The organism is Myroides sp. C1519 (assembly GCF_038039755.1).
GTDB classification, from domain to species: domain Bacteria; phylum Bacteroidota; class Bacteroidia; order Flavobacteriales; family Flavobacteriaceae; genus Flavobacterium; species Flavobacterium phaeum_A.
Genome location: NZ_JBBPHM010000003.1, coordinates 1 through 115,343 on the forward strand (window position 1 = coordinate 1; position 115,343 = coordinate 115,343).

Below are 115,343 nucleotides of genomic sequence, written 5' to 3' on the forward strand. Positions count from 1 at the left end.
GAATCTGTTGTGTATGCTTTTCGTTTGCGCTGCCTAATCAACATTTTTTGACTATGTCTCGTCCTATTATAGCTGTACAGTTATTTCAGGATGGGTCAAGTCATTTGTTATTGTGATTTTTATCATTAAGAAGTTTGCTGTCGCGTGAGAATTTAATGTATTAAGGTTGGATTTAACGGCCAATAATTTATAGATTAAATGATTTGAGAAATGTGCTGTTTTATTAAGGGTTGATTTTTTATAAATAGCTGAATAAAACCTTTTAACGCTAAAAAAGTGTGAATTAGGAAAAACTGTCAATTTCGCAATCATTCTTGCATTAGGATATAGAAAAATGGATATTAAAAGGAATAGTAAATATTTGTTTTAATGAAAGTTAAGTAAATAGGAAGTGTAGTAAAAGTGGTTATAAGGTAGTAGAATAAAAAATTCTAAAAGGAACTTGTAAAAATAGTATCTTTACAGCGAGTAAAATTAAAAATAACTCTCTTTATAGAGATCAATATATAAAAAAAAGTAGATGGCTTGTACAAATTGTTCAACAGGAAAAGATAGTAGTGGGACGCCGAGAGGATGTCAAAGTAATGGAACGTGCGGAACAGACAGTTGTAATAAATTAGCAGTTTTTGATTGGTTATCCAATATGGTTTATCCTACTGGAACCGAGATTTATGATATAGTTGAAGTACGTTTTAAAAACGGACGTAAGGATTTTTATCGCTATCCAAAAGAACTTACAGTAAGTATTGGAGATATTGTAGCGACAGAGTCTTCTCCTGGACACGATATTGGTATTGTATCATTAGCGGGAGAACTTGTAAAAGTTCAAATGAAGAAAAAGAAAGCTGATCCCAATGGTGAGATCCTAAAAATATATAGAAAAGCAACACAAAAAGACATTGATATTTGGCAAGAAGCGAGAGCAAGAGAAGAGAAAGTAAAAGTTCGTGCTCGTGAAATGGCAATTGCTCTAAATTTAGAGATGAAAATCTCTGATGTCGAGTTTCAAGGAGATGCTTCAAAGGCAACTTTTTACTACACAGCAAGTGAGCGTGTTGACTTTAGACAGTTGATTAAAGATTTCGCTCGTGAGTTTAGTATTCGTATCGAGATGAAACAAGTTGGATTTAGACAAGAAGCAGCTCGTTTAGGAGGAGTAGGTTCTTGTGGTAGAGAATTGTGTTGTTCAACTTGGTTGACAGACTTTAGAAGTGTTAATACATCTGCTGCTCGCTACCAACAATTATCATTAAATCCTCAAAAGCTTGCTGGGCAATGTGGTAAGTTGAAATGTTGTTTAAACTTTGAATTAGATACGTATTTGGAAGCATTGAAAGATATGCCAGATTCAGATACTAAATTAATGACAGTTAAAGGATTAGCTATTTGTCAGAAAATAGATATTTTTAAAGGGCAGATGTGGTTTGCTTATATCAACAATTCTGCAAATTGGTATGTATTAGATACAAGTCACGTAAAAGAAATTTTAGCTCTAAATAAACGTGATGAAAAAGGTTTAGAGTTAGAAAGTTATATGAGCGAGATTGAGGTTGAAACAACTGATTTTGAAGTTGCAGCAGAGCACGATAGTGTAACTCGTTTTGATCAGCCTAAGAGAAAGAAGAAACCAACACGTAATAAAAAACCAAAAGGACAAGAGGAACCAAAAGGTTCTAAAAAGGAGAATGTTGGTGAGCAAAAGGAAAGACCTGTTAGAACTAATGACAAAGAAGGAAAGGGACCTAAACCACAACGTCCTCGCGTAAAGAATAAAACAGAGCGTCCAAATACAAATACAAATAAGGATAAGGTTAAAGAGGGTAATAATCAGCCTGTTGCAAAAGAATCAGCGGATTCAACTAACGCAAATAAGGAAGCGAAAACACCAAGAGTTAATCGTCCTAATAGAAATAAAAAACCAAGAAATAACAATTCGTCAAGTAATAATTCAAATGCTGAAAATTAGTAATTATTTATTGATATTGAGTGTTTTATGTCTGACTATGGTGTCTTGTCAACAAAATCCTAATATTGTTTTTGATCAATATCAAGGGACGGAAGGGCGCTGGACAAAAGAAGATGTAAAAGCATTCGTTTATGAAGTAAAAGATACAGTTCAAGATTATGATTTGTATATGAATCTTCGTGCTAATAAGGATTATCCTTTTAGTAATATTTTTGTGATATTAAAAACATATCAACCTAATAATGATATTGTTGTGGATACACTTCAGTTTCAAATGGCTAAGCCTGATGGAACATTATTAGGAACGGGATTTGCAGATGTAAAAGAGAGTAAATTATGGCTGAAAGAAGGGTATAAATTCCCTGAGTCAGGAAACTATAAGTTTACAATAGAGCAAGTTGTAAGGGAACTTGGTCAAATAGAAGGTGTTAATGCCTTAGACGGAATTTCAGAAGTTGGATTCCGAATTGAAAAAAGCGAATAAAAAGGAAGAAGTTAGTCATACTTTATGAGTACAAAACAACAAAACAAAAAAGAAAAAAAGCAAACTACCAGCTATAAAGGGTATTTAAAAGCTTTTTGGTTATTATTTTTAGGTGGTATTGCCGCTGTAGTTTTCTTTTTCTTATGCGCATCTTGGGGGGTTTTTGGCCCGATGCCAACCTTTGATGACTTAGAAAATCCAGCAAGTAATGTTGCTACAGAAGTAATTTCTTCTGATGGAAAAACTATAGGTAAGTTCTATTTAGAGAATAGAGTACCAGTTAAATATGAAGATTTACCAGATTATTTAGTTAATGCATTAATTTCAACTGAAGACGAGCGATTTAGAACGCATTCAGGTATTGATGCAAGAGGTACGTTGCGTGCAGTTACTTCAGTAGGAAGTAGTGGAGGAGCAAGTACAATTACACAGCAGTTAGCTAAATTGCTATTTCACGGAGAAGGATCTCGTAGCTTACCTAAGCGTATTATGCAAAAGGGTAAGGAATGGGTTATCGCTATCCAATTAGAAAGACAGTATACGAAAGAGGAGATTCTAACGATGTATTTGAACAAAGCAGATTTTGTTAATAATGCAGTTGGTATTCGTTCGGCAACGCGTGTATATTTAGGAAAAGAACCTAAAGACTTATCAATTGATGAAGCAGCTATGTTTGTAGGGATGTTGCAAAACCCTGCTTATTTCAATCCTGTTCGAAGACCAGAATTAGTACAAAAACGTAGAAATGTTGTACTTCATCAAATGGCCAGAAACGGCTTTATTACACAAGAAGAGAGTGCTACTTTACAAGGGAAACCATTAGCTTTAAATTTCACTCCTGAAAGTCATAAAGCAGGTTTGGCAACATATTTCCGTGAATACCTTCGTGATTATATGCGTCGTTGGGTAAAAGAGAATCCTAAGAAAGACGGAAAAACGTATGATATTTATAGAGATGGTTTAAAGATTTATGTTTCTATTGACTCACGTATGCAAAAGTATGCAGAGCAAGCAGTAGAAGCACATATTTCAAACTTACAAGAAGAGTTTTTTATTGATCAAAAGAACAATAAGATGGCTCCGTTTTATAAGATTAATCAATCAGAGTATGATGGTATTATAAGACGTGCAATGAAGTCTTCAGAAAGATGGAGACAGATGACTGCACAAGGTAAATCTGAAAAAGAGATAGTAAGTTCATTTGAAGTAAAAACAAAAATGCGCATATTCTCTTGGAAAGGTGAAAGAGATACTGTTATGACTCCTCGTGATTCAATTTTATATTACAAGCATTTCTTACAAGCTGGTATGATGGCGATGGAGCCTCAAACAGGACATATCAAAGCTTGGGTTGGAGGGATTAATTATAAGCACTTCCAATATGACCACGTAGGTCAAGGAGCAAGACAAGTAGGTTCTGTGTTTAAACCGTTCGTATATGCTACAGCAATAGAACAATTGCACTATTCACCTTGTGACTCTATTATTGACTCGCCTTTTACGATGCCTAAAGGACGTCATGGAATCAGCAAGGATTGGAGTCCACAAAACTCTAATCGTTCGTATAGAGGTATTATGACGTTGAAACAAGCACTTGCTGGATCTGTAAATACAGTTACAGCTAAGTTGATGGACAAAGTAGGGCCGAAAGCGGTTATTGATATGACACGAGATTTAGGAGTGTCTGCGGATATTCCTCAAAGTCCTGCAATCGCATTAGGAGCTGTTGATATTACAGTAAGTGATATGGTTGCGGCTTATAGTACTTTTGCTAATCAAGGTGTTTATATTAAGCCTACGTTTATTACACGTATTGAAGATAAAAACGGTGTTATTTTGTTTAATGCTATTCCAGAAACAAGAGATGTCTTAAGTAAAGATGTTGCCTATGCAATTATTAAATTACTGGAAGGAGTTACAGAGTCAGGTTCAGGGGTGCGTTTACGTACAACTTGGCAAGGAGCAGGATACAAACGAGTAACAGGTCACCCATATAAGTTTACCAATCCAATTGCTGGTAAAACAGGAACGAGTCAGAACAATAGTGATGGATGGTTTATCGGAATGGTCCCTGATTTAGCTACAGGTATTTGGGTTGGAAACGATGATAGAGCAGCTCATTTTAGAACAATGACTTACGGACAAGGGGCTACATTAGCTTTGCCAATCTGGGGTATATTTATGAATAAATGTTATGCTGATAAAACATTACACGTTTCAAGAGAAGGATTTAAAGTGCCGGAAAACTTATCAATTCGAGTTGATTGTACTAAAGTAGTTCAACCAGAGACTGATGATCAAGTTGAAGGAGGAGAAACATCCACTGATGAATTTGATTTTTAATATAGAAAAACGCCTTTTTTTAAAGGCGTTTTTTTTTGTATTTTAGGTGCCTATTCTAAAACCAAGAAACTATGATTAATAAAAAAGTAGCAAACGTTCAAGAGGCGTTAGCAGATATAAAAGATGATATGACCATTATGCTTGGTGGTTTTGGACTTTGCGGGATACCAGAGAATTCAATTGCTGAATTAGTCAGAAAAAATGTTACTGGATTAACGTGTATTTCTAACAATGCGGGAGTGGATAATTTTGGATTAGGGCTATTGTTGCAAAAACATCAGATTAAGAAGATGATTTCTTCTTATGTGGGTGAAAATGCAGAGTTTGAAAGACAGATGTTATCAGGGGAGTTAGATGTAGAATTAACACCACAAGGAACATTGGCAGAAAAGTGTAGAGCAGCACAAATGGGTATTCCTGCATTTTATACACCAGCAGGGTTTGGAACTGAGGTGGCAGAAGGAAAAGAAGTTCGTGATTTTAATGGAAAACCACATATATTAGAACACGCATTTGAAGCAGATTTTGCAATTGTAAAAGCGTGGAAAGGTGATGAAGCAGGTAACTTAATATTTAAAGGTACAGCAAGAAATTTTAATGCTTGTATGGCAGGTGCAGGAAAGATTACAGTAGCAGAAGTTGAAGAGCTTGTGCCAGCTGGAGAGTTGGATCCTAATGAGATTCACGTTCCTGGAATTTTTGTTAAGCGTATTTTTCAAGGAGAGAAATACGAGAAGAGAATTGAACAACGTACAGTTCGCACAAAAAATTAATTCACCTTTAAATTAGTATTATGTTAGATAAAGTAGGTATCGCAAAGCGTATAGCAAAAGAGTTACAAGATGGTTTTTATGTAAACTTAGGAATTGGTATTCCAACATTAGTAGCTAATTATGTTCCAGAAGGAATGAATGTTGAGTTTCAAAGTGAGAACGGTATCTTAGGAATGGGACCTTTTCCTTTTGAAGGAGAAGAAGATGCAGATTTAATCAATGCCGGAAAACAAACGATTACAAGCTTAGCAGGAGCATCTTTTTTTGATTCGGCTACAAGTTTTGGTATGATTAGAGGAAAGCACGTAGATTTGACTATATTAGGCGCTATGGAGGTTTCTGAGCAAGGAGATATTGCCAATTGGAAGATTCCAGGTAAAATGGTAAAGGGAATGGGAGGAGCAATGGATTTAGTTGCTTCAGCAGAGAATATCATTGTAGCAATGATGCACGTAAACAAAAAAGGGGAGTCAAAGATTCTTAAAGAATGTAGCTTGCCATTGACAGGAGTAAAATGTGTGAAGAAGATTGTAACTGAATTGGCCGTTCTTGAAGTAACATCAGAAGGGATTAAATTATTAGAGCGCGCTCCAGGTGTTACAGTTGAGGACATTATTAAAGCTTCTGAGGTAACTTTAATTATTGAAGGAGATGTGCCAGAGATGGTATTAGATTAATGGATTTGAAATTAGTTTTCAAGAAAGTATAAATATAAAAAGGGAGCATTAGCTCCCTTTTTTATTTCTTTTTCGCTTTATAAGCAAAGAATGGTACCTTTAAATGTTTAGCAAGGTGTTGAGTTATGCTTTTTGAAAGAACTCTCTCTAAAAAGCTTTTATTTTGCTTTACAGTAGCAACTAAGTCAACTTTTTCACTTGTGATAAAGTCAAGTAGCACCTTTTCTATTTTATCTGTATTAAAAAGATGGAATGAAACAGGTTCGTTTTTATACTTTTCTTTCCATTTGTTGTAAACCGCATTGCAATCGGGCTTCTTTTTAGTACTTACATAAACACAACTTAACTTAGCATTAAGTTTATTTGCAGCTTCAATTAAGTCTTCTAATGTTTCTTCTTCCTCTTCTTCTAAGCGAGTTGTAAAAACAATGTTTTCAATATTTTTAAATTCAGCTTCTTTAGGAATACTCAAAACGGGAATATCAACTTTAGAGATTGTATTTACAGTATTTGAACCTAATATTTTTTTGTGAAAACTTGCATTAACTCCATCTGTCCCCATCACAATAAAATCAATATTGTTTTCAAGGATTGCATTTTGAATTTCAGGAATTAATAATCCTTCTTTTACTTTAAAGAATACTTCTACGTGTTCTAAATTAAGCTCTTTTCTTAAAGCGATAAGTGTTGGACTATTGGCGTGAAGTTGTTCAAGCTTTTCAAAGTCATTTTTCTTAATAACATTATCCACAAGATGCGGACTAATACCTCCTGAAATTACTGGAGGGTCATAAACGTGTATTACATATAGTTCAGCATCGCTATAATCCGCTAATTGTAAAGCATACTTAAAAGCGTTATTTGCTGTTTCTGAATAATCAGTTGGGAATAATATCTTCTTCATAATGAATAGCTTTCATACTTCTTACAAGATACTGAAAAATAGGCGTTAAATTAATGTAAAACACATCAAAAGAATCTTTTCTAATTTCAGAATCAAAATAAGAGATGTGATTTAGTATTTATAATCTATGTTGGTAAACTCACTTATTTTTTGGCCAGATATCTTACGGCGAGTATCCCAATTGTTTTCACCTAAAGGAGGCAGCGTTATATTGTGTTTTTTTGCTTCTTTAGAATAGTAGTCTTTTCTGCTTTCATAGTTAGGAGATACAATATTGTAAATACAATTTGAGTTGAACCCCTTTTCTATAATCGCCATTGAAAATGCTAAAATGTCTTCAAGGTGAATCATATTAATTGGTAAATCAGGATTATCTAAGAACTCTTTCTTAGCAATGTAATTTACTGGTTTTCTATCGGCACTAAATAAACCACCTAATCTTAAGATACAAGCATTGATGCTTGGATCACAAAGTAAAACGCTTTCTGCATCTCTAATTTGTTTGGCAGTTGGCTCATTAGAGTAAGAATTGTATAACTCAGTAATAACTTCAGAAGAAGGAGCATATATAGAAACAGAACTCATCATAATGACTTGTTTGATGTTGTGTCTCTTAATATAAGGGGTTATTTTCTTAAAATTATCAGCATAAGAAGGCTGTGTCTCTTCTCTAATAGGAGGAATTGTAATGATTAACAATTCAGAACCTTTAAGAAAGTAGTCTATATATTCTAAGTTATTGTGGTAAATGTCGATATGATATGGTTTAATATTTAAGTCTTCTAACATATTCATTTTAGAAAGACTTGTAGTAGACCCTTTAATCACGTAATCTCTTTTAAGTAATTGCTCGGCTAAAGGTGTTCCTAACCAACCACATCCAAGAATGCTTATTTGTTTCATAATAAAGGCTATTGTTTTAAAATAGTTATAAAAATAAGCAATTACTTTGTATGGATAAATTTATCTATAGATATTTGATTACGAAATACAAAACAACATGAAAAAATTACTTTTATCCTTAGTCTTGTTTTCATTTGTAGGAGGGGTTTTCTCTACAGCAAATGCACAAGAAACAGAAAAACAAATTGTTACAGAGAATCGTGTGAATGATCCAAAACAGTTTGAAAAGCCTTATGTAATCTTAATCTCTATTGATGGATTTAGATATGATTATATTGAAAAGTTTGATAGCAAGTTTTTAAAAAAATTAGGGGAAGAAGGAGTTAGAGCAGAGTCAATGCAACCATCTTATCCATCAGTTACTTTTCCAAATCATTATACAATTGCTACAGGGTTATATCCAGCACACCATGGTTTAGTAGGGAATAATATCTTTGATCCAAAGATTGAAGAGCGTTATTCACTTAGAAATTATAAAGCAGTTCACAATCCAGCTTGGTACGGAGGTACTCCATTATGGGTTTTAGCAGAACAACAAGGAATGATGAGTGCTTGTTATTATTGGCCAGGGTCAGAGGCTCCAATTAAAGATACATATCCTTCATATTATTACGGTTATTCAGAGAAGTTTGAAATGGATACACGTATTGCAGAAGTAGTAAAATGGTTGAGTTTACCAGAAGAAAAACGTCCACACTTTATTACTTTCTATTTACCAGAGGTAGATCACGCAGGGCATACGTACGGTCCTGATGCAAAAGAAACAGAAGAGGCAGTACAATATGCAGATAGATCAATTGAGAAATTAGTTGCTGAGGTTAGTAAAACAGGTTTACCAGTGAACTTTGTTGTTGTTTCGGATCACGGAATGCTTGCGTTAGATCAAGAAACGCTATTGCAGTTCCCAATGAAAGTAGAAAAAGATGAGCTTACTTTAGTTAGTAATGGTACTTATATGAGTGTTTTTGTAAACAATAAGAAAGACATCAATAAATGGTATAAAAAGATTCAGAAAGCGGCTGATAGTAAATTGATGAAAGTGTTTAAGAAGGCTGATTTACCAAAAGAGTTTAATTTTGGAGGAGACAATGATCGTTTTGGTAGAGTAGGAGATATTGTTATTACAGCAGAACCACCTTATTACTTTACAAATAGAAAGTTAGCCGGAAGTCATGGTTTTGATCCAAATACAGTTAAAGAGATGCATGCTATTTTTATTGCTTCAGGACCTCAAATTAAAAAAGGAGAGAAGATTGCAACATTTGAAAATGTAGATGTATATCCATTAATAGCTAAGATTCTTGGATTAGATATCACAGAAGAAATAGATGGAACTACGAAAGTGGCAGATCAAGTATTAGTCAAATAAGAAAGAGTAAAACAAAAAAAGGCTTGCAATTGCAAGCCTTTTTTATTGGTATATTTTGGTGTTAGAATTTATATCCAAAACCTAAGTTTAAGTAAATGTTGTGCATTGAGAAAGAGATAGCTTCAAAGTCTTTGTCAAGAACACCATTGAAACCATAAGTCATATCAGCAAATAGTTTGAAATGATTATTCATTTTCCATTCACCACCAACTTGTGTTCCCCATTGGAATCTATTTATTTCTTTAGAAAAGTCATAAGGAGCTCTTGCTTCTCCTTCAAAGTTAATTGCTTCACCAGTAGGTGTGTCTTTTCTGAATTGTCCATCAGAAACATATCCATCAAAGTTTTTGTCAATTAACCCTGATAAGTATATACCTCCGTAAACGTTCCATTTTTGGTTTATTTTATAAACTGCAGACACAGGGAAAGTAACATAAGTATTTTTAACGTGAGTGTAAACACGTCCATTGTAGTAACCTGTTAATTCGGTATTGTCTTGTTCAATACGAGTTAAGTAATCTTTTACTCTTGCTCTTGTTTTCATTCCTTTACCTTCAAAACGAACTCCAACACGTACACCCCATTTTTGGTCTTCTGTAATCCATTTAGTAGCATTAGCTTCTAAACCTAACTGAAGGGTTGGGTTGTAGCTATCAAGTGTTCTAATTTCTCTTGGTAATCCTAAAGGACTTGCTCCTCCAATACTAAACTGAGCACGAACTTGATAGTCCATATTATCTTTGAAGAAGTTGACAAAAGCATTTGTATTTTCAGTAGTTAATTCAACTGTTTTTTCTTCAGCTGTTTGTGCAAAACCGATTGAAGAAATAAGTGTAAAAATTGCTATATAAATATATTTCATTATAAAAGTTTGTTAGGATTTAGAATTAGTTGTCTTCAAGAATTAATTCTACTTCATCAATATAAAGTGTACTACCAATAGCACCTCTAAAATCACCACCTTGAATACTTGACGTAAATACAATGGCAATCATATATTCTTTCGTTGAATCGAAGGTTTTTCCTTCAAGAAGTTTAAAAGGAGCTTCAAAAGCAGTCCAAGTATCAGTTTCAGAGTATAAGTTTGAATCTACTCTTGCAACCATTACCATTTTATCACTTTTGAAATTATGATCGCCTGCTAAGAAGTTATTTTTTTCTGTTTTTTCAAAAAGAATAGCATAACCATCCCAAGTATCTTTATCTAAGTCTTTTAATGCAAATTCGTTTTTATTACCAAAGAAATCACCTGCTTTGTATTTATAATAACCTTTTAAAGCAGCAGGTTTTTGTTTTGTATTATAAGGAATACCAAATTTTGGTGATTTTGCAGGAGAGAATATTTCTAATTTAAAACTACCAGCAAAGATATTTCCAGCAGCAATACCAGGCATTTTAAAGACCCCAGACATACTATGATCTAAACCAGTTAATATAGTTTGTAATAATACGCCACTTTTTTTGTAACCATCCAAAGTAACAGTTGTAGGGTATCCACTTGGGTTAGTTAGTTTTAAAGTACCTGCAGGCACTATTGAAAAACCAGAGTTACCACTTGACCAAATAGGGTTTTGTTTTCCGTCACTACCAGGTAAATACTCTAAGAATTCTGTATATACACTAGAATCGTATATTCTATTCGGATCATAAGGTAAAGTATCAGGTGCTTTATTTAAACGATAGTTATCCATTGAAAAGTAAGTAGGGAAATCACTTCTAATAAAAGAAACAGTATATGTTTTTTTCCATTGCCCACTTTCAGAAGTTACAGTGTATGTTACGGCTTCTTTAGAAAAATCATGTATAGAACCATTTGCAGGGACGATAGTAGCACCAGGAGTAAGTGTGAACTTAGGAGCAAAAGTCATATTATCATTGTTTTGTTTTAATCTGAATACAACAGATTCGTTTTCAATGATAGGGTCAGTTAGCAAAAATTCTTTTTGATTTTCAAAAGTAGCAGCTAAAATATCAGCTCTTTGATCAGCTGCTTCTTCTTTAATACAAGAAGTTAGCATGATTCCTATTAGAGTTAATAAGGAAAAAATTAAGTAGTTTTTTCTCATGGGTTTTATTATGTTAGTTTTTGTTTTATAAAGGCTTATCTTTCAATCTAAATTAATTTAGAGATTGATAAATAAAGTTCGCAAAGTTACGACTTTTAAAATGATGGATAGTTTTCGTAAAAAGATATGTATTATTAATGAATTGATAATTATTAGTAGATAATCAATAATTGAAACCTTATGAGTGTTGGTTTTATTGAGGTTTTATTGTGAAACAAGTTCAGAAACATTATTAAATACCTAAAAAAATAAGAATAAACGAACAAGGGACTAAGCAAAATACTTAATCCCTTGTTGGTATTGTGTTAAATGAATTTTTAGTTAGAATGTATATCCGAAGCCCATATTTAGGTAGATGTTATACATTGAGAATGAGATAGCATCAAAGCTACTTTCAAAAAGAGGATTAAGTCCCCAGTTTAGATCAGCAAATAGTTTAAAATGTTTGTTCATTTTATACTCACCACCCAATTGTGTTCCCCATTGAAACCTATTTAAGTTTTGAGAAAAGTTGTAATGTCCTTTGTCGTCACCTTCAAAAGGAACGACTTCACCTATAGGTGTTCCTTCTCTTAATACACCATCATATACATATCCATTAAAGTCTTTGTCTATTAATCCAGAAAAGTAAAACCCCCCGTAAACATTCCAGTTTTCTGTAGCATTAAATACTACAAGCACAGGGAAAGTAACATAAGAGTTTTTCATATTAGTTTTTACGTTTCCAGTGAAGTAACCTTTTGTTTGTTTACCGTGATCTTCGTCAATTTGCGTGTAATAGTTTTTTACTCTGGCATCAGTTTTCATACCTCTTCCTTCAAAGCGTATCCCAGTACGTATTCCCCATTTTTGTTGGTCTGTAAACCACTTGGTAGCATTCGCTTCTAAACCAATTTGCAATGTAGGGTTATAGCTGTTTATTTCTCTAATTTGTGCTGGCATTCCCATAGGGCTACTTCCTCCAATACTAAATTGAGCACGAACTTGGTATGTTATATTTTTATTGAAGAACTCTTTAAAATTTGAAAGTTGTTGTTCTTCTTGTGCAAAAGCAGGTTGTACCGTTAAAAAGATAGAACTTGCAAGTAGAGCTATATATAGTTTTATGTTTTTCATTGTGTCTTATTTAATGTCATATACAAGTTCAATTTCATTTACAATTAAGGTACTTCCTATTGCGCCAGTAAATTCATCACCTTCAATACTGGATGTCATTACAATAGCGAGAACATAGCTTTTTTCAGGGTCAAAAGTTTTACCTGCTACTAACTCGAAGGGAACATTAAATTCAGTCCATTTATCTGTTTCGATACGCTGTTCTTGAGGTACACGTGCAATAGCTACATTTCTTGGATCTTTAAATTGATGTGAACCATCTAAGTAATTCTCTTTAGAACGACTCTCAAATAAGATAGCATAAATATCAAAGTAATCTTTTTTATTAGGTACAGGTTTAAAATATTTATCTGTAACAACATCACCAGCTTTGTATTTAAAATAACCTCTTAATGATTTTGGCATATTTCCTTCATATGGTAATCCAAATCGTGTTGATTTTAGAGGTTTAGATATTCCTGCAAATTGGAAGCTCCCTATAAAAAGGTTTCCCGCAGCAATTGGGTTTTTAGTAATCTCAGCTAATGGTGAGGTATAAACGGTTTGCATTTTGGCAGCAAGACCGCCATTTCTTCCTGGGGCAATACCTGTAGGGTAACTTTCAGGAGGAAGTTTACCTGCGACTGTTGCATAACCAGCGTTACCACTATCCCAATCATATATTTTATCACCATTAGAGCCATATTCAAAAAAGCGATAGTATCGATCATTATTTGTTAATTCGGCATTGTTAAATGTATAGCTTGAACTTAGCTCATCAGTAGTAAAGCTAACAGTATAAAGTTTCTTCCAAGTACGATCTTGTGCAGTAATTGTAACTTTTTGAGCTGTACTAAAATCTCTTGTTGTTCCATTTGGAGGGTCCATAGTAGCATTAGGAGATATAATAAAAAAAGGAGATTGTTTTCCTAAGTCTATATTAGATTTGACTTTAAATTCAATTGTTGTATTCGTAATAATAGGGTCTGTTTTTAAATACTCTGAAGGAATATAAGCTTCAAGAATATCTGCATTTGTGTCTAATTCTTCATCTTTATAACAGCTACTCATTATAACAGCTACTGTAAGTAAAGAGGAGATTATTAGTGTTTTTTTCATAATGTAATATTTTTAGAGAATATTTTGAGTCACAAGTTTCTTGCCAATAACTTAAGTGGTTGTAAATATACAAGTTATGTAATTAATGTTCTCTGTATTTTAGGTGTTTTTTGTTTCGTGTTACTTCAGAGAATAAAAAAGTGTTCGGATAATAAAAAGCCGGATTAAGATAATTCCTAATCCGGCTTAAAACTTTCTTTTGAAAGAGTATTATTTTAATTTATTGATTTGATAAAGATCTAAACGTCTATCTTTTTTAATCTTAACACTTCCGTGTTCGTGTAGTTCTTTAAGTAAGTCAACATCCACATCTACGATTAACGTCATCTCTGTATTAGGAGTTGCTTCTGCTTTTACCCCATTTGTAGGGAAAGCAAAGTCAGAAGGTGTTAATACTGCAGCTTGCGCAAACTGTATATCCATATTGTTTACTTTAGGTAAGTTACCAACACAACCTGCAATTGCAACATAGCACTCGTTTTCAATAGCTCTGGCTGCTGCACAGTTTCTTACTCGTGTATAACCATTCTGTGTATCCGTTAAGAAAGGAACGAAAAGGATGTCCATTCCTTGGTCAGAAAGTAAACGAGAAAGTTCAGGGAATTCAACATCGTAACAAATCATAATACCGATTTTACCACAATCTGTATCGAAAGTTTGAATTTTAGAACCACCTGTCATACCCCAATGGTGTACTTCGTTTGGTGTAATATGTATTTTTGCATACATTTCGTAAGTACCATCTCTTTTGCATAAGAAACCAACATTATATAATGTACCATCAATTAAATAAGGCATACTACCTGTAATGATATTGATGTTATAAGAAATAGCAAACTCTTGGAATTTCTTTCTAATGTCATCAGTATATCGAGCTAACTCACGAATAGCATCCGCTTCAGATAAGTGATTGTAGTCTGCCATTAATGGAGCTGTAAAAAGCTCAGGGAACATTGCAAAGTCACTTTCGTAATCAGAAACAGCATTGATAAAGAATTCGGCTTGGTCAAAGAATTCTTGTAAATCATTGAATGGTCTCATTTGCCATTGAATAAGCCCCAGTCTAATAACACTTTTTTTAGCATTAATTAATTGAACATCTTTTTCGTAATAGATGTTATTCCATTCTAATAGAACAGCGTATTCTTTAGAACTGATATCTCCTTCTAAATAATTACGCATTAAACGAACCATATGGAAGTCATTCGCCAATTGGAAAGACATCACAGGATCGTGAATTTCTTTTTTTCTAACCTTGTCAAGGTATTGCTTAGGCGTTAATTCCGCAGCATATTTAGAGTAAGTAGGAATACGTCCTGCGAAAATAATTGACTTTAAATTCAATTGTTCACACATTTCTTTTCTTGCGTCATATAAACGTCTTCCAAGTCTTAAACCTCTGTATTTAGGATGTATGAATACGTCAATTCCATATAAAACACTTCCTTCAGGATTATGAGTATTGAAAGTTGAGAATCCGGTGATCTGATCATAAGTATGAGCAGACATAGCCTGCTTTTCATCAATGATTAGTGATAAAGCTGAGCCAACAACAACACCGTCAACTAATACAACTAATTGTCCTTCAGGAAATACTTTTAATAACTGTTCGATTTCATCTTTATTCCAATAAGAATCTTCAAGTCCTTTATAAGACTCTAACATAGATTTCTTTAATTCAAGATAATCGTCAATTTGTAAAGTTCTTAACTCTACTTTATTGATAGTAGTTTCCATATTTATTTTTGTTTTGTAATGTACAAATTATACAAAAGCAATATAACTAAAGAAAATATATTAACATTCAAATATTTGTTAAAAATGGGTGTTATTTTTGATATAGGTTCTGTTGATTAATAAAATTGATATTTTAAAATTAACAAAAACTAAAAATTATGAGTTCATTAAAAAATCGTGTTCAATTAATAGGGCGAGTTGGACAAACACCTGAAGTTAAAGTTTATGGCGAAAATAGAAAAAGGGCATTTTTCTCTATTGCAATTAATGAGGTTTCGTATAATGAAAAAGGAGATAGAATAGAGACAACCCAATGGCACGATATAGTTGTTTGGGGAAAGCGAGCAGAGATTGTTGAAAAGTTTGTTGATAAAGGGAGAGAGGTTGCTGTTGAAGGTAAGTTAGTTAACCGTAGCTTTGAAGATAAAGATGGTAATAAGCGCTATGTTACCGAAATTGATGTTGCTGAGATTTTATTATTAGGCAGCAGCAAGTAAAGTTTTTATTATTTCTGTTATCGCTCAGGCTACAACATAGCTTGAGCGATTTTTTTATGGTATTAGGTTAATTCTGAGGGGCTTTTTAAAAAAAGAGTTAACTTGTGTCACGAAAAAAAAGTTTCTGGTTTTGAACAAGATATTAGTTATAGAAGATGATTTACGCGTTGCAGAATTGCTGCGTCGAAGTCTTGAAGAGCAAAGTTTTGAAGTAGATTTAGCCTATGATGGCTATATGGGGAAGAAATTAGCCTTGCAAAAGGAGTATAGTCTTATAATTACAGATGTAGTTCTTCCTAAAATTAATGGGATAGATTTGTGTAAGGACATCAAAAAGGAGTTGCCTCAGATTCCAATAATTATGTTAACGGCTTTAGGAACAACTGATGATAAAGTAGAAGGGTTTGATGCTGGAGCAGATGATTATTTAGTAAAACCATTTGAGATAAGAGAGCTATATGTTCGAATAAGAGCATTGTTAAAGCGTTTTGAACATTTGCAAACAGCAGAATCAAATGTGTTAAAGTATGCTGACTTGGAATTAGATCTAAATGAGAAATCTTTTAAACGAGGAGGTGTTGATATACATCTTACCCCTAAAGAGTTTAATTTACTACAATATATGATGGAGAACCCGGAAAGGGTACTGTCAAGAACAGAGATTTCAGAGAAAGTTTGGGATACGCATTTTGATACAGGAACAAACTTTATAGATGTTTATATTAACTATTTACGCAAGAAAATAGAGATAGACCCCAATAATAAAATTATTCATACTAAATCAGGTATGGGCTTTATATTAAAAGGCAATGAAAATTAAAGGTAAACTTACTTTATGGTTCACTTTGTTAGTAGCTACAATACTTTTAGTATTTGTGGTTGTTGTTTATTGGTCTTCTTCCAAAAATAGAGAAGTTGAGTTTTTTGAAGTTTTAGAAAAAGAGGGAATAACTAAAGCAAAGCTTTTTTTTGAAGCAAAAGTTAATCCTTCAACACTACATAAGATTTATCGTTTTAACAGTGAAGTAATCAATGAAGTTGAGGTTGCAATTTATGACTTAGATTTTAAATTGTTATATCACGATGCAGAAGAAATTGATAGGGTTAAGGAAACCAAGTCAATGATTGATAAGATTATATCTCAAAAAAGAGTGCATTATTTTCAAGATGACTGGCAAGTTATTGGAATGGTTTATTCTTATAATGGTAAGGACTATGTACTAACAGCAACGGCTTTAGATGAATATGGGTATGTAAAAATGCACAACTTGTTTTTGACCATTACCTTGTTAACTATTGTGTCGTTAATAGTTATTTATATCTGTGGAGGATTGTTTGCTGATCGTGTATTATTACCGATCAAAGTAATGAATAAAGAGGTAAATAATATAACAGCTACAAATTTAGACCTTCGTATTAGTACAGAAAAGAACAGAGACGAATTAGGAGCTTTAGCTAATAATTTTAATGTAATGTTGGATCGTTTAGAGCAATCTTTTGATGCTCAAAAACAGTTTGTCTCTAATATATCTCACGAGTTGCGTACACCATTAGCTGCAATTATAGCAGAGCTTGAATTAGCATTAGTAAAAGAGCAAGAGGTTGATGCTTATGTAAAGACGATTGAAAATGCATTAGCAGATTCTAAAAAGATTGTTCGATTATCAAATAGCTTACTTGATTTTGCAAAAGCCAGTTATGATCCAACAGAGATTGTTTTTAAATCTGTTAGAATGGATGAGGTTGTTTTAGATGCTTGTCAGAAACTACAAAAAAGTAATCCAACTTATAAGTTCAACTTTGTGATTGATGAAAAGATAGATAGTGAAGAAATGGTTTCTATAAAAGGAAATAGTTATCTGTTAGAAGTTGCGATAATGAATTTGTTAGAAAATGCGTGTAAGTTTTCTAAAGATCAACAATGTAAAATATCAATTTCGAATACAGAAAATAAATTAAGGATAATAGTTTCCGATGAAGGAATAGGTATGAGTAGGGAAGATTTAGATAATCTTTTTACTCCTTTTTATCGAGGAGAAAATGGTAAGCTAATTGATGGCAATGGAATAGGACTTTCGTTGACTCATAAAATTATAAGGTTACATCAAGGAACAATTGATGTACAATCACAAGTAAACAAAGGAACAATATTTACTGTTACAATATAAATGATTTTTTGGTCATATAAAGGCACTCTACTGAAGAGTGCCTTTTTTGTTTTATAGAATCCTAATAGAATTCTAATTTTTTTCTAAAAGCTTTCTAATAGCCATCGGAGGCTTATTCCTCTACTTTTGCCAAGTCAAAAAAAACAGAAGTTATGGAATTAGAGTCCTTTTTTAAGACGAATGATTGTTAAACTTTCTTTCTGATCCTCATTGAGCAATGATTATTAAGAAAGAATAAAAAGTTGTTATTATGTTGATTTCAGTATTTATAGGAAGATTAGCGTTAGCCTTTGTTTTAGGGGCTTTAATTGGCGCAGAAAGACAAGTAAGACAGAAAAGTGCGGGATTAAGAACCAATACATTAGTATGTATAGGAGCAGCCGGATTTGTATTGATGTCTTATCAAATAGGAGGGACTGCAGTAGGTAGAGTAGCATCATATGTTGTGAGTGGAATCGGTTTTTTAGGAGCTGGTGTGATTATGAAAGATGGCTTTAGTATAAGAGGACTCAATACAGCTGCTACAATTTGGTGTTCTGCCTCTGTAGGTTCAATGTGTGGGGTAGGACTGTGGCAAGAGGCTATTGTAATGGCTGTTTTAATTGTAAGTGCCCATTTATTATTACGACCAATAGGAACATTGATGAATAAGATGTCGTTTGAAAGTGATATAGATTCATCAGAGGTTCACTATGAAATAGTAGTAGGGTGTAAAGAAGAAGTTGAAAATCACATTCGAGTGATGGTTTTAGAAAGTTTAAAAAAGCAAAGGGAGTTGCAATTGCGATCTTTAAAAAGTACAGACAATGGTAATCCTGCTTTTTCATATCTCAAATTTGAAATCTATTGTTTAGGTCGAAAAGACGATATTTTAGAAAAAGTGACGAGTAAAGTTTCTTTGGAATATGGAGTTTCTGAAGTGACTTGGGAGTTGACTACTTACTAACCTTTAAAACTGAATGTGATGAGATTATATAAAAATGAAAAAGTAACATTGAGAAAAATGGCTCAAGATTTTCAAGGATTAGATCAAATGATGCTGATGGTGCCAGTATTGAAAAAGATGCCAACAGTAGATGTTAGTGAAGCAATTAGTTTAATGGATAATAAAGACTTGCTGATTTTATTCAATGAGTTTAGTAAAGAAGAGCAAGGAGAAATCTTTGCTGAGTTTCCATTAGTAAAGCAATTATCTTTTTTCCAACAAGTGAGTAAGAAGTTGTTTTCAAAGATTTTTGAAGAAATGCCTTCTGATGCACGCGCTGATTTATTTCAGTTATTGACACAACAAGAGCAAGTTGATTTATTACCTTTTTTAAACAAGAAGATTAGAGAAGATGTACTTGCTTTGAGTTCTTATCCAGCAGATACAGCAGGAGGGATTATGATAACAGATTTTGCGACAGTTTCTAAGAGTATGAGTTGTTTTGAGGCAATTCAGAAAGTAAGGAGAGATGCTCCGTCTAAAAAGACAATCTACTATGTGTATGTAGTTAATGAAGATCAAACTTTAGTTGGGTTTATTACTTTAAAAGATTTGATAATTGCAGAGCCAGATGTATTAGTTGAGGAAGAATTACATAGTGATTTTGTTTTCGGTTTTGTAAGTGAATCAAGTGAGAGTGTAGCAAAGAAAATAGATAAATATGAATTAGTTGCATTACCAATTATAAATGATAAAAAGCAATTAGTTGGTATAGTAACACACGATGAAGCGATAGATGTTATTCAGGCAGAGCATACTGAAGATATGGAGCGCTTTATGGGTATAATGAGTAGTAATGAAGAGGTAGATTATAATGGAACAACAACTTTTGGTCATTTTAAGAAACGAGTTGTGTGGTTAGTAACCTTAGCGATTGTAGGAATTATATCAGGAATTATTATTCATAGTTATGAAGGTGCATTAGCACAGATGATGATACTTGCTTTGTATATGCCAATGGTTGCAGATACAGGAGGAAATGCAGGAAGTCAATCTGCAACAGTTATCATCAGAGCATTGGCGTTAGGACAAGTAACACTAAAGTCTTGGGCAAAGGTTTTGTGGAAAGAAACAAGAATTGCTTTAATGCTTTCAGTTTGTTTAGGATTGTTAGCATTTGCAAAAGTTGTTTTCTTGAGTTGGGAAACAGAAATACCAGTGGCTTATTCTTTAGTGAGCATAGGAGGAGTAATTGCATTAGCTCTTTCACTTCAAGTTATTTCGTCAACAATTATTGGGGCAACATTGCCTTTAATAGTTAGAAAGTTTGGAGGAGACCCTGCAGTTGTTGCGAGTCCGGCAATTACAACGATTGTTGATATTTCAGGTTTGTTAATTTATTTCAGTTTAGCAGCTTATTTCTTCAATTTAAAGTAGCATAATTATTGTAGTTAAGAATAAAAACAAAAACTAATGAAAAAAGCACGATTTAGATGTGATTTGTCTTCAGAAGGCTGATTATTCTTAAAAAGGTAGGAGATATTTAAGGATAACTCCTTGTTTTTGAGTAATTTTAATGTCATTTTAAGAGTGATGTTAAAAAAGAATAAAAAATAAATACAAATAAAAAAACAAACATAATGGCTAAAACATTGAAACTTGCTGGAATTTTAGGAGTAAGTGTGTTACTAAGTTTTTGTTCAGAAAAGAAAGAACAAGCAGGTGATGCAGCCCAATACAGCGTAGAGAATCAGGTTATCTCCTTGACAGAAAATTCAAATTTAAAAAGTAAAATAAAAACTGATATCGTTTCAGAAGAACAATTCACTTTTGATTTGGTTACTGCAGGAATAGTTAAAGCTATTCCAAACCATTATGCTGAGATAGCATCTCCTTTTTCAGGACGAATTGTAAAGTCTTTTATTAAGTTAGGACAGAAGGTAAGTATAAATACACCACTTTTTGAAGTGTCTTCTCCAGATTATTTTGAAGCTCAAAAAGATTATTTTGATTCAAAACAAGAGTTTAAGCAAGCAGCATTGAACTTAAAAAGACAAGAAGACTTGTTAAATAATGGAGTAGGAGTTAGACAAGAGTTTGAAGAGTCTGAAACAGAATATTCAATTGCTAAAGCTGCATTTGACAATGCTAAAGCTGCATTGGCAATTTATAATGTAGATGGAAATTCATTGGTATTAGGACAAGCATTAACTGTTCGTTCTCCAATTAATGGTGAAGTACTTGAAAACAATATTGTATTAGGACAATATATTAACGACGATGCAGACCCAGTTGTAAAAATTGCTTCGTTGAGTAAAATATGGATTGTAGGCAAAATTAAAGAGAAGGATATTCAACACTTAGCAAAATTGAACAAGGTACAAGTTGAATTAGCTGCTTATCCAAATCAACCAATGGAAGGTGTTATTTATCACGTGAATGAAATTGTTGATGAAGAAACAAGAAGTATTGACGTGCTAATTGAGGTAGATAATGAAAAGCGTATTCTAAAACCAGGAATGTATGTGAATGTTCGTTTTATCGATCAACCAGAAGAAGTTATTTTAATACCATCAAGAGCTGTGTTACAAGGAGAAGACGATTCTTTCGTTTTTGTGAAAGTAGATACAAACAAATACAAAAAGAAAAAAGTTGTAATTGGTGGAGTATCTGGTGATAAAACAGTGATTTTATCAGGGTTAGGAAAAGGTGATGAAGTTGTGAGCGAAGGAGGAATTTACTTACCTCAATCTTATTAATTTATAAAGGAACGCAGTAATGAAAAAAAATATAATTGACATCGCTATCCATAAGAGATGGCTTGTCGCTGCATTGTTTGTGTTACTTTGTATTTTCGGATATTATTCTTGGAAACAATTGTCTGTAGAGGCATATCCAGATATTGCAGATACAACATCACAAGTAGTAACGCAGGTGCCAGGATTAGCAGCAGAGGAAATAGAATTACAAATTACTATTCCAATTGAACGTGCTTTGAATGGTATGCCAGGTATGCACGTAATGCGTAGTAATAGTACTTTTGGATTATCTATGATTACGATTGTATTTGAAGATGGTATTGAAGACTATTTTGCAAGACAACGTATTCAAGAACGGTTAAATGATGTTGAGCTACCGTATGACGCAACACCAGAACTTGATCCGCTAACATCTCCAATTGGAGAGGTATATCGTTATATTATTGAAGGAGAAGGATATAGTTTACGCGAGTTAACAGATATACAGAACTTTATGATTATTCCAAAGTTAAATCAAGTGCCAGGTGTGGCAGAGGTTACTAACTTTGGAGGAGTTACAACTCAGTTCCAAATTGAATTAGATCCGCATAAATTAGAGCAATATGGATTGTCTTTAAGTGATGTAACAGAGACAATTGAGGAGAATAACGTAAATGCAGGAGGTAGTGTATTAACAAGAGGAGATTTAGGTTACGTAGTTCGTGGTATTGGATTAGTAAAAGACCTTGAGGACCTTGGTAAAATTGTTGTTAAGGCAGAGAATGGTATTCCAGTTTTTTTAAATGATTTAGGTCGTTTAAAGTATGGAAATGTTGAAAGAAAAGGTGTTTTAGGATACACTGATAAAGATCGTAATTACTCAGATAGTATTGAGGGAATTGTCCTATTGTTAAAAGGAGAAAATCCTTCTATTGTATTAGAACAAATACACGTTTATGTAGATGAACTAAATAATGGGTTATTACCAGAAGGAGTTAAAATACATACGTTTTTAGATAGAACAGATTTAGTTGATACAACATTACATACGGTTTCTACAACATTGATTGAAGGAATTAGCTTAGTAATTATAGTATTAATTGTTTTCTTAGGTAGTTGGAGAGGAGCATTATTAGTTGCTATTACAATTCCAATTTCATTGTTGTTTGCATTTATAATGATGCATTTCACTAATATTCCAGCTAACTTATTGTCTTTAGGAGCTATTGACTTCGGTATTATTGTAGACGGTGCTATTGTAATGATGGAATCCATACTGAAGAAAAGGGAAGATAATCCAAAGGAAGAATTAAAGGAGAAGTCAATTGGTGAGCGAACAAAAGAAGTTGCTAAGCCTATTTTCTTTGCTACGTTGATTATTATCACAGCATATTTACCATTATTTGCTTTTGAACGTGTAGAAAAGAAATTGTTTACACCAATGGCATTTACAGTTGGTTATGCTTTAGTTGGAGCATTGTTAGTTGCCCTGATCTTAATTCCTGGTTTAGCTTATGCTGTTTATAGAAAGCCAAGAAAAATATATCACAATAAATGGTTAGAGAAACTAACAGCTTTATATCACAATCGAATTATCAAGATTGTAGATAAGCCAAAGCAAGTTTTCGCACCTTTATTAGTTGTCCTTGCTATTACTGTAGGATTAAGTATAAAGGTAGGAAAAGACTTTTTACCACCTTTAGATGAGGGGTCTATATGGTTACAAGTAACATTGCCGCCTGGTATTTCATTAGAAAAATCAAAAGAGCTAAGTGATACGCTAAGAGCAAGAACAATGAAATATGAAGAGGTTACATACGTGATGGTTCAAGCAGGAAGAAATGATGATGGTACAGACCCGTTTACTCCTTCTCACTTCGAGTGTTCTGTAGGTATTAAACCTTATAAAGAATGGCCTCGCGGAAAAACAAAAGATGATTTAATTGAAGAACTTGCTGCAGAATATGAGTCATTACCTGGGTTTACAGTTGGTTTTGCACAACCAATGATTGATGGGGTAATGGATAAAATATCAGGAGCACATAGTGAATTAGTGGTTAAAGTTTATGGAGAAGATTTCCACGAAACAAGACGTATTGCTAATGAAGTGTTAGAAACATTGAAAACAGTAGATGGAGCAGTAGATTTAGCAATTGACCAAGAACCACCATTACCACAATTACAAATTCACGCGAATAGAGATAAAATTGCTCAGTATGGATTAAACGTTTCAGATGTTGCAGAGTTAATTGAGGTGGCTATTGGAGGTAAAGCAATTTCTCAAATCTTTATTGGAAATAAGGTTTATGATATTAGTGCGAGATATACAGAAGAGAGTAGAAATACACCTGAAAAGATTGCTAACTTAATGTTGACATCAAGTACAGGAGCTAAGATTCCACTTTCACAAGTTGCTGATGTTAGAACAAGTACAGGAGAAAGTACAATTACAAGAGAGATGAATAGACGTCACTTAACTGTTAAGTTAAACGTGCGTAATCGTGATTTAGCGTCATTGTTAAAAGAAGCTCATCAAAAGATTGAAGATAACGTAACTTACGATCACGAGAAGTTTCAAGTTGAATGGGGAGGACAGTTTGAAAACCAAAACCGTGCTTATAGTCGTTTAGCTGTAATTATTCCTTTGACTTTGTGTTTGATGTTTGTATTGTTATACGGTGCTTTTGGACAGTTTAGACAAGCAGGATTGTTGATGATTGTTGTACCATTAGCATTATTTGGAGGTATGTTAGCTCTGAATGTTAGAGGAATGTCTTTAAACGTTTCTTCTGCAGTAGGATTTATTGCTCTATTTGGGGTGGCTATTCAAAATGGGGTAATTATGATATCCCACATCAATGACTTACGAAGAAAAGGAACAGCATTGAAAGAAGCAGTTTTACTTGGGACAGAACAACGTTTTAGACCAGTATTAATGACTGCTACGGTAGCTGTATTAGGATTATTCCCTGCTTCATTAGCAACAGGAATTGGTTCTGATGTTCAACGTCCATTGGCAACAGTAATTGTTTATGGATTGTTGTTTGCAACTATCTTGACACTATTTGTTTTACCTGCTCTTTATTATTTAGTAGAGCGTAAATGGGGAAAAGACAGTGATTTTACAGAAGAGGCAATGGAAGAAAATTAGTATCAGATATGAAAGTTTTTAAAAAATATATACAAGCAAGTTTATTAATGTTTTTCTGTAGTGGAGCGGCTTTTTCACAGCTTCACACAGAAGAGCATACCAATAAAACTGTATTAACTTACCAAGAGTTTTTGAGTAAGATGGCAGCAAATAACTTAAGTTATGCTGCAGAGAAATACAATATTGATATTGCTGAGGCTGAGGTTCAAGCGGCAAAAGTATTTCCAGATCCTGAATTAAGTTTTGGTTGGACTGATAATCAACAAAAACGTATGCAGATGGGGTATGGTTTTGAAGCAGAATTGTCTTGGGATCTTGAATTGGGAGGAAAGAGAAAAGCGAGAAAGAACTTAGCAAAAGACCAAAAGGTATTAGCAGAGTTAGAATTGCAAGAGTTTTTTCAAACACTTCGTGCAGAATCTACAATCGCATTCTTAGAAACATTGCAAAATAAGATGCTTTTCGATATTCAAAAAGACTCTTATGAATCAATGTTACAAGTAGCTAAATCAGATAGTATTCGTTTTTCATTAGGACAAATTAGTAAAGTAGACGCTATTCAAAGTAAATTGGAAGCTAAGTCTATGTGGAACGATTTACAAGATGCAGATGATACTTGGGAGAATAGTCTTGTTGAAATTAGAAATATAATCAGTGCAAATAGAAATGATTCGGTTTATATTCCAAAAGGAGAGTTTAATAAATTTGACCGTTTGTTTGATTTGAATGAATTGATTGTTACTGCACAAAATAATAGAGCTGATTTCTTAGTAGCTCGTCAAAATAAAGTTGTGGCTGGTAGACAAGTTTCTTTAGCAAGGGCAGAACGTGTGATCGACTTAGGGCTAAACGTAGGAGTAGAGAACAACTCATTTGTTAAAAATGCAGTTGCTCCAACACCTGGGAATACTGCTGTTAAAGCAGGAATATCTATTCCTCTTAAATTTTCTAATAGAAAAGACGCTGGTTTAAAAACAGCATTATATGAAGAAAGACAAGCAGACTTAGAATATAACGTTATTGAGTTAGAACTTGAAAAAGAGATAACACAGGCTTATAGAAATTACTTAACGAAACAAAAACAAATTTTCCGATTTGAAAATGGTATGTTAAGCGAGTCTAAGGAAGTTTTTGAAGGTATTAAATATAGCTATCAACGTGGAGCAAGTAGTTTATTGGAAGTGTTAGATGCACAACGTACTTATAACGAAACACAGCAAGCGTACGCAGAAACATTATTTGGTTATGCAGAAGCATTAGTGGAGTTAGAGAAAGCAGTAGGTATTTGGGACATTGATTTTTAAGAAAAGTAAGTTATGAGAAATCTAATATTAAGTTTTTGTGTGTTAGCAGGAATAACAACTGCAAGTGCTCAAAATATAAATGATGAAGTAAAAGGACGTACTACATTTGCTGTAAAGGCAGGGTGGTTACAATCTACTTTAAAAGGCAATGATGTTGACTATTTAGCAGTAGATGGTAAAGTAGATGCTCGTAATAATTTCTTTGCAGGTGTTAGTGTAGATAATAGTATAGGTAAACACTTTGGGTTGAAACACGAGTTATTTTACCAAAATCACGGAGCGGGTTTTAATAGAGAGATTGAAGATGAAGTAATCAGTGCAAAGTTAGAAATGCATAGTTTACGTTTAAACCCAATCAGTGCTGTTTTTAAAGTAGAAGGATTACAAGTATATGTAGGTCCGTATGTAAATATGCTATTAAATTCATCAATAACAGCTATTGACGAGGAAGGAAATTCTTATAAAGATCATTCTATTTTTGGAGGTATTGACGATGATCAAGAAGATAGTAAGTATTTGCAAAAAATGGACTACGGTATTGTTGCTGGTATAGAATATCAATTCAAGTTTGGGCTACTTGTAGGAGCTAACTTCTCAAGAGGTTTTGCAAGTTTATTTGATAATGCTAATACATTTGGTGTAGAAGAAAACACAGGAATGTATGATAAGAAAATCTACAATCAAAACTTCGGTGTTTTTGTAGGATATAAATTTTAAGTAAGTTGTTAGAATTAAAAAAAGGGCAATCTCAATCAGTTGAGGTTGCCCTTTTCTATTATAAAAGAATATCTTTTACTTCAGATAATTTCTTAATTGTTTTGAAGTTTGGGTGATTTATTTCGTGGTCAATATGTTCGTGTAGCCAAGTTGTGTGAAATGGCACGTGAACTGCGTGTCCACCTAATTCTAATACAGGTAATACATCCGAACGCAGCGAGTTTCCAATCATAATAAACTCTTCAGGTTGAATGTCTAATCTTCCTAATAATTTTTGATAGTCGATTTCTTCTTTATCAGTCATTACTTCAATATGATGAAAATAAGGACCTAATCCAGAATGATGTAGTTTTCTATGTTGGTCTTTCAAATCACCTTTGGTAGCGACAACTAATTTATATTTAGACTTTAATTCCTCTAAAACGTCTTCAACTTCATCAATTAATTCGATAGGCTTAGTTAAAAGCTCTTTTCCAATAATAATTATTCTATCAATGACCTTTTGGTTTACTGTACCTTTAGAAATTTTGTATGCAGACTCTATCATTGAAAGGGTAAAGCCTTTAATTCCATAACCATATAATGGTAGGTTGTCTACTTGTGTTTTAAATAACACCTGAGAGATGCTCTGATGAGTTAGGAAGTCTTCCATTAAGATACAAAACTGTTTCTCCGCTTCGTTAAAATAGGGCTCATTGACCCATAGTGTATCGTCAGCGTCAAAAGCTACTACTTTAATTGATTTCATCTGTTGATTTTTTATGTAAGTTTGATTGCAAAGGTACAGATATTATAGCGTTTACACTTATCTATAATGCTGTAAGTGTTGTGTGATTTATATAAATTGCTGTTATTTTTTAATTGATAACATTAAATTAATGTATCTTATGATGTGAAGAATTACTTTGTTGTTGTTTCAATAAAAAGTTGAGAAAACTAACTTTTTATTGAAATTATGATAGAAACGGACTGGAGTTTGATAGTTTTGTATAATAAGGAAAAGAAACACTTATCACAATAATATAAATTGAGTTTACAGATGAATTTAAAAACAACTTTATTTGCAGCTATTGGTTGCATATTTTCACTTTCTGCAGTAGCAAATGAAACGTTACCAAAGCCCAAATTAGTAGTTGGTGTTGTAGTTGACCAAATGAGATGGGACTACTTGTACCGTTATTATGATCGCTATTCTGACAATGGATTTAAGCGTTTGTTGAATGAAGGATTTTCAAGTGAAAATACTTATATAGATTATGTTCCTACTTACACAGCAATCGGACATAGTACAATCTATACAGGAAGTGTGCCTGCTATTCACGGTATCGCTGGTAATGACTTTATTATCCAAGCAACAGGTGAAAGTATGTATTGTACACAAGATGATAATGTACAAGGAGTTGGTGGTGGAGCAGGTAAGATTGGTAAACAATCGCCTAAGAACTTATTAGTTTCTACTGTAACTGACCAATTGAGATTGGCAACTAATTTTAAATCGAAAGTAATTGGTATAGCAATTAAAGACCGTGGTGGTATTCTTCCTGCGGGTCATTTCGCAAATGCTGCCTATTGGTTAGATGGTACAACTGGAGATTGGATTACGAGTACATATTATATGAAAGACTTGCCGAAATGGGTTAATTCTTTCAACAAGCAAAAGTTAGCTGATAAATACTTTAAGAATGGATGGAATACTTTATACCCTATTGATTCTTACGTATTAAGTACAGCTGATGATAATTTATATGAAGAACCTTTCAAAGGAGAAGAGAAACCTGTGTTCCCACGTAATTTAGTGCAATTAAAAAAGGACAATGGTTATGATTTAATCAAAGCGACTCCTTTTGGTAATAGCTTAACCTTAGATTTCGCAAAAGCAGCGATTGAAAGTGAAAAAATGGGTGCTAATGTCGATGGAGCAACTGACTTTTTAGCTGTTAGTTTATCTTCTACAGATTATGTTGGACACCAGTTTGCTATTAATTCTATTGAGGTAGAAGATACTTACTTAAGACTTGATGCTGATATTGCTTCTTTCTTAGCTTATCTTGATGAGAAGGTAGGGAAGGGTAATTATACTTTCTTTTTAACTGCTGATCACGGTGCTGCACACAATCCTAAATATTTTGCAGATCAAAAAGGTAACGCTGGTTATTTTAATACGGTAGAAGCAAAGAAAGTATTAAACGAGAAATTGCAAACTAAATTCAAACACGAAGGAATTATCAAAAGTTTGACAAACTATCAAGTGCACTTAAACAATGCTTTAATTGAAAAAGAAGGTCTTGATGAAGAAGATATAAGAGAATTCATTGTAAGAGAGTTTAAAAAGATTGAGGGTATTGCTTTCGTAACTGATATGGATAAAGCAGCAACAGCGAGTATTCCACAGAAGATAAGAGAACGTATTGTAAATGGTTACAATATCAAGAGAAGTGGTGTAATTCAATATATTTTAGAACCACAATGGTTTAGTGGGAAAAAAGACGGAAAAGGAACTACACACGGTACTTGGGGATCTTATGATGCACATATTCCAGCTGTTTTTATGGGGTGGGGAGTTAAACCCGGTAAAACTTTACGTGAAACACATATGACAGATATTGCGCCTACAATTGCTGAAATATTGAAAATAGAAGTGCCTAATGGAAATATAGGAACTCCAATTCACGAAGCTGTTGAAGTAAAATAAGAATAATTATTATTATAGTTTGAACCCACATATTGATAAAATATGTGGGTTTTTTAATTAAAATGAGTTTAAATTGTCTTAGATACAATTTTATTTTTAGCTTTGGTAATTACTTACAAAAAACACCAAGGTATATGAAAAAAAGGTATTTACTTTTTGGTTTTATATTTTCTATGAGTGCTTCTTTACAAGCTCAATATAAAACTGTTACAAAGAAAGATGCAAACGGATTTACATATGAATACGTTGAAAATGACCCATCAAAGGCAAGAGTTTATACATTAGGTAATGGACTAAAGGTTTATTTAGCTCAAAATCACGACGAACCACGTATTCAAACTTATATACCTGTTAGAACTGGATCTAATAATGACCCTGAAGATAGTACTGGTTTAGCTCACTACTTAGAGCATATGGTATTTAAGGGAACTTCTAAATTAGGAACTGTAAATTGGGAAGTAGAGCAAGAGTTGTTAAAACAAATTTCTGATCTATATGAGCAACACAAAGCAGAAACAGATCCAGAAAAGAAAAAAGAACTTTATAAAAAAATAGATGCTATTTCTAAAACTGCATCTCAATATGCTGTTGCAAATGAGTATGACAAAGCTGTTGCTTCAATTGGAGCATCAGGAACAAATGCTCATACTTGGTTTGATGAAACAGTATATAAAAACGTTATCCCATCTAACGAATTAGAGAAATTCTTAGTTGTTGAGAAAGAGCGTTTTTCTGAATTAGTATTGCGTTTATTCCATACGGAATTAGAAGCAGTATATGAAGAATTCAACAGAGGACAAGATAATGACTATTGGGCTTCACACGAGGCTATGATGGCTTTATTATTCCCAGAATCTCACTACGGTACACAAACTACTATCGGTACTTCTGAGCACTTGAAAAACCCTTCAATGGTTGCAATTCACAATTATTTCAATCAATACTATGTTCCTAATAATATGGCAGTAGTATTAGTTGGTGATTTGGAATTTGAACCTACAATTAAGTTGGTAAATGCGTATTTCGGTTCTATGAAAAAAGCAGTACAACCTACTGAGTATGTAGCACAAGAAAAACCATTAACTAAGATTCAAGTTAAAGATATTTATAGCCCACAAAGTGAGCGTGTTGAAATTGGTTTCCGTTTAGGAGGAGTTAAAACACAAGATGCTGTTTACTTGAATTTAATTGATATGTTGTTAAGCAACGGTCAAGCAGGGTTAATTGACTTAGACATTAACCAAAAACAAAAAGCATTATATGCAGGAAGTTCTCCAATGGTTATGAAGGACTATTCTGTTCACCAATTAACAGGTATGCCAAATGAAGGACAGACTGTAGAAGAGGTGAAAGACTTGTTATTAGGTGAGATTGAGAAATTAAAAAGAGGAGAGTTTGACGAATGGTTGTTAGAAGCTGTAGTTAATGATTTCCGTAAAAACTCAATGCAAGCTTTAGAGAGTAATGATGCAATGGCAACTGAAATGTACCAGGCTTTCATTCATGGAAGAACTTGGGAAGAAGCTGTTTCTGATTTAGAAAGAATGTCTAAAGTAACGAAGCAAGACGTTATTGACTTTGTTAAGAAATACTACGCAGATAACTATGTTGTTATTTACAAGCGTCAAGGGGAGAACAAAGACTTAGTACGTGTTGAAAATCCTGGTATTACACCAATTGACTTAAACAGAGATAGCGAATCTAAATTCTATTCAGACTTTAAAGCAATCGGAGTTGAAGAAATTAAACCAGTATTTGTAGATTTCGATTCTGCTATTAAAAAGGATAAGATCGGAAAAGTAGGAGGGAAATTATATTCTATTAAGAATACAACAAATGAACTTGCTACAGTAACTTATATTACTCCAATTGGATCAGATAATGACAAAAAATTATCTTTAGCAATTAGCTATTTAGACTATTTGGGAACAAGTAAATATTCTGCGGCAGATATTAAGAAAGAGTTTTACAAATTGGGTGTTGAGTACAGCTTAAATGCAGGTACAGATAAAACATACATTACTTTAAAAGGTCTTAAAGAAAATATCCCAGCTGGTATTAAATTATTAGAGCATTTGGTAACTGACGCTAAAGCTGATGCAGACGCTTATGCTAATATGGTTGACCAAATTTTAAAAGCTCGTTTTGATGCAAAATCAAGCAAGGGAGGAATTCAAAGAGCGTTAAATAGCTATATTGTTTCTAACGGTGAGTTAAGTAGATTTAAAGATATCTTAAGCGAAAAAGAACTTAAGAATATCAAACCAGAAGAATTAGCTTCATTAGTACGCGGATTCTTTGATTATAATCAAGATGTTTTCTACTACGGAAATGATTTGAAAAATACTCAAAAAGCTATTGTAGATAACCATAATTTAGGAAAAGGTAAAAAAGTACCTGCTGCTAAAGTATATGCTGAGCCAGCTACAGACGGAACATTGTATTTTGCTCCTTATGATATGGTACAAGCTGAAATTTCTTATAGAGGTAGAGAGCATAAGTTTGATAAAAACTTATTAGCTACGAGTAATGTATTTAACAACTATTTCGGAGGAGGAATGGCTTCTGTTGTTTTCCAAGAAATTCGTGAGTCTAAATCATTAGCTTATTCTGCATATGCATATTATATGAATGCAGGTAAAGCTGATAAACACAACTACGTAATGGCTTATGTAGGTACACAAGCAAACAAATTGCCTCAAGCTGTTGATGCAATGATGGAGTTGATGAATGATATGCCACAAGCAGAGAATCAATTTGAGAATGCTAAAAACTCTGTGTTGAAAAGTATCGCTACACAACGTTATACAAAAGCTCAAATATTCTACTATTGGTTGTCTTTACAAGAAAAAGGAATTGATTATGATATCAACAAAGATATCTTTGGTCAAGTTGAAAAAATGTCAATGACAGATTTAGTAGATTTCTTTAATAAATACGTAAAAGGTAAATCGTTTAACGTTGGTTTATTAGGTAAGAAAGAAAATCTTGACTGGGAAGCAGTTAAGAAAATGGGTAATGTAAAAGAGTTGAGTTTAGAAGACTTATTCGGTTACTAAGATTCGTTTAAATAAATATAATCCCCTAAGGAGTTAGCTTATAGCCTCTTTAGGGGATTTTTTGTGTTTATAAGTGAAAGGTCAATTGCTAAATAGGGAGTGTTAGAAAGGCTATCAGTACAATAGACTGAAGATAAGTAGAAAGCGGAAAAGCATTGTTTTTTGAAGGTTATTGTTGCTTTAAGCGAGTTTTGGATAAGGGTAAACACTCTTATTTGAGACAAGTTTGTGATATGTATAGATGGAGAGTTTTCTATTACTGAGGTATGTGTAGTAGAGAGGAAAAGATAGTTCTGTTTTATTTCAGATGAAATTTTAATAGTGTACAAGGTTATTTTTCAAAGAGAAAGAACAAGCTGTGTAATTAGGGATGGCAAAGTATAAAAAAATATTGCAACTGATTGTTACCTATTGTATTAATGTTTTTTTTCAACATTGAGGTAGCAATCAATTGCAATAAATGAATAGACTATTAACGTCTAATTATCTTTGTCTAATAATTCAGCCATTTCTAAGGCCTGTTTGATAGATTTAATATTCTCAAAAGTTAGTAATAACCTCAAACCTGTTTTGGTTTGTTTTTCTTTCATTTTGCATAAATTAGCGTGTTGCTGTACAAATAATAGGGCTTTTCTAAACTTAGAAGATTGATAGTATTCAGATTGTTGGTCTCCTAAGAAGTAACAAATCATTTTGCCTTGTTTTAAGACTACTTTTTCAATCCCCATATTAGAAGCGTGCCATTTTATTCTAAGGCTGTTTAAAAGGGCTATAGCTTGCTTAGGAAGGGGGCCGAATCGGTCAATCAATCGTTGTTCGTATTCTTGAAGAACTTTTTCGGTTGTAATTGTACTTAACTCATTATACAGATTTAGTCGTTCAGTAATATTGTTGATATATTCATCAGGGAACAGAATTTCGAAATCAGTATCAATTTGAGTGTCTTTTACAAACACTTTGTTTTCTTCTGTATTCTCATCAGCATATAAGTCTTTAAACTCGTTTTGTTTTAATTCCTCAATAGCTTCTTGCATAATCTTTTGATAGGTTTCAAAACCGATTTCATTGATGAAACCACTTTGTTCACCTCCTAAGATATCTCCTGCTCCACGAATTTCTAAATCCTTCATCGCAATGTTTAATCCACTACCAAGTTCACTAAATTGCTCTAAAGCCTGTATTCTCTTACGAGCTTCTTCTGTCATTGCAGAATAAGGAGGGCAGATGAAATAACAGAACGCCTTTTTATTACTACGACCTACACGACCTCTCATCTGGTGTAAGTCAGAAAGTCCAAAGTTATTTGCATTATTGATTAGAATGGTGTTGGCATTCGGTACGTCTAAACCACTTTCAATGATTGTTGTAGCAACTAAAACGTCAAATTCCCCATTCATAAATGAAAGCATTAACTCTTCAAGCTTTTTACCTTCTAATTGTCCGTGACCAATACCAACTTTAGCATCTGGTACAAGGCGTTGAATCATTCCAGCAACTTCGCGGATATTTTCAATTCGGTTGTTGATAAAATAAACTTGTCCCCCTCTTTCAATCTCATAAGCAATAGCATCTCTAATAATCTCTTCATTAAATCCAATTACATTAGATTCAATCGGATATCTATTAGGTGGAGGAGTCGTGATGATAGATAAGTCACGTGCAGCCATTAAAGAGAACTGTAACGTTCTCGGTATCGGTGTAGCTGTAAGAGTTAGTGTATCTACGTTCTCAGATATTGTTTTCAACTTATCTTTCACGGCAACCCCAAACTTTTGTTCTTCATCAATAATTAATAAACCAAGGTCTTTGAATTGTACACCTTTGTTTACTAATTGATGTGTTCCGATTAAGATGTCAATTTGCCCATCAGCTAAGTCTTGTAAAATCTCTGTTTTCTGTTTTGCTGTACGGAATCGATTGATATAAGAAACGCGTACAGGCATATCTTTTAAACGCTCTGTAAAAGTTTTGTAATGTTGGAATGCTAAGATAGTCGTAGGTACTAATACGGCAACTTGTTTACCGTTATCCACCATTTTAAAAGCAGCTCTAATAGCTACTTCTGTTTTTCCGAAACCAACATCTCCACAGACTAATCTGTCCATAGGGCGGTCAAGCTCCATATCAGCCTTTACTTCTTGCGTTGCCTTTTCTTGATCAGGAGTATCTTCATAGATAAAAGAACTCTCTAATTCGTGTTGTAAATAACTATCAGGATGACATTGGAATCCTTTTTGTAAACGTCGCTTAGCATATAATTGAATTAAATTAAATGCAATGTGCTTAACGCGTGCTTTTGTTTTGTTTTTAAGGGTTTTCCAAGCACTTGAACCTAATTTATGAATCTTTGGTACAGAGCCGTCTTTTCCGTTGTATTTTGATATTTTGTGAAGTGAATGTATGCTTACGTAAACAATATCGTTATCTGCATATACTAACTTAATAGCTTCTTGTGTTTTCCCTTCAACCTGTATTTTTTGTAAACCTCCGAATTTTCCGATACCGTGGTCTATATGAGTAACATAATCGCCAACAGAAAGAGAATTAAGCTCTTTGATGGTGATTGTTTGCTTCTTAGTATAACCGTTTTTAAGGTTAAACTTGTGGTATCGTTCAAAAATTTGGTGGTCAGTATAGCAAGCAATTTGTTTTTCATCGTCAATAAATCCTTCAAAAAGTGGCATAACCACAGTTTTAAAAGATTTAACAACAGCAGTTTCTTGGTCATTTTTTAAAGACTCAAAGATTTCTCTAAATCGCTTAGCTTGGTTTTCATTCGAACAATACAAGAAATTAGTATAGCCATTGTCTGTATTTTTATTTAGATTTTGCGCTAATAAATCAAATTGTTTGTTGAATGAAGGTTGAGGTTTAGTATGAAACTCAATTACTTTAGTTGGTTTGATGATTTTTGTATCGTCAAGTTCAAGATAAGTAAGAAGCTCTATTTTCTTTACAAAAGTTTGTCCATCCATAAACATATCCTTTGGTTCACGGTGGCTTAAATCTTTGTTTAGCTTGTCAAAAACAGTAGTTGCTTTTTCAAACAAACGTTCTAATTGGTCAATAATAAACGCTGTGTTTTGAGCAAATATGACTGTTTTTTCAGGTATGTAGTCTAAGAAACTCTCTCTTGATTCTTGAGAGAACTTGTTTTCTACATTTGGAATAATTGTAATTTTCTTTTGTTTATCTACAGACAATTGTGTTTCCACATCAAAAGTACGAATGCTGTCAATTTCGTCACCAAAGAATTCAATTCGATAAGGATTGTCATTTGAGAACGAGAAAACATCAATAATTCCTCCACGTACTGAGAACTCACCGGGTTCGGCAACAAAGTCAACACGTTTAAAGTTGTATTCAAAAAGTATTTCGTTGACAAAGTCGATAGACATTTTGTCTCCTAAGTTTACTTTTAAGGTATTTTTCTCTAAGACTTTTTTAGTAACTACCTTTTCGAAAATAGCTTCAGCATAAGAAACAATGATAGCAGGTTTCTTACGAGAGCTTATTCTGTTAAGAACTTCAGCTCTAAGCAATACATTGGCATTGTCCGTTTCTTCAATTTGATACGGGCGTCTGTATGAACCAGGGTAGAATAAAACGTCTTGTTTATTGATTAAAGTTTCAAGGTCGTTCAAATAGTAAGCAGCTTCTTCTTTATCGTTAAAAATCAATAAAAAAGGCAATTCTGATTGAGCGAATATACTTTCAATTTGAAAAGAGATTGCAGAACCAACTAATCCTTTAAGTTGTATTTTACTTCCAAGTTTTTGTATTTCTTGGACTACTTGTTTAGTATTTGTTGATTCTTGAAACTTTTGTTTAATATCCATTCTTGTAGTCGATTAATTTGTAGTTGTTGGATTTGCTCTTCGCTCAGTGCTAATAGCCTCTAACATTTCTTCTTCTCCAATTTCTTTAGGAACTCTATTTTTAATAAGGTTTTCCTCCATTTGGTCAAATAATAACTTAATGCTATTATTCACTTGTTTCAGATCTTTGTCTAAGCGATCAATCTCAATCGGTTCTTGAATAATAAAGAGATGTAAGTTATTTAGTGACGTTTGTAAAAGAGTAATTCTTGCCTTAACATCAGGAAGATTTATTTCTTCGGGCATTTTTTGGTAAGATAAAGAAGATAACTTTTGAGTTAATACATCAGCTTTCTTTTGGAATGCTCCAATTGTAGTTACTGGCTTTAAACTAAGTTCTTGTCTAAATTCTTGCCACGCTTTCCAATCATCTAATAAAGGTTTAAGTTCATTAGACGGTTTAGGAAGAGAGAACTTCCAATTATTTTTTAAGAAAGCAAAAACGCTGTCTTTGTGTTGAGATATTTTTATTTCTTGTTCCTTTTCGAACTTTTCTTCGTCTTTACAAGATGTTGTTAGTAAAGAAATAGAGAAAAGCATTAAGAATATTGCAAGAAGCGACTTTTTCATGTTTCACGAGTTTAGATGCCAAATTTACAAAGTTCTATTATAATTGTAGCATAGGGATACTCAGTTTGTTATATAAGTTATAAAGTTGCTTTAAGATTTATCACAATTATTGATTTGTTATTATACTTAGTTTATATTTGTGTACTTTAAAATATGTGAAACAATGGGAACCAAAATTCTTATCATTGGAGCTTGTGGACAGATAGGTTCTGAGCTAACAATCAAACTAAGAGATGTTTATGGAAGTAATAATGTAATTGCTTCTGATATTAGAGAAGGGAATAGTGAACTTATGAACTCCGGCCCTTTCGAAGTATTAAATGCTATGGATTTTGATGCAGTTTCCTCCGTTGTTGAAAAACACAAAATTGACGAAGTTTATTTAATGGCAGCTTTGTTGTCTGCAACAGCTGAAAAGAACCCTGCATTTGCGTGGGAATTAAATATGAATTCGTTATTCCATGTTTTAAATCTTGCAAAAGAAGGAAAGATTAAGAAGATTTTCTGGCCTTCATCTATTGCAGTTTTTGGACCAACAACACCTCGTCATAATACGCCTCAATATACAGTTATGGAGCCAAGTACTGTTTACGGTATTTCAAAACAAACAGGAGAGCGTTGGTGTGAGTACTACTTCAATAAATATGGAGTAGATGTTAGAAGTATTCGTTACCCAGGATTAATTTCTTGGACTACACCTCCAGGGGGTGGTACTACAGACTATGCAGTAGATATTTTCTACAAAGCAATTGAAAACAAGCATTATGACTGTTTCTTATCTGAGCAATCAGCTTTACCAATGATGTATATGGAAGATGCTTTAAATGCTACAGTAGGGATTATGCAAGCACCGAAAGAGAATGTTAAGATTCGTTCTTCATATAACTTAGGTGGTATTTCGTTTACTCCAGAGCAAATTGTAGCTGAGATTACGAAACACATTCCAGACTTTACAATTGAGTATAATCCAGACTTTAGACAAGCAATTGCTGATAGCTGGCCTGCAAGTATTGATGATACTTCAGCACAACAAGATTGGGGTTGGAAACACAAATATGATTTATCTTCTATGACAGAAGTGATGTTAGAAAACTTAGGAAAAGTATTAAAGAAGTAATTTTCTATAAATAATGAAAAGGCCAGTATGAAAATACTGGCCTTTTTTTATTTCTTAAGACTTTTAAAGACTAATTTATACAATGGTATAATAACTATAATTAATGCGATTATTAGCATTATAGTAGTTACAAGATCACTTACAAGCTGCTGTGATCTTATTAATAAAGCAGCTATAAAAACAAATGCTCCTAATAAGAGGAATTGTAAATTTTTATTCATCATATTCTTATTTGAAAGAACAAAAGTAGTCTATTAGTTTAATTTATTGAATAAATAGATTACAATAGGGCTAATAATCATTACAAATGAGATAGTTATAATGAAATAAGCTGTTTGAGCATTTACGATATCAAACAAGTATAGAGCGAAAGCAAGTATAAACAAGGCAATTCCTCCTAATAAAATGTAAGTGTTTTTTTTCATGGTTGATTTCAAAAAGTGTAGTCTAATTTACGCCAATATTATATTTACCACAAATTTTAGAAAGCATAAGTTCGCATTTTCTAAAACTATTAGTAATTTTATTGGAAATAAAATATTCTATAATTATGAAACAAAATGTTGTATTAGAACAAGCGAATAGTGCTTTTTTATCTTGGAAGAAGTTAAGCATAGATGAAAGAATAGATTATTTAACTAAGGTAAATGAGAAGCTTCTTCAGAACAAAGAAGAATATGGTAAGTGTATGACTTTAGATATGTACAAACCAATAAAGCAATCTGTTGCTGAAGTAGAGAAATGTTCTAAGCTTATTCAATATTATATTGACAATGGGAAAGAGATTTTAAAAGGGCGTACAATAAAAACAGATTGGACAGAGACTTATACAGTAAACGATCCATTAGGTGTGATTTTAGGTGTAATGCCTTGGAATTTTCCTTTTTGGCAAGTTTTTAGATTCGCAATACCAACGTTATTAGCAGGAAATACAGTTGTTGTAAAACACGCAAGCAATGTTCCATTGTCAGCAAAGGCGTTGGAAGAATGCTTTACAATTGCCGGTGTAGATCCAGTTTATTTCAATATTACAATTCCGGGAAGAGAAGTTGAAAAGTTAATTGAGAGTTCTTATGTAAAAGGAGTTTCGTTGACAGGAAGTGAAGCAGCAGGTAGTTCTGTTGGTAAGAAAGCAGGAGAATTGATTAAGCCAGTAGTATTAGAATTGGGCGGAAGTAATGCATTTATTGTTTGTGAAGACGTTGATGTAGATACTATTGTACCAATTGCGGTAAATGCACGTTTTCAAAATACAGGACAGAGTTGTATTGCAGGAAAACGTATGTTAGTTCACAATAGCATAAGAAAAGAGTTTACAGAAAAATTTGCTGAAGCAGTTAAAAAGTTGTCTTTTGGAGATTTAATGGATTATAATACAGGATTAGGCTATATGGCCCGTCCTGATTTAGCAGACGAATTAGCGGAGATTATGAATAAATCTATAGCGATGGGAGCTACATTAGTTGCAGGTGGTAAAGTAGAAGGGAATAAGTTTGAGCCTACTATCTTAGCAGATGTAACGAAAGATATGCCAGCGTTTAAAGAAGAAACTTTTGGACCATTAGCAGCTATTGTTGGTTTTGATACATTTGAAGAAGCAGTTGAATTAAGTAATGATTCTCGTTTTGGTCTTGGGGTTGCTATGTTTGGCAAAGATATTGAGTTCCTAAAATCGAAAGTAAGCGAGTTTGATGAAGGAGCTGTTTTTATCAATGAAATGGTAATATCAGATCCACGAGTACCTTTTGGAGGAAATAAGTTCTCTGGTATAGGACGAGAAATGGCTGCAGAGGGACTATTGTCATTTGTAAATAAAAAGTCGGTTATTGTAAAATAAAAAATAGATTTCATTAAGATAAGTTATATATGACTACTACGTTTTTGAATTTTTGGTCTTCCATAAGCTTTGTAGATATAATAGAATTTTTGGGTACTTGTGCGTTTGCGATATCTGGAATTCGTATGGCATCAGCTAAAAGTGTCGATTGGTTTGGAGCTTTTGTTGTAGGGTTTGTTACCGCAACAGGAGGAGGAACTTTACGTGATCTTTTATTAGGTGTTACTCCTTTTTGGATGCTATCAAGTGTCTATGCTTGGTGTACAGTTTTAGCTTTAGGAGCAGTTATTTTGTTTAGTAAACAATTAGTACGTCTCAACAATACATTCTTATGGTTTGACAGTATTGGATTAGGTTTGTTTGTAGTAGTAGGAACAGAAAAAACGATTGGTTTAGGTTATCCTTTTTGGGTAGTAGTTATTATGGCAACCATAACAGGTATAGTAGGAGGGATGGTAAGAGATATCTTAATTAATGAGATTCCTGCTATTTTTAGACAAGAATGGTATGCGTTAGCTTGTATTTTTGGGGTTATGATATATTATTTTTTAGCTTTTATAGGGTTAGATGAAGTTTTTGTTCAAGTAAGTACAGCAGTAGCTATTTTTGTAATTCGCTTGCTTGCAACCCGTTATAAACTGGGGCTTCCGACACTAAAGAATGAAGTGTAAAAAAGTTAGAGGTTTTTGAGATTTTTGTTTGTATAAACTAAAAATCGTACTATATTTGCACTGCAATAAAGGTAGAAAATAACCTTCCTCCTTAGCTCAGTTGGTTAGAGCATCTGACTGTTAATCAGAGGGTCCTTGGTTCGAGCCCAAGAGGGGGAGCATTCAAAAAGCCAGTCGTAAGACTGGCTTTTTTTATTTTACACCATTTTGTACTCTTATTTATAAATCTATTTTTTATAATCTTATTCGCAATTTAGGATAAGGTGCTAAATTTAGGGACTTAGTATAAAGATTTCTTTTCTATAAGAAAAAAAGTAAACCAAGATTAAAATATAATGCATTGAATTGTTCTTGCAATATAGAACGTAGTAAAGTGTAGTTTTAATTGTACCATGTTCGACACATCTCCCACATTAGTACCACAGAGGTTCGGAAAACAAGCCTTTTTCCCGAAGGTGTGTGGTAGTTATGTGGTACTTGTCTGAAACAAGTATCAAAGAAGTCCATAATGATAATACAATTTAACTTACATAAAGATATTAAAAAGGTATATGGCTTAAGTTGGTTTATGTAGAGTTAATAATTACTCTAATGATTGAAATACGAACGCTTTTACTAAAACCGTCAATGTAAAAGTAAAGCACTTTAGACCAATTTTTTTATTGATTCGAATTTTGTGTGTGTAAAAAAAGCCTCAACTATGCAGTTGAAGCTTTTATATAATATTTTATGTAAGTGTTATTTGAAAAGATTACTTAACCAAATAAATGTTCAACTACATCTTCTATTTTAGTAACTAAAATAACTTTTATTCCTGAGCCTGTATAGCCTATTTTGTTGTATTTAGAAACTAAAATTTGAGTAAATCCAAGTTTTTCTGCCTCTTGAATACGCTGATCAACACGATTAACAGGTCTGATTTCTCCAGATAAACCAACTTCCCCAGCAAAAGTTACTCCTTTGTCAATAGAAATATCTTGATCGGAAGAAAGGATAGATGCAACTACCCCTAAGTCAATTGCAGGATCATCAACAGTAATTCCTCCAGTTATATTTAAGAAAACGTCTTTTTGTCCTAACCTAAAGCCAGCTCTCTTTTCTAAAACAGCTAAAATCATATTTAAGCGCTTTAGATTGTATCCCGTAGCACTACGTTGAGGTGTTCCGTAAACGGCTGTGCTAACTAATGCTTGTACTTCTACCATTAAAGGGCGCATACCCTCTAATGTTGCGGCAATTGCTGTTCCTGACAATTCTTCGTCTTTGTGAGAGATAAGTATTTCAGAAGGATTTGAAACTTCCCTTAATCCACTGCCTTGCATTTCGTAGATACCTAATTCAGCCGTAGAACCAAAACGGTTTTTATTAGCTCTTAAGATACGATACACGTGATTTCTATCCCCTTCAAATTGTAATACCGTATCAACCATATGCTCAAGCATTTTAGGTCCGGCAATACTTCCATCTTTTGTAATGTGGCCAATAATTAAGACAGGAGTTCCCGTTTCTTTAGCAAACTTTGTCAATTCAGCCGTACATTCTTTAATCTGAGAAACGGTACCTGCAGAAGATTCAATGTAATCTGTGTGCAAAGTTTGAATAGAGTCGATGATCAACACATCAGGTTGAATTTCTTCTATTTGTCTAAAGATATTTTGTGTATTAGTTTCAGTCAGAATATAACAATTGTCATTTACAGGATTAATACGTTCTGCACGCATTTTAATCTGTTTTTGACTTTCCTCTCCAGATACATAAAGTGTTTTAAAAGGTAAGCGAAGAGAAATTTGCAATAAAAGAGTACTCTTACCAATACCAGGTTCACCACCCAATAAAACCATTGATCCAGGAACCAAACCACCTCCAAGAACGCGATTTAACTCATAGTCTAATGTATTCATTCGAATTTCTTCCGTACTATCAATTTCTTTAACACGTAAAGGTTTTGCTACTCTTTTTGTTGTAGAACCAGACGTTGTTGCAGCCTTCCATCCTGTTTTTTCTTCTTTTTGAATAACCTCTTCAACAAGAGTATTCCACTCTCTACACGTAGGACATTGTCCCATCCATTTAGGAGTTTGAGCCCCGCAACTTTGACAGAAAAAAGCTGTTTTTACCTTTGCCATTCTTTTCGATTTTGAACTAAAGTACAAATTTAAGTTTTATATCAACGACCACACTTATGCAATCAAGAATAAAATATAATTAGGTTAGGGGTAATTCAGGTAAGAATAAGTGACGAAAAATAATATTATCTGTATTATTTTTTCTTGTAATAAATAGGGAGTAAAATAAAAGATAGTGCCCCAAAAACAACGACAATAGCTGTTTGTGTTGTCCAAAGTATCCAACCAAACGCAGTACCCGCTACGGCAGATACGCTAAATAAAAGCAATAGTTCAGAGATGACTAACGGAAAAGCTCCAAACCCACCATTTGTAAAAGAAACAGCGAAACTACCAGCGACAAAAGCAGACATCACCATAGGTAAAGATTGTGGTGTAGTTTCTTCTAAAGCGTGCATTCCAAAGTAAAAAGTAGCGATATATCCGCCCCAAATTAAGAAAGTATGGAAAAGGAAACCAGTGCGATGAGGCATCTTAAAAATGCTACTAACCCCCTCGATGAGTCCTTTTAGCTTTTTCTTGATAAATAAGATGACTTTCCATTTAACATATAGAAAAACGTAGATACCAATGGCAAAACAAGCTAAGAAAAGTAAACCAATTATTCCGAGTTTTTCAATAGGGACATAGCGCAATAAGAAATCTTTTAAGACATCATATTGTAAAATAAGCGCTACAAAAACACAAATAAGGAGACAGATTAGATCAATTACTCGTTCAGAGACAATACTTCCAAAACCTTTGTCAAAAGGGACTTTTTCATATTTCTGAAGAACCAGCGCTCTCGATACTTCCCCAGACCTTGGTACAGTTAGATTCATTAAATAGCCAATAGATATGGCCATAAAATTCGTTGTTGTAGAAATAGAGTATCCCATAAAGTTTAGGGCATATTTCCAACGATAAGCACGAGCCCAAAGGCTCAATAAAGAAAAGACTGAAGCGATAATGATATAATTGTAATTAGCACCTTTAAAGTGCATCATCATCTCTTCAATCTGTTCAGATGTAAATTTATTATAAGCGTAATAAACCAAAAAAACTCCCAGCAAAAGTGGGAGTAGAATATTAATTATTTTACTTATTTTTTGTTTCAAACAATTAAGTTAAAGAGTTCGTTTCTTCATTAGGGAAAACAATAGAAGGCTTAAATTTCTTAGCCTCTTCAAAGTCTAAAATACCATAAGAAATAATGATAACGATATCTCCTTTGTGCACTTTACGTGCGGCAGGTCCATTTAAGCAGATTTCTCCACTATTTCTTGGTCCTGGAATTGCGTAAGTTTCAAAACGTTCACCGTTGTTGATATTTACAATTGAAACTTTTTCACCTTCAATCATATTGGCAGCTTCTAAAAGAGCTTCATCAATTGTAATACTTCCAATATAGTGTAAATCTGCTCCTGTTACGGTTACACGGTGAATTTTAGATTTTACTACTTCAACTTGCATTTCGCTTGAGTTTTAGTTAAATGATAAATTGTCGATTAATCGAACACCTTCGATATGAGCAACTAAGAAACCTCTATAATTTTTACCAGCTTCTTTATTCAAAGCTGTTTTTAAAGTGTCTTCTTCTGCAATTGTAAAGTATTCGAGTTCAAAGTTAGAATTATTTTTAAATTCAGTATCAACAAATTGGTTAACTTTTTCTACGCTTTCGGTTTTAAAAAGTTCATTAGCTTGTTTTAAAACTTTGTAAAGGAAAGTAGATTTTTGCAATCCCTCTTGAGAGACTCTTTCGTTGCGAGAACTCATTGCTAATCCGTCAGTTGCTCTAAAGATTGGCACTCCCACGATTTGAACAGGGATGTTGTTTTTTTCGACAAGTTTGCGAATAATCTGTAATTGTTGAAAATCTTTTTCACCAAAATAAGCTTTATTCGGTAGAACTAATTCAAACAATTTCTTTACGATAGTTCCGACACCATCAAAATGTCCAGGTCTTTGTGCCCCTTCCATTTCGTGTTCAAGTCCATCAAAGTCAAATGATTGGGCTACAGTATTTCCACCATACATTTCATCTACTGTCGGTGCAAATATTACAATTTGATTAGAAAGAGACTTCACTTTCTCCACATCTCTTTCTAATGTACGTGGATATTTTTCTAAATCCTCAACATTGTTGAATTGAGTAGGATTCACAAAAATACTAACAACCGTACATTCATTTTCATTTAATGATTGTTCCATTAATGAAAGGTGCCCGTTGTGAATGGCCCCCATTGTTGGTACAAGACCAATTGCTTTATTAGCTTCGCGAAATGTATTTAAATGCGCTTGTAATTCAGCTTTAGTACTAAAAAGAAACATTAGCTTCGAGTTTAAAATAATGGCAAAATTAGTTATTTAGAAAATAACTCGCTAAAATTTCGTAAATTTGCGTTGTTTATTTATTTCAAATACAGAAATTATAATTGAAGATGAAAGAAAAGAGGATATTATATGTATCATCAGAGGTAGTGCCATATTTAGCAGAAAATGAAGTTTCTTCTATGTCATATGATGCACCTAAAATGATAAATGACCAAGGAGGCCAGATAAGAATTTTTATGCCAAGATACGGTAGCATAAATGAAAGAAGACATCAATTGCATGAAGTTATTAGATTATCAGGAATGAATCTTGTGGTTAATGATATGGACATGCCGTTGATTATTAAAGTCGCTTCAATTCCGAAAGAAAGAATTCAGGTTTACTTTATCGATAATGATGAATATTTTAAAAGAAAATCAACTTTCACAGACGAAGATGGAAACTTATTCGTTGATAATGATGAGAGAGCAATTTTCTTTACAAAAGGAGTTATCGAAACAATTAAAAAATTAAATTGGGTCCCTGACGTAATTCACGTTCAAGGATGGATGGCTTCATTATTGCCAACGTATTTAAAACACTATTATAAAGATGAGGCTATCTTTTCTGATACGAAAGTAGTTACTTCTATTTTTAAAGAAGGCTTTAGTGGCGTTTTAAGTGACAATATGAAAGAAAAAGTTGCATTTGATGAACTTCCTGAAGAAATTTTGGAAGATTTCTCAACTCCAACTTATGAGAACATTATGATTAATGCTATCAAAAACTCTGATGGAGTGATAATTGCATCAGAGGAAGTAAGTTCAAATTTAACAAAATTTATCGAGTCTTCTGAAAAACCTTTTTTACCTTTCGTTCCGAAAGATGAATTTGCAAAGGCATACACTGAGTTTTATCAAAAGTTTTTGTAGAAAACATCTTCAGAAGAAAGTAATAACCAAACATACAGGATTGGCTATATGAACCATAAAAAAATCATTAAAGGATTATTCCTTACTTTAGGTATTGTAACATTACAAGCTTGTGAAAGCGATTTTACGGAAGCTGGAAGTAATATTGTCGGCGATGGAAAATTTGATATCGTTTCTTATACTGTAAAAGATATTAAAGCATACAACCAATCATATGGAGCGGCTGATGGATCTCGATTAAACGAAACATCATTTGGATACTTAAAGAATGGTTTGTTTGGGGAGTCAAGTAATAATCTTGTTGTACAGGTACTTGATAATGGAAATACTTTTGCATTTATCAATGACAATCCAATTGTCGATTCTGTTTATGTTTACTTGCCTTATTTTTCTCAATTTGATAAAGTTGAGAATGATGTGAATAAGTATAAACTTAAAAACATCTATGGTGATGGAACTTTTAATTTAGAGGTTTATCAAAATGGATATTATCTAAATAATGAAGACATTATAGCAGGAGGATCATTAAAGTTTTATTCAAACACATTAGGGCTTTTTGAATCTCAAAAAGTGAGCTCTAAACCGTTGAATAATTCTGCTGACGCTACTCAAAATAAACAATTTACATTTAGTAATAGAGATAAAACTATCTATAGAACTGATAGTAAAGGAGAAGTTATTAGAGACGAAGCAAATGGGAAGCCACTTGTGAAAGAGCGTTTAGCCCCTGGTATGTGGTTAGATTTAGATAAAGCTTATTTTCAAGAATTTATAGAAAAGAATAAAACACAATTAGGTAATTCAAGTTCTTTTAATAATTTATTTAGAGGTCTTTTGTTTAAAGCAAACGGAAATGGTTCTAATGGAATGGCAGGACTTGTAGATATTACTAAAGGGAAATTAGTTATTATTCTTCGTGACGATAAAAAAGAAACTACTACGAAAGAAACAACTGAAAAACAGCGTAAAGAAATTACTTTAACATTTGCTCCAAACGGAAATACAAGTACTAAGTTTAATGTAAACTTGTACAATAATTCAAATGACGAGGAGTATAAAGCTAAAGTAGCATCGGCGAATCCAGAAACAGGAGATGAATTCTTGTATCTAAGAGGAGGAGAAGGTAGTGTTGCTATTATAGATTTGTTGCGTAGCAATGATTTTGAAGAGTTGAAGCGTTTGAAAGAAGAGAAAGTACTTATTAATGAGGCTTATTTAACAATATTTGTAGATCGTAATCAAATGAATGGACTTCCAAATCCGGAGCGTTTATTCTTATACGATTATGATAATGCAATACCATTATCTGATTTTACAAGTGATAATATGACTACTGCTCAGAGTATTAAATCTGGGTACAATGGAATATTTGTAAAAGAAGATACAGAAAACAATAAAGAAGGTAATTACTATAAGTTTAAAATTACTGATCACGTAAGAGGAGTAATTAAAAATGAAACTAATGCCAGTCCAAAGTTAGCATTAACTGTTGCAAATAATTTTGCAAATGCTGGATATAGTATGCAATCATTAGAAACACCAATCGACAATACACCTAAAACAACACTTACTATCCCTTCGTTATCATTAAGTTGTCCACTTGGAACAGTGTTACACGGGCCAAAAACAACTGATAGCGATAAAAAAATGAAATTAGAAATTTTTTATACTAAAGTTAAAAAGTAAACAATTATGTGTGGAATTGTTGGATACATAGGACATCGCGACGCATACCCTGTGATAATTAAAGGGTTAACAAGACTTGAGTACAGAGGATATGATTCTGCTGGACTTGCGACATTTGATGGAGAGAAAATAAACCTTTGCAAGACAAAAGGGAAGGTTGCCGACTTAGAGGAAAAGAGTGATGATGCAGTAAAAAAAGGAACTGTTGGTATAGGTCATACAAGATGGGCTACACACGGTGTTCCAAATGATGTGAATTCTCACCCACACTTTTCTAATTCAGGAGAATTAGTTATCATCCACAATGGAATTATTGAGAATTATGATTCTCTAAAACAAGAATTAATTAAAAGAGGATATACTTTTAAATCAGAAACTGATACAGAAGTATTGATTAACTTAATTGAGGACGTTCAAAAAACACAAAAAGTAAAATTAGGAAAAGCTGTTCAGATTGCATTAAACCAAGTAGTAGGTGCATATGCAATTGCAGTAATGGATATTAAGAAACCAAATGAAATTATTGCAGCTCGTTTAGGGAGCCCATTAGCAATTGGAATTGGTGAAAATGAATACTTCATTACTTCTGATGCTTCTCCATTTATAGAGTATACTAATAATGCTATTTATTTAGAAGATGAAGAAATGGCAATTATTAGATTACATAAACCTTTGCGTATTCGTAAAATTAAAGATGATTCATTGGTTACTCATTATGTTCAAGAGTTACAATTAAACTTAGAGCAAATTGAGAAAAATGGCTATGAGCACTTTATGTTGAAAGAAATTTACGAGCAACCAGAAGTAATTAAAGATACTTTTAGAGGTCGTTTATTAGCAGATCAAGGTTTAATTAGAATGGCAGGTATTGAAGACAATATCGATAAGTTCTTAAATGCAAAAAGAATCATTATTGCAGCTTGTGGTACATCGTGGCACGCTGCCTTAGTTGCAGAATATGTAATAGAGGAATTTGCAAGAATACCAGTAGAAGTAGAGTATGCATCTGAGTTTAGATATAGAAACCCAATTATAGATTCATCAGATGTATTAATGGCAATCTCTCAATCAGGAGAAACTGCAGATACGTTAGCAGCTATTAAATTAGCAAAAGAAAAAGGAGCATTCGTATTTGGTGTTTGTAATGTAGTTGGGTCTTCAATTGCAAGAGAGACACACGCCGGAGCATATACACACGCCGGACCAGAAATTGGAGTAGCTTCAACAAAAGCATTTACAACTCAAATTACAGTACTTACTTTGATTGCTCTAAGATTAGCTAAAGCGAAAGGTACGCTTGCGAATTCAGAGTATTTAAAATACTTACACGAGTTATCTATTATTCCAGAAAGAGTAGAAGAGGCGTTAACGCAAAATGACGAGATTTTAAAAATTTCGGAAGTTTATAAAGACGCTACAAACTGTTTATACTTAGGTAGAGGATATAACTACCCAGTTGCTTTGGAAGGAGCTCTAAAACTAAAAGAAATCTCTTACATCCATGCAGAAGGATATCCGGCTGCAGAGATGAAACACGGACCAATTGCCTTAATTGATGAGCATATGCCAGTTATTGTAATTGCTCCAAATCAAAATCACTATGACAAAGTGGTGAGTAATATTCAAGAGATTAAAGCAAGAAATGGAAAAATTATTGCTGTAGTAACAAAAGGAGATAAACAAGTTAGAGAATTAGCTGACCACGTTATTGAGGTTCCAGGTATTTCTGAAGCTTTGACTCCAATTTTAACGACAATTCCATTACAATTACTTTCATATCACATTGCAGTGTTGAGAGAGTGTAATGTCGATCAACCAAGAAACTTAGCTAAGTCAGTAACGGTTGAATAATCACAAAAAGCGGGCTAAAAAACAGTCCGCTTTTATTTTGTATAAAAATAAAATTTCAAACTTTTTAATATTCAGAGAAAAAAACTATCTTTGCACTCTGAAAAAGTAGATTTTTTCATTAAACGTAAATAGCTGTTAAATAAATACATAAGCAATGTCTAAAGTTACAGGAAAAGTTGCGCAAGTTATCGGACCAGTAGTTGACGTGATATTCAACTCTGAAAACGCCGAACTTCCAAGAATTTATGATTCATTAGAAATCACAAAACCAGATGGTTCTAAATTAGTACTTGAGGTACAATCACACATTGGAGAAGATACAGTAAGAACAATTTCAATGGACTCTACAGACGGTTTAAGTAGAGGTTATGAAGTAGTTTCTACAGGTTCACCAATCCAAGTTCCAATTGGAAAAGATGTATTCGGTAGATTGTTTAATGTAGTAGGAGACGCTATTGATGGTCTTGGAAACCTTCCTAAAGAAGGAAATAGTGGTTTACCTATTCACCGTGCTGCTCCGAAATTTGAAGATTTATCAACTTCAACTGAAGTATTATTCACAGGAATTAAAGTAATCGACTTAATTGAACCTTACTCAAAAGGGGGTAAAATTGGATTATTTGGAGGTGCTGGAGTAGGAAAAACAGTATTGATTCAAGAATTAATTAACAACATCGCAAAAGGACACGGAGGTTTATCTGTATTCGCAGGTGTTGGAGAACGTACACGTGAGGGGAATGACTTATTACGTGAGATGTTAGAGTCTGGTATTATTAAATACGGAGATGATTTCATGCACTCTATGGAAAATGGAGGATGGGATTTATCTAAAGTAGATAGACCAGGAATGAAAGATTCAAAAGCTACGTTCGTATTCGGACAGATGAATGAGCCACCAGGAGCACGTGCACGTGTTGCTTTATCAGGTTTAACTATCGCTGAATTCTTCCGTGATGGAGCTGGAGATGACCAAGGAAAAGACGTACTTTTCTTCGTAGATAACATTTTCCGTTTTACTCAAGCTGGTTCTGAGGTATCTGCATTATTAGGGCGTATGCCTTCTGCAGTAGGTTACCAACCAACTTTAGCAACAGAAATGGGTGCGATGCAAGAGCGTATTACATCAACTAAAAAAGGATCGATTACATCAGTACAAGCGGTATATGTACCTGCGGATGACTTAACTGACCCGGCACCAGCGACAACTTTCGCTCACTTGGATGCTACAACAGTATTGTCACGTAAAATTGCTGAGTTAGGTATTTACCCTGCAGTAGACCCATTAGAGTCTTCTTCTCGTATCTTAACTCCAGAGATTTTAGGAAAAGAGCATTATGCTTGTGCGCAAAGTGTGAAAGAAATCCTTCAAAAATACAAACAATTACAAGATATTATCGCGATCTTAGGTATGGAAGAGTTATCTGAAGAAGATAAATTAGCTGTACATAGAGCTCGTCGTGTTCAACGTTTCTTGTCTCAACCATTCCACGTAGCAGAACAGTTTACTGGTATCCCTGGAGTTTTAGTAGACATTAAAGATACTATCAGAGGATTTAATATGATTATCAATGGTGAATTAGACCGTTTCCCAGAAGCTGCTTTCAACTTAAAAGGTTCAATTGATGAAGCAATTGAGGCTGGAGAGAAAATGCTTGCTGAATTATAGTCTAATCACATTTTAAAAATATCATTATGAAATTAGAAATTGTATCACCTGAGGCAACTTTATTCACTGGAGAAGTTACTTCTGTATCTGTTCCAGGAGCAAAAGGAGAGTTTCAAATGTTAAACAATCACGCTCCTATTGTTTCGATTCTAACAAAAGGAAACGTAAAGTTTACAGGGCAAAACATTTCTATTGCACCAGCTTTTAGCTCGAAATTTCAACAAGTAAGTAAAGATACTTATCATTTACCTATCAACCTTGGAACGTTAGAGTTGAGCGATAATAAGATTATTATCTTAGCAAACTAAAATGTATTGCTAAATTGATTATATAAAAAGCCCCTTACATAAATTATGTAAGGGGCTTTTTGATTTAGCTTCTTATTTGTACTGATTAGGGCTTCTTATAGGCCTTTTAAGAAACTTTTACGACGTAAGTATATGAATGTTGTTTATTGAGGTTTGTCTTTGAAATACTCAAAATGTAGCAAGTACCTGTTTAGTTTGATGAAGTATAAAATAGGGCAGGTTATCTCAGTTATGATAAATGTTGTTTAAGTGTATTAATAACTGAGTTCTGATTTTGAGAAATAGTATAAAACAAAAAAAGCCAGTCGTAAGACTGGCTTTTTTTAAATGCTCCCCCTCTTGGGCTCGAACCAAGGACCCTCTGATTAACAGTCAGATGCTCTAACCAACTGAGCTAAGGAGGAAGGTTGTTTTACCTTTATTGCGGTGCAAATATAAAATGTTTTTTTATTTCTGCAAAAAAAATATTTAGGTTATTATGGAAAATAATATAGTTTGTTTATAATCAATTAAGAAATAGAGGGTTATCTCTTCAAGATACTTTTGATTATTTTTTGTTCGCTTTTAAAGACTATAAGAGCGTATACTAATATTGCTGTAACTCCCACAAAATAGTTTTCTCTAAAGAAGTAAAAATATCCAAATGATAGAACGACAGCTAAACCTAAATATCCAGAGATAGCCTTTTTATCATAAGGTATAGGGTAATATTTCTGTCCCATTAAGTATGAAATTAGCATCATTGAAGCATAGGCTATTAAAGTTGCAATAGCAGATCCTATATATCCCCAAAAAGGAATAAGGAAATAGTTGAAGACAAGGGTTAGAATAGCTCCAAATATTGAGATATAAGCGCCTACCATTGTCTTGTCTCTTAACTTGTACCATACAGATAGGTTTGTATAAATACCCATACAGAAATTGGCTAATAAAATTAAAGGAACTACAGCCATAGCATCCCAATACGATTCATTTCTTATAAATAATACTTTTAAAATATCAGAAAAGACAACAACTCCTAAGAGAATAGCACTTCCGAAAATAGTAAAGTACTTTGTTATTGTAGCGTATTTAGTTGGGGCATCATCATTTTTAGCATAGTTGAAAAAGAATGGTTCAATTCCAAGTGTATATGCTTGTCTAAAAAGAACCATAAAAAGACCGAGTTTATAACAAGCAGCATATTTTCCAACTTCAGATAATGCAATATCTGCTGGAAGTAATCTTTCCAGAAGAATTTTATCAAAACTTTCATTGATTGCAAAAGCAAGTCCTCCGATCATAATGGGAACTCCATAACGCATCATTTCCTTTCCCAGTACTTTATTAAACTTCAACTTAATTGTTAAATAATCTTTATAGAAAACAATGAATGTAAGTAAGCTTGCTACAAGATTAGCTATAAAAATATAGGATACTTGATAGTTTTTAATATAGATTTTATCAAAAATAGTTTCAGGATAAGCAATGCTTAATTTTGGCAAGAAATATAGGAAAAACACATTTAAGAATGTATAAATACAGACATTCCCAATTCTAATAGCGCTATAAACCATTGGACGTTGATTTGCTCTTAGTTTTGCAAAAGGAATAATAACTAATGCATCAAGTACCAATATCCAAATTACATATTGTAGAATTTCAGATGGGATATTTAAAAAAGTAGCCCAGAAATCTTCTGTTAGTAAAGCAATTCCTAAGAAAAGTAATGTAGTTATTGATAAGAAAAGCAATGCATTATTGAATACTTCCTTTTTGTTTTCTCGTAGATTATAAAATCTAAAGAAAGCAGTCTCCATACCAAAAGCAAGGATAACATTAAAGAACATTAAAATGGCATATACGACATTGTACTGTCCATATGCATCATTCTGCATTACTTCTGTGTGAAAAGGAACAAGAAAAAATCCTATAACCTTAGGGAACACAGCGGCTAATCCATAGATGGCAGTCTGTTTAAATATTTTTTTATAGATACTCAAAGTCTAAAAGTGCTTTTTATTCGTTTGTAAATTTAGTTTACTATTATTCGTTTGTTGCTATTGGTTCCAATTTTATTTTCAGAAAAGTATCTGCTTGAATTTTTGGGATTTCAATTTTAACAGGTTCATCAGAAAAAGCTGAAATATCGAAACTATTGTAATATGCTATAATTGAGTCTTCATAAAAAAAGATGTCTTCTGGCATTTTAAATTGATCATCATCAAATAGTATACTATCTTGGTCACTTCCAATTTTAGAGCGAAGCTGTGATTTTACAAGTTGTTGAAAACCTTGCCAATCAGAAAAGAGTTCTTCGTTAGTATATATATGGCCATTATTAGGATTGTAATGTATAGCTTTTTCTCCCTTAAATCCGTGTGCACCACCTGAATAGGTGTAGTATTCAACGGCAAAGCTTATTAATTCGTGATTGTAAAAAGTTATATTATTTGATACTGTTGCTTTCCAAGGAAAAGCGTCTGTAGGGAACTTTTGAGCAATTTCTTCATAAGCATAGATGAAAGTATTTGTTATTTCTTCGTATTGATTAACATTAGTTCCATTATCTGTAAAAGGCAGTAGTTCGTTAATTAACGCAATATTGCTTTTGTTAATTAATTGGGAAGCAGAATTGTCAGGGGAAACAATAATAGCAGCATTGATTGTAATTTCTGTGCAGTTTTCAGTAGTGCAGTTTAAAGATGATTTTCTGCTAAACTCTCTTTCTTCAAATGCGAAGTTAGTGTTCTTAGTACAGCTTCCAAAAACGATAGGAATTAGTAAGGTGTAAATTATTTTTTTCATTTTCAATTTTTTCATAGTAATTGCAAAGCTATGAATTTTGATATTGATTAGTCGATAGGAAAGGATAGATTTCGATTAGGTTATGAAAAAAGGCAGAAATCATATTCAATGACTTGATTATTAGAATAAATCATATTTTAAAACTTATATTTGAGGAGTGTGTTTATACTGCTTTTTTTATAAGTAGTTTGAGTATATTGCAATTAAATAAGAAGGAATGCAGGTTAAGACAAAGGCGATTGTATTAAGTGTTTTAAAATATCAAGATAAAAGTTTGATTGTGAAATGCCTAACAGAAGAAGAAGGAGTATTGTCTTTTTTTGTACGCAATGCTTTTTCAAAAGGGAAAAGTGCGCAGAAAATAGCCTATTTTCAGCCTTTAACAATGTTAGAGATTGATTTTACTTTTAAAAACAAAGGAGGATTAGAGTATTTTAAAGAAGTGAAGTTAGGAAATGTGTACCAAACAATTTATTACGATTATGCTAAGAATTGTATTGCGATTTTTGTAGCAGAAGTATTACACAATTTGATAAAAGATCGAGTGAAAGATCTTAGTTTTTACACTTTTTTAGAAACTGCTTTATTATGGTTTGATACCCATGATGAGACATATAACTTTCATTTAATATTGTTATTAGAGATTAGTAAGTTTTATGGTTTTTACCCAGCAATAAAAGACATAGATTGTTTTTATTTTGATCTTGAAGGAGGAGTTTTTACAAATCATTTTACGCCTGTTTGTGTAGATGAAGAAGAGACAATACTTTTAAAAAGGTTAGTAAACCTTGGGTTTAATAAAGAACAAAAAGTTTTCACAGGATTAGATAGAAAAAAGCTTCTAAAGCTATTGATAAGTTACTATGAGCAACACGTGAGTGATTTTAGAAAGCCAAAATCTTTAGAGGTTTTACAAGAAGTTTTTTCACTCTAATTGTTTTTTAATGGTTTTTCTGCCAATTAATTAGGATGGAATTGAAGTAATTTGTTTAAATTCGCGCAATTGATAAAAAATATTATAGTTAACAACGATGAGCACTAAATTTACAGAATATAAGGGTCTTGATTTGTCAGGGGTAGCATCAGAGATGCTGGAGTTTTGGAAAGAACAATCAATATTCGAAAAAAGTATTAGTACAAGAGATGATAATAAGCCTTTTGTATTTTTTGAAGGACCACCTTCAGCTAATGGTAAGCCAGGGATTCACCACGTAATGGCTCGTGCAATTAAAGATATTTTTTGTCGATACAAAACTCAAAAAGGATATCAAGTAAAGCGTAAGGCCGGATGGGATACTCACGGATTACCAGTTGAGTTAGGAACAGAGAAAGAGTTAGGAATAACGAAAGAAGATATTGGTACAAAAATCACAGTAGAGGAGTACAATCAAGCATGTAAGCGTACAGTAATGCGCTACACTGACTTGTGGAATGATCTTACTGAGAAAATGGGGTATTGGGTTGATATGAATGATCCATATGTTACATATAAACCGAAATATATGGAAACAGTATGGTGGCTTTTAAAAGAAATCTATAAAAAAGATTTGATTTATAAAGGGTACACTATTCAGCCATATTCACCAAAAGCAGGGACAGGATTGTCTTCTCACGAGATTAATCAACCTGGATGTTATAAAGATATTACAGATACTACGATTGTAGCTCAGTTTAAAGCGATAGATGAAACATTGCCAGAGTTCTTACAAGGATTTGGAACAATTCATTTCTTAGCTTGGACAACTACACCATGGACATTGCCTTCAAATACAGCATTAACAGTAGGTCCGAAAATCGATTATGTGTTGGTAAAATCATTTAATCAATATACAGGGGATGCTATAAATGTTGTTCTTGGGAAACCATTAGTAGGAAAGCAATTTGCTGGGAAGTTTGTTGAAGTTTCAACAGAAGAAGAATTGAATGCATACAAAGAAGGGGACAAAAAAATACCATTCTTAGTAGTTAAAGATTTTAAAGGAGCTGATTTAGTAGGGACAAAATATGAGCAATTATTGCCATATACTTTGCCATATCAAACACCAGAAAATGCTTTTAGAGTAATTTCAGGTGATTTTGTTACAACAGAAGACGGTACTGGTATTGTTCATACAGCACCTACATTTGGAGCGGATGATGCTAAAGTAGCAAAAGAAGCTACGCCAGAGGTACCAGCGATGTTAATTTTAGATGCAGATGGTAACGCAGTTCCATTAGTTGACTTACAAGGACGTTTTGTTAAAGAAATGGGAGACCTTGCAGGGAAATATGTAAAAAATGAATACTACGATGAAGGACAAGCTCCAGAGCGTTCTGTAGATGTAGAAATTGCGATTCGTTTAAAAGAAGAAAATAAAGCATTTAAAGTAGAAAAATACGTTCACAGTTACCCACATTGTTGGAGAACTAATAAACCTGTATTATACTATCCTTTAGATTCTTGGTTTATTAAAATTACGGAAGTAAAAGAACGTATGTTTGAATTAAACGAAGAGGTGAATTGGAAACCAAAAGCAACAGGAGAAGGACGTTTTGGAAATTGGTTGAAAAACGCGAATGACTGGAACTTATCGAGATCTCGTTATTGGGGTATTCCATTGCCAATTTGGAGAACAGAGGATAAGACTGAAGAGATGATTATTGGTTCAGTAGAAGAATTGATGACTGAAATTGAAAAGTCACAACAAGCAGGACATCAACAAGGGAACCCATTTGAAGGATTCGTAGTTGGAGATATGACTGAAGAGAATTATGACAAAGTTGATTTGCATAAAAATGTTGTTGATAATATTGTTTTAGTGTCACCTTCAGGTAAACCAATGTATCGTGAAGCAGATCTTATTGATGTATGGTTTGATTCAGGGTCTATGCCTTATGCACAATGGCACTATCCTTTTGAAAATAAAGAGTTGATTGATAATAACTTATCATACCCAGCTGATTTCATTGCAGAAGGAGTAGATCAAACACGTGGATGGTTCTATACTTTACACGCAATTGCTACGCTTGTATTTGATACAAAAGCATATAAGAATGTTGTGTCTAATGGTTTAGTTTTAGATAAGAATGGATTGAAAATGTCTAAGAGTTTAGGTAACACTGTAGATCCATTTGATACCTTAGCTGAACACGGACCAGATGCAACACGTTGGTATATGATATCAAATGCAAATCCATGGGATAATTTGAAGTTTGATTTAGATGGTATTACAGAAGTTAGAAGAAAATTCTTCGGAACACTATATAATACTTATTCATTCTTTGCGTTATATGCTAATATTGATGGGTTTAAGTATGAAGAACAAGATGTTCCATTGAAAGATAGACCAGAGATTGATCGTTGGATTTTATCTGAATTAAACACACTTGTAAAACGTGTAGATGAGTTTTATGCAGAGTATGAGCCAACAAAAGCAGCGAGAGCAATTACTGATTTCGTAACAGAAAACCTAAGTAACTGGTATGTTCGTTTATGTAGAAGAAGATTCTGGAAGGGAGAATATGCACAAGATAAGATTGCTGCATACCAAACATTGTACACATGTTTAATTACTGTTGCAAAATTAGGATCTCCAATTGCTCCATTTTTTATGGATAAACTTTACAGAGACTTAACATTAACGACATCTTCAGAAGGATTTGAATCAGTACATTTGGCAGAGTTTCCAGTTTTTGAAGAAGAAGTTGTAGATAAAGATTTAGAAAGCAGAATGCAAAAAGCACAAGTTATCTCATCTTTAGTATTGTCTCTACGTAAGAAAGAAATGATAAAAGTTCGTCAACCTCTTCAAAGAATTATGATTCCTATTTTGGATCAAAAACAAAGAGGAGAGATTGAATTAATTGCGGATCTTGTTAAAGCAGAGGTGAATGTAAAAGAAATTGAACTTTTAGATGATGCTTCAGGAATCTTAGTTAAGCAGATTAAACCTAATTTCAAAACATTAGGACCACGTTTTGGAAAAGATATGGGATTGATAGCTAAGGAGATACAGAAGTTTACACAAGAAAATATTTCTGAAATTGAAAGAAATGGAGAGATTAATGTTAAAATATTAGAAAAAAGCATTATCTTAACATTGTCAGATGTGGAAATTACATCTCAAGACATTGAAGGATGGTTAGTTGCAAATGATAGTGGATTAACAGTGGCATTAGATATAACAATTAGCCCAGAATTAAGAAGCGAAGGAATTGCAAGAGAATTAGTAAATAGAATTCAGAATATTAGAAAAGACTCTGGATTTGAAGTTACAGATAAAATTAAAGTTGTAATAAAAGAAGAAAAAGAAATAAAAGAGGCTGTTTTAGCGAATGAAGATTACATAAAATCTGAAACGTTGACTCATACATTAGAATTTACTACTGAATTAGTAGAAGGTGTTGATGTAGAGTTCGATGAGCTAAAGACACGAGTGTTAATTTTAAAATAATTAAAATCATGAAAGACATAGGTGAATTAGTACGTTATTCTGATGCGGATTTGGCGGAATTTAAAATGTTGATTACAGCTAAGATTGATAAAGCTCAAGCGGATTTAGAATTGATCAAAAGCGCCTATATGAATGATTTGAATAATGGTACAGATGATACCTCTCCAACATTCAAGGCATTCGAAGAAGGAAGTGAAACAATGTCTAAAGAAGCAAATGCTCAATTGGCAATTCGTCAAGAAAAGTTTATTCGCGACTTAAGAAATGCTTTAGTTCGTATCGAAAACAAAACGTATGGTATCTGTAAAGTAACAGGTAAATTGATTGACAAGGAGAGATTGAAGTTAGTGCCTCATGCTACAATGAGTATTGAAGCAAAAAATATGCAACGTTAATCTTTAATAAAATTAAAAGCGCTCTAAAAGAGCGCTTTTTTTATCTAATAAAATAATATACATTTGTTCCTTGCGTAAATAAGAAAAAATGTCTTTAAAGAGAGCTTACTTGCTTGTTCTACTTGTATTAGTTTTAGATCAGGTATTGAAAATTTATATAAAAACTACTTTTGTATTAAATGATGAATATGTTGTTTTTAACTGGTTTCGTATACATTTCATTGAGAATGATGGGATGGCGTGGGGAGTTGAGTTACCAGGTATATATGGTAAGTTAGCTTTAACAGCTTTTCGAATTGTTGCTGTAGGAGGTATTGCGTGGTGGTTAAGTGATTCTATTAATAAAAAAGCTTCTAATTATCTAATAGTCGCTATTGCTTTAATATTAGCAGGGGCGGTAGGTAATATTTTAGATTCTGTTTTTTATGGAGTAATATTTGATGATAGTACACATCAATTAGCAACTATATTTACAGATAAGCCATATGGGACTTGGTTTCATGGAAAAGTAGTAGATATGTTTTATTTTCCCATTTGGAGAGGTAATTTACCAAGCTGGTTGCCATTTGTAGGAGGTAATGATTTTACTTTTTTTAATGCAATCTTTAATATTGCGGATGTTGCGATTTCAGTTGGAGTAGGTATTCTAATTGTTTTTAATAAGAAAGTGTTTAAGAAATAAACGACATATAAAGTATAAAAAGGGCTTCCGATTTGGAGGCCCTTTTTTGTTGTTATTCTTTTTTTAATTTGATAGCTTGAGTTTGGGACTGCTGAAAGTAAATAATAATAAATTATGTGTACGTGTTTTTCAGAAGTAGAACTTTAGTGTGCAACTTTTTAAAAAGTATATGTTGTATTTGGAGTAATGCAGAAATCTAATGGAACATCATTAGATTGTATGTCATTAATATAATCTTCAGGTTCAAAAAAGCTTACCCCTATTTTGAGGATATTAGGATTACATTTTTCTAAAAAACGATCATAGAAACCTTTTCCGTATCCAATTCGATTTCCTTGTTTGTCAAAAGCTAATAGAGGAATAAAAACTACGTCTATTTGCTGCTCTGGTACTTGTATTCCATCAACAGGTTCAGGAATGCCATAAGAGTTTATTTTGATTGTAGTATTATCAGTTAGTAAGAAGTTTGTTAAGGTTCCTTCTTTAAAATTGGATTTCGACAAAATCACATTCTTGTCTTTTCCAGCTAATATTTGTAGAAGGTACTCAGTATTAATTTCTTTTTTATCTGTGATACTCAAAAAAAGATGGTAATTACTTTTGTTCCAAATCGGTAATTGTAGTGCTCGGTTAGCGATATGTAAACTTAAGTCTTCTATTTCATCACTTGATAAGTTATCGCGTAGTGCTTTGTATTTAATTCTTAGTTCTTCTTTATTCATTATTTTATGTTTTTAGAAATGTGAAAAACAGCATCTCCTTGGTAAACAATAGGTGCATCATTAACATTTATTACATATCCTTTATTCGGAGCTTTAATAAGTGTATTTTCGTTTCCATAGGGGTCAGATATTTCTGCTAATACTTGACCTTTTTCTACGAAAGTACCAATTTTTACTTGATCGTGTAAAAGCCCTGATTTTTTAGCACGTACCCAAACAGAATTTGTAATAATAGTCATTTTTTCTGTTGCTTTTTCAATAAGGAAGTTATCTCGAAGCATATCAAAAGCTTTTAAGAATCGTTTTGTTCCTTCTACTCCCATTGTCGAAACATCACTATTTATATCTAATGATTTACCTCCTTCAAATAATAACATTTTGATACCTTTCTTGGCACAAGCATTCCTAAAAGAACCAGATATTTGGTTTGAATACAGTAAAAAAGGAGGATTAAAGATTGTTGCTAAATCTTCTAATTCTTTATTGTCTGGAGTTATACGTAATTGAGGAGCATTAAATCTACTTTGCCCCCCTGCATGGAAATCAATAGCGTAATCAACATAAGGAAGAATATACTGAATTAAGTGATATGCAAATCTACCTGCAAGTGATCCATTTTTACTTCCTGGGAAAACTCTATTCATATCTCTTCCATCAGGAAACTCTCTTGATTTGTTAATGAAACCAAATATGTTGATAACAGGTATACAGATAATAGTTCCTTTTTTAGGAATGTTAATTTTAGAATGAACAATTTGTCTAACGATATCTACGCCATTAATTTCATCTCCGTGAAGGCCTGCTGATAATAAAACTGTTGGTCCGTCTTCTTTGGCCCTTGAAACAATTACTGGTATCTTAAGTTTAGTTGCTGTGTGTAAACGTGCTATTTCTAAATTAAGTGTTTTTGTTTCTCCAGGTAAAATAGTTTCGTCAAGTATAGTCATAGCTTTTTTTTGAAATGTGAAGATAGGAAAAAGTAGTTTTTATTTAAAAAATATTTGAAGCTCTGGATGGTCAAATAGTTGATCTGTATAATAGATGGCATAGCGATAAAATAATGTTATTTTTGTTATCAAATAAAAAGTCATACCCAATGCCAATAAAACCGTCTTTAGCATTACAAATACAAACACTGCCTGATCAACCTGGGGTTTACCAATATTTTGATAAGGAAGATAAGATCTTATATGTAGGAAAGGCTAAAAATTTAAAAAAGAGGGTAAGTTCTTATTTTAATAAAGTTCACGACAATGCAAAGACAAATGTATTAGTTAAGAAAATAGAAACAATAAAACATATTGTTGTTCCTACAGAAACAGATGCATTATTGTTAGAAAACAATTTGATTAAGCGATTACAACCAAGGTATAATGTTCTTTTAAAAGATGATAAATCATATCCTTGGATTTGTATTAAGCGAGAGCCATTTCCTCGTGTTTTTATGACACGTAGAATGATTAAGGATGGTTCAGAGTATTTCGGACCTTATACCAATATAAAGACAGTTCATACGCTTTTAGAATTAATAAAAGAATTGTATCCCTTAAGAACCTGTAACTATGATCTATCAACTACAAATGTTCGATCTGGTAAGTTTAAAGTTTGTTTAGAATATCACATAGGTAATTGTGCGGGTCCTTGTCAAGAGTATGAAAGCGATATGCAATATGATAAGAAGATAAAAGATATTAGGGATATTCTGAAAGGTAATTTCAAAGAAAGTTTGAGAGGGTTTAAGGATTATATGATGGAATTAGCTTCAGATATGAAATATGAAGAGGCCCAAAAAGTAAAAGAGAAAGTAGATTTACTTGAGAATTACCAAGCAAAATCAACGATTATAAATCCGAAGATTAGTAATATAGATGTTTTCTCTATAATTTCTGATGAATCAGCTGCCTATATAAACTTTTTGCAAGTATCGTATGGTTCAATTATTCGTTCACATACTATGGAAGTAAAAAAGAAATTGGACGAAACTGATGTAGAGTTATTAGAATTAGCAATTACAGAATTGAGAGAACGATTTAACTTGACATCAAAGGAGGTTATTGTGCCATTTGATGTTGAAGTGGCGGAGGGTATACATATTACAGTGCCTAAATTAGGTGATAAGAAACGTATATTAGAATTATCAGAGAGAAATGCTAAATTTTACCGTATGGATTTAATGAAGCAGATTAAGATTGTTGATCCAGAGAGACACGTGAATCGTATCATGCAACAAATGAAGAAAGATTTGCGCTTGCATAATGAACCACGTCATATAGAGTGTTTTGATAACTCAAATATACAAGGGACTAATCCGGTTGCTGCTTGTGTTGTTTTTAAAGATGGTAAGCCAAGTAAGAAAGATTATCGCCATTTTAATGTAAAAACAGTTGAAGGTCCTAATGATTATGATTCAATGGAGGAAATCGTTTATCGAAGATATAAGCGAGTTTTAGAAGAGAAACAGCCATTGCCTGATTTGATTGTAATAGATGGGGGAAAAGGACAGTTAGGTGTAGCTTTAAAAAGTTTAGAAAGTTTAGGTTTGCGAGGGAAAGTACCTGTAATAAGTTTAGCCGAACGTTTAGAAGAGATATTTTATCCAGGAGATAGTTTTCCTTTGTATTTGGATAAGCGTTCAGAAACGATGAAGGTTATTATTCATTTAAGAGATGAAGCACATAGATTTGGATTGACATTTCATAGAAATCAACGTAGTAAGAATGCAATTACAAGTGAGTTAGATAACATTAAAGGTGTAGGTGAGAAAACAAAAACAAGTTTATTTAATTATTTCAAATCTGTGAAACGTATTAAAGAAGCAAGCTTAGAAGAATTAGAAAAAGTTATAGGAAAATCAAAAGGCAAGATTGTTTTTGAGTTTTTTAAGTTACATTAGAGGGATATTTAAATAATTGAGAATCATGCGTAAGTTAATACTTTTAATATTAGTTAGTATCGTTGCAAATACAGTGATTTATGGTCAATCTCAAGAAGAGAAAAGGCCAAAAGTTGGTTTGGTGATGAGTGGAGGTGGAGCTAAAGGATTAGCACATATTGGAGTATTAAAAGTTTTAGAAGAACAAGGAGTAAAGGTAGATTATATTGCAGGGACAAGTATGGGAGCTATAGTTGGAGGGTTGTATGCTTCTGGTTATACAGCTTCTGAATTAGACTCTATTTTCAGTAGTATTGATGTTTCTGCATTAATCAGAGATTATATACCTCGTTTATCTAAATCTTTCTATGAGAAAAAAAATGATGAAATTTATGCATTGACATTACCTTTTGATAAATTTAAAATAGGGTTTCCTAAAGCGTTATCAAGAGGGATGTATAATTATAATTTGATGAATCAGTTGTTAGCTCATGTTAGAGATGTCCGCGATTTTAGTAAGTTAAATACACCATTCTTATGTATTGCTACAGATTTAGAAACTGGAGAAGGTATCGTTTTAGATAAAGGATATTTGCCTCAAGCAATTTTAGCAAGTGGAGCTTTTCCTTCGCTATTTGCTCCTGTGTTGATAGATGGGCATAATTTAATAGACGGAGGGGTTGTCAATAATTATCCTTTAGAAGAATTACGTAAGATGGGTGCTGATATTATTATTGGTGTTGATGTTCAAGATGGGTTGAAGAATATGGATGAAATTGAAGGAGCTCCAGATTTATTGTTGCAAATTTCAAATTATTCTACGATTAATCAAATGAAAGGAAAGCAGCCCCATACTGATATTTATATTAAACCAGATATTGTTGGATATACAGTAGTATCTTTTGATGAAGGTCGTGCTATTATTGATAAAGGAGCAGAAGCAGCAAATAAAGTAATTGATGAATTAAAAACAGTAGGAGGAAACCCTAATGTTTTAAAAGAACAATATGTACCAAAGTATACGGATTCTATTCAGGTCTCAGATATTAATATTAATGGTCTTGAGAAATACACAAGACGCTATGTTTATGGTAAATTAGGTTTTAAACCTCATTCTAAAATTAGTTTTGAGCAATTGAGTAAAGGTATTACACAATTAAACGGAACTGAAAACTTTAGTAGTATTTCCTATGTGTTTAATAAGGATGGAGATGAGGATTCGTTAGATATGGAATTAGTAGAAAATCCTGTTCAACGTTATTTAAAATTAGGTATTCACTATGACGCTTTATATAAATCTGCTGCATTAGTAAATGTGACTCAAAAGAATCTTTTTACTAAGAGTGATGTAGCTTCGTTAGATGTTGGGTTAGGTGACAATATGCGATATAATTTTAATTATTTTGTCGATAATGGATTTTATTGGAGTGTAGGGTTTAATTCTAAATTTAATCAATTTAAGAGAGACTTACCTTATAATATGTTGTTAGAAGCAGGAGGTGTTGTTGAAATGGATAATCCTCCTTCAATGTTTGGAATTAATTATGCGGATTTAGAGAATAGATTATATTTTCAAACTTTTTATCAACAAAAATATTTATTGAGTATAGGGGTTGAGCATCATTTTTTTGATATTCGTAGTAAAACTTTAAATACAGCAGATTCTCGATTCGATCGTAGTCATTATTTAGGAGGATTTGCTAATGTTGTTGTTGATACTTATGACAACAAATATTTTCCAAGAAAAGGGTTCTTATTCAAAGGAGAGTATAAAAACTATTTTTATTCAAGTGATTATTTAGGGAATTTTGAAAATTTCTCATCTATTACAGGTCAAATAGGATATGCTGCACGTATTACAAATAAACTTTCAGTTGATTTGAAATCAAAACTTGGTGCTGTTATAGGAACTTTACCAACAATTGGTTTTGGTTATTTCTTAGGAGGGTATGGATTTGCAGAGCGAGATAATATTGTTCCTTTTTATGGTTATGATTTATTAGGTATTGGAGGAGATTCATATATAATGGGGTCTGTTCAGTTTGATTATGAGATATTTAAAAAGCATCATATTAATATTTCAGCAAACTATGCAAATGCAGGAGATGATATATTTAACAGTGGAGATTGGTTTACTAAAACAAGATATACTGGTTATGCAGTAGGATATGGTATGCAAACTATCATTGGTCCAATTGAAGCTAAGTTTACTTACTCACCAGATACAGGAAAAACATATTCGGTATTTTCAGTTGGTTTTTGGTTTTAAGGATATGGTTTTAATAAAAGCTATTTGTTGTGTATATGTGAAATAAATTTAGATTAAAAATTGCATAATTCATTTTAATGTCGATATTTGTGTTATTATGAAAACACAATGGGACGGCTTATTAGCTTTATTAAAGTACCTTATTAAGAGAGATCCAGAATGAGGTAGCATACTTACGATATTTTATTTACCAACCAAAAATATTTAGTAATTATGCCATTATATCATCAGTTAGGAGAGATACCTCCTAAGCGACATACTATTTTTAGAAAACCAAATGGAGAGTTGTATTATGAACAGTTGTTTGGAACTATTGGATTTGATGGAATGTCAACTAATATGTATCACGAACACAGGCCAACTCAGGTTAAAAAGATTTTAGGACAATATAGTGTTGCTCCAAAAATAGCGAAAGCTAATAACATTCAATCTTATAGATTAAAAGGATTTCAGGTAAAACCAGAGGAAGACTTTTTAAAAAGCAGAAAGGCTGTTTTAACCAATAGTGATTGTACTATTGTATTGTCAGCGCCTTTAAAATCTACCGATGATTATTTTTATAAAAACACAGATTCTGATGAGTTGATTTTTATTCATCGTGGTACAGGAACCTTGCGCACGATGCTTGGAAATTTAACTTTCAAATACGGGGACTATCTTTTAATCCCACGTGGTGTTATTTATAAAATTGATTTTGACACTGAAGATAACAGATTGTTTATCGTTGAGTCAAGGCGACCAATTTATACTCCAAAACGTTATAGGAATTGGTTTGGACAACTTTTAGAACATTCTCCATTTTGTGAGCGTGATATAAGAAGACCAAATCATTTAGAAACTCATAATGAAAAAGGAGACTTTTTGATAAAAGTAAGAAAGCAAGACGAAATTTTCGATATGGTTTATGCTACACATCCTTTTGATGTAGTAGGCTATGACGGTTATAATTATCCCTATGCGTTTTCTATTCACGATTTTGAACCTATTACAGGAAGAGTTCACCAACCACCTCCTGTTCATCAAACATTTGAGACAGATGCATTTGTAATTTGTTCATTTGTTCCTCGCTTATATGATTACCATCCAGATGCAATTCCTGCACCGTATAATCACAGTAACATTGATAGTGATGAGGTTTTATATTATGTAGATGGAGATTTTATGAGTAGAAATGATATTGAAGCAGGACATATTTCTTTACATCCAGCCGGTATTCCACATGGTCCTCATCCTGGTGCAGCAGAACGTTCTATAGGTAAAAAGAGCACAGAGGAATTAGCTGTAATGGTAGATACTTTTAAACCATTAATGTTAACAGAAGAGGCAATGGAAATTGCAGATGAGCAATATTACCAATCGTGGTTAGATCCAGAAATTTAGAACACAACAACTATTAAACTATAAATTATGAGCAGAGAAGTTAAATCAGTAGAGTTTGGCTTAGAAAAGATATTTGAAGGAGCACAAGATTTTTTACCTCTTTTAGGGACAGATTATGTAGAGTTTATTGTAGGGAATGCTAAACAAGCTGCGCATTTCTATAAGACAGCTTTTGGATTTCAATCGTTAGCTTATGCTGGCTTAGAAACAGGTGTTAGAGACCGTGCTTCTTATGTTTTAGTGCAAGATAAAATTAGAATTGTATTAACAACTCCTTTGACTGCAGAGTCAGAATTAAATAATCATATTGTTGAACATGGTGATGGAGTTAAAGTTGTAGCATTATGGGTAGAGGACGCTCGTAAAGCATATGAGGAAACGATAAGTAGAGGCGCAAGGTCGTATATGGAACCTATAGTAGAAAAGGATGAATTTGGAGAAGCTGTTCGTGCTGGTATTTATACTTATGGTGAAACAGTTCATATGTTTGTTGAGCGAAAAAACTATAAAGGAATATTCTTACCTGGATTTGTAAAATGGGAAAGTGATTATAATCCAACTGCAGTTGGATTGAAGTATGTTGATCATATGGTAGGGAATGTTGGATGGAATGAAATGAATACGTGGGTTAACTGGTATGAAGATGTAATGGGCTTTGTGAATTTCTTGTCTTTTGATGATAAACAAATTAATACAGAATATTCTGCGTTGATGAGTAAAGTTATGTCTAATGGGAATGGGCGTATTAAGTTCCCAATTAACGAACCTGCAGAAGGAAAGAAAAAATCTCAAGTAGAAGAATATTTAGATTTTTATAATGGACCAGGAGTACAACATATTGCTGTAGCTACTGATGATATTTTAAGTACAGTCGGGTTAATGAAAAGTAGAGGAGTCGAGTTTTTATCAGCACCACCACAAGCTTATTATGATGATATTCCTCGACGTTTAGGATCTCATATGGATATGATGAAAGAAGATATTAAAGAGCTTCAAAAGTTAGGTATTATGATTGATGCTGACGAAGAAGGGTATTTATTACAGATTTTTACTAAGCCAGTAGAGGATAGACCAACTTTGTTTTTTGAAATTATTCAGCGAATGGGAGCTCGTGGATTCGGAGCAGGTAACTTTAAGGCCTTGTTTGAGTCTATTGAACGTGAGCAAGAAAAAAGAGGAACACTTTAGAATTCAGTTAATTAAATATTAAAAAGACCAACAAATAAGCTTGTAAAGTTAATGATTAGTTAAAATGCAATGACAGTAGTTTTAATTAAAAAAAAGCTATACATTTGCACTCGCAAAAATAAGGTCGTCATAAGCTTTATTTGAGTGTAATAAATTTTTCATAATTTATAGTTTTTTGGTTGGTTAATAGCATAAAAACTCAGTCATTTCTTTGGCTGGGTTTTTTTGTTTGCTATTTTTGAATAAAATATGACCAATATGAAAAAACGTCTCTTCTTACTTGTTGCTTTTCTTATAAGTACAAGTTATTTATTTGCACAGACTTTGCCAAAGGCATTTGATACTGGTGAATATTTAAAATTCCGCATTAGTTATGGTATATTTAATGCAGGGATAGCTACTCTGAAATTAACAGACACAGTTTATAATGGAATACCTGTATATCATGCAAAAGGCATTGGATATACAACAGGTGTGCCTAAAGCTTTCTTTAAAGTCTATGACAATTATGAAAGTTATTTTGAAAAGAAAAGTGTTGTTCCTCATCGTTTTATTAGAAAAATTGATGAGGGAGGGTATACTAAAGATCAAGATGGTGTTTTTAATTACAAAACAATGAAGGTCTTAGTTCATGATAAAGAAAAACAGACAAAAAAAGAATATTCTGTTGTTAAAGATGTTCAAGATATTGTTTCTGCTTTCTATTATTTGAGAAAGTATCCAGGTTTGAACACTATGAAACAAGGAGAGTCTGTTGAAATTGATATGTTTTTTGACGGTGAAGTTTTTCGTTTTAAGCTAAAATATCTTGGTGAAGAAATTTTGAAAACTAAGTTTGGGAGAACAAAAACATTGAAATTTAGACCCTACGTTATGGCAGGTAGAGTTTTTAAAGAAAAAGAAAGCTTAACAGTATGGGTAACTGCAGATAATAATAAAGTTCCTATTCGAATAAAAGCAAGTTTAGCTGTTGGATCCTTAAAAGCAGATTTAGAAGAGTATAAAAACTTAGTTAGTAAGCTTGAATTTGAAAAGTAATGGAAGAGAAAACAATTATTGATCTATATACGGACTTAGAAGATAGATTTGATGAGTTAGGATTGAAGACAGAAACTCATATAAAAGGAATGCTCTATGCTAAGCCTTTAACATATTGGGATTATATACAAACAGATGCATTGTTGAATTTGCAAACACAGAGAACAATAATTCCTGATGAAATGGTGTTTATAATGTATCATCAGGTTAATGAATTATTGTTTAAAATGGTACTTTGGGAAATTAACCAAGTTAGTAATTGTGAAGATGATAAGTTGACGATTGAATTATTTAAAGAGAAGATTAATCGTATAAGTAGATATTTTGATATGCTAACATCTTCTTTTTCCATTATGAAAGATGGGATGAGTAAGGATCAATATTTACAATTTCGTAATACACTTGCTCCAGCAAGTGGTTTTCAAAGTAGTCAATATCGTTTAATTGAGTTTGCTTGTACCGATTGGTATAATTTAATAGATAAACGTTTTGTTGATACATTAAAGGAAAATATTTCAGAAAAAGAAGCGTTAGAATATTTATACTGGCAGGCTGCAGGCAAAGATTATCGAACAGGTGAGAAGTCTTATTTATTGAAGGCATTTGAAGATAAATATTGTGAAATTTTTGTTAAAGCCATGAAAGACTATGAAAAAACAAATTTATGGCAGAAATTTGTAATGTTGCCAGAAGCGGCTCGTAGTGATAAAGAATTAATACAAGCGATGAGACATTTAGATAAAACAATAAATGTGACCTGGGTATTGGGGCATTATCATACAGCTGAAAAATATTTAGATGATGATGTGAAAGGAGTTAAAGAGGCAACAGGGGGGAGTGATTGGAAGAAGTATATGTTACCACAATATCAAAAACGTATATTTTTTCCAGAATTATGGTCAAAAGAGGAAATAGACAATTGGGGATTAGTTTAGAAAAGAAGTTGAAGTAAAGAATTTACATTTTGAAGCAATTTATATATAGTATAATGGTCTCGTTGGCACTTTTTTCGTGTAAAAACACAGAAGAGCCGACTATTGAACCACAAGTAGAAGATGAGAACGCAGAAGAGGTAGTTGCCGAGTTATATGGTTTTAATTTGAAAGACTATGTATTAGTTGAAGATACCATTCGAAGCGGTGATAATTTAGGAAAGATTTTTGGTAATAATAATCTAAATGCTACTGAAGTACATGATATTGTTTCGAAGGTAAAAGACACGTTTAATGTTAAAAATATTCGTGTAGGACAGCCGTATGCATTAGTGAAATATAAAAAAGAAAAAGAAAAGCTTGCTGCTTTTGTGTATCATCCAAATATTTCAGGTTATCAAGTTATCGATTTGAGAGATACTATTCACGCATATACAAAAACTTATCCAGTTACCATAAAAAGACGTACCGTTGCTTCTACAATTGATGGTTCTTTATCATTAAGCCTTAGCAAAGAAGGAGTTGACCAATCGTTAGCAACTAAGATGTCACAAATATTTGCTTGGTCAATAGACTTTTTTAAGTTACAGCCAGAAGATAGGTTTGCTGTAACCATTGAAGAGAAGTATATAAATGATACTATTTATGTTGGTATTTCTAAGATTGATGCAGCATATTTTAGATATAGAGGAAAAGATCTGTATTCATTTCCATATAAAAGAAATGGTGCAAAAGGTGTTGATTATTATGATGAAGAGGGAAGACCAATGAAGAGTATGTTTTTAAAAGCTCCTTTAAAATTCTTTAGAATTACATCAAAGTACTCTAAAAATAGATTTCATCCTGTACAGAAAAGATGGAAGTCTCATAATGGAACGGATTACGCTGCTCCAACGGGAACACCAATTATGTCAACAGCATCAGGTGTTGTTGAAAGAGCTGGTTATACCGCAGGAAATGGTAACTTTGTGAAGGTTCGACATAACGGAACATATTCGACTCAGTATTTACATATGTCAAAGATATTAGTTAAGGTTGGGCAGTACGTTGATCAAGGACAGACAATCGGATTAGTCGGAAGTACAGGGTTAGCAACTGGACCGCATGTGTGCTATCGTTTTTGGAAGAATGGGGTTCAAGTTGATCCAATGGGGCAAGCATTACCGAATTCTGAGCCAATGGATAAAAAAAATATTCCTGCGTTTAAAGAGCATATTAATCCTTTGAAAGCGGAATTAGATAAAACGATTAGTGAGAAGTTTAAAGAAGAATAAGAATATAAAAAGCTAATGTTAAAAAGTATAAATCCGTCTGGGACTCAGTCTTGGAAAGAGTTGAGAAATCATTTTGGAGATATGGAGTTTGTTCAAATGCAAAAACTTTTTGAGAAAGATCCTCAAAGAGCTAATAGTTTGAGCGTTAAATGGGAGGAGTTTTTGTTAGATTATTCTAAGAATAAAGTTACAGATGAAACATTGTCGTTATTGTTTGACTTAGCCAAAGAAGTAGGCTTGAAAGACGCGATAAATGCAATGTTTGACGGTTTTAAAATCAATGCAACAGAAGATCGTTCTGTATTGCATACAGCATTACGTGACTTCTCTGATAATAAGAAAATTGAGATTGAAGGAGAAGATATATTATTAGATATAAAGGGAACTCGTAAGAGAATTAAAGATTTTACAGAGAAAGTTTTAAATGGAGAGTACTTATCAGCGACTGGACAGAAGTTTACAGATGTAATTAATATTGGTATTGGAGGATCTGATTTAGGTCCTAAGATGGTTGTAAATGCATTAGTGAATTATAGAAATGATTTAGGAATTCATTATATATCGAATGTAGATGATGATTATTTGCATTCAGTTTTAAAACAATTAAATCCAGCTACAACATTAGTTTTAATTGTTTCTAAAACCTTTACTACTCAAGAAACAATTGAAAATGCTAAACGTATTAAAAGTTGGATTGAGAAGGAACTCGTTGGAAGAGATTTTAACAAACACTTTATAGGTGTATCTGCTTCAGTTGAAGAAGCTGAAGAATTTGGACTATATAAAGAGAATATTTATCCAATGTGGGATTATGTTGGAGGAAGGTTTTCTTTGTGGAGTGCTGTTGGTTTGTCTGTGGCTTTAGCAGTTGGATATGATAATTTTGAAGCTTTATTAAAAGGGGCTTATGAAATGGATAATCATTTCCAAAGCGCGGAATTCGAAAGTAATTTACCTGTAATAATGGCGCTTTTAAGTGTTTGGTACAATAATTTTTATGGATATGAAACAGAAGCTGTTGTTCCGTATAGTCAGGTATTAGAAAAGTTTCCTGCTCATCTTCAACAAATGATAATGGAAAGTAATGGAAAAAATAAAGATAGAAGTGGAATACCTGTTAATTATCAAACAGGAACTTTGATTTGGGGAGAAGTAGGTGTTTCTGCACAGCATGCTTTTTTTCAGCTATTTCATCAAGGAACAAAAGTTATTCCAATTGATTTTATTGGTTTTGTTAATCCTTTTGTTGAAGGAAATTCAAGTCACGATATTTTAATGTCTAATTTTTTTGGACAAAGTGAAGCATTATTAAAAGGTAAATCTGGAGAGGTTTATGAATCAGATAATAGTGAGTTTTTAAGTAATTTTAGAGAGTTCTGTGGTAATAAACCATCAAATACATTGTTGATTAGTAAGTTAACGCCTAAAAACTTAGGGGCATTGATTGCTTTATATGAGCATAAAACCTTTGTACAAGGTGTAATTTGGAATATTTATAGCTTTGACCAGTTTGGTGTAGAGTATGGAAAAGTTTTAGCTAAAAATATTCAAAATGAAATAAAAACAAAAAATATCAGTAAACATGATAGTTCTACAGTGTTTTTATTGGATTATTATCTGAATAATAGAAAGTAGAATAAGTCTAAATTGTAATGCAAGTTAAAATTTAATGATAAGGTAACATTGAATATCGATGTTTTTGTACATTTGTGCCGAAAATTAATTTTATCACTTACACTTACAAAATGAAAAACTTGAAGAACTGGATGCTGATGATGGTAATGATTCTTACCTCAGTATCCGCACTTTCACAAAACAAGATTACTGGTGTTGTAATCGATGGTGAGTTCCAATCGGGATTACCAGGTGCAACAGTAATTGTTAAAGGAACACAAAATGGAACATCTACAGATATGGATGGAAATTTTGAATTAAATGTTTCTTCAGATAAAGGAGAAGTAGTATTCTCTTTTATTGGTTACCAGTCAAAAACTGTTTCTTTTAAAATTGGTGCTGACAAAAAAGCTAATTTAGGAAATATTGTTTTAGCTGCTGATGAGAATATGTTGGATGACATCGTTATTATGGGTGTTGCTGACGTAGCAAAAGATCGTAAAACTCCAGTTGCTGTTTCTACAATTAAAGCAGCTGTTATTCAGGAAAAAATTGGTTCTCAAGAATTTCCTGAACTTTTAAATACTACTCCTTCTGTTTATGCTTCTCAAGCTGGTGGAGGATTTGGAGATTCAAAACTTAATATTCGTGGATTTGATCAAAAGAACATCGCTGTAATGGTTAATGGTATGCCTGTTAACGATATGGAAGGTGGATCTGTATATTGGTCAAACTGGGCTGGAGCTCAAGATATTGCATCTGCTGTTCAAGTTCAAAGAGGATTAGGATCTTCTAAAATTGCTATCTCTTCTGTAGGAGGAACGATGAATATTATTACAAAAACATCAGATATGAAAGAGGGAGGATCTCTTTCTGCAGGTGTTGGTAATAATGATTATTTTAAAGGATCTGCATCTTACAATACAGGTATTTTAGAAAATGGTTTATCCGCTTCTGTTTTAATGTCTTATACTCGCGGTAATGGATATACAGAAGGTACTGATTTTGAAAGTGTAGCATATTTCTTAGGATTAGGTTACCGTTCAAAAGATACTAAGCATAATATTCAATTTACTTTTACCGGTGCTAATCAATGGCACAACCAAAGTAGTACTAACCCTACAATCGCTGATTACTTAGAATATAGTGATAATGGTAAACCTAATAGACGTTACAATGCTGATTATGGTATGTATAATGGAAAAGGATATTCTTGGGCAAGAAACTTCTATAATAAACCTATTGCTTCTGTAAACTGGGATTTTAGAATAAATGAAACATTTACTTTAAATACTGTTGCTTATGGTTCTTGGGGCCGTGGAGGAGGAAATGGTGCTCTTGGAAGTATTAATGGAAAGGGACAAAGAGATAGTTTATTTAAAGATAATAATGGACATATCCGTTTTGATGACATCGCTGCATGGAATTCAGGAAAACATGTAGAAGGTTTTGGTAATGATAAAGTTATGGAAGATGGAGAATATTATTCAACATCAAGAAATGGTCTTGTACGTCGTACAAGTATAAACTCTCATGACTGGTATGGTACTGTAATGAACTTAAATGCTAAAATTAATGAGAATTGGAATTTTGATATTGGAGTTGATGCTCGTACATATGTAGGATACCATTTCCAAGTATTGGATAACCTTTTAGGGGCTCCAGGTTATATTGATATGGCTAATAAGAGTACTGGTAATCGTGTTATTACTGAAACTTATAATAGTAAAGCTCCAGCTAATCCTTGGCTTGATTGGAGTAAGAGAGAAAAAGTTGCTTACGACAATGATGGAAATGTTAAATGGTTAGGTGGTTTTGGACAAGTTGAGTATTCTAAAGACGCATTAACTGTATTCGTACAAGGATCTATCTCTAATCAATGGTTTAGACGTATTGATTATATGGGATATGACCGTAGAACTGAAAAAGGTGCTTCAGAATATAAAACTTCTTGGAAAAGTTTAGCAGGAGGAAGTGTTAAAGGAGGATTGAACTACAATATTGATGAAAATCATAATGTTTTTGTTAACTCTGGATATTTCTCTCGTCAGCCTTTCATGAATAATGGAGTTTATATTAATAATAGTAATACAGAAAACCCTAACTTAAAAAATGAAAAGATTTTTGGTTTAGAATTAGGGTATGGATTACGTTTAGAGAAATTTAGAGGTAATGTTAACTTATATCGTACGTCTTGGAAAGACAGAATTCAAAGAATTTTCGAAAGAGATGTATTTAATGTAGGTAAAAATGGAACTCAAACTCCTGGATATGCTAACTTATATGGTATTGAACAAATACATACAGGATTAGAAGTTGACTTTATTTATAATCCAATTGATCGTTTAGACATTACAGGATCTTTATCTTGGGGTGATTGGAAGTACAAAGGGAACGTAAGTGCTGATTTCTTGAATGAGCAAACAAACGACCCAATCTTAGGAGAAAATGGAAAACCAATGCAAAAAACTCTTTATTTAGATGGTGCTAAAGTGGGAGATGCTCCTCAGTTCATTTTAAATTTAGGTGCTGCATATGAAATTGTAGAAGGGTTAAAAGTTGATGGTAACTTCCGTTACAATGATAAATTCTACGCTGGAATTAACCCAACTGATTTTGGATCTAAAGATTCTAAAGGATCTATTTCATTACCTTCGTTTAATTTATTTGATGCAGGTTTATCATACAAAATGAAAGTTGGTAAAGAGAAACAAAATAGTGTTTCTATGCGCGTGAATGTTAATAACGTTTTTGATACTACTTATATTTCTTATTCAAGAACTAATATTCATAGTGGTGATTCAAAAGCGAATAATGTAAATTGGAAAGGTGTAGATACTGCAAACGAGGTTTATTTCGGAAATGGTAGAACATGGAACGTAACATTACGTTATAACTTCTAATAAGAATTTTATAATATATTTTAAAAGAGCTAATCATATGATTAGCTCTTTTTTTATGCGTTAAGTTTTTTAAAAGTTTTACCTTTAAAAATGAATTGTTAGATAAAAAGATGAATAGATTAAAATTAGGTGAAAGTGACTTAGAAGTACCAGAATTGTGTTTTGGTGGGAATGTATTTGGATGGACAATAAATGAAAAGGAGTCTTTGAGAATGTTAGATGAACTTCAAGAAAAAGGATTGACTTTTATTGATACATCAAATAACTATTCTCATTGGGCACCTGGTAATGTTGGAGGAGAGTCTGAAGCAATAATAGGTAAATGGTTTAAGGAGTCTAAAAAGCGTCACAATATAGTTTTATCAACTAAGGTAGGAGGAAGTATGAAAGATGTTCAACGAGGACTTAGTAGAGATAATATTAGAATGGGAGTAGAATCCTCATTAAGAAGGTTGAACACTGACTATATTGATCTATATTTTGCTCATCATGATGACTTGAATGTCTCTCAAGAGGAAACTATGTCTGTTTTTAATGATTTAGTGCGAGAAGGAAAAGTACGTTATTTGGGAGCTTCAAATCTTGAAGTAAATCGCATTAAGGCAGCGAATGAATTGTGTAAAGAGAAAGGATGGACTAAGTACATAGCTATTCAGCCCTTATATAACCTCTATGATAGAGAGAAATATGAAAAAGAGTACTTACCCTTGGTTAAGGAAGAAAGCCTTGCTGTAATGAGCTATTTTGCGTTAGCAAGTGGTTTCTTAACAGGGAAGTATAAAACGCAAGAAGATATAAGTAACAGCCAGCGTAAAGAAATGGTAAAAGGTTATCTAAATGAAAGAGGCCTTCGTATTATAGAATCTTTGTCTGTTGTAGCAAATCGATATCAAGCACAAATAGCAGAGGTTGCAATAGCTTGGCAAATTCACAAACCAGATATTAGTACACCAATTGTGAGTGCTACGAATGCTAAACAATTAGAAAGTATTATTAAAGCAACTTCTTTGAAGTTGACTATGGAAGATATGTTGTTCTTAGAAAAGGCAAGTGAGTTTGAATAATTCAAAAATGTCTGTCGTAAAGAAAAAAAGCGGTTATCTACATCAGATAACCGCTTTTATTATTTAGTTTATTGTTGAACCGTTTTTCACAGTATCATTATCAGGATTTACGAAAACTAATTTTCCATCAGGATCTTCAGTCATTAAAATCATACCTTGACTCTCAACTCCTCTTAATTTTCTTGGAGCTAAGTTAGCAAGAACAGTAACTTTTTTTCCAATAACTTCTTCAGGAGAGAAATGTTCAGCAATACCAGAAACAATAGTTCTAACATCTAATCCAGTATCTACTTTTAAAACTAAAAGTTTATTTGCTTTAGGCATTTTTTCTGCTTCAAGAATAGTCCCGACTCTTAAGTCTAATTTTGCGAAGTCTTCAAACGTAGCAGTTTCTTTTTGTTCTTCTACTTTTTTGTTCTCAGCAGCATTAGCTTTTTTAGAAGCTTCTAAGCGGTCTAATTGTTTTTGAATCTCTTCATCTTCAATCTTAGCGAATAACAATTCAGCTTGTCCAATTTGGTGATCTGCTGCAATCATTACTGTATCTTCAGAAACAGACTTCCAAGAAATTGGAGTACTAATATTTAAGATAGACTTCAATTTGTTAGCAGTAAATGGTAAGAAAGGCTCAGCAAGCGTACTTAATGCAGCAGCAATTTGTAAAGCTACATACATTTGAGTTTTTACTCTTTCTGGATTTTCTTTAATCAATTTCCAAGGTTCTTCATCTGCAAGATATTTATTTCCAAGACGAGCAACATTCATTAATTCAGACAATGCTTCTCTAAAGCGGTATCTTTCAACAGAACTCTCAATAACACTTGGGTACGCTCTTAATTCTTGTAAAGTAGCGATATCAACATCAGAAAACTCATTTGGATGAGGAACAATTCCGTTGTAATATTTATTTGTTAAAACAACAACTCGGTTGATGAAGTTACCAAAAATAGCAACTAACTCATTGTTGTTTCTTGCTTGAAAATCTTTCCAAGTAAAGTCGTTATCTTTTGTTTCAGGAGCATTTGATGTCAATGCATAACGTAAAACATCTTGTTTTCCTGGGAAATCTTCTAAATATTCGTGTAACCAAACAGCCCAATTCTTAGAAGTAGAAAGTTTATTACCTTCTAAGTTTAAGAACTCATTTGCAGGAACGTTGTCAGGAAGAATATAACTACCTTCTGCTTTCAACATGGCAGGGAAAATAACACAATGGAAAACAATATTATCTTTTCCAATGAAGTGCACTAATTTAGTGTCATCAGATTTCCAATATGGTTCCCAATCTTTTCCTTCTCTTTCTGCCCATTCTTTTGTAGAAGATATGTACCCAATCGGAGCATCAAACCATACATAAAGAACTTTTCCGTCAGCACCTTCAACAGGAACAGGAATACCCCAATCTAAGTCACGAGTTACTGCACGTGGTTTTAAACCATCTTCTAACCAAGATTTAACCTGCCCATATACATTTGGTTTCCAGTCATTTTTATGACCTTCTAAAATCCATTCACGTAAGAATGCATCATATTGATCAAGTGGTAAAAACCAGTGCTTAGTTGATTTTAAAATAGGTTTAGAACCTGTAATAGTCGATTTAGGGTTGATTAAATCAGTAGCATTTAATGAAGTACCACATTTTTCACATTGGTCTCCGTATGCTTCTTCATTAGCACATTTTGGACAAGTACCTGTTACAAAACGGTCTGCCAAAAATTGTTGTGCTTGTTCATCATATAATTGTTCAGTAACTTCTTCAATAAATTTACCTTCATTATAAAGCTTTTTGAAAAATTCAGAAGCAGTTTGATGATGGATTGAAGAAGAAGTTCTTGAATAATTGTCAAAAGAAATACCAAAATCCGCAAACGATTGTTTGATAATTCCGTTGTATTTATCAATAACTTGTTGTGGAGTAATACCTTCTTTTTTCGCTTTCATAGAAATAGCTACCCCATGTTCATCACTTCCACAAATAAAAGCTACGTCTTTTCCTTGTAAACGTAAAAATCTTGCATAAATATCAGCAGGTACATATACTCCTGCTAAGTGTCCAATGTGAATAGGACCATTAGTATATGGCAACGCCGCTGTAAGCGTGTATCTTTTTGGATTTTGTATCATAAATCAATTATAGTTTTCTAAAAAACAATTCAAATAAGACTGCAAAAATAAGCATTACGAACGGAATACATCTATTTATTTTAAATCATCTTGTTTACAGTGTAGTTAACAAGAACAATTTATCGTCAAAATTATAGTGAATTGTTTTTCTAATATAGAATTCTGTGAAAAGGCAGGTTATTTGCTCTTTTCGTTTTGTATCATTTGTTTCATATCGTCATTCATCTCAAAACGTTGATTTGTTGAAGACGAGCTGTTTTCACCTGTTCCGTGCATCGGAATCTCCACAGTTTTATCAGTTTGTTCAGAAGCACTCTTTGACGATTCAGTAGTAGTACTTGTTGTAGACTCTGATTTCTTATCAGTACACGAAGCTATAAACACAGTTCCGATTGTTAGTAAAGTAAATATTTTTGTTTTCATGTTTATCATTTCTTAATGCACAAAATTACTATTTTCAAAATAGAATAGTTTATGAATCCGTAGAAGTATTACTATCTTTAATAATTTCAATAGAAGCTTTAGGAATAGTAAATTCACTACCTATAGATCCTGTGTCATTAGTTGTTTGTTGTTTTTTAATAAGCATAATAAACACGCAAGAAATAAGCCAATTAGCCCAAAATAAATAACCACCAGCGTGAAAGTATATTTTCATATGCTTATGTGACGTTGTTGTAAAGTCTTGAAATGTATAATACGCACCATATATACCAATACCAATTGCAAGAAGTATAATAGGGATATATATCCATTTAGACGAAAATTTTTTAAAAAGAACCAATATCAAAATCAGCACCAATTGAATAGCAAAAATCACTAATGCTGTCTTCCAAACGGTTTTGAAAATTGTGTATTCTTTGTAAAACAGGCTAATACTTACTCGCCCTACAAAAGACATTTTAGAAAAGAGCATTGCAGATGCAAAAGACAAAAGCAATTGCGTAAAGATTAGAAACGTAATTTTTTTTGCCATAATCTAATTTGTAACCTTCCAACCATTTTCTTCAGAATACTTAAGTTTAAACTTTTTAGTGATGAACTTCGTATTCGGAGTTTTGTCTTTATATAAAAAAGCAAACGGTGTAAACTCTTTGTTTAGCATAACATTCGCAGTGGCTGTTTTCTTTCCGTTATTTTCAATTTGCACATTGCTATTTTTATCTAAGCGATAGACAACTGTTTTTACTTTCACTCTATCATTTTTTTGACTTAACACAAAAGGGTGAGACTTTTCAGCCATCTTTAAAGTAACATTCCAAATAGAGTCTTTAGACAACCATTTCTTTTTTGCAGTTTCTTCTTCAAATGAGATATAGCCTTCGTTTTCCAATTGTTTATAAAAAGTGATTAACTCTTTATCTTTTGTTGTTTTCAATCGCATTTTACCTATTTGAAAGTTATTGCTCTCATAAATAGGTTTCTCATTCAAATAGCTTTCAATTGTTGAGTACGCTTTTGAAGTATTGATGTTTTTATCATTACAACTCGTCAAAAATAGACCGAGACATAAAAGAATAAAGGCAACGTAGCTTTTCGAATTCATAATGTAAATTTTAATCAAAAATACAAAAAAAGCTTTTAGTTTGAAGAAGTTTTTAAATGGTGTTATGATATTGATATGTAGTAGTTTATGGGTGTAAAAAAAGGCTACGATTACGTAGCCTTTTTGAAAATATGAATTAGTTTCTAACCCAAAGTTCTATCTTTTTTTCAACAACTTTACCGTTTGAATTTGCACGAATAGTTATTGAAGATTTTCCTGTTTTGTCATTCGTATTGAAAATCAATTTATCATTTTCAATAACTGCTGTTCCAAAAGTGGAATCAAATTTAGTAATTGTTTTTTCAATCAATCCTAATGGAGAGTCTTGATCAATTATTACTTCACCAATAGAAACAGTAAATTCTTTATTTGGCTTAAGTACAATTTGATTTGGTAATATTTCAGGAGCATTATTATCTTGGAAGAAAGGCATAGAAGGGAACCAATAATGACCATTCTTATCATTTGCTTCTCCACCTTGCATAAACACTTCTCCTTTTTTAGCACCTGAATTTGATAAAATTCTTGTCCAATTGTATCCTCCGTTAGTAGCCCAACCATCTTTTTTGATTAAAAGGACAATGTCTCCATTAATAGGATCTACACGTAAACCAGCTCCATAGAAAGCAAGTTTATTACCATCAGCATCATTTCCTAATAGGTGAAAATCTGTATTTAATGTTCCGTTTGTAGTGTCAAATTTACCAACTTTGTTACCACCACCCCATGATCCAGCATCTGAAACCCAATATAAGGCATCTTCTTGCATACTTGCCGTAAATGAACCAGCATTCCACGCACCCCAAGTACCTGGTATATTCGATGGAGCAATGTCGTAAGATTTAATATCATTGTAGTCTTTTGGGTTGATGCGGATAAGTTCTTTTTCTTTTCCTGCCCAAATTACACCATGTCTATCAATCGTTAGCTGGGTATAATTACCAGCTAATGTTATTTTAACTTTATCTGTTTTTGTATCAATAATAACAAGACCTTTTCCTTGAACTACTGCATAAACTTTACCATCTGCATATACCATATTTCCAGTCTGACCAGCAACATCTGCTATTGTATCTACCGTTTTTAGGCTTTTAATATCAAAGATAGTTATCCCATTTGTAGTAGAGATGTATCCTTTTGAATCTGAAACACCAACAAAAGCACGTCCATCACCATTGATATCTTCAATTGTTTTTACTTCTTTGAAATTCTTATCAGTTATAACAAAACGGTTTCCTTGCTTAGATACAAAATAATAATAGTCGCCATAAGCTGTTGCATAAGCTAAGGTTATACCAAATTTCTTTCCAGAATTAGCGGCTCTATAAATTCGATATTGTGGTTGTAAATTATAGTCTAATTGGTTCACAGTACCTTCATCGTGTCCAAACCAATCTTCATTAGCAATATAAAAAGCAGTTGGTTTAATTAAAGGAGTAGCTGCCGTTGGTGGAATGATTCTAAAACCTTCATCATCACGAGTTGAGTTATCATCGCTATTACAAGCAAAAGTTAAAGCAAGTAAGCTCAAAGACATTGAGCGGAAAAGCACATTCTTAGTAAATATCATTTTTTGATTTTTGAGTTAATTCTGTTTTTATAAATGGAATTAATTCAAATGTATTACAATAATCTTTGTTCTTAAAACGAGGGTATGTTTTTTTATAAAGTAGTATTTCCTAAAATAACTCCATTTGTATGGGACGGTCATCAGGTTGAGAAAGAAACATAAACGTATCAATTATATCATATTGTCTTCTTTCCAGATTGAATTTTCGAAGTGCAATATGGTTACATAAAAATTCTAAGTGTTGTTTTCCAAATAATTGATATGCTTTTTCTATTTTCTGAGCATCTAATTTACGCGCTATAGATAAGTGAGCATCATAACTTTTAGTTATCACTTTGACTTGTAATATTTCAAGTAGCTGCTTTACATAGTCTTGTAAAATTATCTTTGCGTTTGTATCAACAGTTAAGAAAAAAGCTCCGTTTGGATAGGTGTCAAAATCGTTTAAAATCACATCAGTGGGAACGAATCTATTACAACATCGTTCAACTTGTTGTTTTACTCTTTTTATTTCAGTTTCTGAAGCGTGAAATTCAACAATAGTCAAGTGTGCCAATGAATTCTTGCTGTTATACCAGCCGATTTCTTCAGCGAGCTTTAGCTTCATTAGTTTCACAGTCTCAATGATTTGATCATTAGGCTGAAAGCACAGAGAATATTTGTGAATAGAATGCATACGATTTTATTTATGGATAAAAGTAAAAAAATAAATCGTGTTGAGGAAAAAAGCTTAAAAAATAGTTAATAAAGCTTTTTTTGAGCCAAGCTGATAAGTGTCATATTTTTAGCTAACTGAGTGAGGTATCTTTGTTATAGGTTTTAAAGCTGCTTCATAATCAAATGAAAATAGAGTTAGCGGTTTTTTGGTTAGTTATAAAGGAAAAAAAGGTATCTTGATTCAAGATACCTTTTTTTTGTTTTTTATCGTAAGATAACGCGTCCTTTAAAAGGCACATCGCAATTGATATCAATATTATGAGCCTTTGAAATAAAAACTTTACACGGTTTAATTTGATAAACAAAATTATCTATAATCTCTTCAACTTGAACAATAGGGTGTTCAATTTGATGTTGATTAAAAGTTACATGTAGTACATCGTTGTCAAAATCTAAAGACGAAAATTCTTTTACGTATTTCATAATTGTCGTTGTTTATATGGTTATTAGGTAAGTTACAAAATATAAGTGATATAGCGTTTAAATTAAGAGTTAAACAAGTAGATTGCTTTAATTACGGATTATTAGTTTTAGTTGACTATATGATTGCTATGACTGTAATCAGGTTAGTTAGTAAACTGGCTATTTATGTTTATGTAAGTCTATAAATATGCCTAAGCTTTTCAATTTAGAGGTTAATCTAATATTCCCTCTTAGGAATTATATGATACTCATCTTTTTTATAGTTCTCTTCAAACCTTAATTTCCCATTCTTATAATACTCTTTATAGACACCATCAAGTTCCCCATTTCTGTAATTTTTATCAAATTGTAATTGTCCGTTATCATAGTATTCTTTAGAACTTCCATGGCGATTTCCATCTTTGTAGTGCTCTTCAGCTTTTAATTGTCCATTGTCATAATATCTCTTAAATATCTCATTTCGTTTTCCGTTTATGTAATTCTCTTCGGATTCTAATTGCCCGTTCTTATAGTACATATTAAAAACTCCATGCAGTTGCCCATCTTTGTAATCCACTTCAGATTTTAATTGTCCATTATCATAATACCACTTACAATTACCAATTTCTTTTCCGTCTATATAATTCTCTTCCGATTCTAATTGGCCATTCGTATAATACTTTTTAGAAACTCCGTGGCGTTCTCCATCTTTGTAATTCTCTTCGGATTCTAATTGTTTATTATCATAATACTCTTTAGAAACCCCGTGGCGCGCGCCATCTTTGTAATTGACTTCAGTTTTTAATTTACCATTTCTATAATACTCTTTAGAAATGCCCTGACGTGCGCCATCTTTATAATTTCTTTCAGCTTTTAATTTTCCATTATCATAATATTCTATAGAGCTTCCCTGAGGTTTCCCTTCTTGGAAATTTATTTTAATCTTTAACTTCCCATTCTCGTGATATTCCTTTCCAATTTTATAAAGTTGTCCTTCTTTGGAGTTGACTTCAGCTTTTAATTGTCCATTCTCGTAATACCATTTCCCAACTCCGTGATGTTTACCCTCCTTGTAGTTTATTTCGTATTTTAATTGCCCATTAGCATAGTACTCTGTCGAAATTCCATTAAATTTCTCATCTGTATTTAGTAGATAAAACACACCATTTCTCTCCTGCAGTTTATCCATCGCAATCTTTTGGGGTTTGCAATCAATAGAAACAAATAATAACAAAATAATAGCGTAAATCTTTTTCATTATTCTATATTTTAAAACTATCAAAATTAGGTAATTACTTAGGATAATCACTTGTTTTACAAACTTTTCAATAGTTGATAAACCAACTTACCTTGTAGTACAGCTAAGAAGTCCTTCAAACAATATTTTAGAATCTCTTTTACTAAATGAAAATAGTTACTTACTCGAATACCTATAATTAATTGATATTTAAGTAGTAGGGAACTAAATAATTTATCTAAACTAAGTACGTATTGGAAACTAAATCATACAAAGTAGAAATGCATTGCTTATATTTAGCAATATGTACATACTTTCTATTTTGTCATTATCAGCATATCAATATGCGGTAATATTGGGTTTTTTATATTGTTTGTGGCTGACTTTCCGAATAGGTAAGCGATTAAAACAAAGTAAGGGGACATCTCTTGGTTGTATTGGTTTTGGTTATGTTTTTTTAGTCGTTGGATGTATTACAACATTTGCTTTAACCGGGTTATTAGTATTAGGAGATACTATTTATGATAAAACAAGAACATTTACAAAAGGAGATAAATACGAAGCTGTTTATTACGATTACACCTCTTATGAAAGTTATGATTCTGAAAGCGGGAGAGCATCTACTATGTACACACCAATCATTCGATTCACAACAGAAGAAGGTCAGTTAATGGAGAAAACCTTAAATTATTCCAGTAGTTCAAGACCTACTATAGGAAGCAAGGTAACAGTGTATTTTGATGCAGCTCGTTCTGATATTGCTATCCTTTCTCTTGGAATAATTGCAATGTCTTTAGGTGTAACCTTATTCTTTTCCATAATCATCTTTATATTCGTTGGAGTAACGATTTATGCCATGGGACATTCTATGAAGCGCTATAAAAAAATAGCGGCTTATGTAGGTTTAAATATACTTGTTCCTGTGTTAATGGTGTTATTTGACGGGTTATTGATTTACGTTTTATTTGATGGAGAAGAAAAACCTATATGGGTGAATTTAGTTGTCGGTTTCTTCGTTTTAATGTTGACATTAGGTATTTGGGGTTATATAAAAGGAGTTGTTGGCAAAGAAATAAAATGGGTAAAAACAGGAGCAGGTACTTGGAGTGGAGAAGTGGTTGAAAAGAGTGAAACCAAAACAGATAATGACTTATTACAACGAAAAGAAACTACATATAAACAACGCACATCACGAGAAAAGAAATAAAAAAAGGGATACTATAGAGTATCCCTTTTCAATTATTCTTTCGTTACAATTTGCATTGTTTCTCTATTTACTTGTTTTAATAGCAATGTTTTATCGCCTAATACTTTCTGAGCAGATAAGTCGTCAAAATGTCTAATGGTGTACAAAGAAACATTTTCATTATAGCTCACTTTGAACTTGTCGCTTAATACCAATCTCAAGTCCTCAAAGTGGTTGAATTTATCCTCTACACAAACAGAAAAGCTAATCGCAGAGTTTTGAATCACATTTACTTTGATATTGTACTCACAAAACAATTTGAAGATATCACTAATGTTTTGTTCCATAATGAAAGAGAAATCTTTAGAAGATAATGAAATCAAAAGTTGATTTTTCTTTACAATAAAGCAAGGAACATTAGGAGTTAGTGCCGCACCTTTAGAAACATTAGTTCCTTCTAATAACGGATTAAGGAAAGACTTTACGTAAAGCGGAATCTCTTTTTGTCTAAGAGGTTGCAGTGTTTTTGGATGGATAACGGATGCACCATAAAACGCAAGTTCAATAGCCTCTTGATAAGAGATGTGTTCTAATAAAGTTGTTTCAGTAAAATATCTCGGATCAGCATTTAAAACACCAGGTACATCTTTCCATATCGTAACACTTGTAGCATCTAAAGCATACGCAAATATAGCTGCAGAATAATCTGAGCCTTCACGTCCTAAAGTAGTAGAGAATCCGTTATAATCAGACCCAATAAAACCTTGCGTAATATATAAGTTACTGGTATTAATACTTCTTTTAATATTTTCGATAGTAATATCCCAATGTACATTAGCATCGCGATAAACAGTATCTGTTTTTACTAAGTTTCTGGCATCAATCCAATGGTTTACTATTTGTTCTTCTTGTAAGTAGTAATGAAGGATAGTTGTAGAAATCACTTCCCCAAAACTTACAATTTGGTCATAAACAAAATTGTAATTTGGCGATTTGTTATTTAGTAAAAAGTAAGTGATATTTTCAAAAAGCTCTTCCAATTTAGTATAAATCACGTGCTCTTTGTTAGGAAATAAATCATTAACAATCGGGTAGTGGTAATTTTTTACGACATCCAGAGATTCAGCTAAATCAAATCTGTTTTGGAAGTAATTATGTACGACAACCTCTAAGGCATTTGTCGTTTTGCCCATAGCAGATGCTACGATAAGGCTATTTTCATAACCAACAGTTCGCAATACTTTGCAAACGTTTCTTACATTTTCTGCGTCTCTAACAGAGGCACCACCAAATTTAAATATTCTCATAATTTAGAACTACTAAATTTTTCTATTCCGTTATAATCCATTTGAACAGTATACCAATCTTCTAATACAGTTGCCCCTGATTTTTTGTAGAAATTAATAGCAGCCTCATTCCAGTTTAGCACTACCCATTCTACTCTTTTTACACCTTCTCTTTTTGCTATATTCATAATTTCAGCATACAAAGCATATCCTGCTCCTGTACCTCTCATCGTGTCAGTAACAATTAGATCTTCTAAGTGAATTGTTTTCCCTTTCCACGTAGAATAGCGGTTGTAATACAAGGCCATTCCAATTATTTTTTGGTCGTGTTCTGCAACTATTACATTAAAAAGAGGGTTTTGGGAAAACCCATCTCTGATTAAATCCTCAACTGTAATTTCTACAGCTTCGGGCTCCCTTTCAAAAGTCGCTAACTCCTTAATTAATTGAAGCACATCGTACATATCGTCAGTTTTTGCCGGTCTAATATTCATACGCGTTGTTGATTTAATGGTTAATATCATAGATACAATGACAAAATTAACGATATTTGCAGTGTAAAATACACAACTTAAGAATCATTTTTAAAAATGACAACAGAAAGAAACCAGACTTTAGGAGAGTTTATTATTGAAAAACAGGAAGATTTTAAATATTCTTCTGGTGAGTTATCAAGATTAATCAATTCTCTTAGACTTGCTGCTAAAGTCGTAAGTCACCAAGTGAACCAAGCAGGGTTAGTTGATATCGTAGGAGCTTTTGGAAAACAAAACGTTCAAGGCGAGCAACAACAAAAATTAGATGTTTTTGCCAATGAAGTATTTATTCAAACATTAATCAATAGAGAGATTGTTTGTGGTATTGCTTCAGAAGAAGAGGATGATTTTATATCAATCCACGGTAGAAATGGAAGTAATGACAATAAATATGTTGTTCTTATGGATCCTTTAGATGGATCTTCTAATATTGACGTGAATGTATCAGTGGGAACTATTTTCTCTATTTACAGACGTGTTACGCCAATTGGAACACCAGTAACTAAAGAAGACTTCTTACAAAAAGGAGAGAATCAAGTTGCTGCAGGTTATATCGTTTATGGGTCTTCTACAATGTTAGTTTATACAACAGGGAATGGAGTTCACGGATTTACATTAAATCCAGCTATTGGAACTTTCTTCTTATCTCACCCAAATATGAAAATCAATGAAGATGGACATATTTACTCAATCAATGAAGGTAACTACGTACACTTTCCTCAAGGAGTAAAAGATTACTTAAAATACTGTCAAGCTGAAGAACAAGATCGTCCATATACTTCAAGATATATCGGAAGTTTAGTGTCTGATATTCACAGAAATATTTTAAAAGGAGGTATCTATATTTATCCAACAAGTACTAAAGCGCCAAAAGGTAAATTGAGATTGTTGTATGAATGTAATCCTATTGCTTTTATTGTTGAGCAAGCAGGAGGTAGAGCATCAGATGGTTACCAACGTATTATGGAGGTTGAACCAACTGAATTACACCAAAGAGTACCTTTCTTCTGTGGAAGTAAAAATATGGTAGAGAAGGCTGAAGAATTCATGAAGAAATAAGAATTTTTAGTTTATAAATAGAAGGAGCTGTTGTAAAACAGCTCCTTTTTTTATGGATTTTTTTGTGTGTTTCAAAACTTACTTCTGTTTATCCTATCTGATAATTATTAGTATGCTAATTTGTATGCTTGTATATAATTTGTGTAGTTTATGTATATTGAATGTATTCTTTTACATAGAAAGTATACAACGGGTATACATACACTATACATACAGTATACATACACTCATTATAAAAGTGCTAAAAAACATAGTATAGTTTGTTTTGCGATCGAGTAATAAGATTTTTTTTGAAGTAATTAAAAAGTTGAAAACTTTAATAATAAAAAAAGAGGAAACCTTTTTTAAGGCTTCCTCTTTCGAGTTTGTTAGTATCACACTAATAGTTTATTTCAACTATCCATTGTAATAAGAATATTATTTCTTTTTTAGATTGTGCATTTCTGTAATAAATGTGTCAATATCTACATTTAAAACTAAGAGAGATAATGCTTTATCTACTAAGAAGTCGATGTTTTGTGTAAAACCAAGAGCAACAGCAAACTTCTTTAATATCTCTTTTTGTTTAGGTCCTAATACGTGGTTTACATAAACCATTCTCGCCAAATCGTATAACCTTTCGATACGATGTGTCTCTAAGTAAGGTGGATTTACAGGATATTTCTCTGGGTCTTCTAATATGTTATTATATTCTTCTACAGATATCTCTAAACGATGTGCAAGCTCGTCTAAAAAGGCTTTTTCTTCCGGACTGAAGTGCCCATTTGCTAATGCAACACGTACAATCGAAGCAAAATGGCCTTTGTTTCTGTCTTTAAATCCACTGTCAAATAAATCTGAGTATGCCATTTTTAAATAATTTAGGGGTTAATAGTTTTTGATTAGTTGTTTTTACAAAGTATTTATTTCGAAGTAAAACTTATATTAAATGTACTAAAATACTTGCTATTATGCTGAAAAACTTTTGATTAAACGATAGTCTTATGATAAATTTAGGAAATGAGAGGGGACGTTGTAAGGAATACAAAGCTTTATATTGACTTTTTTTTAAGTTTGACTAAACCCTTGAATAACAAAAGGAATGTTTATTTTTGTTATTTATTGACTATTTAAGTCTTAAAAACTGCACAACTTTCTATGGATACAAATAAAAACACAAAATACGACAAGGCTTATTTGCGTATTGCACGTGAGTGGGGACAACTATCTTACTGTAAAAGAAAGCAAGTAGGAGCAATTATTGTAAAGGACAGAATGATTATTTCTGATGGGTATAACGGTACGCCAACTGGATTTGAAAATTGTTGTGAAGATGACAATGATAATACACATTGGTATGTACTTCACGCAGAAGCAAACGCTATTTTAAAAGTAGCAAGTTCAACACAAAGTTGTCAGGATGCTACGCTTTATATTACGATGTCTCCTTGTAGAGATTGTAGTAAACTTATCCATCAAGCAGGAATTAAGAGAGTTGTTTATATGGAAGGATATAAAGATGTAGAGGGAATTAATTTCTTAGAAAAAGCAGGGGTGGAAGTAGTTCATATCCCCGATTTAGATTAATCAAAATAGAAAAATGAAAAAGTATTACTGGCCACTGATTATTTCAATATCACTTGCTCTGGGGGTTCTCTTAGGAGGGTTTGTTGTTTCTGCCTCTCAAAAGGGTAGAAGTGGTTTTTATACTAATCACAATAAACTGAAATTAAATAGACTTCTTGATTTTATTGAGCAAGAATATGTTGATAATGTCAATACAGACTCTATCGTTGATAAAACAGTATCAACTATATTAGAACAACTTGATCCGCATTCTATCTATATTGCAAAGAACGATATGCAGTCAGTTACAGAGTCAATGAAAGGGAGTTTTGTAGGTATTGGAGTTCAGTATTATTTTTATAAAGACAGTATTGCGGTTATTAAGGAAATTGCAAATGGGCCAGCTATGAAAGCTGGAGTTAAAGCAGGGGATAGAATTCTTAAGGCTGATGATACTACCCTTTTTGGCAAGAATATAAGTGCAGATACGATTGCTGCTGTTTTGAGAGGAGCAGAGAATACGGATGTTGTTTTGTCTATTTACAGAAAAACAACCGGAAAGACTTTTGATATTGTTGTGAATAGACAGCCTATTCCGATTAAAAGTGTTGATGTTGCTATAAAATTGGAAGACGGTAAGGGATATATTAAGATTAACCGCTTTGCAAGTACAACTTATAATGAATTTAGGACAGCATTAGAAAAATTAGTTGCTGCAGATATTTCAGGTTTAGTTTTAGACCTGAGAGATAATGGTGGTGGTTATATGGATCAGGCAATCAAAATGCTTGATGATTTATTAGATAAAGGACTTGTCGTTGTAAAGACAATTAATAAAGGAGGACAAGAAACGGTTAATAGAAGTAGAGGTAACGGCATCTTTACGGAGAAACCTTTGTATGTTTTAATAGATGAGAATTCTGCTTCAGCGAGTGAGATTATTGCTGGGGCTATACAAGATAACGATAGAGGAGTGATTGTAGGAAGAAGAAGCTTTGGAAAAGGTCTTGTTCAACGCGAGTTAATGTTAGGAGATGGTTCGGCTATCCGATTGACTACAGCTCGTTATTACACACCTTCTGGGCGCTCTATTCAAAAGTCTTATAGCAATGGAATAAAAAGTTATAACAATGATTTTAAATCCCGTTACGAGCATGGTGAACTTTATGCCGCAGATAGTATAAAAGTAGCGGATAGCTTGCAATTTAAAACCCTTAAAGGTAAGATTGTATATGGCGGTGGAGGGATAGTTCCTGATTTGTTTGTTCCTATTGCAGAAAGGCACGGAGAAGAGAATACAATTATGCTGATGAGGTCTAATATTGTTAATTACTTTGTTTTTGGTGAAATAGATAAAGACAGAAATAAGTTTACCTCTATGAAACAGGCTGAGGTTTTTGCCTACGTTCAGAATAGTGATAAAGTGTATCAGGCCTTTATAAAGCATTTAGAGGCAAGTAATTTATTCTTTAAACTTGATAGTAAAAAAGACTTGATTAAGAGATATTTGGCAGCAGAGTTTATTAATCAATTATACGGACCAAAAGAGTATTATACTTGGTTGATGAAAACTGATCCAATGATCGTAGCAATCGATCGAAAGAAATAAGAAAATACAGTAAAGAATAATAGAAAAGTCACCAAAGTCTGGTGACTTTTTTTACGTATATACATAAAAAAACGGCTTCAAATAGTGAAGCCGTTTTTAATTTATAGATAGGTTAAATTACCAAATTTTAACTCTCTCTTCTGGTTTGATATAAAGTTTATCCCCTTCTTTAATTTGGAATGCTTCGTAGAAAGCATCAACATTTTGTAAAGGCACATAAGCTCTGTAATGACCTGGAGCGTGTGGGTCAGTTTTTACTTGGTTCTTAATAGCTTCATCACGAGCCTTAGTTCTCCAAATAGTACCCCAAGAAATAAAGAAACGTTGTTCTGGTGTAAATCCATCGATTAATCCAGGGTTTCCATTTTCTTTTAAATAAAGTTGTAATCCGTCATAAGCAGCATTAACACCACCTAAGTCACCGATGTTTTCACCTAAAGTAAATTTACCATCAACAAATACACCTGGTAGCGGTTCTAAAGCACTGTATTGATCTGCTAAAGCATTACCTAATTTAGTGAAACGCTCTAAATCAGTATCAGTCCACCAGTTGTTTAAGTTACCATCTTTGTCATAACGAGCACCTGAGTCGTCAAAACTATGAGAGATTTCGTGTCCAATTACAGCACCGATACCACCGTAGTTAATTGCCTCATCTGCTTTATAGTCATAGAAAGGAGGTTGTAAGATTGCAGCAGGGAAAACAATTTCGTTATACATTGGGTTGAAATAAGCGTTCACTGTTTGTGGTGCCATTCCCCAACGAGATTTATCAACTGGTTTTCCGAAGTCAGCCATATTTTTAGCAACTTCCCATTTCTCAGCATTTTTCATGTTTTCGAAGTAGTTACCTCCGTCAGCTACAGACTTGATTGCCATTTTAGAGTAGTCTTCCCATTTGTCAGGGTAACCAATCTTAACTGTAGTTGTGCTTAATTTTTCTAAAGCTCCTTTTTTAGTTTCTTCAGCCATCCAAGGTAAAGCTTTAATACGATCACCAAATGCTGTTAAAACATTTTTGATCATTGCTTGAGCTTTTGCTTTCGCTTCAGCTGGGAATTTCTTCTCAACATATAATTGTCCTAAAGCTTCACCAACAGTTCTGTTAACAACAGCTAATGCTCTTTCTTCAACTGGTCTTTGCTCTTTAGCACCTTCAAGTGTTTTTGAGTAGAATTCCCAGTTTGCAGTTTCCATATCAGTAGATAATAAACTTGCAGAACTATTAACTAATGTCCATTTTAAGTAAGCTTTCACATCAGCAATATTCTTAGCAGTCAAGATTTCGTTTAATGACTTGATGTATTTAGGTTGAGAAACGATTACTTTATCTACGTTTTTCAATCCACTTGCTGTGATGTATGCGTTCCAATCTACAACAGGAGCTAATTTTTGTAAATCAGCAATTGTCATTGGATTGTAAGTTAAACGACTATCTCTACGCTCAACACGAGTTAAACGAGGCTCAGCCATTTTAGTTTCAATAGCAAGTACTCTTTTAGAATCTGCTGTAGCTTCTTCTTTAGACTCTCCAGCCATTTCTAACATACGAGCAACGTGAGCTGTATATTGCTCGCGTTTTTCTTGCATATCTTTATCTTTTAAGATATAGTAATCACGGTCAGGTAAACCAAGAGAACCTAAGCTTAAATAAACTGCATTTTCGTTAGAGTTTTTAGCATCTGCATAAACGTAGATAGAATATAATCCTAATCCACCTTCGTCAGCTAAATCATTAATTAACTTTGTTACATCAGCAGGTGTAGCAATAGCATTAATTTTATCTAAGTAAGGTTTAAGTGGATCAACTCCTAATTTATTTCTTGTTTCAGCATCCAAGTAAGTTTCAAAAACAGCAACAGCTTTTGCTTGGTCAGATTTAGGATCAAGTTTTTTATTTTGTCCAGCTTCTTTTAAAATAGCTAAAGCATCTTTATCTGTATTCTGTCTTAATTCGTCAAAGCTTCCCCAACGAGTTCTATCAGCTGGAATTTCTGTTTTGTCGAACCAAGTTCCGTTTACATAACGGAAGAAGTCATCACCTGGCTTCACTAAAGTATCCATATACTCTAATGTAATTCCGTGGTTTACTGTGTCTTCTGCGTCAGCTGTTTTCTTAGCGTCTTTACAAGCAACTAAAGAAACAACAGCAAAGGCAGAAGTTAATAATACCTTTTTGTTCATAATATTAAGATTATTTTCGTTTTTAATGATATGCTAACAAAAATAGAAAATATCTTTGGTTAATATAATTTTTAACAAAGCAAAATGAGGATGAAGCATTTATAAAGTCTTTAACCTTTTTTTAGAAGTGAATTTGTAAGTTTGCATAAACTCAAATAATTATGTTACAGTTCTTTAAAAAGTACAGATATTTCTTTTTATTTTTCTTCTTATTGTGTGCAGGAATAATGATTATGTTTTATAATGCATTGAAGTACAGAAAGTCACTACCTGTTTATACTCCAGCAATGGTAAACCCGGAGATGGTAGATAGTTTGATTCAACATCAAGCAAATAAGCAAAAACACCGCATAGCGCCATTTAAGTTTGTAAATCAAAATGGGGATACTATTTCTAATAAAGACTATGAAGGGCATATTTATGTAGCAGATTTCTTTTTTACTACTTGTCCTACTATTTGTCCAATTATGGGAGATAATATGGTGTGGTTACAAGATAAGATTAAAGATTTACCGGGTGTTAAGTTACTTTCTCATACTGTAACTCCAGATATTGATAGTGTTCCAGTGTTGAAAGAGTACGCACTTCACAAAGGGGTAGATGATAACATTTGGAATCTGGTAACAGGAGATAAGAGAGATATCTATTATATCGCAAGAAATTCTTACTTAGCAGTAAAGACAGGTTCTCCTGAAGAGATGTACGATATGGTACATACAGAGAACTTTATATTGGTAGATGGAAGTGGGCGTATTAGAGGATTCTATGATGGAACGAACTTAGATACGAAGGATGAAGAGGCTAAGAATATGCAAGATTTGTGGGAAGATATCCAATGGTTATACAAGCACGAAGAGAGTAAAAAATAACCTTGTTAAGAGATAAAACTAAAGGTAATAGAAGTTTAAATAATAAGAAATCTTGTGTTTATGCTACTATTATCTTTTTTTATACTTAGCTTTGTAATGTGAATTAAATCTAAATAAAGTGAGTACAACTTTAGACTTGTTAAAAAGAAACGAAAGAGGAGTAATTGCAGAGTTTGATATGCATAAGGTTCCTTTGAAATTATTAGAGATGGGATGTTTACCTGGCAATGAAGTAGTGTTGTTAGAAGTAGCCCCATTGGGAGATCCGATTTATTTGTGTATAAATGACACACATTTATCTATTCGTAAAGAATTAGCTCGTGAAATACTTGTAGAAGTAGAGGGTTAATTAGTACAATATATTATTACATTAGTTGATGAAAAAAAATATTAAAGTTGCCCTAATAGGTAATCCTAACGTAGGGAAAACCTCAGTATTTAATGCTTTAACTGGACTTAATCATAAAATAGGGAATTATCCAGGAATTACTGTTGATAAGAAAACAGGTGTGTCAAAACTTGATGAACACACAAATGCTACAATTGTAGATTTACCAGGTACGTATAGTATCAATGCCAGCTCATTAGACGAACGCATCGTTTTAGATTTGTTGTTCGATCCTACTAATGAAGATTATCCAGATGTTGCTGTAGTTGTTGTAGATATCGAGAATTTAAAACGTAATCTACTTTTATTTACGCAAGTGAAAGAGTTAGGTATTCCAACGGTATTGGTTGTGAATATGGCTGACCGAATGGAAGAGAAAGGGATTACTCTTGCTGTAGCTGAGTTAGAAGAAAAGTTGAAAACTAAAATCGTTTTAGCAAGTGCTAAGAAGAAATTAGGTATTCAAGAAATAAAACAAGCTGTTTTAGACTACAAGGAGCTTTCTATTAAGCCTTGTATGAACGCTACAGGTGTAGATCCTGAGTTCTTTGGTCGTTTAGCACTTACGTTCTCTAATTTATCTGTGTATAAATTATGGATGATTTACTCGCAAGAGGTTACAATTGGAGGAATAGGTAAAAATGAAATCGAATCTAAAGGAGTTAAATTATCTGAGGATGAGGTTAAGCGTTTACAACACAAGAAAACAATTAAACGTTATCAATTTATAAATGATGTTTTAAAAGAGACTTATGTAAAGGACTCTTCTAAGGCAACAGATATCAGAAGTAAGGTTGACCGTATTTTAACGCACCGCGTTTGGGGTTATGTAATCTTCTTCGCAATTATGTTATTGGTGTTCCAAGCGATATTTGAGTGGTCAAGTATTCCGATGGATTGGATAGAAGATCAATTTGCGTCTTTGACAACTTGGGTACACGAGGTAATGACACCGGGGAAACTGACAGACTTAATAGCAGATGGTATCGTTCCGGGTATTGGTGGTATTATGCCATTCATTCCTCAAATTGCTATTTTATTTATGTTCATCTCGATTCTTGAAGAAACGGGATATATGAGTAGAGTAGTGTTTTTAATGGACCGTTTAATGCGTCCTTTTGGATTAAGTGGAAAATCAGTTGTTCCATTAATCTCAGGTAATGCTTGTGCGATTCCAGCAATTATGTCTGCTCGTAATATTGAAAATCCAAAAGAGCGTTTGTTGACAATTTTAGTGACTCCGTTTACTACTTGTTCTGCTCGTATTCCAGTTTATATCATCTTGATTTCATTGGTTATTCCTGATACTCGTATTGGTATATTTGGAATGCAGGCGTTAACGTTGACGTTCTTCTATTTAATTGGATTCTTCTCTGCATTGATTGGTGCGTGGGTATTGAAACACTTTATTGACGTAAAACACAAGTCATATTTTGTAATTGAAATGCCAAGCTACCGTGCACCTATATTGAAAAACGTAGTTGCTACAATGTATGAAAAGACTAAAGCTTTCGTTGTTGGAGCAGGTAAGATTATCTTTTTCCTTTCAATTATTATTTGGTTTTTAGGTGCTCACGGACCTGGAAATAATTTTGAAAATGCAGAAGAAATTATTGCTGAAAGATACAAAGGAGAGGTTGTAACAGCTGAAGAAATGGATGATTATGTAGCAGGGTATAGATTAGAAAATTCATACATCGGAATTGTTGGTAAAACAATTGAACCTGTTATTAAACCATTGGGATATGATTGGAAAATTGGTATTGCAGTGATTACATCATTCGTAGCTCGTGAGGTATTTGTGGCAACATTGGCTACTATTTACAATGTGGGTTCAAGTGGTGAAGAAGAAGAAACGATTAAAGCTCGTATGGAGGCTGAGGTTTGGCCAGACACAGGAGAGAAGGTGTTTACTTTAGCAAGTGGACTTTCATTGATGTTCTTTTATGCATTTGCAATGCAATGTGCTTCGACAGTTGCAATTACCAGAAGAGAGACAAAGTCTTGGAAATGGACTATATTCCAAGTAGTGTTTATGACTGTTTTTGCGTATGTTGTTGCATTAGTAGTGTATCAACTTTTAAAATAAACTAATATGGACTACCAAGAAGTAATAGCCTATGCAATTGTTATTATTGCTTTAGGGTATTTTATCAAAAAGAGTTTTTGGAAGAATAAGGGAGGCAAGAATGGATCTTGTGGTAACGGAAGTTGCGGTTGCTCTTAACAGAGATATAGTTTACTATTTATATATAAAAAGCGAAAGCCATCTATTTTAGATGGCTTTCGCTTTTATTGTTTTAGGCTGTTTACAAATTCTTGTATAGAGGGTAGTGATATACCGTTGTGTTCGATATGCTTGACAAAAGCAGAACCGACAATAGCACCCTGACTGTATTTGCAAACGGTTTGAAAGGTTGCAGCATTGTGGATTCCGAAACCAACTAATCGTGGATTGGTTAATTGTAGGTTTTGAACGCGTTGGAAATAGTCTGCTTGTATTTCTAAGTTTTTATTTGCTCCAGTTATGCTGTTTGAAGACACCATATAGATAAAACCATTTGTTTCTTGGTCAATCATTTTGATTCGTTCTTCTGTTGTTTCATTATTTATCAACATAATGTTTAAGATGCCGTATTGTTGGCAGTAAGCTTTGAGATACTGCTTATAATAATCAAGAGGTAAATCTGGAATAATGAATCCATCAATACCGACTTCAGCACATTTTTTGACAAAGTTTTCTTCGCCGTATTGTAGGATAGGGTTTAGGTACCCCATTAATACAATAGGAATGGTTGTGTTTTTTCTAAGTGTTGTTAGCTGGTCAAACAAAAGAGTTAGGCTCATACCGTTTGTAAGGGCTTTCTCGCTACTTTCTTGTATAACGGGACCATCGGCAAGGGGATCCGAAAAAGGAATGCCTATTTCAATCATATCTACTCCCGCTTTCTCTAAGTTTTCAACAATAGTAAGTGTATCGTTTAGGTTAGGATAACCAGCAGTAAAAAAGATAGAGAGTATATTTTTATTTTTTTGTTGGAAAGTTGTTGTAATTCTATTTTTCATTGGTAAAGTATTTTTGATAGGTTAGCATATCTTTATCTCCTCTTCCAGATAAGTTGACAATGACAATGTCGTTTTCTTTTAAGGTTAGTTTTTCTAAGTAAGCTAAAGCGTGAGCCGATTCTAAAGCAGGTATAATTCCATCCGTTCTGGTTAAATGAAAAGCTGCTTTTACAGCTTCGTCATCAGTGATGCTATCTACAATTATTTTATTAGTATCATTAAGATAAGCGTGAGCAGGACCAATACCAGGGTAGTCTAATCCGGCTGATATAGAATAAGGTTCTATAATCTGACCGTCTTCTGTTTGTATAAGGTAGGTTTTACTACCGTGGATAATACCTTTTTTGCCTAATGCAATTGTAGCGGCTGTTTTATCCGTTTGTGTTCCTTTTCCGGCTGCTTCAACAGCAATTAGTTTGGTGTACTTGTTATCGATAAAATGATAGAAAGCTCCCATAGCATTACTACCGCCTCCAACGCAAGCAATTACATAATCCGGTTTTGCTGTGTTTTCTTTTTCTAATAGTTGTTCTTGAATCTCTTTGCTAATAATAGATTGAAATTTTGCTACCATATCAGGATAAGGGTGTGGACCAACGACAGAACCAATTACATAATGAGTATCGGTAGGATTGTTTATCCATTCTCTGATAGCCTCGTTTGTAGCATCTTTTAATGTTTTGCTACCACTATTTGCTGGAACTACAGTGGCTCCAAGCATCTTCATTCGTTCAACATTTGGCTTTTGTCTTTCGATGTCTATTGCTCCCATAAATACAGTGCACTCTAAACCTAATAAAGCACAAGTAGTGGCAGTGGCAACACCGTGTTGTCCTGCACCTGTTTCTGCGATAATCCTTTTTTTGTTTAGGCGTTTTGCCAATAATACTTGTCCAATAGTGTTATTGATTTTATGGGCTCCTGTATGGTTTAAATCTTCTCTTTTTAGGTAGATTTTAGCTTTGTATTGTTTTGATAAGTTTTCAGAATAGAACAGAGGGGTTGGCCTTCCGACATAGTCTTTTAGAAGGGACTGCATTTCTTGTTGGAAGCTGCTATCTTGAAGTATATCTAAGTATTTTTCTTGTAGTTCTGCTACATTGGCGTGCAACATTTCAGGAATGAAGGCACCTCCAAATTCTCCGTAGTAGCCATCTGATGTAGGGTTAAATGTGTTCATTTCTAATACTATTTATAAGTTGTTTTGTGTGATTGTAATTTTTTAGTCCTGCTTCATCTTCTAATTGGCTATTGCAATCAAAGCCTATTAAAGCAGGGTGTTTAACTTTTAATGCTTGTGTAATATTAGATAACCCTATTCCTCCGCTGAGGTAGAAAGGTTTATCTAATGTATAGTTTTGCAGAATGTTCCAATTAAACGCTTGTCCACTTCCTCCATACTGTGATGTTTTCGTGTCAAATAAAAAAGCCGAGCAATAGGGGATGTATGTTTCAAGTATTTCTATGTCTATTTTGTCTTGAATGGGGAATGCTTTTATGATATTAAATCCCTTTTCGTGTAGTGCTTGACATTGGGCGATTGACTCCTCTCCGTGTAATTGGATAATATCTAAAGCATATTGCAGTGCTATAGCTTGTATCACATCATTGCTTTCATTGACAAATACACCTACTTTCTTTATTGGGGCAGGTATCTTTTGAATACTACTTTGCAAAGTAGATTCGTCTATGTATCTGCTTGATTTTTTATAAAAGATGAATCCTATTAAATCAGGGTTTAATGAAACTATTTCTTGGATATTTTCAGGAGTTTTCATTCCGCAAATCTTTATTTTCATAGCAGTTCCGTTTGTAATTGTTTTAATCTTTCTGGCGGATTTTGTTCTTTCATAAAATATTCTCCTATAAGATATCCTGCAAAACCTGCTTGTTGTAACTCCTTTATGGTATTAGCAGAGTATATTCCACTTTCTGCAATTTTTACCGCATTAGTAGGCAAGTATGAAGCTAATAGAATGCTGTTTTCAATGTCAACGTCAAAGGTGTTTAGGTTTCTATTGTTTATACCTATTAAGTCAAAGTTTGTATGGCTGTATAAACGAACCTCCTCTGCTGTATGCGTTTCTAATAGTACTTCCAAACCAAGTTTGTGTGCATAATCTGTGAGTTGAACGATTCTGTCCACTGGGTGGAGTTTTGCAATTAGTAAGATGGCATCAGCTCCGATTGCTTTCGCTTCCTCAAGTTGATATTCGTCAACAATAAATTCTTTTTGTAAAAGAGGAAGGTGTGTTGCCTTTCTTGCTTTCTGAAAATCATCTGTTTTAGCACCAAAAAATTGCTGGTCAAAAAGAACAGACAAAGCAGTAGCTCCTTCTTGTGTATAACCTTTGACAATTGCTGTGACATCTGCATTAGGATGTATATTTCCTTTACTTGGCGATTGTCTTTTGAATTCGGCAATAATTCCTTTGCCCTTTGATGCTATTATCGCTTGTTTTAAAGAAGTACAATGTCTGTTGTATAGTTCCTGTGTCCGTAAGGATTCTACAGGTTGGTTTAATTTCTTGTAAGCAACTTCTTGTTCTTTATGTCGTCTTATTTTTTCTAATATCAGTTTCATAAGTTTCGCAGTATTTCAAATTTCTTTTTTGCATTACCTCCTAAAAGGGACTCTTCAGCTTGGTTATATGCCTCTTCAATAGTTAGTGATGGATGATAGGTTTTAATTGCTAAAGCACTATTAGCAAGGACAACGCTATTTTGTGCCTCTGTACCTTTTCCTTTTAGGATTTGCCAAAAGATATAAGCAGATTCTTCTACGGTATTACCACCAATGATATCCGTTTGACTGACTTTAGGTTGATTGAAATATGAAGCGTCTATTATTTGCTCTTTAGTATTTGTTACGATTTTACATTTGTCTGTAAGTGTACATTCATCATATCCATCTAAAGCGTGGATAATGCAATATTGGGTGTCAGATTTTTGAAAGAAATATTGATACATACGCAATAGTTCAAGATTGAATAAACCAACCATTTGCACTTTGGGTTCTGCCGGATTTGTAAGAGGACCAAGCATATTGAAAAAGGTTTTTACACCAAGTGATTTTCTCACAGGTGCAATTCTCTTCATTGCTGGGTGAAACAAGGGAGCGTGAATAAAGCAAATGTTAGCTTCTGCTAATTGGTTTTGCAATTCTGCTTCTGTTTTTCTAAAGTGAATACCTAAGTTTTCAAGAACACTTGAAGAACCAGAAACAGAGGATACGCCATAATTTCCGTGTTTAGCAACAGGAATATTGTTTCCTGCAAGTACAAAAGAAGTTAGGGTAGATATATTGAATGTGTTTTTTCCATCACCTCCCGTACCACAAACATCCATAGGATTGAATTGAGATAAGTTTACCTTAGTTGCTAATTGTAACATTGCTTCTCTAAACCCCGTAAGTTCTTCTAAAGTAATAGAGCGCATTAAGTAGGTTGTTAGAATAGCAGATAGTTGAGGTTCGCTATATGCTCCTGTTGCCATATCAAGTAATACTTGTTTAGCCTCATCTGTGGTCAGGGTTTTATGTTGTATAAGTTTGTTAAGTAACTCTTTCATCGTTTAATTTTTTATCCAATTAGCTAATAGTTGTAGTCCGTTTTCCGTTAGGATTGACTCAGGGTGAAACTGTACACCTCTTATATCGTAATGTTTATGCTTGATTGCCATAATGTTTCCATTTGTATCATAAGCTATAACATCAAGTTCAGAGTTGTCTTTTTCATCAATAACCCAAGAGTGATAATGACCAATTTTAGTATAGTTGGGAATATCTTTTAACAAGTAATCTTCCTGTGTGATTTGTAGTTGTCCTTGAATGCCGTGTAAAGGGTTATTTAGTTGTTTTAGATTGTGCTTAAAGAACTCACCGATGGCTTGGTGCCCTAAACAGACTCCAAATATGCTTTTGGAAGTACTGTATTCTTTTAGAATATTCATTACTTGACCAGCATCAACAGGTATTCCCGGACCAGGAGAGATAACTATTTTATCATATTTAGCAAGTTCTTGAAGGTTAACTTTGTCGTTTTTAATAACATCTACTTGGTGTGCACCTAATTCTTTTAGGGCATATACGATGTTATAAACAAAGGAGTCGTAATTGTCAATAACTATTATTTTCATAATTATATGTTTTCTGCTTGTTGGATAGCAGATCTAACTGCTCTAAGTTTATTGTCTATTTCTTGTAGTTCTAAGTTTTCATTTGATTGTATGACTATGCCACAGCCTGCTTGGTAGGTAAGGTGATTATTGTGACTTAATACAGAGCGAATGAAAATAGCTTGGTTTAGCGTTCCATCTAATCCAATAATTCCGACAGCTCCTCCATAGAAACCTCTACTTTCAGGTTCGTATTGATTGATTAGTTGCATTGCCTTGTGTTTAGGTGCTCCTGATAGTGTGCCTGCAGGGAATGTATCTGCAAAGATTTGAATGGGATTAGCATTGTTAGCGAGAGTTCCACTGACTTTTGAGACAAGGTGAATTACGTGAGAGTAATATTCTACTTGTTTGAATTTTTCTACTTGGACAATCTCACTGTTTTTGCTAAGGTCATTTCTCGCAAGGTCTACAAGCATTACGTGTTCTGCAGATTCTTTAGGGTCATTTAATAATTGTTCAGCAATATGTTTATCATCTAAAGGATCGCCACTTCGTTGAAATGTACCTGCAATTGGATGTATGTAAGCTTTGTTTTCTTTGATGACAAGTTGTGCTTCAGGAGAAGAACCAAATATTTTGAAATCACCATAGTCAAAGAAAAATAGGTAAGGAGAGGGGTTGATTGATCGAAGTGTTCTATACACATTGAACTCATCTCCTTGAAATTCTTGGTTAAACTTACGCGATAAGACTAATTGAAATACATCACCATTTTGACAATGTTCTTTTCCTTTTTTGATTGTAGATAGAAACTCATCGTTTGAGAGCATTGTTTTTTCTTCTCCTTTTGTTTGGAAAGGGAAAGAGGAAATAGCGTTGTTGTTTATAAGACTTTTAAGTTGTTCTATGTTGTTTTCTTCCTCTTCAATAGTGTGATCGATGAGGTATAATTCATTTTTGAAGTGATTGAATACAATTAGATTTTTATAGAAAGCATATTGCATTAAAGGCAATTCAAAATCGTTAGAATCAATTGTTATTTCTTGTAATAAAGGAATACTGTTGTATGAAGTATAACCGAATAGACCGTTGTTGATAAAGTTTAGTTCAGTAGGTTTTTTAAGGTTGATAGATTGTGTAAAAGCGTTTAATTCTTGAATCACATCAATTGAATTAGTAGGATATTGTTTACTAACGTCAATTAGGTTAATATGTGTGAATTGCTTTTCTACACAAATAGACGCAATGGGAGTTAAACAGATATAAGAATAGCTGTTTTCTTTACTGTTATAGTCAGAGCTTTCTAATAGAAGGCTATTTGGAAATTTGTCTCTTAATTTTAGATAAAGTTCTACTGGAGTATAGGTATCTCCCAGTAGTTTCTGATAATGAGTTGTGATATTCATACGATAAAAGTTGAGTTATAAAAAAGCAAAAAAAAAAGGCCCACTGGGTTAACAGTGAGCCTTTTTTATATATAAGAATAATATACTTATTTTAGAGTAGATTACTTAAATACACAGCATAGCCAACTAAACCCTTTGTCGGATTGAGTAAGCCACCACCAATTAGTATTTAAGAATTGTGTATTCATTTTCTTTTGAATGTTGATGCTAAAGTATAAAAAAAAATTAAATAACAAATATTAATATTAATTTTTTTATGACATTAATCGATTAATCTTTAAAGCTTTACTTGTATTATATCTTGATCGTGAAATGTGTTCTCTTCATAGAAAAGGTGAAAATCATCTAATTTATATGGAGGACAAGCCCCTGCGTGAGAGGTTATGTATGCTCCTAAGCAAGATGCTTTTTTAATAACTTCAAGGTCATTACTTTGCTTAATTTTTTCTGCTAAAAAACCTGCTAAGAAAGAATCACCACTACCTACAGTATCTTTGATTACAATTTCAACTGCTGGAAAGCGATAAAAAACATCATTGCTTTGGTAGATGCCTCCTTTACTCCCTTTAGAAACTATAATTTCATTGCATTTAAAGTAATCCTGGATATGTTTAACAGCATCTTCTTCTGTTGTGTATACTTTACCAATGTATTCAAGGATCTCTTTTAATTCAGCCTTATTCATCTTTAACAAGTCGGATTTTTTCATTAGTTCTGTTACAAAATCCAAATCATAATGAGGAGGTCTAAAATTGACATCATAGACTTTGTATTTTGCCGCTTCTAATAATTGATGAAGTGTGTTTCTTGTATGCTCTTTTCTACTTGCTAAAGTTCCAAAAACAAAAGCATCTGATTTTGCTACTAAATCGTAGTCACTTTGTTTGAAGTCTATATAATCCCAAGCACTTTTATCTAAGAACTCGTAAGACGCATCATTGTTGTCGTCAAATGTTGCAAAGACAGTTCCTGTTTGATGATTCGGATCGACTTGTACAGTAGCAGTTGGTATTCCATCAGTTGTAATTCTGTCAAGAATTTTACTTCCTAATTCGTCTTGACCAATCTTTGTAATGATGTGTGAATCAATATTGAATTTATGTAAATGAAAAGCTACATTTAGAGGAGCTCCTCCGATTCTTTTATAGGTAGGGAAGATGTCCCAAAGTACTTCTCCAAAACAAACAACTGAAGGTTTTGCACTGATATCTGTCATAGTCTAATTTTTTAAGGGGAGGAATATTCTCCCCATATAGACTAAGATACAAAAATCTTTACATTTCTTTTGTAAGGCGTAGTAATGTTTAAGGTTTTGTAAACATTAGTTTCTTAATTTGTTTGTAATGTAGAAGAAATAATACTGCATAAAAAAAGCTCTACTTAAAACTAAGTAGAGCTTTTATATAAGATTTGGAGTGCTTCTTAATTAAATAAATTAAGTAATAAAGAAGGACATAATCCAATGATAATATTAATTGCAACAGCTGTTACTCCAATTACTTTGTAAGAAAGAGGAACTTCTAATTCGTCTGTGTTTTCTTCATAGTTAGAGAACATTGCTATAATCACTTTTAAGTAATAATAAATACTGATAAAAGAGTTGATTACCCCGAAGATTACTAATGCAATGTAACCATTAGAAATTGCTTGAGAGAACAAGAAGAATTTACCAAAGAAACCTGCAAAGATTGGAATACCTCCCATTGATAATAAACCAATAGATAATACTACCGCTAAAAGAGGGTTTCTTCTTCCTAATCCATAAAAGTTAGAAATTAACTCGTTGTCTTTATTTTTAGTCACAATGATTAAAACAGAGAACGCTGCGATACCTGCAATAGCATAAGCTGATGCATAGTAGAATAAGTTAGATGTAGCCGATCCAAGAGCCGTTAGAGCCATCATCATAAATCCAGCATGAGAAATACCAGAGTATGCTAAAAGACGCTTCATATTGTCTTGTCTGATTGCCATGATATTTCCAACTGTCATAGTTAAGATTGCAATTACTACAATTACTCCAGTAAAGTAATCAGGCATATGACTAAATAATGCTAAGCTTAATTTGTATAAAGTTGCTACAGCAGCTACTTTAACTAAAGTACTCATCATTGCAGTTGTTAAACTTGGTGCTCCTTGATATACGTCTGGTGCCCAGAAGTGGAAAGGAACAGCAGCTACTTTAAACAACATACCAATGATAATCATTATTACTCCTAATGGATACCAAATAGGTAATGCGCTCGTTGATGCTATTTTTGTTATTTGTACAAGGTCAAAAGAACCTGTTGCTCCATAAACTAAAGCGATACCAAATAACACAACACCAGAAGCGAACGAACCTAAAAGGAAGTACTTCATTGCAGCTTCATTACTTTTAATGTTTTTAATCTCTGTTCCACACAAGATGTAAAGAGTGATAGAAAGAATTTCTAATCCTAAGAAAAACATTGCCATATTTCCAAAACTTACCATACAAATGGCTCCCATTAATAAGAAAAGTTTCAGAGAAATATAGTCTGCTATTTTTGAATATTCTTTTTTATAAAAGTCTTTACTCATCCCAACTAAAAATACAGTTAGGGCGATAAATAAAGATGAAAATGCGGTAGAGAATTTAGTAGAAACAAACATATTATTATAATATGCTTCAACCACATCTATGTTACATAGTGTGTAAACTAAGATTCCCAATAAACCAACAATCGTCATAGGAATGACAATTTTACGCAAATTGATTATCTCTGCTACAAGTACTAAGACCGCTAATACTCCAATTGCTATTAATGTGTTCATTTGTTATATTTTGGAATTATATACATCAGTTAAACTGACTTCTTATTACTTAATATATGATATTATTTCAACCAAACTTGGTGTGATTAAATCCGATAATGGTTTTGGATAAATACCAAAGAAAATTATCGCTATTACTAAAACACCAAGAACAATAGACTCTTTTGTAGTTACGTCTAAGAATGTTTTAGCATTAGTTTCACCTAACATAGATTTTTGGAACATTCTCAACATGTAAAAAGCTCCTAAAATAATTGTTGTTCCCCCTATAATTGCATACCATAAGTTTACTTGAGATAAACCATAAAGTAAGCTGAATTCTCCAATGAAACTGAATGTACCTGGTAAACCAATTGAAGCAAACATTAGAATCATAAAGAATGAAGCAAATTTAGGTGCTTGTTGACGGATACCACCCATCTCACCAATCATTCTTGTTTCATAACGTTTGTAAATGATATCAGCTACATAGAATAATCCAACGATTACGAAACCGTGAGCAATCATTTGTAGAACAGATCCTCTTAAACCATCAAGTGTTAATGAATAAGAACCTGCTGCAATTAGTCCAACGTGAGCCAATGAAGAGTAAGCAAAGAATCTTTTGATGTTTGATTGTTTCAAAGCTACTATTGATCCATAAACTACTCCGATAAGACATAATACTAAAATTGTAGGCATTAAGTCTTTTGCTGCAGTTGAAGTAATAGGCAATTGCCAACGAATTATTGAGTATAATCCCATTTTAAGCATTATACCAGCAAGTAACATAGTACCAACTGTTGGTGCTTTTTCGTAAGTTGAAGCCTGCCAAGTATGGAAAGGAAAAACAGGAATTTTAATAGCGTAAGCTAAGAAGAAAGCCAAGAATATCCAGTATTGTTCTTTAGCTGTTAAGTTTACATTATACAAGTCTAAAAGCATAAAACTTCCAGCTTTTTGGTATAAGTAAATAAAACCTACAAGCATAAACAATGAACCAGCAAATGTGTAAATAAAGAATTTTAAAATTGCTTTTTTACGAGCTTCAAATGTGTCATTACCCCAAAGTAAAGCAATGAAGTAAATAGGTAATAATGCTAATTCCCAGAAGATATAATATAAGAAACCATCTGATGCTAAGAATGTTCCTGTCATTGCAAATGACATAAACATTACTAATGCATAAAAAGCATTTGATTTTTCAATATGATCACCAAAAGATGTTAAGATGATCAATGGTGTTAGTGCTGTAGTAAGTAATACTAAAGCTAATCCTAATCCATCTGCACGGAATGCTAAATGAATGTTTGGGTTTACCATCCATTGCGTTACAAATCCTGTGTCTGTACCAGAATTATGTAAACAGATTAAGACTAAAGTTTCTACAAAAGCAACAAGTCCAAATAACAAAGCTACTTTAGCAGCGGCCTGTTTTCCTGATAAATAGGTTGCAAAGGCACCAACTAATAACGTTAATAATAATATAGTTACGTTCATCTCTCTAAGTTATCTTGCAATGAATAAATAATATAAAATCAAACAGATTCCGAATACGAAAGCAAATAAGTACAATCCAATGTTACCATTTTGTGCTTTTTTACCTTGTAACGATAAACCATCTGCTATTTTTCCTAATCCAAAAATAGTTCCAGATAAAGCTACTTCTACTACATCTCTAAAGAAAGTTGCAAGTACATAAATAGGCTTTACAAATAGTTTTTGATAGATTTCATCAATGTAATATTTGTTGTAAAGAACTTTGTGGAACCCAACAATTTCTTCGTCTTCTTGAGGAACTTCATTGTTTTTAATGTATTTGCTATATGCAATTCCTAAACCGATTAAGAATCCAATAGTAGCAACAGCCATTAAAATGTATTCAGTTGTTCCTAAAGCATGAGGATGTTTAGTAGCCGTGTTTACAATAACTGGTTTTAAGTATTCGTTTAACCAGCTATTACCTGGTAAACTAATTACACCACCAATTACAGATAGACCTCCTAAAATCCACAATGGAATAGTCATAGAAGCAGGACTTTCATGTAAGTGATTCTTTTGTTCTTGTGTACCTCTAAAGTTTTTAAAGAAAGTTAAGAACAATAGACGGAACATATAGAAAGCAGTCATAATTGATGCAATCGAACCTATTACATATAAAGTTGGGTTATTGAAGAATGCAGTCATCAAGATTTCGTCTTTTGAGAAGAATCCTGAGAATAATGGGAAACCTGATATAGCAAGTGTTGCTAATAAGAAAGTAACATAAGTCGCTTTCATAAATTTGTTCAAACCACCCATTTTACGCATATCTTGTTCTCCACCCATTGCGTGTATAACAGAACCAGATCCTAAGAATAAACAAGCTTTAAAGAAAGCGTGTGTTATTACGTGGAAAACTGCGATTTCATAAGCTCCAAAACCGATAGCCATAAACATTAATCCTAACTGAGAAACAGTAGAATATGCTAATACTTTTTTGATATCGTTTTGTACTAAACCAATTGTTGCAGCAAAAAGAGCAGTAAAGGCTCCAATAATTGCAATTATATTTTGTACTTGAGGAGCAAGGTCAAAAACAAAGTTTAATCTCGTAATTAAGAAAATACCTGCAGTTACCATTGTTGCTGCGTGTATTAAAGCAGAAACAGGAGTAGGACCAGCCATTGCATCAGGTAACCATGTGTATAATGGTAACTGAGCACTTTTTCCAACTGCTCCAATGAATAAAGCTAAAGCTGCAAAACCAATCCAAGTATTAATTTGGTGATTTGTTCCTGTAGAAAGAGCTTCTTTGATAGTCATATAGTCTAAAGATTGGAATAAAAATGCTAAGATAAATACCCCAACTAAGAAACCTAAGTCTCCAATACGGTTCATGATAAAAGCTTTTTTAGCTGCATCATTATACGATTGGTTTTTGTGCCAGAATCCAATTAGTAAGTAAGAACATAAACCTACACCTTCCCATCCAATGAAAGTAATTAATAGGTTACTACCACCTACTAAAACAATCATAAAGAAGATAAATAAGTTTAGGTATCCAAAGAACTTACCATAGTTCTCGTCACCTTTCATATAGCTTGTTGAATACCAGTGTATCAATGTACCAATACCAGTAACGAATAATAACCAAAGTAGAGAAAGTTGATCAAGTAAGAATCCAAAAGATATTTTGAATTTAGCTACTGCGATCCACTCAAATAAATCTACTTGAATAGGTGTTTTCGTACTATTAACTTGTACAAAAGCTATTACTGTAACAATGAATGAAATTAAAACTGCAAAGGTTGCTATAACTCCAGCACTATTACCTAACTTTTTTCCGTAGAAAATATTAATTAAAGACCCTAATAAAGGGACTAATAATAAAAGTAAAATTACGTTTGTGTCCATGCGGAATTACCCTTTTAAGTTTTTTAATTTATCAATATCAATTGATCCAATATTTCTGTAAATCGTTACTAAAATAGCAAGTCCTACTGCAACTTCCGCTGCCGCTACTGCCATAGTAAAGAATACGAATACTTGTCCTTGTGCATCTTGGTGATATGTTGAGAAAGCAACTAATAGCATATTAGCAGAGTTCAACATTATTTCAATACACATAAACATCACAATTGCGTTACGTCTATATAGAATTCCAAATACTCCGATACAAAATAAGATGATCGATAAGTATATGTATCTGTCAATACCGATGATTTCAATTACATTTTCCATAATTAAGCTGCTTTTTCGGTTTTATCCTTTTTAGAAATTAGAACTGCACCAATCATAGCTAATAATAATAGTACTGCAACCATTTCAAAAGGCATTACATATTCGTTTAAAAGAACTTTTCCTAAAACTTGAACTGATTGGAAATCTTCTCCATGAGCTGCATATTGCAATTCATAAGTTTGAGCACCTCTCATTGTTATAGAAAGTAATAGAATTCCAATAAAACAGAAAGCTATCGTAGCAATTAATTTTGTTACAAAAGGTTTTGCTACTTCATGGCTAATATTTAAGTTCATTAACATTATAGTAAAAAGCATCAAGATCATGATTGCTCCAGAATAAACCATAATGTGTACCATTCCTAAGAATTGTGAATTCAAAAGGATATAGTGACCTGCTATTGAGAAGAAACTTACTACTAACCATAGTGCACTATGAATAGGGTTTTTGCTCAATAAGGTTAAAGCTGCACTTCCGAGTGTTATAGTCGAAAGAATATAAAATAAAATTTCTACCATAATTAAGCTTGTTTCATGTTTTTAGTGTTCTCTTTAGCTACATCCAAAGGCATAACTAATTTATCTTTTCCAAATATGAAATTTTCTCTATTAATATCTGCTTTTGCAATTTGTTGTGATTTAGTTAAATAGATAGCTTGTTTAGGACAAGCTTCCTCACATAAACCACAGAAAATACAACGCAACATATTGATTTCGTAAATCTCAGCATATTTCTCTTCGCGATATAAATGCGCTTCTTCTGGTTTTCTCTCTGCTGCTTTCATTGAGATAGCTTCAGCAGGACACGATAGAGCACAAAGACCACAAGCTGTACAACGTTCTCTTCCTTCTTCGTCACGCATTAAAGTGTGTCTTCCTCTATATACAGGACTAAAAGGTCTTGTTTGTTCAGGATAAGCAATTGTTACCTTTTTCTTAAACATGTGTTTCAAGGTAACCATCATTCCTTTGAAAATCGCTACAAGATAGATACGCTCTGTCCAAGTCAGTTTCTTATTAGAAACAGTCTTTTTTCTTCCTGATAATGAATAATTGTTTGATGACATGTTTAGTTTTTTATAAGTAGTATAACAATAGCTGTAATAACTAAGTTTAATAGTGCAAGAGGAATCAAAGATTTCCATCCTAAGTTCATTAATTGGTCATAACGGAAACGAGGTAAAGTCCAACGTACCCACATGAAAACAAAAATGAAGAAACACAATTTGATAAATAGCGCTATTATACCTAATGTATTTCCGATATTCACACCCCAGTTTTCTACAACCCATGACATTCCTGGGTAGTTATAAGCTCCGAAGTATAGAACAGAAATAATTGTTGCAGATATAAATAAGTTAGCATATTCAGCAAATAAATAGAATCCCATTTTCATTGAAGAGTATTCTGTGTGGAAACCACCAATTAACTCTTGCTCACATTCTGCTAAATCGAAAGGAGCACGGTTTGTTTCTGCAAAAGAACAAATCAAGAAAATCAAGAAACCAACTGGCTGATAGAATACATTCCAATTCATACCAGATTGCTGTAAAGCTATTTCTCTTAAACTTAATGTTTGAGTCATTAAAAGTAGTCCGATTAGAGACAATCCCATTGCAATTTCATACGAAATCATTTGAGATGCAGCACGAATACCACTCATTAATGAATATTTATTATTAGAAGCCCAAGCACCAATCATAATTCCATATACACCTACTGAAAGAACAGCTAAGATGTATAATAAACCAACATTGATATCTGCTGCTTGTAATATAATGTCTCTTCCAAATAAATGGAATTTGTCTCCCCATGGAATAACTGCACTTGTCATAAGTGCTAAAGTCATTGCTAAGAAAGGACCAAATTTGAATAGGAATTTATTAGGTGTATTTGGTTCATATTCTTCTTTAGCAAAAAGTTTTAAACCATCTGCCAAGGGTTGTAATAAACCACCTTTACCCGCACGGTTCGGTCCTAAACGATCTTGTATCCATGCTGCAATCTTACGTTCTGCAAGTGTAGCATACATAGCCATAAGCATTGTAACAGCAAATACTACAACAATGATAACCGCTTTGTCTATAATAATAGTTTTATCCATCCTTATGCCAATTTATTCTTTAGATTCTTTTTCTGTGTAAGGAATAGCCTTCATACTAATCTTTTGGCGGTCTTGATCACGACCTTCTAAGATTTGTTTTTCGGTTTTCATCACAACTTTGTCTAACTTCTGAGTGTAGTTATTTTGATTAATAACTGAAGATTTTTCGAATTTACGAGGACCTTCAATTACCCAATCCTTAGGATCTTTATGATCAAAACGACATTCATTACAGATAAACTCTTCAACTTCGTGGTATTGGTCCTTACGAGCAGTTACCCTTTGTATTTCATTACCAAACATCCAAAGTGTTGTTTTTCCTGAACAAGTAGGGCAATTTCTATGTGCATTGTATGGTTTGTTAAACCAAACACGTGATTTAAAGCGGAATGTTTTATCTGTTAGTGCTCCAACAGGACAAACGTCAATCATATTTCCAGAGAATTCATTGTCAATTGCTGCTGAAATATAAGTTGATATTTGTGCGTGATCACCACGTCCACATACACCGTGTACACGTTTATCTGTCAATTGTTCTGCTGTTTTTACACAACGATAACATAAGATACAACGATTCATGTGAAGTTGGATGTTATCTCCAATGTTCTCTGGGGCAAAAGTTCTTTTTTCTTCTTTAAACCTTTTTTGCTCTTTACCATGGTTAAAAGCTAAGTTTTGAAGATCACATTCTCCTGCTTGGTCACAAACTGGACAATCTAAAGGGTGATTTATTAATAAGAACTCAGTAACTGCTTTACGTGCTTCTAAAACGCGAGGTGAAGTAATACTTTTCACTTCCATACCATCCATAACTCCTGTTTTACAAGAAGCCATTAGTTTAGGCATTGGACGTGGGTCAGCTTCACTACCTTTAGAAACTTCAACTAAACACGCACGGCATTTACCACCTGTTCCTTCTAATTTTGAATAATAGCACATTGCAGGAGGTACTGATTCTCCTCCAATCATTCTTGCTGCTTGTAGAATGGATGTTCCTGGTTCTACTTCTATTTCATGTCCGTCTATAGTAACTTTCATAAACTGTGCTTTTTAAGTTGAATATTTTTATTCAACGTATATTATTTATTAATCAAATGTTTTACTGATGAAAAAGGTTCATTCACAAAGTGCTCTCTGTTTTTAACTTTTTCAGGATATAAAACGTGATATTCAAATTCGTCTCTAAAATGTCTAAGAGCAGCAGCAACTGGCCAAGCAGCAGCATCTCCTAATGGACAAATAGTATTTCCTTCAATGTTACTTTGAATACTCCATAGTAAATCAATGTCTTCCATTGTACCTTGACCAGTTTCAATACGGTGAAGTACTTTCTCTAACCATCCCGTTCCTTCACGACAAGGTGAACATTGTCCACAGCTTTCATGTGCATAAAAACGAGCGAAGTTCCACGTATTTCTTACGATACAAGCAGTATCATTATAAACGATGAAACCACCAGAACCTAACATTGAACCAGTTTCAAAACCTCCGTCAGATAAAGATTCGTAAGTCATTAAACGATCTTCTCCATTAGCTGTTTTATAAATTAAATGAGCTGGTAAGATAGGAACTGACGAACCTCCAGGAATTAAAGCCTTAATAGGTCTATCATCCATCATACCACCACAATATTCATCAGAATTAATAAACTCCTCAACTGTGATTCCCATTTCAATTTCATAAACTCCTGGCTTTCTAATATGACCAGAAGCAGAAATTAATTTAGTTCCTGCAGATCTACCTAAACCTATTTTAGAATATGCCTCACCTGAATTGTTTACAATCCAAGGCACATTTGCAATAGACTCTACGTTATTAACTACAGTTGGATTTCCCCAAAGACCACTAACCGCAGGGAATGGTGGTTTGATACGAGGATTTCCTCTTTTTCCTTCTAATGATTCAATTAAAGCAGTCTCCTCTCCACAGATATAAGCACCTGCACCACAGTGTACGTGTAAATCTAAAGAGTAATCAGACCCTAATATGTTTTTACCTAACCATCCAGCAGCATAAGCTTCTTTAATCGCTCTTTCTAATGTTTTGAAAACCCACATATATTCTCCACGAATATAGATATAAGAAAGGTTTGCTCCTAAAGCATAACTTGCTGTAATCATACCCTCAATTAATAAGTGAGGAATATGTTCCATTAAGAATCTATCTTTAAAAGTTCCTGGTTCAGACTCATCAGCATTACAAACTAAGTGTCTTGGTTTGCCTGATTTTTTGTCGATGAAACTCCATTTTAATCCAACAGGGAATCCAGCACCTCCACGACCTCTCAATCCAGAAGCTTTTACTTCTTCTGTTATAGCATCAGGAGTCATTGTTTTAATTGCCTTTTCTACTGAAGCATATCCACCATTTTCACGGTAAACTTCATAAGACTTAATCCCTGGGATATTGATTTTATCTAATAATATTTTTGTTGCCATATTACTATTTGTCGTGAAGAATTACTTTTCCTGCTTTGCAATCTTCGATGATTTGATCTATTTTTTCTTTTGTAAGATGTTCTTTGTAGAAGTCTCCTAATTGCATCATTGGAGCATATCCACAAGCACCTAAACATTGTACTCCAACCACAGAAAACATCCCATCAGTTGTTGTTTCTCCTGGTTTAATGTTTAGCTTTTCACATGCATATTCCATCATGTCATCAGCTCCTCTAATTCCACAGCAAGAAGTTAAACAGAATTCGAACATATATTTT

At 33.0% G+C, this 115,343-nt stretch carries 96 protein-coding genes and 2 tRNA genes (1 of these 98 running past the window's edge); 48 read left to right on the forward strand and 50 right to left on the reverse strand.

Annotation, left to right across the window (positions count from 1 at the left end; all coding sequences use genetic code 11):
- Positions 1-520: 520 nt before the first annotated feature.
- The 5 genes from ricT to AABL81_RS02720 all read left to right on the forward strand — a co-directional run bounded on the left by ricT (position 521) and on the right by AABL81_RS02720 (position 6,243).
- On the forward strand, positions 521-1,966 hold the full coding sequence (ricT, locus tag AABL81_RS02700; protein ID WP_341340298.1) for a PSP1 domain-containing protein: 1,446 nt from the start codon (positions 521-523) through the stop codon (positions 1,964-1,966).
- Positions 1,953-2,450, forward strand: coding sequence for a gliding motility lipoprotein GldH (locus tag AABL81_RS02705; RefSeq protein ID WP_158209706.1), 498 nt, complete (start codon positions 1,953-1,955; stop codon positions 2,448-2,450). The genes ricT and AABL81_RS02705 overlap by 14 nt, the downstream gene beginning before the upstream one ends.
- A gap of 24 nt (positions 2,451-2,474) precedes the next feature.
- A complete protein-coding gene (locus AABL81_RS02710; protein ID WP_341340299.1) occupies positions 2,475-4,793 on the forward strand; it encodes a penicillin-binding protein 1A in 2,319 nt (772 codons plus the stop codon).
- 71 nt (positions 4,794-4,864) lie between these two features.
- Complete coding sequence (locus AABL81_RS02715; RefSeq protein ID WP_090404392.1) at positions 4,865-5,566, forward strand: CoA transferase subunit A; 702 nt, start codon at positions 4,865-4,867, stop codon at positions 5,564-5,566.
- Positions 5,567-5,586: 20 nt separating this feature from the next.
- Complete coding sequence (locus AABL81_RS02720) at positions 5,587-6,243, forward strand: CoA transferase subunit B (RefSeq protein WP_158209704.1); 657 nt, start codon at positions 5,587-5,589, stop codon at positions 6,241-6,243.
- A gap of 61 nt (positions 6,244-6,304) precedes the next feature.
- Here AABL81_RS02720 and AABL81_RS02725 read toward each other — a convergent pair whose 3' ends face one another.
- Positions 6,305-7,147, reverse strand: coding sequence for a universal stress protein (locus tag AABL81_RS02725; RefSeq protein WP_158209703.1), 843 nt, complete (start codon positions 7,145-7,147; stop codon positions 6,305-6,307).
- 111 nt (positions 7,148-7,258) lie between these two features.
- The gene (locus AABL81_RS02730) at positions 7,259-8,050 is read right to left on the reverse strand and encodes an NAD(P)H-binding protein (RefSeq protein WP_158209702.1); all 792 of its coding nucleotides are present in this window, start codon (positions 8,048-8,050) and stop codon (positions 7,259-7,261) included.
- Between the two features lie 97 nt (positions 8,051-8,147).
- On the opposite strand from AABL81_RS02730, the gene AABL81_RS02735 reads away from it, so the two are divergent.
- Entirely contained in the window at positions 8,148-9,419 is a 1,272-nt protein-coding gene (locus AABL81_RS02735; protein WP_341340300.1) for an alkaline phosphatase family protein, read from the forward strand.
- 61 nt (positions 9,420-9,480) lie between these two features.
- On the opposite strand, the gene AABL81_RS02740 is transcribed toward AABL81_RS02735, so the two are convergent.
- From AABL81_RS02740 to AABL81_RS02760, 5 genes are all read right to left on the reverse strand, one after another.
- Positions 9,481-10,281 carry a porin family protein gene (locus tag AABL81_RS02740; protein WP_341340301.1) on the reverse strand — a complete coding sequence of 267 codons (801 nt, stop codon included), beginning with the start codon at positions 10,279-10,281 and terminating at the stop codon, positions 9,481-9,483.
- 25 nt (positions 10,282-10,306) lie between these two features.
- Entirely contained in the window at positions 10,307-11,485 is a 1,179-nt protein-coding gene (locus AABL81_RS02745) for a PCMD domain-containing protein (RefSeq protein ID WP_341340302.1), read from the reverse strand.
- 321 nt (positions 11,486-11,806) lie between these two features.
- On the reverse strand, positions 11,807-12,601 hold the full coding sequence (locus tag AABL81_RS02750; protein WP_158209698.1) for a porin family protein: 795 nt from the start codon (positions 12,599-12,601) through the stop codon (positions 11,807-11,809).
- A 6-nt stretch (positions 12,602-12,607) separates the two neighbouring features.
- On the reverse strand, positions 12,608-13,699 hold the full coding sequence (locus AABL81_RS02755; protein WP_158209697.1) for a PCMD domain-containing protein: 1,092 nt from the start codon (positions 13,697-13,699) through the stop codon (positions 12,608-12,610).
- A gap of 210 nt (positions 13,700-13,909) precedes the next feature.
- Complete coding sequence (locus AABL81_RS02760) at positions 13,910-15,436, reverse strand: bifunctional GNAT family N-acetyltransferase/carbon-nitrogen hydrolase family protein (protein ID WP_158209696.1); 1,527 nt, start codon at positions 15,434-15,436, stop codon at positions 13,910-13,912.
- Positions 15,437-15,594: 158 nt separating this feature from the next.
- On the opposite strand from AABL81_RS02760, the gene AABL81_RS02765 reads away from it, so the two are divergent.
- The 9 genes from AABL81_RS02765 to AABL81_RS02805 all read left to right on the forward strand — a co-directional run bounded on the left by AABL81_RS02765 (position 15,595) and on the right by AABL81_RS02805 (position 26,936).
- Positions 15,595-15,933 carry a single-stranded DNA-binding protein gene (locus AABL81_RS02765; RefSeq protein ID WP_158209695.1) on the forward strand — a complete coding sequence of 113 codons (339 nt, stop codon included), beginning with the start codon at positions 15,595-15,597 and terminating at the stop codon, positions 15,931-15,933.
- A gap of 130 nt (positions 15,934-16,063) precedes the next feature.
- Positions 16,064-16,753 (forward strand): response regulator transcription factor, encoded by a 690-nt coding sequence (locus tag AABL81_RS02770; RefSeq protein WP_158209694.1) that lies wholly within the window; start codon positions 16,064-16,066, stop codon positions 16,751-16,753.
- Positions 16,743-18,101: a HAMP domain-containing sensor histidine kinase gene (locus AABL81_RS02775; protein ID WP_341340303.1), complete on the forward strand. Its 1,359-nt coding sequence runs from the start codon at positions 16,743-16,745 to the stop codon at positions 18,099-18,101. Before AABL81_RS02770 ends, AABL81_RS02775 begins: the two co-directional genes overlap by 11 nt.
- A 250-nt stretch (positions 18,102-18,351) precedes the next feature.
- The gene (locus AABL81_RS02780; RefSeq protein WP_158209692.1) at positions 18,352-19,047 is read left to right on the forward strand and encodes an MgtC/SapB family protein; all 696 of its coding nucleotides are present in this window, start codon (positions 18,352-18,354) and stop codon (positions 19,045-19,047) included.
- A gap of 18 nt (positions 19,048-19,065) precedes the next feature.
- The gene (mgtE, locus tag AABL81_RS02785; protein ID WP_158209691.1) at positions 19,066-20,463 is read left to right on the forward strand and encodes a magnesium transporter; all 1,398 of its coding nucleotides are present in this window, start codon (positions 19,066-19,068) and stop codon (positions 20,461-20,463) included.
- 203 nt (positions 20,464-20,666) lie between these two features.
- On the forward strand, positions 20,667-21,785 hold the full coding sequence (locus AABL81_RS02790) for an efflux RND transporter periplasmic adaptor subunit (protein WP_341340304.1): 1,119 nt from the start codon (positions 20,667-20,669) through the stop codon (positions 21,783-21,785).
- A gap of 19 nt (positions 21,786-21,804) precedes the next feature.
- Entirely contained in the window at positions 21,805-24,915 is a 3,111-nt protein-coding gene (locus AABL81_RS02795; RefSeq protein WP_341340305.1) for an efflux RND transporter permease subunit, read from the forward strand.
- A gap of 8 nt (positions 24,916-24,923) precedes the next feature.
- Entirely contained in the window at positions 24,924-26,219 is a 1,296-nt protein-coding gene (locus AABL81_RS02800) for a TolC family protein (RefSeq protein ID WP_341340306.1), read from the forward strand.
- Positions 26,220-26,231: 12 nt separating this feature from the next.
- Positions 26,232-26,936, forward strand: a complete 705-nt coding sequence (locus AABL81_RS02805; RefSeq protein WP_341340307.1) for an outer membrane beta-barrel protein — start codon at positions 26,232-26,234, stop codon at positions 26,934-26,936.
- Between the two features lie 58 nt (positions 26,937-26,994).
- Here the strand turns inward: AABL81_RS02805 and AABL81_RS02810 are convergent, their stop codons facing one another.
- Entirely contained in the window at positions 26,995-27,684 is a 690-nt protein-coding gene (locus tag AABL81_RS02810) for an HAD family hydrolase (protein ID WP_158209686.1), read from the reverse strand.
- A gap of 291 nt (positions 27,685-27,975) precedes the next feature.
- Here AABL81_RS02810 and pafA point away from each other — a divergent pair, with 291 nt between their 5' ends.
- Together pafA and AABL81_RS02820 are read left to right on the forward strand one after the other, a co-directional pair.
- Entirely contained in the window at positions 27,976-29,628 is a 1,653-nt protein-coding gene (gene pafA, locus AABL81_RS02815; protein WP_341340308.1) for an alkaline phosphatase PafA, read from the forward strand.
- A 134-nt stretch (positions 29,629-29,762) separates the two neighbouring features.
- Positions 29,763-32,687, forward strand: coding sequence for an insulinase family protein (locus AABL81_RS02820; RefSeq protein ID WP_341340309.1), 2,925 nt, complete (start codon positions 29,763-29,765; stop codon positions 32,685-32,687).
- 479 nt (positions 32,688-33,166) lie between these two features.
- Here AABL81_RS02820 and mfd read toward each other — a convergent pair whose 3' ends face one another.
- Together mfd and AABL81_RS02830 are read right to left on the reverse strand one after the other, a co-directional pair.
- Entirely contained in the window at positions 33,167-36,526 is a 3,360-nt protein-coding gene (gene mfd / locus AABL81_RS02825; RefSeq protein WP_341340310.1) for a transcription-repair coupling factor, read from the reverse strand.
- 12 nt (positions 36,527-36,538) lie between these two features.
- On the reverse strand, positions 36,539-37,135 hold the full coding sequence (locus AABL81_RS02830; RefSeq protein ID WP_341340311.1) for a hypothetical protein: 597 nt from the start codon (positions 37,133-37,135) through the stop codon (positions 36,539-36,541).
- A 163-nt stretch (positions 37,136-37,298) separates the two neighbouring features.
- Between AABL81_RS02830 and AABL81_RS02835 the strand changes: the two genes are divergently transcribed.
- A complete protein-coding gene (locus tag AABL81_RS02835) occupies positions 37,299-38,252 on the forward strand; it encodes an L-threonine 3-dehydrogenase (RefSeq protein ID WP_341340312.1) in 954 nt (317 codons plus the stop codon).
- 254 nt (positions 38,253-38,506) lie between these two features.
- On the opposite strand, the gene AABL81_RS02840 is transcribed toward AABL81_RS02835, so the two are convergent.
- Entirely contained in the window at positions 38,507-38,677 is a 171-nt protein-coding gene (locus AABL81_RS02840; RefSeq protein WP_199269106.1) for a hypothetical protein, read from the reverse strand.
- A 125-nt stretch (positions 38,678-38,802) separates the two neighbouring features.
- Here AABL81_RS02840 and AABL81_RS02845 point away from each other — a divergent pair, with 125 nt between their 5' ends.
- The 3 genes from AABL81_RS02845 to AABL81_RS02855 all read left to right on the forward strand — a co-directional run bounded on the left by AABL81_RS02845 (position 38,803) and on the right by AABL81_RS02855 (position 40,919).
- Positions 38,803-40,089 carry an aldehyde dehydrogenase family protein gene (locus AABL81_RS02845; protein WP_341340313.1) on the forward strand — a complete coding sequence of 429 codons (1,287 nt, stop codon included), beginning with the start codon at positions 38,803-38,805 and terminating at the stop codon, positions 40,087-40,089.
- Between the two features lie 29 nt (positions 40,090-40,118).
- Positions 40,119-40,760 carry a trimeric intracellular cation channel family protein gene (locus AABL81_RS02850; RefSeq protein WP_341340314.1) on the forward strand — a complete coding sequence of 214 codons (642 nt, stop codon included), beginning with the start codon at positions 40,119-40,121 and terminating at the stop codon, positions 40,758-40,760.
- 85 nt (positions 40,761-40,845) lie between these two features.
- Positions 40,846-40,919: transfer RNA gene (locus AABL81_RS02855), tRNA-Asn, on the forward strand.
- A 596-nt stretch (positions 40,920-41,515) separates the two neighbouring features.
- Here the strand turns inward: AABL81_RS02855 and radA are convergent.
- The 4 genes from radA to panC all read right to left on the reverse strand — a co-directional run bounded on the left by radA (position 41,516) and on the right by panC (position 45,199).
- The gene (gene radA / locus AABL81_RS02860; RefSeq protein WP_158209678.1) at positions 41,516-42,886 is read right to left on the reverse strand and encodes a DNA repair protein RadA; all 1,371 of its coding nucleotides are present in this window, start codon (positions 42,884-42,886) and stop codon (positions 41,516-41,518) included.
- A 134-nt stretch (positions 42,887-43,020) separates the two neighbouring features.
- On the reverse strand, positions 43,021-43,983 hold the full coding sequence (locus AABL81_RS02865; RefSeq protein ID WP_158209677.1) for a lysylphosphatidylglycerol synthase transmembrane domain-containing protein: 963 nt from the start codon (positions 43,981-43,983) through the stop codon (positions 43,021-43,023).
- A gap of 4 nt (positions 43,984-43,987) precedes the next feature.
- The gene (gene panD, locus AABL81_RS02870) at positions 43,988-44,338 is read right to left on the reverse strand and encodes an aspartate 1-decarboxylase (RefSeq protein WP_090404303.1); all 351 of its coding nucleotides are present in this window, start codon (positions 44,336-44,338) and stop codon (positions 43,988-43,990) included.
- Positions 44,339-44,350: 12 nt separating this feature from the next.
- Positions 44,351-45,199 carry a pantoate--beta-alanine ligase gene (gene panC / locus AABL81_RS02875; protein ID WP_158209676.1) on the reverse strand — a complete coding sequence of 283 codons (849 nt, stop codon included), beginning with the start codon at positions 45,197-45,199 and terminating at the stop codon, positions 44,351-44,353.
- Positions 45,200-45,309: 110 nt separating this feature from the next.
- On the opposite strand from panC, the gene AABL81_RS02880 reads away from it, so the two are divergent.
- The 5 genes from AABL81_RS02880 (at position 45,310) to AABL81_RS02900 (ending at position 51,624) form a co-directional block, all read left to right on the forward strand.
- Positions 45,310-46,113 (forward strand): glycogen/starch synthase, encoded by an 804-nt coding sequence (locus AABL81_RS02880; protein WP_158209675.1) that lies wholly within the window; start codon positions 45,310-45,312, stop codon positions 46,111-46,113.
- Positions 46,114-46,161: 48 nt separating this feature from the next.
- Positions 46,162-47,799, forward strand: a complete 1,638-nt coding sequence (locus tag AABL81_RS02885; protein WP_158209674.1) for a DUF4270 domain-containing protein — start codon at positions 46,162-46,164, stop codon at positions 47,797-47,799.
- 6 nt (positions 47,800-47,805) lie between these two features.
- Entirely contained in the window at positions 47,806-49,650 is a 1,845-nt protein-coding gene (gene glmS / locus AABL81_RS02890; RefSeq protein ID WP_341340315.1) for a glutamine--fructose-6-phosphate transaminase (isomerizing), read from the forward strand.
- A gap of 154 nt (positions 49,651-49,804) precedes the next feature.
- Positions 49,805-51,316: a F0F1 ATP synthase subunit beta gene (gene atpD, locus AABL81_RS02895; protein WP_158209672.1), complete on the forward strand. Its 1,512-nt coding sequence runs from the start codon at positions 49,805-49,807 to the stop codon at positions 51,314-51,316.
- 26 nt (positions 51,317-51,342) lie between these two features.
- The gene (locus tag AABL81_RS02900; protein WP_090404279.1) at positions 51,343-51,624 is read left to right on the forward strand and encodes a F0F1 ATP synthase subunit epsilon; all 282 of its coding nucleotides are present in this window, start codon (positions 51,343-51,345) and stop codon (positions 51,622-51,624) included.
- 330 nt (positions 51,625-51,954) lie between these two features.
- On the opposite strand, the gene AABL81_RS02905 is transcribed toward AABL81_RS02900, so the two are convergent.
- The 3 genes from AABL81_RS02905 to AABL81_RS02915 all read right to left on the reverse strand — a co-directional run bounded on the left by AABL81_RS02905 (position 51,955) and on the right by AABL81_RS02915 (position 54,411).
- Positions 51,955-52,028 (reverse strand) — tRNA-Asn (locus AABL81_RS02905).
- A 120-nt stretch (positions 52,029-52,148) separates the two neighbouring features.
- Positions 52,149-53,606, reverse strand: a complete 1,458-nt coding sequence (locus AABL81_RS02910; RefSeq protein WP_341340316.1) for an oligosaccharide flippase family protein — start codon at positions 53,604-53,606, stop codon at positions 52,149-52,151.
- Positions 53,607-53,649: 43 nt separating this feature from the next.
- Positions 53,650-54,411, reverse strand: a complete 762-nt coding sequence (locus tag AABL81_RS02915) for a PdaC/SigV domain-containing protein (RefSeq protein ID WP_341340317.1) — start codon at positions 54,409-54,411, stop codon at positions 53,650-53,652.
- Positions 54,412-54,628: 217 nt separating this feature from the next.
- On the opposite strand from AABL81_RS02915, the gene recO reads away from it, so the two are divergent.
- The 4 genes from recO to AABL81_RS02935 all read left to right on the forward strand — a co-directional run bounded on the left by recO (position 54,629) and on the right by AABL81_RS02935 (position 59,921).
- Positions 54,629-55,345 (forward strand): DNA repair protein RecO, encoded by a 717-nt coding sequence (gene recO / locus AABL81_RS02920; RefSeq protein ID WP_158209669.1) that lies wholly within the window; start codon positions 54,629-54,631, stop codon positions 55,343-55,345.
- 97 nt (positions 55,346-55,442) lie between these two features.
- A complete protein-coding gene (gene ileS / locus AABL81_RS02925; protein WP_341340318.1) occupies positions 55,443-58,844 on the forward strand; it encodes an isoleucine--tRNA ligase in 3,402 nt (1,133 codons plus the stop codon).
- An 8-nt stretch (positions 58,845-58,852) separates the two neighbouring features.
- Positions 58,853-59,239 carry a TraR/DksA family transcriptional regulator gene (locus AABL81_RS02930; protein WP_090404270.1) on the forward strand — a complete coding sequence of 129 codons (387 nt, stop codon included), beginning with the start codon at positions 58,853-58,855 and terminating at the stop codon, positions 59,237-59,239.
- Between the two features lie 88 nt (positions 59,240-59,327).
- On the forward strand, positions 59,328-59,921 hold the full coding sequence (locus AABL81_RS02935; protein ID WP_158209667.1) for a lipoprotein signal peptidase: 594 nt from the start codon (positions 59,328-59,330) through the stop codon (positions 59,919-59,921).
- A gap of 158 nt (positions 59,922-60,079) precedes the next feature.
- On the opposite strand, the gene AABL81_RS02940 is transcribed toward AABL81_RS02935, so the two are convergent.
- Both AABL81_RS02940 and AABL81_RS02945 read right to left on the reverse strand, forming a co-directional pair.
- Positions 60,080-60,643 (reverse strand): 5-formyltetrahydrofolate cyclo-ligase, encoded by a 564-nt coding sequence (locus AABL81_RS02940; protein ID WP_158209666.1) that lies wholly within the window; start codon positions 60,641-60,643, stop codon positions 60,080-60,082.
- Positions 60,643-61,590: a succinylglutamate desuccinylase/aspartoacylase family protein gene (locus AABL81_RS02945; protein WP_158209665.1), complete on the reverse strand. Its 948-nt coding sequence runs from the start codon at positions 61,588-61,590 to the stop codon at positions 60,643-60,645. Before AABL81_RS02945 ends, AABL81_RS02940 begins: the two co-directional genes overlap by 1 nt.
- Positions 61,591-61,739: 149 nt before the next feature.
- Here AABL81_RS02945 and uvrC point away from each other — a divergent pair, with 149 nt between their 5' ends.
- From uvrC to AABL81_RS02995, 10 genes are all read left to right on the forward strand, one after another.
- Entirely contained in the window at positions 61,740-63,536 is a 1,797-nt protein-coding gene (gene uvrC / locus AABL81_RS02950; RefSeq protein WP_158209664.1) for an excinuclease ABC subunit UvrC, read from the forward strand.
- A 25-nt stretch (positions 63,537-63,561) separates the two neighbouring features.
- On the forward strand, positions 63,562-65,784 hold the full coding sequence (locus AABL81_RS02955; protein WP_158209663.1) for a patatin-like phospholipase family protein: 2,223 nt from the start codon (positions 63,562-63,564) through the stop codon (positions 65,782-65,784).
- Positions 65,785-65,997: 213 nt separating this feature from the next.
- Complete coding sequence (locus AABL81_RS02960; RefSeq protein ID WP_158209662.1) at positions 65,998-67,164, forward strand: homogentisate 1,2-dioxygenase; 1,167 nt, start codon at positions 65,998-66,000, stop codon at positions 67,162-67,164.
- Positions 67,165-67,191: 27 nt separating this feature from the next.
- Positions 67,192-68,352, forward strand: a complete 1,161-nt coding sequence (gene hppD / locus AABL81_RS02965) for a 4-hydroxyphenylpyruvate dioxygenase (protein WP_158209661.1) — start codon at positions 67,192-67,194, stop codon at positions 68,350-68,352.
- Positions 68,353-68,610: 258 nt separating this feature from the next.
- Positions 68,611-69,390, forward strand: a complete 780-nt coding sequence (locus AABL81_RS02970; protein ID WP_158209660.1) for a DUF3108 domain-containing protein — start codon at positions 68,611-68,613, stop codon at positions 69,388-69,390.
- Positions 69,390-70,325 carry a tryptophan 2,3-dioxygenase family protein gene (locus AABL81_RS02975; RefSeq protein WP_410505301.1) on the forward strand — a complete coding sequence of 312 codons (936 nt, stop codon included), beginning with the start codon at positions 69,390-69,392 and terminating at the stop codon, positions 70,323-70,325. The genes AABL81_RS02970 and AABL81_RS02975 overlap by 1 nt, the downstream gene beginning before the upstream one ends.
- Before the next feature lie 29 nt (positions 70,326-70,354).
- Positions 70,355-71,596 (forward strand): M23 family metallopeptidase, encoded by a 1,242-nt coding sequence (locus AABL81_RS02980; protein ID WP_158209659.1) that lies wholly within the window; start codon positions 70,355-70,357, stop codon positions 71,594-71,596.
- A gap of 15 nt (positions 71,597-71,611) precedes the next feature.
- Positions 71,612-73,231, forward strand: a complete 1,620-nt coding sequence (gene pgi, locus AABL81_RS02985) for a glucose-6-phosphate isomerase (RefSeq protein ID WP_341340319.1) — start codon at positions 71,612-71,614, stop codon at positions 73,229-73,231.
- A gap of 110 nt (positions 73,232-73,341) precedes the next feature.
- Positions 73,342-76,113, forward strand: coding sequence for a TonB-dependent receptor (locus tag AABL81_RS02990; RefSeq protein ID WP_158209657.1), 2,772 nt, complete (start codon positions 73,342-73,344; stop codon positions 76,111-76,113).
- Positions 76,114-76,223: 110 nt separating this feature from the next.
- Positions 76,224-77,177, forward strand: coding sequence for an aldo/keto reductase (locus AABL81_RS02995; RefSeq protein WP_341340320.1), 954 nt, complete (start codon positions 76,224-76,226; stop codon positions 77,175-77,177).
- 63 nt (positions 77,178-77,240) lie between these two features.
- On the opposite strand, the gene metG is transcribed toward AABL81_RS02995, so the two are convergent.
- The 8 genes from metG to AABL81_RS03035 all read right to left on the reverse strand — a co-directional run bounded on the left by metG (position 77,241) and on the right by AABL81_RS03035 (position 84,794).
- Entirely contained in the window at positions 77,241-79,301 is a 2,061-nt protein-coding gene (gene metG / locus AABL81_RS03000; RefSeq protein ID WP_158209655.1) for a methionine--tRNA ligase, read from the reverse strand.
- A gap of 177 nt (positions 79,302-79,478) precedes the next feature.
- Positions 79,479-79,724: a hypothetical protein gene (locus AABL81_RS03005; protein WP_158209654.1), complete on the reverse strand. Its 246-nt coding sequence runs from the start codon at positions 79,722-79,724 to the stop codon at positions 79,479-79,481.
- Between the two features lie 49 nt (positions 79,725-79,773).
- Entirely contained in the window at positions 79,774-80,277 is a 504-nt protein-coding gene (locus AABL81_RS03010) for a cytochrome d ubiquinol oxidase subunit II (protein ID WP_341340321.1), read from the reverse strand.
- A 3-nt stretch (positions 80,278-80,280) separates the two neighbouring features.
- Positions 80,281-80,847 (reverse strand): hypothetical protein, encoded by a 567-nt coding sequence (locus AABL81_RS03015; RefSeq protein ID WP_158209653.1) that lies wholly within the window; start codon positions 80,845-80,847, stop codon positions 80,281-80,283.
- 136 nt (positions 80,848-80,983) lie between these two features.
- On the reverse strand, positions 80,984-82,417 hold the full coding sequence (locus tag AABL81_RS03020; RefSeq protein ID WP_341340322.1) for a DUF5074 domain-containing protein: 1,434 nt from the start codon (positions 82,415-82,417) through the stop codon (positions 80,984-80,986).
- Between the two features lie 109 nt (positions 82,418-82,526).
- A complete protein-coding gene (locus AABL81_RS03025) occupies positions 82,527-83,093 on the reverse strand; it encodes a 2'-5' RNA ligase family protein (protein ID WP_158209651.1) in 567 nt (188 codons plus the stop codon).
- A gap of 245 nt (positions 83,094-83,338) precedes the next feature.
- Positions 83,339-83,557: a hypothetical protein gene (locus AABL81_RS03030; RefSeq protein ID WP_158209650.1), complete on the reverse strand. Its 219-nt coding sequence runs from the start codon at positions 83,555-83,557 to the stop codon at positions 83,339-83,341.
- 217 nt (positions 83,558-83,774) lie between these two features.
- The gene (locus AABL81_RS03035) at positions 83,775-84,794 is read right to left on the reverse strand and encodes a toxin-antitoxin system YwqK family antitoxin (RefSeq protein WP_341340323.1); all 1,020 of its coding nucleotides are present in this window, start codon (positions 84,792-84,794) and stop codon (positions 83,775-83,777) included.
- 301 nt (positions 84,795-85,095) lie between these two features.
- Between AABL81_RS03035 and AABL81_RS03040 the strand changes: the two genes are divergently transcribed.
- Complete coding sequence (locus AABL81_RS03040; RefSeq protein WP_341340324.1) at positions 85,096-85,980, forward strand: DUF3592 domain-containing protein; 885 nt, start codon at positions 85,096-85,098, stop codon at positions 85,978-85,980.
- A gap of 32 nt (positions 85,981-86,012) precedes the next feature.
- Here AABL81_RS03040 and AABL81_RS03045 read toward each other — a convergent pair whose 3' ends face one another.
- Positions 86,013-87,266 carry an aspartate kinase gene (locus AABL81_RS03045; RefSeq protein WP_090407991.1) on the reverse strand — a complete coding sequence of 418 codons (1,254 nt, stop codon included), beginning with the start codon at positions 87,264-87,266 and terminating at the stop codon, positions 86,013-86,015.
- Positions 87,263-87,739, reverse strand: coding sequence for a GNAT family N-acetyltransferase (locus tag AABL81_RS03050; protein ID WP_341340325.1), 477 nt, complete (start codon positions 87,737-87,739; stop codon positions 87,263-87,265). The genes AABL81_RS03045 and AABL81_RS03050 overlap by 4 nt, the downstream gene beginning before the upstream one ends.
- A gap of 96 nt (positions 87,740-87,835) precedes the next feature.
- Between AABL81_RS03050 and fbp the strand changes: the two genes are divergently transcribed.
- A complete protein-coding gene (gene fbp / locus AABL81_RS03055) occupies positions 87,836-88,840 on the forward strand; it encodes a class 1 fructose-bisphosphatase (RefSeq protein ID WP_158209646.1) in 1,005 nt (334 codons plus the stop codon).
- Between the two features lie 417 nt (positions 88,841-89,257).
- On the opposite strand, the gene AABL81_RS03060 is transcribed toward fbp, so the two are convergent.
- Complete coding sequence (locus AABL81_RS03060) at positions 89,258-89,689, reverse strand: TerB family tellurite resistance protein (protein ID WP_341340326.1); 432 nt, start codon at positions 89,687-89,689, stop codon at positions 89,258-89,260.
- 288 nt (positions 89,690-89,977) lie between these two features.
- Here AABL81_RS03060 and AABL81_RS03065 point away from each other — a divergent pair, with 288 nt between their 5' ends.
- Complete coding sequence (locus AABL81_RS03065) at positions 89,978-90,406, forward strand: deoxycytidylate deaminase (RefSeq protein ID WP_158209644.1); 429 nt, start codon at positions 89,978-89,980, stop codon at positions 90,404-90,406.
- A 13-nt stretch (positions 90,407-90,419) separates the two neighbouring features.
- Positions 90,420-91,994 carry a S41 family peptidase gene (locus AABL81_RS03070; protein WP_341340327.1) on the forward strand — a complete coding sequence of 525 codons (1,575 nt, stop codon included), beginning with the start codon at positions 90,420-90,422 and terminating at the stop codon, positions 91,992-91,994.
- 117 nt (positions 91,995-92,111) lie between these two features.
- Here AABL81_RS03070 and AABL81_RS03075 read toward each other — a convergent pair whose 3' ends face one another.
- Entirely contained in the window at positions 92,112-94,178 is a 2,067-nt protein-coding gene (locus tag AABL81_RS03075) for a M13 family metallopeptidase (protein WP_158209642.1), read from the reverse strand.
- Positions 94,179-94,339: 161 nt separating this feature from the next.
- On the opposite strand from AABL81_RS03075, the gene AABL81_RS03080 reads away from it, so the two are divergent.
- The 4 genes from AABL81_RS03080 (at position 94,340) to AABL81_RS03095 (ending at position 97,662) form a co-directional block, all read left to right on the forward strand.
- On the forward strand, positions 94,340-95,047 hold the full coding sequence (locus AABL81_RS03080; RefSeq protein WP_158209641.1) for an SCO family protein: 708 nt from the start codon (positions 94,340-94,342) through the stop codon (positions 95,045-95,047).
- Between the two features lie 118 nt (positions 95,048-95,165).
- Complete coding sequence (locus AABL81_RS03085; RefSeq protein WP_090407970.1) at positions 95,166-95,396, forward strand: FeoA family protein; 231 nt, start codon at positions 95,166-95,168, stop codon at positions 95,394-95,396.
- 28 nt (positions 95,397-95,424) lie between these two features.
- On the forward strand, positions 95,425-97,524 hold the full coding sequence (gene feoB / locus AABL81_RS03090; protein ID WP_341340328.1) for a ferrous iron transport protein B: 2,100 nt from the start codon (positions 95,425-95,427) through the stop codon (positions 97,522-97,524).
- Positions 97,525-97,530: 6 nt separating this feature from the next.
- The gene (locus tag AABL81_RS03095) at positions 97,531-97,662 is read left to right on the forward strand and encodes a FeoB-associated Cys-rich membrane protein (RefSeq protein WP_090407961.1); all 132 of its coding nucleotides are present in this window, start codon (positions 97,531-97,533) and stop codon (positions 97,660-97,662) included.
- Between the two features lie 65 nt (positions 97,663-97,727).
- On the opposite strand, the gene trpA is transcribed toward AABL81_RS03095, so the two are convergent.
- The 18 genes from trpA to AABL81_RS03185 all read right to left on the reverse strand — a co-directional run.
- A complete protein-coding gene (trpA, locus tag AABL81_RS03100; RefSeq protein ID WP_341340329.1) occupies positions 97,728-98,501 on the reverse strand; it encodes a tryptophan synthase subunit alpha in 774 nt (257 codons plus the stop codon).
- A complete protein-coding gene (gene trpB, locus AABL81_RS03105) occupies positions 98,491-99,681 on the reverse strand; it encodes a tryptophan synthase subunit beta (protein WP_341340330.1) in 1,191 nt (396 codons plus the stop codon). The genes trpA and trpB overlap by 11 nt, the downstream gene beginning before the upstream one ends.
- Positions 99,668-100,300, reverse strand: coding sequence for a phosphoribosylanthranilate isomerase (locus AABL81_RS03110; RefSeq protein ID WP_341340331.1), 633 nt, complete (start codon positions 100,298-100,300; stop codon positions 99,668-99,670). Before AABL81_RS03110 ends, trpB begins: the two co-directional genes overlap by 14 nt.
- Positions 100,297-101,085 carry an indole-3-glycerol phosphate synthase TrpC gene (gene trpC, locus AABL81_RS03115; protein ID WP_341340332.1) on the reverse strand — a complete coding sequence of 263 codons (789 nt, stop codon included), beginning with the start codon at positions 101,083-101,085 and terminating at the stop codon, positions 100,297-100,299. The genes AABL81_RS03110 and trpC overlap by 4 nt, the downstream gene beginning before the upstream one ends.
- Positions 101,082-102,071, reverse strand: coding sequence for an anthranilate phosphoribosyltransferase (trpD, locus tag AABL81_RS03120; RefSeq protein ID WP_158209635.1), 990 nt, complete (start codon positions 102,069-102,071; stop codon positions 101,082-101,084). Before trpD ends, trpC begins: the two co-directional genes overlap by 4 nt.
- Positions 102,072-102,074: 3 nt before the next feature.
- Complete coding sequence (locus AABL81_RS03125) at positions 102,075-102,638, reverse strand: anthranilate synthase component II (protein ID WP_341340333.1); 564 nt, start codon at positions 102,636-102,638, stop codon at positions 102,075-102,077.
- A gap of 2 nt (positions 102,639-102,640) precedes the next feature.
- Entirely contained in the window at positions 102,641-104,026 is a 1,386-nt protein-coding gene (locus AABL81_RS03130; RefSeq protein WP_341340334.1) for an anthranilate synthase component I family protein, read from the reverse strand.
- 277 nt (positions 104,027-104,303) lie between these two features.
- Positions 104,304-105,242 carry a carbohydrate kinase family protein gene (locus AABL81_RS03135; RefSeq protein ID WP_158209632.1) on the reverse strand — a complete coding sequence of 313 codons (939 nt, stop codon included), beginning with the start codon at positions 105,240-105,242 and terminating at the stop codon, positions 104,304-104,306.
- 206 nt (positions 105,243-105,448) lie between these two features.
- Complete coding sequence (locus AABL81_RS03140; RefSeq protein WP_341340335.1) at positions 105,449-106,822, reverse strand: NADH-quinone oxidoreductase subunit N; 1,374 nt, start codon at positions 106,820-106,822, stop codon at positions 105,449-105,451.
- A 45-nt stretch (positions 106,823-106,867) separates the two neighbouring features.
- Positions 106,868-108,301 carry a complex I subunit 4 family protein gene (locus tag AABL81_RS03145; RefSeq protein WP_158209630.1) on the reverse strand — a complete coding sequence of 478 codons (1,434 nt, stop codon included), beginning with the start codon at positions 108,299-108,301 and terminating at the stop codon, positions 106,868-106,870.
- A 9-nt stretch (positions 108,302-108,310) separates the two neighbouring features.
- Positions 108,311-110,197 (reverse strand): NADH-quinone oxidoreductase subunit L, encoded by a 1,887-nt coding sequence (nuoL, locus tag AABL81_RS03150; protein ID WP_090407927.1) that lies wholly within the window; start codon positions 110,195-110,197, stop codon positions 108,311-108,313.
- Positions 110,198-110,203: 6 nt separating this feature from the next.
- Positions 110,204-110,524, reverse strand: a complete 321-nt coding sequence (nuoK, locus tag AABL81_RS03155; protein ID WP_006257701.1) for an NADH-quinone oxidoreductase subunit NuoK — start codon at positions 110,522-110,524, stop codon at positions 110,204-110,206.
- A 2-nt stretch (positions 110,525-110,526) separates the two neighbouring features.
- Positions 110,527-111,042, reverse strand: coding sequence for an NADH-quinone oxidoreductase subunit J family protein (locus tag AABL81_RS03160; protein WP_090407925.1), 516 nt, complete (start codon positions 111,040-111,042; stop codon positions 110,527-110,529).
- 2 nt (positions 111,043-111,044) lie between these two features.
- Entirely contained in the window at positions 111,045-111,590 is a 546-nt protein-coding gene (locus AABL81_RS03165; protein WP_158209629.1) for a NuoI/complex I 23 kDa subunit family protein, read from the reverse strand.
- A gap of 2 nt (positions 111,591-111,592) precedes the next feature.
- Positions 111,593-112,627: an NADH-quinone oxidoreductase subunit NuoH gene (gene nuoH, locus AABL81_RS03170; RefSeq protein WP_090407919.1), complete on the reverse strand. Its 1,035-nt coding sequence runs from the start codon at positions 112,625-112,627 to the stop codon at positions 111,593-111,595.
- 12 nt (positions 112,628-112,639) lie between these two features.
- The gene (locus tag AABL81_RS03175) at positions 112,640-113,665 is read right to left on the reverse strand and encodes a 2Fe-2S iron-sulfur cluster-binding protein (protein ID WP_158209628.1); all 1,026 of its coding nucleotides are present in this window, start codon (positions 113,663-113,665) and stop codon (positions 112,640-112,642) included.
- A gap of 41 nt (positions 113,666-113,706) precedes the next feature.
- Complete coding sequence (gene nuoF / locus AABL81_RS03180) at positions 113,707-115,065, reverse strand: NADH-quinone oxidoreductase subunit NuoF (protein WP_158209627.1); 1,359 nt, start codon at positions 115,063-115,065, stop codon at positions 113,707-113,709.
- 4 nt (positions 115,066-115,069) lie between these two features.
- Positions 115,070-115,343, reverse strand: the 3' portion of a protein-coding gene (locus AABL81_RS03185) for an NADH-quinone oxidoreductase subunit NuoE family protein (RefSeq protein WP_341340336.1). It continues 257 nt past the right edge of the window; only the last 274 of its 531 coding nucleotides appear in the window; the start codon falls outside the window, past its right edge; the stop codon is at positions 115,070-115,072.

Bases quoted from the DNA above. Each gene is read 5' to 3' on its own strand.
- hppD (WP_158209661.1), top strand. From the start codon at position 67,192: ATGAGCAGAGAAGTTAAATCAGTAGAGTTTGGCTTAGAAAAGATATTT.
- AABL81_RS03030 (WP_158209650.1), bottom strand. From the start codon at position 83,557: ATGAAATACGTAAAAGAATTTTCGTCTTTAGATTTTGACAACGATGTA.
- ricT (WP_341340298.1), top strand. From the start codon at position 521: ATGGCTTGTACAAATTGTTCAACAGGAAAAGATAGTAGTGGGACGCCG.
- AABL81_RS02760 (WP_158209696.1), bottom strand. From the start codon at position 15,436: ATGGAAACTACTATCAATAAAGTAGAGTTAAGAACTTTACAAATTGAC.
- AABL81_RS03075 (WP_158209642.1), bottom strand. From the start codon at position 94,178: ATGAACAAAAAGGTATTATTAACTTCTGCCTTTGCTGTTGTTTCTTTA.
- AABL81_RS02960 (WP_158209662.1), top strand. From the start codon at position 65,998: ATGCCATTATATCATCAGTTAGGAGAGATACCTCCTAAGCGACATACT.
- AABL81_RS02995 (WP_341340320.1), top strand. From the start codon at position 76,224: ATGAATAGATTAAAATTAGGTGAAAGTGACTTAGAAGTACCAGAATTG.
- AABL81_RS03035 (WP_341340323.1), bottom strand. From the start codon at position 84,794: ATGAAAAAGATTTACGCTATTATTTTGTTATTATTTGTTTCTATTGAT.
- trpA (WP_341340329.1), bottom strand. From the start codon at position 98,501: ATGAAAAATAGAATTACAACAACTTTCCAACAAAAAAATAAAAATATA.
- AABL81_RS02940 (WP_158209666.1), bottom strand. From the start codon at position 60,643: ATGAATAAAGAAGAACTAAGAATTAAATACAAAGCACTACGCGATAAC.
- AABL81_RS02930 (WP_090404270.1), top strand. From the start codon at position 58,853: ATGAAAGACATAGGTGAATTAGTACGTTATTCTGATGCGGATTTGGCG.
- AABL81_RS03060 (WP_341340326.1), bottom strand. From the start codon at position 89,689: ATGGCATACTCAGATTTATTTGACAGTGGATTTAAAGACAGAAACAAA.
- nuoK (WP_006257701.1), bottom strand. From the start codon at position 110,524: ATGGAAAATGTAATTGAAATCATCGGTATTGACAGATACATATACTTA.
- glmS (WP_341340315.1), top strand. From the start codon at position 47,806: ATGTGTGGAATTGTTGGATACATAGGACATCGCGACGCATACCCTGTG.
- AABL81_RS03025 (WP_158209651.1), bottom strand. From the start codon at position 83,093: ATGCATTCTATTCACAAATATTCTCTGTGCTTTCAGCCTAATGATCAA.
- AABL81_RS02820 (WP_341340309.1), top strand. From the start codon at position 29,763: ATGAAAAAAAGGTATTTACTTTTTGGTTTTATATTTTCTATGAGTGCT.
- AABL81_RS02990 (WP_158209657.1), top strand. From the start codon at position 73,342: ATGAAAAACTTGAAGAACTGGATGCTGATGATGGTAATGATTCTTACC.
- AABL81_RS02840 (WP_199269106.1), bottom strand. From the start codon at position 38,677: ATGAAAAAAAACACTTACATTTTATTAGGAGGAATTGCCTTGTTTATA.
- AABL81_RS02710 (WP_341340299.1), top strand. From the start codon at position 2,475: ATGAGTACAAAACAACAAAACAAAAAAGAAAAAAAGCAAACTACCAGC.
- ileS (WP_341340318.1), top strand. From the start codon at position 55,443: ATGAGCACTAAATTTACAGAATATAAGGGTCTTGATTTGTCAGGGGTA.
- AABL81_RS02800 (WP_341340306.1), top strand. From the start codon at position 24,924: ATGAAAGTTTTTAAAAAATATATACAAGCAAGTTTATTAATGTTTTTC.
- nuoF (WP_158209627.1), bottom strand. From the start codon at position 115,065: ATGGCAACAAAAATATTATTAGATAAAATCAATATCCCAGGGATTAAG.
- AABL81_RS02765 (WP_158209695.1), top strand. From the start codon at position 15,595: ATGAGTTCATTAAAAAATCGTGTTCAATTAATAGGGCGAGTTGGACAA.
- nuoL (WP_090407927.1), bottom strand. From the start codon at position 110,197: ATGGACACAAACGTAATTTTACTTTTATTATTAGTCCCTTTATTAGGG.
- pgi (WP_341340319.1), top strand. From the start codon at position 71,612: ATGTTAAAAAGTATAAATCCGTCTGGGACTCAGTCTTGGAAAGAGTTG.
- AABL81_RS03165 (WP_158209629.1), bottom strand. From the start codon at position 111,590: ATGTCATCAAACAATTATTCATTATCAGGAAGAAAAAAGACTGTTTCT.
- AABL81_RS02805 (WP_341340307.1), top strand. From the start codon at position 26,232: ATGAGAAATCTAATATTAAGTTTTTGTGTGTTAGCAGGAATAACAACT.
- AABL81_RS02735 (WP_341340300.1), top strand. From the start codon at position 8,148: ATGAAAAAATTACTTTTATCCTTAGTCTTGTTTTCATTTGTAGGAGGG.
- AABL81_RS02745 (WP_341340302.1), bottom strand. From the start codon at position 11,485: ATGAGAAAAAACTACTTAATTTTTTCCTTATTAACTCTAATAGGAATC.
- mgtE (WP_158209691.1), top strand. From the start codon at position 19,066: ATGAGATTATATAAAAATGAAAAAGTAACATTGAGAAAAATGGCTCAA.
- metG (WP_158209655.1), bottom strand. From the start codon at position 79,301: ATGATACAAAATCCAAAAAGATACACGCTTACAGCGGCGTTGCCATAT.
- AABL81_RS03175 (WP_158209628.1), bottom strand. From the start codon at position 113,665: ATGAAAGTTACTATAGACGGACATGAAATAGAAGTAGAACCAGGAACA.
- panC (WP_158209676.1), bottom strand. From the start codon at position 45,199: ATGTTTCTTTTTAGTACTAAAGCTGAATTACAAGCGCATTTAAATACA.
- AABL81_RS02720 (WP_158209704.1), top strand. From the start codon at position 5,587: ATGTTAGATAAAGTAGGTATCGCAAAGCGTATAGCAAAAGAGTTACAA.
- AABL81_RS02775 (WP_341340303.1), top strand. From the start codon at position 16,743: ATGAAAATTAAAGGTAAACTTACTTTATGGTTCACTTTGTTAGTAGCT.
- AABL81_RS03110 (WP_341340331.1), bottom strand. From the start codon at position 100,300: ATGAAAATAAAGATTTGCGGAATGAAAACTCCTGAAAATATCCAAGAA.
- AABL81_RS03070 (WP_341340327.1), top strand. From the start codon at position 90,420: ATGAAAAAGTATTACTGGCCACTGATTATTTCAATATCACTTGCTCTG.
- AABL81_RS03020 (WP_341340322.1), bottom strand. From the start codon at position 82,417: ATGATATTTACTAAGAATGTGCTTTTCCGCTCAATGTCTTTGAGCTTA.
- AABL81_RS03015 (WP_158209653.1), bottom strand. From the start codon at position 80,847: ATGAATTCGAAAAGCTACGTTGCCTTTATTCTTTTATGTCTCGGTCTA.
- AABL81_RS03050 (WP_341340325.1), bottom strand. From the start codon at position 87,739: ATGAATATTAGACCGGCAAAAACTGACGATATGTACGATGTGCTTCAA.
- recO (WP_158209669.1), top strand. From the start codon at position 54,629: ATGCAGGTTAAGACAAAGGCGATTGTATTAAGTGTTTTAAAATATCAA.
- uvrC (WP_158209664.1), top strand. From the start codon at position 61,740: ATGCCAATAAAACCGTCTTTAGCATTACAAATACAAACACTGCCTGAT.
- AABL81_RS02955 (WP_158209663.1), top strand. From the start codon at position 63,562: ATGCGTAAGTTAATACTTTTAATATTAGTTAGTATCGTTGCAAATACA.
- feoB (WP_341340328.1), top strand. From the start codon at position 95,425: ATGAAAAAAAATATTAAAGTTGCCCTAATAGGTAATCCTAACGTAGGG.
- AABL81_RS02790 (WP_341340304.1), top strand. From the start codon at position 20,667: ATGGCTAAAACATTGAAACTTGCTGGAATTTTAGGAGTAAGTGTGTTA.
- AABL81_RS02810 (WP_158209686.1), bottom strand. From the start codon at position 27,684: ATGAAATCAATTAAAGTAGTAGCTTTTGACGCTGACGATACACTATGG.
- AABL81_RS03130 (WP_341340334.1), bottom strand. From the start codon at position 104,026: ATGAATATCACAACTCATTATCAGAAACTACTGGGAGATACCTATACT.
- AABL81_RS03045 (WP_090407991.1), bottom strand. From the start codon at position 87,266: ATGAGAATATTTAAATTTGGTGGTGCCTCTGTTAGAGACGCAGAAAAT.
- atpD (WP_158209672.1), top strand. From the start codon at position 49,805: ATGTCTAAAGTTACAGGAAAAGTTGCGCAAGTTATCGGACCAGTAGTT.
- AABL81_RS02845 (WP_341340313.1), top strand. From the start codon at position 38,803: ATGAAACAAAATGTTGTATTAGAACAAGCGAATAGTGCTTTTTTATCT.
- trpC (WP_341340332.1), bottom strand. From the start codon at position 101,085: ATGAAACTGATATTAGAAAAAATAAGACGACATAAAGAACAAGAAGTT.
- panD (WP_090404303.1), bottom strand. From the start codon at position 44,338: ATGCAAGTTGAAGTAGTAAAATCTAAAATTCACCGTGTAACCGTAACA.
- nuoH (WP_090407919.1), bottom strand. From the start codon at position 112,627: ATGGATAAAACTATTATTATAGACAAAGCGGTTATCATTGTTGTAGTA.
- AABL81_RS02705 (WP_158209706.1), top strand. From the start codon at position 1,953: ATGCTGAAAATTAGTAATTATTTATTGATATTGAGTGTTTTATGTCTG.
- AABL81_RS02740 (WP_341340301.1), bottom strand. From the start codon at position 10,281: ATGAAATATATTTATATAGCAATTTTTACACTTATTTCTTCAATCGGT.
- AABL81_RS02730 (WP_158209702.1), bottom strand. From the start codon at position 8,050: ATGAAACAAATAAGCATTCTTGGATGTGGTTGGTTAGGAACACCTTTA.
- AABL81_RS02830 (WP_341340311.1), bottom strand. From the start codon at position 37,135: ATGAAAAAGTCGCTTCTTGCAATATTCTTAATGCTTTTCTCTATTTCT.
- fbp (WP_158209646.1), top strand. From the start codon at position 87,836: ATGACAACAGAAAGAAACCAGACTTTAGGAGAGTTTATTATTGAAAAA.
- AABL81_RS03145 (WP_158209630.1), bottom strand. From the start codon at position 108,301: ATGAACGTAACTATATTATTATTAACGTTATTAGTTGGTGCCTTTGCA.
- AABL81_RS02945 (WP_158209665.1), bottom strand. From the start codon at position 61,590: ATGACTATACTTGACGAAACTATTTTACCTGGAGAAACAAAAACACTT.
- AABL81_RS03095 (WP_090407961.1), top strand. From the start codon at position 97,531: ATGGACTACCAAGAAGTAATAGCCTATGCAATTGTTATTATTGCTTTA.
- AABL81_RS03140 (WP_341340335.1), bottom strand. From the start codon at position 106,822: ATGAACACATTAATAGCAATTGGAGTATTAGCGGTCTTAGTACTTGTA.
- AABL81_RS02725 (WP_158209703.1), bottom strand. From the start codon at position 7,147: ATGAAGAAGATATTATTCCCAACTGATTATTCAGAAACAGCAAATAAC.
- AABL81_RS03010 (WP_341340321.1), bottom strand. From the start codon at position 80,277: ATGGCAAAAAAAATTACGTTTCTAATCTTTACGCAATTGCTTTTGTCT.
- AABL81_RS02885 (WP_158209674.1), top strand. From the start codon at position 46,162: ATGAACCATAAAAAAATCATTAAAGGATTATTCCTTACTTTAGGTATT.
- AABL81_RS03080 (WP_158209641.1), top strand. From the start codon at position 94,340: ATGTTACAGTTCTTTAAAAAGTACAGATATTTCTTTTTATTTTTCTTC.
- trpD (WP_158209635.1), bottom strand. From the start codon at position 102,071: ATGAAAGAGTTACTTAACAAACTTATACAACATAAAACCCTGACCACA.
- AABL81_RS02915 (WP_341340317.1), bottom strand. From the start codon at position 54,411: ATGAAAAAAATAATTTACACCTTACTAATTCCTATCGTTTTTGGAAGC.
- AABL81_RS02755 (WP_158209697.1), bottom strand. From the start codon at position 13,699: ATGAAAAAAACACTAATAATCTCCTCTTTACTTACAGTAGCTGTTATA.
- AABL81_RS02850 (WP_341340314.1), top strand. From the start codon at position 40,119: ATGACTACTACGTTTTTGAATTTTTGGTCTTCCATAAGCTTTGTAGAT.
- AABL81_RS02715 (WP_090404392.1), top strand. From the start codon at position 4,865: ATGATTAATAAAAAAGTAGCAAACGTTCAAGAGGCGTTAGCAGATATA.
- AABL81_RS02935 (WP_158209667.1), top strand. From the start codon at position 59,328: ATGTCTTTAAAGAGAGCTTACTTGCTTGTTCTACTTGTATTAGTTTTA.
- AABL81_RS02750 (WP_158209698.1), bottom strand. From the start codon at position 12,601: ATGAAAAACATAAAACTATATATAGCTCTACTTGCAAGTTCTATCTTT.
- mfd (WP_341340310.1), bottom strand. From the start codon at position 36,526: ATGGATATTAAACAAAAGTTTCAAGAATCAACAAATACTAAACAAGTA.
- AABL81_RS03005 (WP_158209654.1), bottom strand. From the start codon at position 79,724: ATGAAAACAAAAATATTTACTTTACTAACAATCGGAACTGTGTTTATA.
- AABL81_RS02795 (WP_341340305.1), top strand. From the start codon at position 21,805: ATGAAAAAAAATATAATTGACATCGCTATCCATAAGAGATGGCTTGTC.
- radA (WP_158209678.1), bottom strand. From the start codon at position 42,886: ATGGCAAAGGTAAAAACAGCTTTTTTCTGTCAAAGTTGCGGGGCTCAA.
- AABL81_RS03135 (WP_158209632.1), bottom strand. From the start codon at position 105,242: ATGACAGATATCAGTGCAAAACCTTCAGTTGTTTGTTTTGGAGAAGTA.
- AABL81_RS03125 (WP_341340333.1), bottom strand. From the start codon at position 102,638: ATGAAAATAATAGTTATTGACAATTACGACTCCTTTGTTTATAACATC.
- AABL81_RS02780 (WP_158209692.1), top strand. From the start codon at position 18,352: ATGTTGATTTCAGTATTTATAGGAAGATTAGCGTTAGCCTTTGTTTTA.
- AABL81_RS02900 (WP_090404279.1), top strand. From the start codon at position 51,343: ATGAAATTAGAAATTGTATCACCTGAGGCAACTTTATTCACTGGAGAA.
- pafA (WP_341340308.1), top strand. From the start codon at position 27,976: ATGAATTTAAAAACAACTTTATTTGCAGCTATTGGTTGCATATTTTCA.
- AABL81_RS03065 (WP_158209644.1), top strand. From the start codon at position 89,978: ATGGATACAAATAAAAACACAAAATACGACAAGGCTTATTTGCGTATT.
- AABL81_RS02835 (WP_341340312.1), top strand. From the start codon at position 37,299: ATGGGAACCAAAATTCTTATCATTGGAGCTTGTGGACAGATAGGTTCT.
- AABL81_RS03160 (WP_090407925.1), bottom strand. From the start codon at position 111,042: ATGGTAGAAATTTTATTTTATATTCTTTCGACTATAACACTCGGAAGT.
- AABL81_RS02975 (WP_410505301.1), top strand. From the start codon at position 69,390: ATGGAAGAGAAAACAATTATTGATCTATATACGGACTTAGAAGATAGA.
- AABL81_RS02970 (WP_158209660.1), top strand. From the start codon at position 68,611: ATGAAAAAACGTCTCTTCTTACTTGTTGCTTTTCTTATAAGTACAAGT.
- AABL81_RS02880 (WP_158209675.1), top strand. From the start codon at position 45,310: ATGAAAGAAAAGAGGATATTATATGTATCATCAGAGGTAGTGCCATAT.
- trpB (WP_341340330.1), bottom strand. From the start codon at position 99,681: ATGAACACATTTAACCCTACATCAGATGGCTACTACGGAGAATTTGGA.